The organism is Bacillus sp. S14(2024), from assembly GCF_050473785.1.
Lineage (GTDB): Bacteria > Bacillota > Bacilli > Bacillales > Bacillaceae_G > Bacillus_A > Bacillus_A yunxiaonensis.
The window spans coordinates 1306734-1422076 of sequence record NZ_JBFLUP010000006.1 but is presented as its reverse complement, the minus strand read 5'-3'; the positions used below and the strand labels follow the sequence as shown (position 1 = coordinate 1422076).

Here is a 115343-nt window from a genome sequence, read left to right as displayed (position 1 = left end):
CTACATAAAATAAAGTATTACCTTACTTCAAAGAAAGATATAACTATTATACAAAATAGTTGTTTTTATTCACAACATTGCTTTAATATTGAAAATACATATAATAGCTTTCTATATAGAAGAATTGCTAGCTTTTATTAAATTATGATACTGTAAACAGGAAAGGAGTGCTAAGATGAAATCTTCACAATCCCAGTCTCGTTCCTACAATCAATTTTCGGTCCATCAACTTGCTGAAGCAATTTTCAGTGTCAACCGACATGCAAAATCAGCTACAAATCCGAAATATTTATATTGGTTAAAAAAGACAGCTTTAGAACGATTAATTTCAGAAAAGCAAGCTACGAAAGAAGGTTTACACTTTTCCAAAAACCCACGCTTTAGCCAGCAACAATCTGACGTTCTTGTCCGAGCAGGTAATTATTACTTCCACATTCCTCCTACGAAAGATGATTTTCGTAATCTTCCACATCTCGGTAGCCTTGATTGTGCATATCGAAATCCAAAAACACATCTATCCTTAACATCTGCTAAAAAAATGCTCCAGCAGTATATTGGGGAAGAAGCATTTCAACAAGAAAAAAAATTAAACGAATCCATTCCTTGGTATCGTCGTACTTACACAAAAAAATAAAGAAGCTTTGGCCGTTTTGGCCAAAGCTTCTTTATTTTTTATCTTCTTTTATTTTAATGTTTGCTTGCTTATAAAAGGACAATTTTTCTTGATTATATTGTTTTGTGTATTCATTAAATTTATTTTTTGGAGAATCAATATCTTGATAAGATTGATTTACAGCTTTTACTTTCTCACTAATCGCTTTTAATTTTTCATCTTGTGCTTGCAGCATCGTATACAATTCTTTTTCTAATTTTAATGATTTTTTATAGCTATCATACATTTTGTTAAAAGCATCATAACGGCCTTTATACGCATCTTGTACTTTCTTTGCTTGTTCTTGTAGTTTTTTATCTTCCAGTTTCTTTATATTTTTATCAACATCTTTTACTTCTTTTTGTGCTTTATCTAACGTTTCTTTCTCTTTATCTAATACTTTTTCACGATCTGCATCGACTTTTATAGCTTGATCTAATTTCTCTTTTACGACTTGATTGCTATCTTTTCCGTCCTTTACAATCTGGTTGTACAATTCTTGTCCTTGCTTTTCTAATGTTTCCAATGTTTTCGCATCTTCAAACATTGTTTTTTCTTGTTTTGCAGCATTCTCAAATGCCACGTATAGTTCTTCTTCTGGTTTAGGTCCGAAGCAACCTGCAAGTAAACTCATTGATATAACTGCTACTAGTGCTACCTTTTTATATTTCAACTTCAATTCCTCCTATTTTATATGCGATTATCATGCCAGAAATTTAATGGAAAATGATCTGCTTCATCGTATACTTCGAATTCATACCCTTTTTTACGAAGATCATCAATGATTGTTTGTAAAGCTTGCACTGTTTGCTTTTTCTCATGCATTAAAACAACTTCTCGTTCTGTATTAACGTGTGAGACAACATTTTGGATAACTCCGTTTGGATTCCCCGGTAATTTCCAGTCTAATGAATCAACAGTCCAATCCCATTCTTTCATACCAGCAGATGCCATTTGATCGCGCAGCGCTTGAGTAAGTCCAGGCATACTTCCATATGGACAGCGAACAAGGTTTGGGTGAATGCCTGTTACCTCTTTCATAATATCTTGTGCTTGTTTCATTTCTTCAACAAACTTACCTTCTTTATACAGTTTTGTATAATTATGTGTCATACTATGAACACCTGGATAATGCCCCTCTTTTACTAAGCGCTTCACACTCTCTTTATAGGCTGGAATATTCCCACCAATCATAAAGAATGTTCCTTTTATATCATTTTTCTTTAAAATATCTAAAATTTCTTTTTGAAATTCACTTGGTCCATCATCAAATGTTAAATATACTACTTTACGTACTTGACCGTTATATTTTTCGGGCGCTACTTTTTTCATTTCTACCTTTGGCTGTTCACTTGCAAACTGAACGGAATTTTTTTGATTCGCAACCGCTTTTGCAGGAGAAGTAATTGATTGAAACATAAAAAACCCTGCTGCTACAGCACAGATTGCAATAACAACAATAACCAACCGCTTAATTACTGTAGAGCGGCGGTTCGTAACGTCTATCATTCTATCATTCCCTTTCTATCTTTCTATCTCTACTTGTTTCATTTTACACAGTACAAAGGAATCGATGCAATATTTTCCGATTATTCTCCAATTGTCTTCAAAAGGAAAAGTGTAGAGATTTTTCCTGCTCTACACTTTTAATGAGAAATCATTGTGCAAAATGTACTGACACATCCATCGTTAATTATATGATGATTAACCATATTTTTAAAGGGATTTGTTACAAAACACACAATATATTGTAACAAAAATGAAAAAAATGTATCGAAATAATAATGTTGTAATTTCAGTTGTTACATGACTCTATTTTGATATAATCGCATTTGTGCTAGCTCTAATAGCACTTCAAATGATTCTCCCCCTATTGGATATGTTGCTCCACCAAATATAAATGTGATGTATACAATATTATCTTGCAATATTTTTGTTAAATTTTTTAGTAATTCGATTCATTAATGTTGATTGTTCGTGCCCCTTATCTGCTGCAATCATTATATATTTATTTTCTTTCCAGCATGTTATAACCTCTCTTTTTCGAACTGTCTGCACCAATGTTTGTTCTACTTTTAGAACCATTCGCTCTAGGTTTGGTTCTAAAATACTAATCTTTAGTTCCTCTCATTCTTGAGGTGTGGGTCTTACTGCCCGTTAATGTGAGATGACATTTAAAAAGTTTATTTCAACAAAAAAGAAAGAAATTATCTATTGCATATGGATAATTTCCTTCTTTTTTATTTGTACTCATATAAGACGATATTCAATTACTTAAAATAAATTCGTTTTTATAGTCCTCTATTCCATAATTCGTTTTTATCGTTTTATCAGCAGGGCCTGTTTTGTTTGCAATGGCCCATACATTTGTTGGTTATGTTGGAATGTATACGTAGCACGAAAAGGTAAAGAAAGTGATATATTGTTTCGCTCAGCTTTTACTTGCAATACTAAACATGCTTTTTCTTTGGGCGATAAGTTATCAATACGCCAGCGAACAAGTTGAAAAAGAAATTCGTATTCTCCATTATTGGACGTTAATGTATTTGGTATATACGATAATTGATCTCTAATCATATGACTTACGCATATACGAGAAACAGCCTCTTCCCCTTTATTATCCACTTCAATTTGAATTGCAATTATATCTTGCAGTTCATAATAAATAGTGTCTGAAAACGAAGACTGTTGTTCCATATTACACACCGTAAGCGTTACTTCTATATGAGGAGTATATTGCTTATAAGCTAAATCCTTATCATTACTTCCTGACCATAAAGAAGGTTGTATACACAAAGAAAACTTTTCACGATTTTCTAACTCCCCCCAATATTTCACCATACAAATTCACCCCACTCTAATATTAAATATATAAATTTCACACTCCCTACTTTTTTCTTCGCGGCCTTCGACAAAAACTTAACCTTTTCTATCCTTTACTTTATATAGTATTCGATAAGCGAAAGAAAAAATCATTCTAAAAAAGCTGTACATTATGTACAGCTTTGCTGATAAGGTCCCATGTATTCTTTTATCTTATACTAACCATAAGTGGCATATGAAAAACTTTCCTACTGATAAAACCTTCACTTTATATATTTATTATTTTTTCAATTCCCTCTATATTTTACGACGATACATAGACAGTTTCCTGCTCTCTCTAATTCTTATAAGTACGTACCATTTCCTTTTGTCACTTCCTATATTATGAATCATTTTCAATAATATGTTTTGTTTAGGACATTTTATATTTCTTCATTTCTACATTTTTTATAAATTAAGTAACCAATAGCATATTTTTCACATATATACCGCCTAAATAAGTTGTATGTATATTATTTAATCAGGAAATATGTTTATATTCTTTGACTAAAAGATACATATGTACGACAAAATAATTTTGCCGAAAAAAAATTATTTGTCATTTAGTCAAATTTGACTATAATATAATTTATTGTTGATATACAAAGGAGGGTTATGCTTGGAGGAACAAATAACTCAAAAGCAAGCAAGTAATACAAAGTTTGTTGTAACAGGATTGTTACTGGGAATCCTACTAGCAGCAATGGATAACACAATTGTTGCTACTGCAATGCCTACCATTGTAGGTGATTTAGGCGGTTTTGATAAATTTGTATGGGTCACTTCTGCCTATATGGTAGCTACAATGGCCGGAATGCCTATCTTCGGAAAACTATCAGATATGTACGGACGTAAACGTTTTTACATAGGAGGATTACTTCTATTTTTAGTTGGGTCAATACTTTGCGGCACTGCATCTAGCATTGAACAATTAAGTGTATACCGTGCAATTCAAGGAATTGGCGGCGGTGCTCTTATGCCAATCGCATTTACCATTATGTATGATATTTTCCCAGCAGAAAAACGAGGTAAAATGACAGGATTATTTGGAGCTGTTTTTGGAACGTCAAGTGTGTTTGGACCGCTTCTAGGTGCTTATATTACTGACTATATCAGCTGGCACTGGGTATTTTATATTAATATTCCATTAGGGATTATCTCGCTCTTTTTAATTACAAAATACTATAAAGAATCTTTACAATATAGTAAGCAAAAAATTGATTGGGCAGGCGCTGTTACTTTAATTATTGGTATTGTTTGTCTCATGTTTGCTTTAGAACTCGGAGGTAAACAGTATGCTTGGGATTCAAGCGTAATTGTGAGCTTATTTGCTACGTTTGCTATTATGCTTATTATCTTTTTCTTTATTGAACGAAAAGTGGAAGAACCAATTATTTCTTTCCATTTATTCAAAAAACGTTTATTTGCCGCAAGTCAAGGCGTTGCCTTCTTATACGGTGCAACATTTATTATCTGTACAATGTACATTCCTATTTTCATCCAAGGTGTTCTTGGTGGATCCGCAGCAAATGCTGGATTAATTTTAACACCGATGATGGTCGGGTCTGTTATTGGAAGCCAAATAGGTGGACAGTTATCAACGCGTACAAGTTACCGTAACATTATGATGATCTCTGGTCTTTTCTTTATTCTTGGTATGTATTTATTAAGTACGTTAACAGTCGATACGTCACGTACAATGGTTACAGTCTTTATGATTTTAGCTGGATTTGGCGTCGGGTTTTCCTTCTCTGTCTTAAGTATGGCTTCTATTCATAATTTAAATATGAGAGAACGAGGTTCGGCGACATCCACAAACTCTTTCTTCCGTTCACTTGGTATGACACTTGGTGTAACAATTTTTGGTACGATTCAAAATCATGCATTTACAGATAAACTAAAATCTGTTTTCCCGCCAGAACTAGCAAAGATGGCTCCAAAAGGCGGCGATACAAGTTTCTTATTATCTCCAAATGCGACTGAAAAAATACCACCACAAATTTTACATGGCATTAAAGAGGCACTAGCAACTTCTATCGCTGACACATTTTTATGGGCGCTTATTCCTGCAGCACTTAGTATTATATGCATCTTATTAATGGGAAAAGAGCGACTAATTGTACCAACAAATAAGAAACAAAAACAAGTTAGTTAATACGAGCCTCCTCTTCTGAATAGAGAGGAGGTTATATTAACTGTAGTAGTTTGATGTTATTGGAGTTGAAGCAAGATGAGCATGAAATTAGTCATTCTTGGTTTACTTCTCGAAGGAGAGAAACACCCTTACGAAGTGCAGCACATTATGAAAGAAAGGCAAATGAATTGTTATATTAAATATGCAAAAGGGTCGTTATATTATGCCTTCGAGCAACTAGAAAAACAGGACGCTATCGCTGTTACACATATCGTACGTGATACAAACCGTCCTGATAAAACAATTTATCATATTACAGAAAAAGGAAAAGAACTCTTTCATACTCTTGTACTCGAGCAAATTCAAGCAAAAAATCATATATATAAACCAATCTACGCGGGTCTTTCCTTTAGTCATTTCAGTGACAATCAACGCATTGTTCCGATTCTTAAAAAGAAAATTGAAGAAACACAGACATTTATAGCAACGATGCAAAACATATATATAAATAATAAAACTAGCATTCCTCGTACACAGCTTTATATTTTGGAAAATGTTATTGATCATGCTTCTGTTGAATTTCGTTGGCTGAAACAACTGTATAAAGACGCACTAGAAGGAAAACTTTCAGAAATCCATACAGAATTAGATAATTAAACATCGAAACAGTCACCAAGGAGTGACTGTTTTTTGTATTCATAAAAATGGATTTTCTTAAGCGTTTTTTTCCTTTTTTCTTTTTTGTAACCTCTTCCCTTTTTCATTACAATACGAATATATAAAGTGAAACTTCCATTAGTGGGGGTCTTACTGCCCGCGTATAGCGGAAATAAAGGAGGTGACATCTTATGAAGAATAATTTAATTAAACAATATGGATTCTCTATATACTACCATTCCAATTTACAAAAACAGCTCTTATACATCCTAATTCTTCGCAGTGAAATTGCATTTCAATCTTATACATTGCATCCAAATGAACAACTAGAACTACTCTCCTATGACCGCTTACTCTTTCATCATGCTCACGATATATATAAACGTATACAGTCTTACTACTATAACCTTTCCCATACATACCCATCATCACATTGGTGGTGGCATTTAGAAAATTTTTCATGTTAATAAAACTAAATAAGTATTCTGAAAAATCTAAAAAGATTCATATTTCAAAATAGTAGACAAAATTAAAAATATTATGTTAGAATGTGTTTCAATATCATATCCGCTAGTTACATTCCTTTCCAAAAGGAGATAGGTACACGAAAAAGTTCATTTCGTGTTTAAAAGGGAAGTTTGGTGAAAATCCAACGCGGTCCCGCCACTGTAAGTGCAAAGATTTCTTTCGATATACCACTGTGAAAACGGGAAGGTGATAGAAATCGCTGATGCATGAGCCAGGAGACCTGCCTATTTTAACGGCACTGATAGACTCACGGATGATGAGGAAGTGTTTTTAACGAAAGAGGAGCATTTTCTGCTTCTATGTCTACTTTTCGTTAAATGCATTTCCGAGTAAACGGAAATGCTTACTTATATTTAGGGGAGGAAATCAAAATGACAATTCAAACAAGTAACTTAGGATATCCGCGAATTGGATTACATCGCGAATGGAAAAAAGCTTTAGAAGCCTTTTGGGCAAACAAAGTGGATGAACAACAATTTGTAAAACAAATGAAAGAGATTCGCCTTCAACATGTAAAAACACAACAAGAAAAGGGAATCGATCTTATCCCAATTGGTGATTTTACATATTATGATCATGTCCTTGATACAGCATGTATGTTTGGATTTATTCCATCTCGTTTTTCAAAGTATACATCAGAGCTTGACGTATACTTTGGTATGGCACGCGGTTCAAAAGATCACGTTGCTTCTGAAATGACGAAATGGTTTAATACAAATTATCATTATATTGTTCCAGAATATGAGAAAGGCTTACATATTTCTCTTAAAGACAATCGTCCACTTCGTTTATATGAAGAAGCAAAACAAGAACTTGGCGTTGATGGTAAACCAGTTATATTAGGACCGTATACATTTTTAAGCTTAGCAAAGGGTTATAAAAAAGAAAACTTCTCAAACATTTTACAAAAATTAATACAGCCATACATTCAATTGCTACAAGAACTACAAGATGCTGGCGTACGTTGGGTTCAAATTGATGAACCAATCTTTACATCCTTGTCAAAACAAGAAATTGGTATAGCGAAAGAATTATATGAAACGATTCGTAATGCTGTTCCAAATATATCTATTATGCTGCAAACATATTTTGATAGTATAGAAGAAAACTATGAAGAGATTATTTCATTCCCAGTTACTGGTATCGGACTTGATTTTGTACACGGTAAAGAAGGTAATTTGCGCGCCCTACTACAACATGGCTTCCCATCTGATAAAGTATTAGGTGTTGGCTGTATAGATGGTCGTAACATTTGGAGAGCTAACCTGGATGAAACCCTTTCTCTTTTCAATACATTACAAGAAACTATACAACCAAAAGAATGGATTATACAGCCGTCTTGTAGTTTACTTCATACCCCTGTTGACAAGACGATTGAAACACACCTTGAAAACGAATTATACGATGTGCTTGCTTTTGCAAATCAAAAATTAGAAGAACTTACTATTTTACAAAAAGCTCTCGTTCATGGAATAGAAAATACTTCTAATGAATTACAAACATATCGAAATGCTCACGAAGCAATTCAGACTTCTGCAGTTCGTAATCGTAAAGATGTACAATCTACATTATCAGCATTACAAGAAGAAGACTTTTCTCGTCCTCTTTCATTTAAAGATCGCTACAACTTACAGCAAAAAGCGCTGAATTTACCATTACTTCCAACGACAACAATTGGTAGCTTTCCGCAAACACAAGAAGTTCGTCAAACTAGAAAACAATGGCGTAGTGGTGACATCTCAAATGAACAGTACGAACAATTTATTGAAGAAGAAACAAAAAAATGGATTCAATATCAAGAAGAAATTGGTCTTGATGTTCTCGTTCATGGCGAATTTGAGCGAACAGATATGGTAGAATATTTCGGCGAAAAACTTGCTGGTTTCTCCTTTACAAAAAATGGATGGGTGCAATCGTACGGTTCTCGCTGTGTGAAACCTCCTGTTATTTATGGTGACGTTGCGTTTATTAATGGTATGACAGTAAAAGAAACAGTATTTGCACAAAGTTGTACTAATAAAGTTGTCAAAGGTATGCTAACTGGTCCTGTCACTATTTTAAATTGGTCTTTCGTTCGTAACGATATTCCAAGAAAGGAAGTTGCTTACCAAATTGCACTGGCACTTCGACATGAAATTAAATTACTTGAATCATCTGGTATTCATGTTATTCAAGTTGATGAACCTGCACTGCGTGAAGGACTGCCGTTAAAAGAGAAAGATTGGGACACATATTTAACATGGGCTGTTCAAGCATTCCGCCTTTCTACTTCTTCAGTGGAAAACGAAACACAAATTCATACGCATATGTGTTATTGTAACTTTGAAGATATTGTGGAAGCGATCCGTCAGCTTGATGCAGATGTTATCTCTATTGAAACATCAAGAAGCCACGGGGAGTTTATTGATACATTAAAAGAACATCCGTATGAAAAGGGGATTGGACTTGGTGTATATGACATTCATAGTCCACGCATTCCAAGTATAGATGAAATGTATACAATTGTAGAACAATCATTAAAGGTGTGCGATCCAACATATTTCTGGATTAATCCAGATTGCGGCTTAAAAACACGAAAAACAGAAGAAGTTATTCCTGCATTAGAACATATGGTAAAGGCAGCTGTAAAAGCTCGCCAGCTTTTACAAGCAAATGCACGATAATAAAAATTAGAAAACTACTGTCCAAGAGACAGTAGTTTTCTAATTTCATCCTGCTAATTGTGGGTAGTAAGAGCGCGATTGGTTCAAAGAACGCTATAATACTTAACAAAACAACGAAAGGTTTATCCTGCATTCATCATTAACAATATACTTGCGCCCTTGAAAAGCCACTTTACTAATGTAATGACTAGTTTCTTCAAAAAACAATTCATATCTTACTTTATACAAGTCATCTTCTGAAGGTTCTTCTAAGAGAATTGCTTGCATAGTCACTATATACTTTCCTGACGGAACAAGAAAATGAAGTCGATTTGCTAGCACACTGCTTATAAACACTCCTTCTTGTAACACTGTAAACGGAACTGATACTGTTCGTATTGCTTCTTTCTTTTCTACAAATTTCTGAGTAAATACCCTTACTTCACACGTATAATCAGATAAGGCTTCAAATATAATCGTTCCTTCTGCCCTAGCATAGCCTCTTTCAAAATCTGTATCCGTCCAATCTACATACGGAGATGTCCTATCTTGATTCATTACTATCAATTGTGCATAAGAAATTGTTAACTCCACTCTTTTCACTCCTTTTTCTATTAAGTGATGCGAAGCAATATATTATTTCACAACAAATTTCACCCGTGTTCCATCTGGATATTGATCTAATTTATTACCAACCCACGAGCCAGCACCTCGATTATCTGCGGGATTAATATATTCAATGTGCGCTCCTTTTCCACCTTCTTTACACATCGCCATCGGCCATTCATCACGGTCATAGCCCTTCTTTGGCGGGTATGGAGCTAGCGATTGTTTCCTTCTATCTGCAGCACCATTTCGATCAATGGTACAAATGTTAGAATGCCCTTCCTGTATTGCGTTTGCAATATGTTTCCCTGTTTCCGGATATCGTTCTTTCGGAAACTCAAGAATGCGGTCGTACGCTACCTCTTTCTTGTTTTCTGATGCTGGCGTTATCAGAACTTTGTATACCCCAATTAATAAGGACAGAATTGCAATTATTGTAATCAAAACGCCTTTTACTTGTTTCATCCAGCTTACATCCTCCATTTTCTTCCTCTTTCTCTTTCATTATAACAAACTTCATATTCCTATGTTTTCAGACATTATTCTATATTCCTATCTTCTTTTCCATCAATAACATGCCATTTTATGCAACTTTCCACTAAACATGTAGAAAACTTTCAACCTTACGACATTTTTTTTCAAAGGAAGTCCAAAACAAGAAATGGAATTGGTATACATGATACTTTTTAGGGAGGAAATGTCATGAGCGGAACATATAAAACGAAAGATGTCACAAATAAAACGGGAATTCCCAAAAATATGGTTCGTAAATATAGCCAACTTTTAGAACAACATGGCTATTTAATTGATAAAACTGCTGAATCTCGCACGTATAAAATGGATGATTTACGACTACTAAAACTGATTCACGAGCGAGCCGCTGCATTGGAAGAAGACATTATGGAAACGATTGCATTTATACTAAAAGAAAAGGAATCTCCACCAGCTTCCCCTGCTATTGTAGAGGAAAATACAGACCTACAATTAAAAGAGAAAGACCAAAAGTTCGAAGAATTTATGCACAAGTTAGATATGCTTGCTCAATTAAACGAAGCAATTATTCATCAAAATTCTACCCTCATTACGCAGAATCGTTTAAAAGATGAAAAGCTAAACGAATTAATGCACCAAGTATATGTAAAAGAATCAAAGCAAGAGGAAATGTTACAAAATCTTGTAGATCACGCAGCAGAAACTGATGCGTTGCAAAAAGAAAAAATGAATTTACTCATGAATCATATGTATAAACGCGAATCCAAACAAGAAGAAAAAATGAACAAACTTATGAATCAAGTTTATAATAAGGAAAACAATCGGGATGCTCAACTTATGCAAGTCATTCGAGAAATTCAAGAAACAAAACGATTAGTTGCTGCTTCACAAGAGCAAAGTTTATTTAAATCATTTAAAAGTTTATTCATTCGATTTAAATCTGAAAAAACAGGAGAAGTAAATAAATAAAAGTTACCGTACCTCGGTAACTTTTATTCTTTATATACTATGTTTTGCAACACAGCCGGTAAGGTAATAATCGCTGCTGTTCCTTTTCCAATTTCACTTTTATATACAAGTGTACCATTGTGAGCTTGTAGGATACTAAATGTAACCATTAATCCCAGTCCTGTTCCCTTTTCTTTCAATGAATAGTATGGTTGTCCAAGTCTCTCTAGTTGCTCTTTTGTCATTCCAACACCACTGTCTTTAACACGAATAACAATAGATTCATCCTCTTGCAATGCAGTCACTTTTAAATACCCTTTATTTTCTTGAATTGCTTCAATGCCATTTTTTACAACATTCATAATCGCTTGTTTTAATTTTGTTTTGTCACCTATCGTATATAAATTCTCTGCAATTTCAACCTGTAAATATACACCTCGCATTGCAGCAAAGGAAGACATTAACGTCGTCATTTCAATAAGCTGTGCAGATAAACAAATATGTTCTTTCTTATCAATTTGCGGCCGAGCTAAATTTAAATAGTCTGAAATAATTTGTTCCGCCCGGTCTAATTCGGCCAAAACAAGGCGCATGTATTCTTTATTCTTAACATCTTCTGTACTTTCTAACAATTGAATAAATCCACGCACAACTGTAAGTGGATTACGAACTTCATGGGCCACGCTTGCTGCTAACTCGCTGACAATATTTAATTTCTCAGACTTTTGCATTTCAGTTCGTAACATTGCATTTTCATATAAATACTCTGTTAAATACACTTGGAATGTCATCGTCATAATCATAATAAAAGAGGCAAATATGTATTCACTATACAAATAAGATACCATTGGCGTAAAGCCTTTCTCTAACAACAAACTAACTATTTTAACCCCTAAAGAAATGAGTGTATAAAAAGATACCAACATAAAAGATAAAATAATTTTTTTATTTCTTGGAAATGCACTCCACTTTTTAGATAATAAAAAAGGGATTATAGAGATACAAATAATTTCCAGTAGCCACAACCAGTTTAAACCATGCAGAAATCCATCATATAAAATAGCCATCGCAGCTGGAATCATACCAACTGAGCCACCATACAAAAATGCACTAATTATTGGAATTTGGTGAAAATCATAATTGCAGGTTTCCCAAGCACAAACCGGATATGTCATCGAAAGGATAAGCGTAGTTGTTGATAATAATACAATAAAATAGCGATTGCGCTTTTGAAGCATGCTTTGATAGCGATTTAAACGAATTGCTTCATACAAGAATAACGGCAAAATGATGATAGCGACTTGAATCATTAAATCATGGATAAGTACCATCCCCTCATCCCCTATATTCATTTTGATATGATTATACCATTTTATTGACAAATTTGTTTTATTTTTTAGACTATTCTTAATATTACTGTAAACAATTTGTGGAAATTAATTCACAAATGTTACAACTTTTCAAAATGATTGTAAACTATGTATCAAATTGTCCTTGCACAAGATACAATAAATACAGGTTAAGAAATCGATTGGAGGAAAATAAAATGACAGGAACTGCGCTCGTCTTAAACGAGGAAAATCTTGTTGTACTAGAAAACGTTGAGAAATCGGTGTATAAGAAATTACAAGAGCAAACAGGTACAAACAATTGTGCATGCTCTATAAACAACTCAGTAATACATCTAGGAAAAGTTTCTTCCGTCCTTTGGAGTGAAGACGAAATCGATTGGGAATACGGGTATTAAACAAAAGGTCGCCTTGGCGATCTTTTTTATTTATAGCTTTTCAAAGCGATTGTATGATAAATATGATACAATAAAAAGAAATTTTGCAACGGAAGAAAGGGAGACAAAATGGAACAATTTATTAACCCTCGTGTAAAGGATATTCAAATTTCCGGAATCCGCCAATTCTCTAACATGATTCAAAATTATGATGACCTTATTTCATTAACTATTGGACAACCTGATTTCCCAACTCCTTCTTTAGTGAAAGAAGCTGCTAAGCGTGCTATTACAGAAAACTTTACAAGTTATACGCATAATGCGGGTCTATTACAGCTTCGACAAGCTGCTTGTGATTTTTTAAAAGAACGCTACGATTTAGTATATTCCCCGGAAGATGAAACAATTGTAACGATCGGGGCAAGTGAAGCAATCGATATCGCCTTTCGTACGATATTGGAAGAAGGAACTGAAGTAATCTTACCAGCTCCTGTCTATCCGGGTTATGAACCTATTATTCGTCTATGCGGTGCAAAACCTGTTTTTGTAGACGTCCGTGACACAGGATTCCGCTTAACAGCAAAAGCACTCGAAAAAGCAATTACAAACAAAACCCGTTGCATCGTATTACCATATCCATCAAATCCAACTGGTGTAACGTTATCAGAAGAAGAACTCAAAGAGATTGTTACAGTATTAAAGGATAAGAACATTTTTGTTCTTTCCGACGAAATTTACAGCGAACTTGTATACGAGAATAAACATATATCTATTGCAAATTTCCCAGAAATGCGAAATAAAACGATTGTAATTAATGGTTTATCAAAATCTCATTCTATGACAGGGTGGCGTATTGGTTTTTTATTTGCACCAAACTTTTTAGCTAGTCAAATTTTAAAAGTCCATCAATACAACGTTACATGTGCAACCTCAATTGCTCAGTATGCAGCAATTGAAGCATTAACGGCAGCAAAGGATGCACCCCGTATGATGCGTCATCAATACAAAAAGCGTCGTGATTATGTATACAACCGTCTTGTACAAATGGGATTAACTGTTGAAAAGCCAACAGGAGCGTTTTATTTATTTCCTTATATCGGTAATCTAAACTCCTCTTCTTTTGATTTCGCAATGGAGCTTGTGAAAGAAGTTAAACTTGCAGTTGTTCCAGGCTCAGCATTTTCTGAGTACGGTGAAGGATACATTCGTATTTCTTATGCTTATAGTATGGAAATGCTGAAAGAAGGCTGTGACCGTTTAGAAACGTTTATACAACAAAAAAACTAAGAGGAATATCCTTTCCCCTTAGTTTTTTTGCATTTATACTATCTTTTCTTCTCTTTCCAACCATCTCTTATGATAAAAAACCAAATAATCCAACTGTTATCCAGCCAACTAATGTCACTACATATTGAATGAAATGGATTGGTCCATCTTAGATTCTATTTCAATATTTCATTACATGTTTGGCGTTTCACCAATTTATGTGGGATAATAATACACTTCGGTGAAGTTTCACAATGTTCGATTTTATCAACTAAATATTTCGCTGCTTCATAACCTAGCTGATAAATATTTACATCGACTGTTGTTAATGGTGGATTTGCTATTTCAGACAATAATACGTTATTAAAGCTAACAATAGAAATATCTTCCGGCACAGAAATTCCCTTTTCTGATAAAGCACTTAATACACCTAATCCAATTAAATCATCCGTTGCAATAATAGCTGTTGGCTGCGCATCAAGTGTCATAAGTTCTTCTACTGCTTTTTGACCACTTTCTCGTAAAAATCCAAGATTTAAAACATACTCAGCTGGCAAAGATATATCAGCTAGTTTTAATGCATCTGCCATTCCAGCGAGACGATCTTTCGTAACAAGTAAATCCGAATCACCACCGATAAAAGCAATTCTTTTATGTCCAAGTGAAATTAAATATTCCGTTACTTCTCGTGCGGCTACATAGTTATCATTATCAATATATGTAATCTCTTCTTTTCGTTCATATGGTTTCCCAATGAGAACAAACGGAAAATTTTGCCTGTGTAAATATTCTAAAATACGGTCATTCATACGGGAATATAAAAGAATAATGCCACCGATTTGCCTGCCTTGCACCATTTTCACAACACCATTAAAAATTTCTTCCTCCGTTTCTCCCGTTGACATATACAATGAATATTCTTCTCCATGTGCAAATGAACTAATTCCTCGAATAACTTCTGGGAAAAATGGATTTTGAAACGCTTTACTCGCAGAGCTTGGCATAACAAGTCCAATCGTTTTTGTTGTTTGATTCGCAAGGCTTCTCGCATTTAAATTCGGATGATATCCTAATTCAGCCATTACTTTACGAACGCGTCGTTTTGTTTTCTCACTAATGCTCGGATTATCAGCAATTACACGCGAAACCGTAGAAGGAGCAACATTTGCTTTTTTTGCCACGTCTTTAATTGTAACTGTCATAAATTTGTTCCTCCTCTCTTTTTTATCTACATAATTTATACAAGTTACCTTTATTTTTATCCCGTTATTGGCGACAGTAAGACCCTCACTGATGAAAGTTTCACTTTATTCCATTCATAAAAATTTCTATTAATGTAAATCTATATCTATATTCTCCCTCTTCATGTATTGTAAGGGATAGAACCTTATTTTCCTATACTATATACTATTTTTTTAAAAATTACCCTGTTCTTATGTTATCTAAATCGATATTCCTATTAAAAAAAGATAAATGGAACATAATGTCCCATTTACCCCTTCGTTCCCCCAGCTGTTAAACCAGAAATAAAGTATTTTTGCAAAGATAAAAATAAAATTGAAATTGGTATCGCAATTAATACCGATCCTGCCGCAAATGTTGTAAATTCATTACCGAATTTTTTCGCTACCATTTCATATAGCCCAACAGCTAACGTATAATTTTCTGGTGTGCGTAATATAATACTCGCTAAAATAAAATCAGTAAATGGGCCGATAAAAGTAAATAATGCTACAACCGCAATAATTGGTTTTGCCAAAGGCATAATAATTTGCCAAAAAATCCGAAAATGCCCTGCCCCATCCATACGGGCTGACTCGTCTAATTCTTTTGGAATTGTATCAAAGTACCCTTTCATGAGCCACGTATTCATTGGAATTGCACCGCCAACATAAATTAAAATCAATGCTAGATGTGTATCAATTAATCCTGTCAGCTGTGCTAATATATACAATGCAATTAATGCTGAAAAGTTTGGAACCATTTGAAGAATTAAAAAGGTTAGTAACCCATTCTTTCTCCCGACAAAACGATATCTCGAAAACGCATATGCTGTAAAACTAATTGACAATACAGAGAAAATCATTGTCAAAATACTAACTTTCAATGTATTTTTATACCAAAGTACATAGTTACTTTGTGAAAGGTCCAATAGTTTTCTGTAATGATCCAGCGTTGCATTTTTAGGAATTATACTTGATCCCGACAAACTATCTCCTGGGTTAAACGAGGAGCCTATAATCCATAATAATGGATAGAAAATAATAACACACATCATGAAAATTACGAAATAACTTAATGAAAGGCGTAACATCTTCTGTCGTTTTATATTCATTTACATCATATCCTCTTCTTGGAATGATTTTGTTCTTTTAAATTGCCATAAAGCAACTGAAATAACGATTACCGATAATATCATCGTTAATGCTGCTGCTTTTCCATATTGAGCTGATGTCATCGTTAACTTATAAATCCAGGAAATTAAAATATCCGTTCCACCTGCATTTTGTCCCGCTACAGCTGGACCACCACCATTAAACAGATAAATAATACTGAAATTATTAAAGTTGAATGTGTATTGTGTAATTAAAATAGGAGCAGTCGCATATAAAACGAGCGGCAATGTAATTTTACGAAATTGTTGCCAAGCTGTCGCACCGTCTACCGTAGCAGCTTCATACAATTCACCTGGAATCGATTGCAGTATACCTGTCGTCATCGCAAAAATAAAGGGAAATCCGAGCCATGTTTGAATAAAAATTAAAGCGATTTTCGACCAAAATGGATCTGTCATCCAAGCAATGTTTTCAATTCCAAATAGAGCTAACACTTGATTATTAATTGCTCCAAATGATTCGTTAAACATACCAGCAAATACGAGAATAGATACAAACGCCGGAACAGCCCAAGGTAAAATGAAAATTGTACGAATTACTGCTTTTCCTTTAATACTTGGTTGATTAACTAAAATGGCTAAGAAAATACCAAGTGCAACTTGTAATGTCGTTGCCACAAAGGTCCAAATCACAGTCCAAGAAAATACACTTACAAATGTGTCTCGCCACATTGGCAATGTAAAAATATCAACAAAGTTTTTAAACCCAACCCACTCTACAAGTTTTGCAGGAGGAGAATGATATAAATCATAATTGGTAAATCCAATTAATAGGACGAAAATAATTGGAAGTACAACAACAAAAATTAATAGAAGAAAACCTGGTGAAACCATCAAATATGGAAAACCTTGATCTAATAAATGATGATATTGCTCTTTCACAGAGTTCAGTGGTATTCCTACATCACGCTTTTTCCCGTTTTGATACGCATCATATAAATTAAAGGTATATACACCTAGTCCAAACGCAATAACGATAAGCGCTAAAATACCTTTTACTAATAGAAAAATAGAGTGATCACGAGGAACTTCTGTACCGAGCGTTACGATTCCCCATAACCCGATATTTAACAAATCAGCAAATGCTACAAAAAAGGAACAAGTTAATACTAGAAAAATAATACCTTTTACATATTGTTTATTGTACAGTTGACCAATACCTGGAATAATAGACAACGCTGCCGCTGTTTTTCGGTGTTTTGAACCGTTTACTGCATGTGTTGGTTCAAAGGATGTTTGCATAGTTCTTCCCCCTTTTTTCTTCCCCTTGGAAGGAGGAGAATTCGTGCCTCTTGTTTACAAAAGACACGAATTCTATATTATTTTTTCTTGCTATGATTTGCTTCAATATTTCCTTTAATTTGTTTCACAGCCTCATCAAGTGCCGCTTTTGGTTCTTGTTTACCTGTTACAACTAATTGCAGCGCATCACCAGCTGGTTTCCAAACTTCTTGCATTTCTGGAATATTCGGCATTGGAATACCATTTTCGGCTTGTGTCACTACTGCTTTTGCAGCTTCGTTATTTTTAATAACCGGATCTTCCATAACTGATTTCACTGGCGGAATTTCTTTTGTTTTTTCAAAACGAATTTTTGCATTTTCTTCATTTGTTACCCAATCAGTAAATTTTGTTGCTAAATCTTTATTTTTTGAGAAGCTTGTTACATGCCATCCTTTTACACCAACAAATGTTTTCATTGGCTGACCATTTGGTAATTTTGGCATTGGAGCTACACCATAATCAATTCCTGCTTTTTCCATCGCCTGGAATGCCCATGGACCATTCATAATAGAAGCAGCTTTTCCTTCATTAAATAATCCATCTGCAGCTGGTCCCCCAGACTCACCGATAATTCCTTCTGGAAATAGTTTTTCTTTATACCATTTTTGAATATACTCTGCACCTTGTACTGCACCGCTATTATTTAATCCAATATCAGCTACATTTGGTTGTCCGTCTTTCTCACCAAATACATAACCGCCCATACCAGCCATAAATGCATTCGCAAAATAGAAGTTATCTCCTAATGCTAAAAATCCATATTTCCCGTCCTTCGTAAATCCTTTTGAAAAATTAAATAGTTCATCCATCGTTTCTGGTGCTTTTGGCATTAATTTTTTATTGTAAATGAATACAGGTGTTTCAATCGCTTTCGGTAACCCATATAATTTTCCATCATACGTTTGCGCTTTTAGCGACAAATCAGTAAACCTATTTTTAACAGAATCATCCACTTTTATCTCAGAAAGTAACCCCTCTGTTGCTGCATCCCCGATTTGATCATGCGGTAATGTTACAACATCCGGTCCTGTACCAGCTGGACCATCAAGACGAAGTTTTTTTACTTGTTCTGTCATCTGAATCTCGACAACTTTTACTTTTACATTATATTTCTTCTCAAAACTTTTTACGGCTGGATCTAAACCAACACCTTTTTTCTGATCTTCCCAAACAAGAAGATCATAATCTTTCTTCTCCTTGCTCGCTTCCTTTTTCCCTGAATCTTTCGGTCCGCATGCCGATAACATACCGATTGCCAAAGCTGAAACTGTTAATAAAGATAACGCTTTTTTCTTCATCCCTAAATACCTCCCCAAATTATGTATATGGTACTCTAATTAATGAAAACGTTTGCAAATAATAGTTTTATAGAAGCACAAACAACTTCTCAATCTATGAAAACGTTTGCGCTATTTGTCTATTATTATACATACATTTATATGTTTTGCAAATATTATTTTTCAAAAAATTTACGCAGTTATTCTTTATATTCATTGACTTTATATGGAATGCGTACTACCCTTATAAGCAATATTAAAATTATATAAAAAGCAATCGTTTGCAATATATCCTTATTTTAAGAACTAGTAAAGGAGGGTTTTTATATGTTGAAAGAAGCAATATACCATAGACCAAAAGATAATTACGCATACGCTTACAATGAAAAAACAATTCATATTCGGCTACGTACGAAAAAAAATGACGCAGAAGTAGTATCCTTCATTCATGGCGATCCATATGAATGGCAAGAGGGAAAATGGGTAACACAAAAAATACCAATGAAAAAGAGTGGCTCGACGGATTTATTTGATTATTGGTTTGTATCAATTGAACCAAAATTTAAGCGTTTACGATACGGATTCGAACTGAAAAGCAGTACTGAAGCTATCACTTATACAGAAAGAGGCTTTTTCTCTGAAGCACCAACTGACGACGTCGGCTATTACTTTTGCTTCCCATTTATACATGAAAAGGATGTTTTTACAGCTCCCTCATGGGTGAAAGATACAGTATGGTATCAAATTTTTCCAGAACGATTTGCTAATGGAGATTGTACATGTAATCCAGCAAACACTCTTCCTTGGGGCAGTACAGATCCAACTGCAACAAATTTTTTTGGCGGGGATTTCGTCGGCATTATGAATCACCTTGATTATCTTGTAGAACTTGGTATTTCCGGCATTTACTTTACTCCAATCTTTACAGCACATTCTAATCATAAATATGACACGATTGACTATATGGAAATTGATCCTCAATTCGGGACGAAAGAAACATTCCATAAGCTTGTGGAAGCATGTCATCAACGCGGGATAAAAATAATGCTAGATGCCGTTTTTAATCATAGTGGATACTTTTTTGATAAATTTCAAGATGTTCTTGAAAAAGGAGAAAACTCTTCCTACAAAGACTGGTTTCACATTCATGAATTTCCAATTGTAACAGAACCTTTGCCTAATTACGATACATTCGCTTTTACACCGCATATGCCAAAATTAAATACCACTCATCCAGCTGTAAAAGAATACTTACTAGAAGTGGGACGTTATTGGGTACGAGAGTTTCACATTGACGGCTGGCGACTTGATGTAGCAAATGAAGTGGATCATAGTTTTTGGCGTGAATTCCGCAGTGAAATAAAGGCGATCAATCCTGATGTCTACATTTTAGGCGAAATTTGGCATGATGCTCTTCCATGGTTACAAGGCGATCAATTTGATGCCGTTATGAGTTATCCAGTTACAAACGCTCTTCTTTCTTATTTTGCAAATGAAACCATTAGGGCGAATGAATTTATGCACCAAATTACCGAATCTTTACATTCATATTCTATGAATGTAAACGAAGTTGCTTTTCACCTATTAGATAGCCATGATACACCACGAATTTTAACAACCTGTAAAGGCAATAAAGAAAAAGTAAAATTACTCTATGTATTCCAACTCTCTTTCATCGGTTCACCCTGCATTTATTACGGTGATGAAATTGGAATGGAAGGCGAAATGGACCCAGGGTGTCGAAAATGTATGATCTGGGATGAAAATAAACAGGATAAAGAATTATTTCAACATATACAAACATTAATTTCACTTCGGAAACAATATAAAGCCTTTGGTGGACACGGTTCCTTTCAATGGATTGAAGCTAATAACAAACACAATTATATTTCTTATACAAAAACATACGGAAAAGAAACGATATTATTCGTTTTAAATCCAACAAATAATAAAATTACAGCTCCTATCCCTTTTGATATGGCTGGCAAAAAAATTGTAAATCTGTATACAAAAGAAGAGTTTTCCGCTGAAACAAACTTATTACAAATTACACTTCTACCATATGGATTTTCCATTTTAAAATGTTGAAATTAACAAGCCTTGTGCAAAAAATTACACAAGGCTTTTACTATATTTATCCGTGACAAAGCAGCAAGCATTTTAACGAATCTATCATGGTTAGCAACCACTCCCTAGAAACCGGTATATGTTGTATTCTGTAATTTACAATCCAATGCATCGTTTTATGTACCAACACTAACCATTCTAATCGAGAAACAAGAGAGACCCGTCTCCAAGCCTCTCTATTGTCTACTTACATATTTCTCATTTCAATTTATACACCCTCGTTTCATAAGGCTGTAAAATAATATTTTCAATTGTTTCATCCTGCACATCATAATTATGTATCAACAACTCTACATTACTGTACGCTATCTCTTCCGGTAATTCAAATACACATGAATCCTCCGTAAAGTTTGCAATGACAAGTAATTTCTCACCTTTCCATGTTCTTACGTAAGCAAAAATAGATGGATGGTCTTCTAAAATTAAATCATATGTACCATACACAATTATTTCGTACTTTTTACGAAGTTCAATCAATTTCTTATAATAATGAAAAATAGAATTTGGATCATGTAATGCCTGTTTCGCATTAATTTCTTTATAATTAGGATTTACTTGAATCCATGGCTTACCTGCTGTAAACCCAGCATGTTCACTGTCTTCCCATTGCATTGGCGTCCGAGCATTATCGCGTCCTTTAGCATAAATAGATTGCATCACTATTTCATGATTCTCACCACGTTCACTTACTTTTTCACGATACATATTCAGTGTTTCAATATCGCGGTACTCATCAATTGAAGTAAATTGGACATTTGTCATTCCAATCTCTTCACCTTGATAAATATAAGGGGTTCCCTTCATCATATGAAGTACCGTCGCTAACATTTTCGCTGATGGAATACGATAAGTTTTATCATTACCAAAGCGAGAGACAACACGAGGTTGATCATGATTGTTCCAATACAAACTATTCCATCCTGTATGTTCTAATGCTTTTTGCCACTTTGTTAAATTCTCCTTTAATGTAACAAGCGAACATGGCTTTACATCCCATTTACCGCTTTCCCCAGAATCTAAATCCATATGCTCAAACTGAAAAACCATTTGTAATTCCTGACGATCTTCAGCTGTGTAAAGCTTCGCCTCTTCCGTTGTTACACCAGGCATTTCACCAACTGTCATAATATCATATTGAGATAACACTTCTTGATTCATTTCATGTAAATACGTATGAATATTAGGTCCATTCATAAAATATTGATGACCTGATACATACCCCTCTGCTTCTGTATTCACAGCTGGTAGTCCCTCAACTTTTGAAATAAAGTTAATGACATCCATACGAAAGCCGTCAATCCCTTTGTCCAACCAAAATTCCATCATCTCATAAATCTCTTTTCGTACATGTTCATTATCCCAATTTAAATCTGGTTGCTTTTTTGAAAATAAATGTAAGTAATATTCATCTGTGGTTTCATCATATTGCCAAGCAGACCCACTAAAAGCAGCTCCCCAATTATTTGGTTCTTTTCCGTTTTTTCCTTTACGCCAAATATAGTAATCTCGATATGGATTATCCTTTGACTTCCGGGATTCAACAAACCAATTATGTTCATCTGAAGTATGATTAACAACTAAGTCCATCATTAACTTCATGTTACGTTTATGCATTTCATCTAACAATTGATCCCAATCGTTCATCGTCCCAAACTCATCCATAATCTTACGATAATTACTAATATCATAACCGTTATCGTCGTTTGGAGATTCATAAACCGGTGATAACCAAATTACATCTATCCCTAGTTCTTGTAAATAATCAAGCTTTGAAATAATTCCGCGAAGATCACCAACTCCATCACCATTACTATCCATAAAACTACGCGGATAAATTTGATATACAACACTTTCTTTCCACCATTGTTTCTCCATCATGCTACCCCATTTCATTATTTAATCGCAAAACAAGCGCAAACGTTTTCATTGATGAATGATAACAGATTTTAAATAAAATGAAAACAATGCTTACATTTTTTTGTATTGACTAAAAAATAAAATGAAAGCTCTTTTAACATAAAAACATACTATTTATGCGCACACTTTCTTAAATTTATGAAAACGTTTTAATTTTTTATTTCTTTTTTTTATGCATTAATTTATAATAAAAACAAAGAAAACGTTTGCATAATTTTGCTAGGGGGAAAAGTCATGGCAGAACTAAAATTAGAAAATATTTATAAAATATACGATAATAATGTAACAGCAGTAACAGATTTTAATTTGCACATACAAGATAAAGAATTTATTGTATTTGTTGGTCCATCTGGATGCGGAAAATCAACGACATTACGAATGGTCGCTGGTTTAGAGGATATTTCTAAAGGGGAATTCTCAATTGATGGCAAAGTAATGAATGATGTTCCTCCAAAAGATCGCGACATTGCTATGGTCTTTCAAAATTATGCACTCTATCCTCATATGAGTGTTTATGATAACATGGCATTCGGCTTAAAACTTCGCAAAATACCAAAAGACGAAATTGATCGCCGTGTGAAGGACGCAGCCCGTATTTTAGGACTAGAAGAATATTTAAATCGAAAACCAAAAGCATTATCTGGAGGTCAACGGCAACGTGTTGCATTAGGACGTGCCATTGTTCGTGATGCAAAAGTCTTCTTAATGGACGAACCGTTATCAAACCTAGATGCAAAATTACGCGTAACAATGCGATCAGAGATTTCTAAGCTTCATCAAAAACTAGGAACAACAACTATTTATGTAACACATGACCAAACAGAAGCTATGACGATGGCATCACGCCTTGTTGTTATGAAAGACGGAAAGATACAACAGATTGGAACACCAAAAGAAGTATATGAAACACCAGAAAATGTTTTCGTTGGCGGATTTATTGGCTCTCCTGCGATGAACTTTTTCCGTGGTCAGTTAACAGAAAATCACTTTGTAATTGACAATAAGATAAAAATTAAAGTATCTGAAGGGAAAATGAAACTACTAAGTGAACAGGGCTATATCAACCAAGAAATTATTTTAGGAATTCGCCCAGAAGATATTCATGATGAACTCTTATTTTTAGAAGCTTCACAAGATACAACATTTACAACAAAAATTGATGTTGCTGAACTATTAGGTGCAGAATCTATTTTATATATGAAACTTGGAGGCCAAGATTTTGCAGCACGTGTTGATGCAAGACATACTTTTACACATGGCGATCAGATCAAGCTTGCTTTTGATATGAACAAAGCACACTTCTTTGATGTAATAGCTGAAAAACGCATTCGCTAAATAAAGTGAAACTTCTATCAGTGTTTTTTTCATCCCCCATCTATCTTTTGCGGCTCGCTCAGAATCGCAGGACGTTGGAGCCGCTATTCGCGGACAATGCTTTTCTCTGAACCTTGAGGTGGGGGACCTCACTGCCCGCGAATAGCGGGATAAAAAAGAAACCGTCCTCAATTTATACGTGGACGGTTTTCAACTTATTATACTAAAGATTCTACTGTATGAAGTGACTGTTCCTTTGTACTGATAACACCAAAAATAGGTAGATCACTCAATCTCACTTCTTCTTGCTGCCCTATAAAAGATGACCTCAATTGTTTTATTTCTATCCAGACGTCATTTATGCAAAGCGCATTGGAATCGTTCTCTTTTTCATGAGAAAAAATTGGGGCTATTTTATATAATCCCGCATTATTAAACAACATATCTATTCTGCTATAGGTTTCAATTGCAACTTCTAAAACATGTTGCCAATCACTTTGCTTACTCATATCGTGAGTAACAAAAAGTGCAGCTCCACCTAAATCTACAATTTCCTCCACTGTTGCTTGTCCGTTTTCCTCATCAATATCGGTCACAATTACCTTTGCACCTTGCCCTGCCAACAAAAGAGCCGTATTACGGCCAATGCCGATGCCTCCACCTGTTACAACGGCAACTTTTCCTGCTAGCTTCATCGTCATTACCCCTTCTGGTTAGTCTCAACGTCATACAGTATACTCTTTTTTTTTTAGCATCCGCAAGCAGGAAAAGATAGATAGATATATATATATAATATAATCGTTTACTTTCGAGATTTCTCTTTTTTCTTACTATTATACTGATCAAAAACTAAACCAACAAAAATAAGAATCCCCCAAAACAATAAACTTTCTCCTGTCATTTCACTTCCTCCCCATATAAAAAACATAAACTCTGTATTGTAAATATTTAGTATAATATTAATATTCCGTCTATTTCCCGTAAAAAAAGCGCGTCTTTCCGTGACGCGCCATCAATATGGAGGGTACTATATAGGAGATGCCTGTCCTATATAAATTCTATTATACCAATTGAAGATATCGAATTTTGTAAAAATTTAGACTCAATAAAAATATTTTTACAAAATGTTAATTTTCACAACATATATTTCCTATTCAATAAAAAACCCATAGTGTCCTTCATTATACTAACAAAAATCTCTGATAATAGTATAATCAGTTATTTCACTTGAGTTATTACTTGTATCTCTATAAAATTGAAACATTTCATCTTTACCAAATTACACAAAAATTTTTTCGAATTTAAAAGAGAGAGGCAATCTCTTCCCTCTCTCCCTACACAATACTCATAACTTTCGTTTTTACTATAAGATCATGGAAACCACTATTATCACTTCTAAACAACATCATGTATATATTACATATTGCTGGGATTCCAAGTAGTAATATGTTTGGTACTAGCAATACAATAAACCTCATTATTAATATTCCTAACGTTAACTTTTCACTTGTAAGCGATACAAGTTTTGTACGTGTAATTTTTTTCCCTGGTGTATATCCATTCCAAATAAATGGTAGAATAATAAAATAAAGCGCCATTAATAAAAATGCAAGCCCAAGATCATAACGGATGTCTCCTGAACTCACATTAAAACGATTCAAAATCGCTTTATAGTTTCCTGTTGTAATTGCAACAACAGCACCATACAAAACAGAAATGAAAAACATATCGATTATTGCAGCCCCTAGACGATTCATAACAATCGCTGGTTGATGTATTTTCAACTTCATGTTGTGCCGACTCCTTTTTTCTATCCTTTATTAACTGTTTCATCGTATCATGTCTAAAAACAGTTGTAAACAACTCATAAATTGGTGTTTTATTTTCTTTTCCTGTAAAATATGTATCAATCATATTCCGGAAGGAGGAGCTCATATTGAAACGCTTCATCATCATTTGTTCTCTCATATTTTTAACTAGTTGTTCAACAAATTTTAATCCATCTCATTACAGCGTTGGAGATGAATATGAGCTCATTAATGTTTCAGGCAATGCACTAGAACTTTTTCCTAAAGCAGACGCTTTATACGCCTCCCAATATATCCCACCAGAAATTGTAGAAATTGCTTGGAACGACACCTATATTTTAGCAAAGCAGATAGAAAAAATAGATGATCCTAATAACCCTGATGCTTCTATTACGAATGAAACGACTGAAAATTATTGGATTATCGATTTAAAAAATAACCGCAGATTTGGTCCCTATACAAAAAAACAATTTGAAGAACAAAAACAAGAATTTCGTATCCCTAAACAAGTTCAATTACAAAATATAAAAACTTACTTTACAAAAGAAAAAAAAACATCTTAAAAAAAGGTCAAATGAAACATTTCATCTGACCTTTTCCTCTGTATTTTCTTTATAAAACAACATTCTATAAACAATGGTTCCAAACATAATACAAAATAACAACAGTAATGCCTGTTGAATTAATACAAGATGCAGTTGTAAAATGGTTTGAACATTATCATGATAGTTATAGTATCCCCATCCGTATAAAAAGACGAATACGACTATAAGTATATAGATTTTATATTTATAGAAATAATGTGCAATACCCATTCCAAATCCAAATAGTACTCCTATATATACAATTTCATATAGAAGATGAGTAAGTGATAGTTGCTCGATTCGTTGTAACATATATAATAATCCTATTTGAAAGCAAACAGCTATAATAAACCCGACCAAAACCGTGAACACTCTCACGGATTGTCTCTCCTTTCATTCTATTCACTTCATTATATTCACGAAGTGATAAAACGAGCAGGCCATTGCCGGGAATTGCTATTACATGAAAAGAGTTTGTATATCTTTCCAACCGTACGCAATTTCTTTTACGCGTAATTCTTCAATTTCTTTCTCATCTAAAAAAGAAGCTTGTAACGCTTCATAAAAGTATTTAGACGGATTGTTTGCTACTACCCAAACAAGCATAGAACAGTATCCGTTCTTATACAAATCTGCTGCCACTGCTTTTATCAATCTTTTCCCAAGTTGGTTACGCTGATATGCCTGTAAAATATATATTGCATATAACTCTCCGTCATACTCATATATACCAGTTCGCTCTTTCCCGCCATCTGCAAAACCAACTATTTTCCCATCAATTGTCTTGGCAACATAAACATATGACTGCTGCTTCTGTAATATTTGTTTCCACAACGCTTCTCGTTTCTCATACGATTTTTTATCTAACACTTCTTTCGGCATAATGCCTTCATATGTTTCTCTCCAACTATCAACATGAACACGTGCAAGCTCTTTGGCATCATTTATATTTGCTTTGACAATATACATGACGTTTACTTCTCTCCCCTTTGATTATACTCTATATGTTCTCGTTTCATCGTTATAACAGCTCCGCAGCTCTTACATACTTCCACCTCTGCTGTCATTTCTGCAAGCGGAACAATATAACTTCCAACATTACTTTCTATATAAGGTGACATAGTGCCTTTTTCTATTTCTTTACTACCACATATGTAGCATCCCTTATTCATTTTCATTTCCCTCCTAAACGCTATATGTGTATAAATTCTCTACAAAACGACATATTTCCTGTCCTACTAGCAATGAAGAAAAAACCATTTCACTATTATAGTGAAATGGTAAACGTTTGTGGTTCTGCTATTTTTTCATGTGTATCGCCTATTGCAAGTACATCTGTTGTAAAAGAAACTGTATTTACTTTTTCATGATTATCACTTAGTAAAAGTCCAATTAATCCTTCTCTTGTTTCTCCAGAACTATAATCCTCTCTCGATACACTTTTTGTACCAACAAGCGTATCTTCTGCATATAAGAAATTTTTCGTTGGCACATGAAATTGTTGTGTTTCATTTACAGTTACATCATTCATAGAAAAGAACTGCATTTCTTTATCGCCAGTATTTTCAACCTTATATGTAATTTCAACATATTTAGCGGTATCACCAATATCTTGTCCACTTAATGAAGCATACCATTCTGCCTCTGCTTGGTCCATTGTCTTACCTAAACGACTTTGTACTTCTTCTGGATTTAATTTTGTATACATTTTCAGTGTCTCTTTTGTTTCATCTTCCATATTCGATAACGTGATAACTCTCACATTTTCTACATAGATTTTCATCGTTCCAACTGTAAATGTTTCATTTACATGTTTGATTTGTTCTAATTTTAGAGTACCCCAGTTTTTTTCTTTGATTTCTTGCCCAGCTTTTGTTAATTGTATACCGCCGTACTCATTCGTTTCTGGAATGGCCTGTTTCTTCGGTTGTTTCACTTTTTCTTGGTGAGTACAACCACTTAAAACAATAACAAAACTACACAAAATACAAAATACGTTCCATATTTTCATTGTCTTTCTCCTTCTATGCTTTAAAACAACGATTGAATTACTTTTATATTAATTATTTTTTCTATGAATATAAAGTAAAGTTTCTTTCAATTTTTGTTAATATTTAAATACAAATAAAAAAACAACATAGATAACCCTTTCTTTTTAAGTAGATAAGAGTATTTAGCCATGCTTAGAAAGTTTCCTGTCATATGCAAGAAAGAAGAAAGTGAGTACATGTCATGTTTTAACCTGCACCGCAGCGACTTATATGTTAAAAAATCAAAATGGATTTATATATTTTGAAGCGAGGTTCTTATATTGAAGGAGAAACAACCTTTTTTACAAACAATTCCGTCCATAAATAAAACCAGCCAGTGAGCACACTGGCTGGTTTTATTTCTTATAATGCTTCTATAAATAACGCTGCTCCCATGCCGCCGCCGACGCAAAGAGAAGCAATACCCTTTTCTAGTCCTTGTCTTCTTAATTCATGAATCAAGCTTACTGTAATGCGTGCTCCTGTACATCCAATTGGATGTCCAAGACTGATTCCGCTACCATTTACATTCACCTTTTCACGATTTAAGCCTAACTCTTTTTCTACTGCTAAATATTGCGCAGCAAATGCTTCATTAATTTCAAACAAATCCGCATCATTTACTGACCAATTTATATTTTCCAATCCTTTTCGAATCGCTGGCGCTGGACCGATTCCCATAATTTTAGGATCTACCCCGGCCATAGAGTATCCAACGATTCTTGCTAACGGTTGCAGCCCTTTTTCTTTCGCTTTTTCTTCACTCATTAATACTAACGCTGCACTTCCGTCATTAATACCCGATGCGTTTCCTGCAGTTACTGTTCCACCCTTACGAAAAGCTGCTTTTAAACCTGAAAGTTTTTCTAACGTAATATCCCCACGTGGGTGTTCATCTTTAGAAACAACAATTTCTTTTCTACGTTCTTTTATCGTGATCGGTACAATTTGCTCGTCAAAATAGCCCGCTTCGATTGCATGAAGAGCACGTTGATGGCTTAACACCGCTACTTCATCCTGTTCTTCACGAGTAATTTCATATTGCTCAGCGAGGTTTTCTGCAGTTTCACCCATCATAATATGATGAATTGGATCTTCTAGTACCTCCCATACCATATCACGAATTTCTCCGTGTTGTAGTCGTTGTCCCCAGCGGTTCTCCTTTAATACATATGGACTAGAGCTCATCGCTTCTACTCCTCCTGCAACAACAACATCACTTACACCTAATTGAATTTGCATTGCTGCTGAAATTAATGCCTGCATACCTGAAGCACATTGACGTTGAATTGTGTAACCTGTAACTGTATCAGGAAATCCCGCCATAAGTGCTGCTGTTCTTGCTGTATTTGCCTCATCTGTTCGTTGAATACAGTGACCTAAAATCACTTCATCTACTTCATGCGGTAAAACACCGCCTCTTTTTACAGCTTCCTGCAATACAGGAACCATTAGTTCAGTCGGTTTTACATTTTTGAAAGCTCCTCCAAATGTTCCAATTGGTGAACGAACTGCAGCTGTAATGACTACATTGCGCATCGTGTACTTTCCCCTCTCTTATGTACCCTGATAAGTTTTTGGATGGAATACCATAAGATGTATGTCTATATCTATTATATTATTAAGTAACTAAAAAATCAAAATATTTAATATAATAAAAGTAGAAAGAAGGTTCATTCTTCTCTCTACTCTGTTAATGCCAATAAAAATTTTTGAAGGATTTTTTCTGTTGTTGTATTTAATTTTGGTAATTTATCAATTGGGAAATATCGGATGTCTAACCCTTCTTCATCGCATTCTATTTCACCATATACATGATGTGCTTGAAATACATTGATTACATTATAAATTTCGTCTCCATGCGGATAACGATAATATAATTCCTGCCCAGAGAGTACACCAAGAAATTGTAAGAAATCTGCTTTTAAACCTGTTTCTTCTCTTAATTCTCTCCCTGCTGTTTCTTCAATTGTTTCTCCTAACTCCATTGCTCCCCCTGGCAATCCCCAATCATATGTATCAGAACGAAGTTGTAATAATACTTCATTCTTTTCATTTAAAACAATAATTGCTGATCCTACTATAATAAGTGGTTTTGTTCCAACTAATTCCCTTAATTCCTGTATATACCCCATTATATAACTCCCCTTTCTTTTCCTCTCCTATCATAGCAAAATTCCTTCTTTATTTGTTTGATGCATATAAAAATATTTCATAAACAAAAAAAGAAGCTAATTCACATTAGCTCCTTCCTTATTTATTATTTAGCCCACGCGGCTCTCATATTTTACTTCTTCAAATGCTCTTTCAATTTCTTCATCACGGTAATGTACGTATGTAAAACGTCCTAATTCTATTAAACGTGCGATTTCACGCAATGCTTTTGCTTGTTCATACTCTTGTTTTATGGAAACATGAACATAAAACTTCATAAGTGGACGCTCATACAAAGGTTCACCTACTTCCACATATACATTCTCTACCCCTTGTACAACTTGAGCATAACTTGCAAATTGATAAATAGCTTCACGATCTGAAACAATTTTAAATGTATACATGTTTTTTCCCCCTTTTCTTTTTACTATAACAAAAAATGAGTATATAAACGTGTCGAAGTGTGACTATTTTCTGACTTCTTTTAAACATTTTTTTCGCGGCTAACACACAGCTGCTAATAATCCATCAGTGGGAGGCTTACTGCTCATGAATAGCGTGATAAAGTGAAACTTCCATCATGGGGTTTTCCTCATCCCCTACCTATCTTCTTTGCTTTCTCCGAATCTTGAGGTGAGGGTCTTGCTGCCCACGAATAGCGGGATAAAATGAAGTCTCATCAGTGAAGAGGTAAACAAGTGGTTTCAAAGAAAGTACTCATAATCGCTGCATTTCTAATCATCTCATTACATAACAATCACACCGCTAAAAAAACCAGCAACATGAACACTACATATACATACCTTGATACTGTAATTTCCCACAAATTACCCTAATACAAATATAATAATTTCTTATCAACTTATGTTGTGACACGATAAAAAACTATACTAAATGATAGTTCATTTGTCCATGCACATTCTCTATTTTCACATAAAGTAGTGATATAAACATTTTCTATAGTTTATAAAGGAGAGGGTATTGTTGTGTTTTTATTATTATGATCGTTATCGAAGAAAATCCCAGTACACTGAAAACCGATCCGAAAACCGATCTGAGAACCGATCTGAATCTGGATCTGGATCTGGTGGATCTGATGGATATGGATCTGGATATGGATCTGACTCACAAGAAGAAATTACAAAAAAACATACACACAATCACAATGTTGCTCAGATTTCAGATAGTGGAAATTCCCGCGTAAGTTTAAATGTAGACTCTGATTTGGATTCTGAAACAGCTTCTTCGAATCAGCAGTCTACTGATGTAGGACAGGAGCAAGGTCAGGGGCAGGGTCAATCACAAGAACAAGGACAAGGGCAACCACAAGGGCAAGGACAACCACAGGGGCAAGGACAACCACAGGGGCAAGGACAACCACAGGGGCAAGGACAATCACAAGGACAAGGACAGTTGAATACAGATGTTACAAACCAACTATTAGCGGCTTTGCTTCCATTTTTAACAAATGCATTAAATAATGCCGCTCAACCCCCACAAAATTATCAAAATCAGAATTATCCAAATCAAAATTACCCAAATCAGAATTACCAAAATCAAAATTACCCAAATCAAAATTACCCAAATCAAAATTATTCAAATCAAAATTATCCAAATCAGAATTATCCAAATCAGAATTACCAAAATCAGAATTACCAAAATCAGAATCACCAAAATCAGAATCACCAAAATCAGAATCACCAAAATCAGAATCACCCAAATCAGAATTACCAAAATCAGAATTACCAAAATCAGCATTACAATAATCGAGACATATACGATTAGGCTACTAAAACGTAGCCTATTTTTGTAAGGAGGTTTTATCATGTTACCAAAAAACGGCTCAAATATTTCAAACAGCGGAAACTCTCATGTTAATATAAACGTAAACGTCGATACAAGCTCCATTGCCTATGCGATGATGTGCTATTGGCACACGAGCGGTATGATTACGGATGAACAATTCACTCATATGCTAACAAATTTTAGCAATTTACTTACCAAAGATGATGATATGTTGCCGCACCTTTTATCAAATAAAGAATATTCCCCATACAAGATGCGCTCAAAAAATACTGTAGATACATTAAAAACATTTATCCCTCCTTTTTTCAATCGTTAAATATATTTTCTTTTTATCTCTTCCTAAAAATTCACTATATTTGAGGTGTCCCATATGTATCCTTATGTTAACATATGTATTTGCATTGCTCCTGGAGCGAATATTAATGAAGACCGGATTGCTAGGGATATTACAATTGCTGAATATATTTGGCATCCTATTGTATTTCAAATTGAAGATATCAGCACGTTAGATGAAGCATATCGTTTTAATGACGGCGAAATTAGTTACATGTCTTCACTAAAATCACAACCAAAGTTGACTTCCTTATTTGCTGAATGTACCGAACGTGCATCGCAAAGTGATATTTATATTTGTTATATCGGTAGTGATTATTTTCAAGAACACTCTGTTATCGCTTGTGCCTATTCTTTATCAACTAATAAACAAATTAAAGGTTACATTATATTAACAAACTCCGCTTCAGCTTGGAAGAACATGTACACACTTGCACATGAAATTGGTCACATTTTATTCACGCGCCGTGTACAGGACAAGCTTACAAATGCAGATCCCGAATGCCCAAACGGTTCCGAGCATCATCCTTCTCCCACAAACCTTATGCATTACATCATTCCTACCCCTTATAAATCACAAATAGATTCCTTATTAACAAATACCCAAAGAGAATTATCTTTAAAAAGCCCCTTATTACGCAAAGAAAAAAAGTAACCGTTACAGTTACTTCTATATATACAAATTAAAAAACTATTTTTAGGAGGACGAGAGCATCTGACCGCACATAGAAACGGTCAGGGCCTTTTCCTACCACATACAAGGTTTGAAACAAAAAAAGTTATTTATATCATCTTCTTTTATTCCTTTTGTTAATAAATACACTTTCATATCAATTAAAAACTTTTCGCCTTCTTTAGAAACGTTCATTTGTAACCTCCTCGTCTAGATTACTTATTTTTGATTTACTTTCATTGTTTCAGCGTTAGAAATACAAACTTTACCGTCTGCTTTCCTTTCCCTCTAACAACCGCTGCACACTACTTTGCATCACTTCCCATCTTTCCATGAAATCCTCTAATGAATCTTCACCTTTTTCTGTTAATGTATAATATTTTCGCTTTGGGCCAGATGGCGATTCCTTCATCGTGCTTGTAATTAATCCTTCTTTTTGCATGCGAATTAGTAACGGATAAATACTTCCTTCACTTGCCATTGTAAAACCGTACTGTGCCAGTTTTTCACTCATTTCGTATCCGTATATTTCTCCTTCAGAAATAATAGCAAGCATCCTTCTAAAATACCTTTTAGCATTTGACTCGTCGACATTATTCAAATCCCCCTTCTATCTTGTTTTACAAGGTAGATAAGTATAAGTATTTTGCTATACAAGATAGCTTGATCATTTTTTCCAAAAGATTGCAGGATTTCCATCCTTATTTCTCTAAATAGAGCACTAGAGCTAACTATATTTATGAAGGAGATGGAATCGAAAATGTTTATAAATCGCGTTGTATTTTTAACAGGTGCTGCAAGCGGAATTGGATACGAAATGGGAAAAGCCTTTGCAAAAGAAGGCGCAACTGTAATGATTACAGATCGTTTAGAAGACAAGGCACAAACGGCAGCGAAACAATTACAAAATGAAGGATATAAAGTGTTTGGAATGCAATGTGATGTAACAGTAGAACAAGAGATTGTACAAGCTATTTCTGAAACAGTTACACGTTTGGGTTCACTTGATATATTAATTAATAACGCAGGCATGCAATACGTTTCCCAAATTGAAGATTTTCCAACTGAAAAGTTTGAAATGCTTATTAAGATTATGCAAATTGCACCATTTATTGCGATAAAACATGCTTTTCCTATTATGAAAAAACAAAAATACGGACGCATCATTAATATAGCCTCTATTAATGGTCTTGTTGGATTTGCTGGCAAATCTGCATATAACAGTGCCAAACACGGAGTAATTGGGCTCACAAAAGTAGCAGCGTTAGAAGGTGCCGAACATAATATTACAGTAAATGCACTTTGTCCTGGTTACGTTGATACACCTCTTGTTCGCAATCAACTTCAAGATTTAGCGATAACTAGGGATGTCCCGCTTGAACATGTATTAGAAGATGTAATTTACCCGCTTGTACCACAAAGGCGATTGCTCAGCGTGGAAGAAATTTCAGACTACGCCTTATTTTTGGCAAGTGAAAAAGCGAAAGGCATTACAGGACAAGCTGTTGTCATTGATGGTGGTTATACCGCACAGTAAAGTTCAGCCTCTTTTTCTTCTATTATATATACAAAAACGGATTGTGCCTTTACCACACAATCCGTTTTCATCACATATTTTATCCCGCTACTTTTGGACAGTAAGACCTCCACTGAGGGAAGTTTCACTTTATCCCGCATTAACGGGCAGTAAGACCCCACCTCAAGATTTAGAGAAAAGTGAAGAAGATAGATGGGGGATAACTGCCCGTAAAAGCCCGATTGGTTTAACTAACCCTCAGTGGGGGATGAAGCTCCCCACTGAGGGAAGTTTCACTTTATTTTGGAGCGTCATATCTTTGCATCTGCTTTGGTAACTTCTCAATCGCGACAATAACGCCATCTAACTTACTTTCAATTCTATGCAGTAAGTATAGCGTAACGACAATCGGAAAGCCAACATTGCCAATAACCGATATCCATTCCTCCATAGTCTCTCCTCCCTTCTTATTATAAGTAAGTGAAACTCCAAAAAAGTGGTAAATAAAAACAGGCTAAATCATTTCAGCCTATTTTTCCGAATATCTTCAATTGTAGTTAATGCCTTATATTCAACAATAGTCGGCAACTTCGTTTCATTCAAAAGGGCGATGAAATCTCCCTTCCAACTAACAGAACGAGGTACTGACACGCTTGTACCTATGCTTTCACTTCCTTCTCAAAAACAATAGAGTTAAATAATATATGGAACAAGCGGGCATCCGCATTTTCTGTTTTATGTAAAAGTAATTTTCTTCCTAACCGTAATGCATGCCTTTTTGCTTGTAACCTTGTTTCGTTATGAGAAATCCCATCTAAATCTGCAACATGCGCTAATCCAATTGTACGGCGGATGATTTCACATCCTGCAAACCCAACTGCATCAATGAAAATATTGTTCAGTACAATTGGTAACCATTGCTTTTCTTTCGTATACGGTTCTACGCCTTCGAGCACCCATAACTTCGTAAATGTTTCTACGAAAACGCTCCATGTTTGCTCAATATGATAAAATAATACGCTGCGTTTGTTTTCTTCACGTGAGAGCGCATTTAATAATAAATTTGCAATAAATTGGCCTAAATCGAATCCAAACGGACCAAATGTCGCAAATTCTGGATCAATCACTTTCGTTTCTGAAGATGATGAAAATATACTTCCAGTATGTAAATCACCGTGAATTAATGCTTCTTTTCGCGTCAAAAATTTATACTTACACTGCGCTACTTGTAGCTTCAAATTTTTATCAAACCAAAGTTCGTCAACAACATCCTGTAATTCTTCTTCATACTCATTTGTTTCATAGTTTGCAAATGGATCAGTAAATACAAGATCCTCCGTAATCTTACATAAATCAGGGTTTGCAAATTGACTATCTAGCACTCTTTTTTCTTCTGCTTGTAGTCCAAAATCAGATGTATAAAAAAGAACATGAGCTAAAAAACGCCCGATATGCTTGGATAATAGAGGATAGTCTTCCCCGTTTATCAATCCTCTTCTTGTTATCGTTAATGTTGATAAATCTTCCATAGCAATAATCGCTAGTATTTCATCATGCCCGTATACTTTCGGCACATACTCTGGTACATATTTTGCAAAAATTTGCAACGCATGATTTTCAATGGTTGCACGGCGTAAAGAGAGCGGCCAACTTTCTCCTACTACCTTTGCATATGGAAGAGCCTGCTTAAGAATCAATCCCTTCTTCCCATCATGTAAACGAAACACATAATTTAAATTTCCATCACCAATTTCTTCACAAGTGACAACTGCCTTTTCTGGAAAATAACTATTTTCTTTCGCATATGTAACGGCTGTTTTTTCTGTTAATTCTTTATATTCCACTCTGATTCCCCCTTAATGTATCGGGGTTTTTCATCATAAGAAAAACCCCTTTCGATGACGAAAGAGGTTTGAAGATTCACTTCTCCCCTCTTATCTATCAGAAAGTCTCTCTTTCTGTTGGAATTAGCACCGTGCCTTACTAGGCGCGAATTGTGCGCCCCATTTCACAATGGTATTACGGTCGGTTGCTGGGCTTCATCGGGCCAAATCCCTCCACCTGCTCTTGATAAGAGTATATAGTTGTCTGAATTTTTCAGTTTCTGTTGTTGACTATACCAAGAATAAAAATTGTTTGTCAATACTTTTTCACTTATATAGTTCTGGACGGCGATCAAAAAAAACTGGAATCCCTTTACGCACTTCAGCAACTTTCTTTACATCTAACATTCCATACAAAATCATTTCTGTTTCATCTGCCTCATTCACGACTTCTCCCCAAGGATCAATAATAAGCGAATGCCCTGCAAAAACATTATTTAGATCACGCCCTGCACGATTGCAAGCTACAACATAACATTGATTTTCAATTGCCCTTGCTTGAAGTAATAACCGCCAATGTGCTAAGCGAACAAGTGGCCACTCTGCTACAACGAATAATACTGTTGCCCCATGTGCAGCATGAACGCGTATCCACTCTGGAAAACGAATATCATAGCAAATTGTTCCTGCACATGGCATACCCTCTAATAGAAAATGCCCAGTTTCATTTCCAGCAATTAAATATTTATGCTCATCCATCAGTTGAAACAAATGTACTTTACTATATTCACTCACAATTTCGCCGCTTCGATTACTAATATACATTGTATTTGTAACACCTTTCTCTGTTTGCTTAGCAATCGATCCTCCAACAACATTTACACAATTTTGCTTACTCCACTTGGATAATAATTGTTTCGTATATTCCCCATCTGGATCAGCAATTTCAGTAAGTCGATCCAAATTATAACCTGTTGTCCATAGCTCTGGTAATACAATAACGTCTGGCTTTTCCTTCATTGCTTCTTTTATTTTTTTTTCAGCATGTTCTATATTTTTCTCTACATCACCAAAAGTGATATCCATTTGAATGCAAGCAATTTTCATTGATTTCTCCCTACTCCCTTTTATTTTTTCCTTTACAAAAAGTTGAAAAGATTATATCATTTGTCACTATAATTGCAACAATTTTCAAAAGAGGTGGAAAGTATGAAACATTTTCAACCTTCTGAGGTATTAACATCATTACCGACACAATTTTTTGCTGCACTTGTCACAAAAGTCAACAAAGCCATGGAAGCTGGTCATGATGTTATTAACTTAGGACAAGGAAATCCAGATCAGCCAACGCCAGCGCATATCGTAACAGCATTACAGCGTGCAGCAGAACAACCATTTCATCATAAATATCCGCCATTTCGCGGACACGAAAACTTAAAAGAAGCTATCGCTACGTTTTATGAACGTGAATACGGTGTACAGTTAAATCCCAAAACCGAAATAGCTGTTTTATTTGGTGGAAAAGCTGGATTAGTTGAATTACCGCTTTGTTTTACAAATCCAGGCGATACAATTCTCGTTCCTGATCCTGGTTATCCAGATTATTTATCAGGTGTTGCCTTAGCGAAAGCAAAACTTTCAAAAATGCCATTATTAGCAGAAAATCATTTTTTACCTGATTATACAAAGATTGATTTACAAACTGCTGAACAAGCAAAACTAATGTTTTTAAACTACCCGAACAATCCAACAGGAGCCGTTGCAACAACAGAATTCTTCGAAGAAACGATATCATTTGCAAACAAACATAACATTTTAGTTTGTCATGATTTCGCTTATGGTGCCATTGGCTTTGACGCTAAAAAGCCAATTAGTTTCTTACAAGTTAATGGAGCAAAAGATGTTGGTATTGAAATTTATACGTTATCAAAAACATATAATATGGCTGGGTGGCGCATTGCATTTGCCGTTGGGAATGAAAGGATCATTGAAGCGATCAACTTATTACAAGATCATATGTACGTCAGTATTTTTGGTGCCGTACAAGAAGCTGCTCGCGAAGCATTATTAAGTCCACAAACTTGCGTAGATGAACTAGTAGAACGCTATGAATCCCGAAGAAATGCTTTCATTACTGCCTGTCGTTCTATTGGCTGGAATGTTGCTGCACCAAAAGGATCTTTCTTCGCATGGCTTCCAGTACCAGATGGATATACGTCAGAACAGTTTGCTGATGTACTATTACAGCAAGCGCATGTCGCAGTCGCCCCAGGTATCGGCTTTGGCGAACACGGTGAAGGCTATATTCGCGTTGGCTTATTACATACAGAGGAACGCCTTCATGAAGCAGTTCATAGAATTGATCAATTAAAAATTTTCAAAAAAACATTGACAACGTAAAAAAACTCTGTCAAAATTCAGTTATCAAAAAATGAAAACATTTCTGAATACTTCTTATCAAGAGCAGGTGGAGGGACGAGCCCGATGAAACCCGGCAACCGATCTACTTTATGTAGGCACGGTGCTAATTCTCGCAGCATTAAGCTGACAGATAAGGAGCTGGTTGTAAAAAAACCTCTCCTTAGCTGAGAGGTTTTTTTATTCAACTAGGAGGTTATAAAAATGAGCGGAATAACAGCAACATACTTAATTCATGATGATTCTCAAAGTTTAATTCAAAAGGCAGAGCAAATCGCTCTCGGCTTAACAGTTGGTTCCTGGACACACTTACCGCACTTACTACAAGAACAATTGAAACAACATAAAGGCTCAGTCATTAGTGTAGAAGAATTAGAAGGCAATGAAAGAACAAATATATACCTTGATAAAAAAGTAAAACGCGGTCTTATTAAAATTCATTATCCATCTGCTAATTTCAGCACTGATTTACCAGCGATTTTCACAACCGTTTTCGGAAAATTATCACTGGATGGAGAAATTAAATTAATTGATTTGACATTTTCTGATGATCTAAAAGAGCGCTTCCCAGGTCCTAAATTCGGTATCGATGGGATACGAAACAGTTTGAATGTTCACGATCGCCCTCTTCTCATGAGTATTTTTAAAGGAATGATTGGCCGTAATATCGGGTATTTAAAAACACAGCTTCGTGATCAAGCAAGTGGCGGTGTAGACATCGTAAAAGATGATGAAATTTTATTTGATAATCCATTAACACCACTGTCAGAACGCATTCGAGCTGGAAAAGAAGTATTGCAGTCTGTATATGAAACATACGGTCATAAGACGTTATACGCTGTTAACTTATCCGGACGAACTTATGATTTAAAAGAAAAGGCAAAACAAGCAGTTGCAGCTGGAGCTGATATATTACTCTTCAATGTATTTGCTTATGGGCTTGATGTTTTACAAGCTTTAGCGGAAGACGATGATATTTCTATCCCACTTATGGCACATCCAGCAGTAAGTGGAACTTACATAGCCTCTGAATTATACGGATTTTCATCTTCCTTATTACTTGGCAAACTACTTCGCTATGCGGGTGCAGATTTCTCACTATTTCCATCGCCTTATGGAACTGTTTCTTTTAAAAAAGAAGAGACGCTTTATGTAGCAAAAGCACTTACAGATGAAAACGAACCATTTAAACGCAGCTTTCCAGTTCCGTCTGCTGGGATTCACCCAGGACTTGTTCCGCTTCTTATTCGCGATTTTGGTCAGCAATGTGTTATCAATGCTGGTGGCGGTATTCACGGACACCCGTCCGGTGCACAAGGAGGCGGAAAAGCGTTTCGATCTGCCATCGATGCAACGCTAACAAACACGCCTCTTCATGAGGTTAATGATCCTAATTTACAAGCCGCCTTGCGTTTATGGGGTAATCCTTCTAAAGAGGTGAAGGCATGAGTATTCAAATTTTTTGCGATTTCGATGGCACAATTACAAATAACGATAATATTGTTGCCATTATGGAAAAGTTTGCACCGCCAGAAGCGGAAACAATTAAACAACAAATTTTATCACAAGAACTTTCTATTCAAGAAGGTGTTGGAAAACTTTTTTCTCTATTACCTACAAGTCTACAAAATCAGATTATAGCTTTCATTAAAGAAACCGCAGTCATTCGCACCGGTTTTATAGAATTTGTACAGTTTTTACGAGAAAACAATATCTCACTTTATATTATATCAGGAGGAATGGACTTTTTTGTTTATCCTCTTCTCGAAGGACTTGTTGACTCTACCCAAATTTATTGTAATACAACTGATTTTTCCGGTAAAACAATTCAAGTAAACTGGCCGCATCCGTGTGACGCACATTGCGAAAATAAATGCGGTCTTTGCAAATCAACACTTATTCGTCACTTAAGTTCACAAAATGATTTTAAAATTGTAATTGGTGATTCTATTACAGATTTGCAAGCAGCAAATCTTGCTGACAAAGTATTTGCTCGTGACTTTCTTATTACAAAATGTAAAGAACATCACATTACTTATACACCTTTTGAAACATTTCATGATATCCAAAACGAAGTCAAGCAATTGTTAGGGGTGATGAAGTGAAACAGTTATTTCGTCAATGGCAAGAACTAAGTGACCTGAAAAAAGAACTAACCGACCGGAATTGGTTTCCAGCAACAAGCGGAAATATTTCAATAAAAGTGAGTGACAATCCACTTACCTTTCTCATTACAGCAAGCGGAAGAGATAAAACAAAAACAACACCTGACGACTTTTTGTTAGTCGATCAAAATGGAAGCCCTGTTTTAGAAACCGATTTACGCCCTTCTGCGGAAACATTGTTGCATACTCACATTTATAACAATACAAACGCTGCATGTGTCTTGCACGTCCATACAACCGATAATAATGTCATTACAAACGTATACGACAAAGAAGTTGTGCTTTGTAATCAAGAAATTATTAAAGCTCTCAATATTTGGGAAGAAGGCGCCTCGATTCGGATTCCAATCATTGAAAATTACGCTCATATTCCAACGTTAGGTGCGAACTTCCGCAATCATATTTACGAAGATGCAGGAGCTATTTTAATTCGTAATCACGGTATTACAGTATGGGGAAAAGACAGCTTTGATACAAAAAAAAGATTAGAAGCATATGAGTTTTTATTCCAGTTCCATATTAAACTTTTATCAATTAGAGGAGGCGTTCAGCATGGCGCAAATTCGTATTCATGAAGTTAACACTCGTATTGAAGAAGAAATAGAAGTACAACAGTTTCTGCAAAATGAAGATGTTTTGTATGAAAAATGGAATATTACAAAGCTCCCTGTTCATTTACAAGAAAATTATGCATTAACTGATGAAAATAAGAAAGAAATTTTAGCAGTGTTCGCAGAAGAGGTTGCTGATGTTTCTAAGCGCCGCGGCTATCAAGCGAGCGATGTTATCTCACTTTCTAACGCAACACCGAATTTAGATGAATTGTTAGTAAACTTTAAACAAGAGCACCATCATACTGATGATGAAGTTCGCTTTATCGTCAGCGGACATGGCGTTTTTGCCATCCAAAGAAAAGATGGTCAATTTTTTGATATTGAACTTGAACCAGGGGATTTAATCTCAGTTCCTGAAAATACGAGACATTATTTTACACTTCAAGATGATCGTCAAGTGGTGGCGATTCGTATTTTTGTGACAACTGAAGGTTGGGTTCCTATTTACTAAGGTAGTATGTTGAATAAAAGGGATGGTCCCCTTTTCCTTCCTTTTATTCACTCTACATATATACATCCTCCTATAGACAGGTTTATCTCTATTCAGGAGATAAACCTGCATTTTTTGTTGAATAATTTTTTACAATTTTATGAACATTTTGTGAATTTTTTCTGAATATTCTGTTTAAAATGTGTTATAATACAAATAATAGAAAAAACAAGGGAAATTGTAAAAAGGAGGAAGGGAATACATGGAGTTAATTTTAGCCATTCTTTTCGGTGTCGTTTGCGGGTCTATACCTGCTGTTGTGGGAGCTATTATGGAGGAATTAGAGGTTGGTATGATTGGTTTTGTCGCATCTTCTGTAAGCGCTTTATTTTTTGGTTTATATGGTGCAATTCCTGTTTCTATACTGTTTGCACTATATATATTACGTCATTCTCGCACAAAACGATTTACTCGAACTAGAATGGGTGAAGTCATTCCCTTTCCAATTGAAAAAGCACGCCGCGCAACAGGCCTTTCTTAAATAAAAAAAGTCCTCATATGAGGACTTTTTTATTTATTTTCTTCTAAGAATTGAAATAGCTCCTGTAAATGAAGTGCATCCTCTCCATAACTAACCGAAACATAAAATTTCCCAGCTACTTCTGCATTCATATATACATCAATAAGATCACGTTCGTACTTTAATGCTAAATAAAATTCCATCTCTTCTAGCATTTCTTTCGTTGTTCGAATGACATAACGACCTGTTTCATCTCTACCATATTCAAATACCGGTTCAAAATTATACTTCTTTTTAAACGCAGCCAGTTGCTTATCATTAATATGAATTGTTTCTGCGCGCTGCACTGTATCAATGATATTATCAAATTTCTCCAAGCCCATACACTCACTCCTTTATGTATCGTTTATACAATGCCTGTGTGCCGCTATTTTCTTCACCGTCTTGCATCAATTGTTCATATAATTCTCGCGCAAGAGCTAAGCCAGGTGCAGATAATCCAAGCTGTTCTGCTTCTGCTAACGCAATTTTCATATCCTTTATAAAATGTTTCACATAAAATCCTGGTTCAAAGTCACCTTGTAACATACGCGGTGCTAAATTACTTAATGACCAGCTACCTGCTGCACCAGTAGAAATACTTTGTAACACTTTTTCTGGATCTAAACCTGCCTTTTTTGCATAAGCAAGTGCTTCACATACACCAAGCATATTAGATGCAATTGCAATTTGGTTGCACATTTTTGTATGTTGTCCACTACCTGCATTTCCTTGCAACATAATGTTTTTACCTAACAATTCAAATAAAGGTAAGCATGCTTCATATACTTCTTCATCCCCACCGATCATAATCGCAAGACGCCCTTCTTTTGCTCCAATATCGCCGCCCGATACCGGGGCATCTAATACATGAATTCCTTTGCTCTTCCCTTCTTCATAAATACGCTTCGCAAGAGTTGGTGTTGATGTTGTAAAGTCAATCGTAATCGTCCCTTGCTTGGCATGAGTAAGAATCCCCTCTGCACCGAAATATACTTCTTCCACGTCATGCGGATAACCAACCATAGTCATTACAACATCTACTTTTTTTGCAATTTCTTTAGGAGAATCACACCAGTGTGCACCTTCTTCAATCAGTGCTGCTGTTTTTTCTTTTGTACGATTATATACATAAACAATATAACCAGCTTTTATTAAATGACGCACCATACTTTTTCCCATAACACCTGTACCAACAAAACCAATAGAAGCCGGTGGCAATATCTGATTCATCTTCTTATCCCCTTTTCTCTAATAAATCACTCACAAGTTTACGAAACTCATTATTAAATCCATCATCAATTCCATTTTGCACATTTGAAAATGCAATCACAAATAATTGTTTATCCCAATTAAAATTGTTAAATGTATTCCATCCCGAAAGTACACCATGATTATGATAATAATCAGGATATATATATAAGCTAAATGCATATTTTTTTTCTGAGGATGGTGTTAACATTAACTTTAAACTTTCAGCAGAAATAAGCTTATTTGTCATAATTGCTTCATCTAGCTTTTTCATATCCTGCACCGTTGTATACATCTCTCCGCATCCATACAACCAATTCATTGCTAATTTAGGTGCTAACACAAGCTCTTGCTCTTTCCTTTTATATCCTTTTGAAAAATTCACATCTCCTGCTGGTGTCTCTCCCATCCCCGACTCCGTCATTCCTGCGGGAATAAAGATATGATTTGTAACATATTGTGCTACAGATTGACCCGAGATTTTTTCTACAATATAAGCTAGCACCATATAATTATAATCCGAATATAACCAGCCATTTCCAGGTTGAAAGGCAGTTGGTTGTTGTCCCAGCCATGTCACTAAATGAAGGCGCGATGACGCATTTACTTTCCCTTTTCCATGTTCAGGGAGTCCCGATGTATGCGTTAATAAATGATACAACGTAATATTTTTACTAGCAGGAAAAGAAGGAATATATTTATTCACATTATCCTGTATGTTTACCTTCCCTTGTTCTTGCAACTGTAGAATTGATACCGCAATTGTCGTTTTTGTAATAGAACCAATTCGATATTTTGTTTGCGGCGTATTTTCAATTTGTTTTTGTACATCCGCGAAGCCATACCCTTTATTTAATATTGTACGACCTTGATATGAAACGAGAACCGAGCCGTTAAATTGTTTATCTTTTAAATATTGTTCTAGTTTTTGCGTAACAGCCGTATAATCAATTTCCTTTTCTCTTTCTTTTATTGTTTCAGTAGAGGGTATTGTTTTTGTTGACTTTGCTTCTTTTTTAGCAGGTACTTTAAAAAAGAAATAGCTCCCAACTAATAAAATAGAAAGCAAAAAAATAATGGTACTCCATAACGTCTTCATTACTAAAAATCCTCCGTCGCATCTTAAATAATTATTCCCCTCTTCACCATTATCCGACAATAAAAAAAAATCGCAACAATTTGTTGCGAAAAAGTGTTACATTTTTTCTTTTCTATATAAACACACTTGATTTTTCCCCTTGTTTTTCGCTTCATATAATGCAATACGTGCTCGATGCATCAATATTTCTTTCGTAATTCCATTTTCGTATGCAGCAACACCAAAGCTTGCTGTGATCTTTGAAATTCCAGAAAATTTTTTTGTTTCGATAAAAAAACGAAGTGATTCTGCAATTTGAAATGCTTCTTTTTCTGTTGTATGAGACAAAAAAATAATAAATTCTTCTCCATCCCACCGAGCAAAAACATGATGCGGCTGTAATTTTGCTGTCACAAGTTCTGCTAGTTGTGACAATGCTAAATCTCCAAAATCATGACCATATGTGTCATTTACCTTTTTGAAATCATCAAGATCAAATAGAATAAGAGCAAATGATTGACTCATTCGTATAGCAGTTTCCCAACCTTGTGAAAATAGTCTTTGAAACTTCAACTGATTATAAATATTTGTTAAGGAATCAATGGTCGCTAAACGCTCTTGCTCTTTATATTCTTCTTCTAATTCTGTAATATCTGTACATGTAACGATGAATCTCGATACATCATCCGGCAAAGGAGCAATACGTAACAAGAACACAGTTGCTTCTTCAGCGTCGTTATACATTTTGATTTTTCTTGATTGCGTTAAGCAATCATCAATCCACATCATATCATTTTCTGCAATATAATACCCGTTCTCCCTTGCAAAATGTTCAGCAAATGTCATGTGATCCTCATGATATGACATAAGATCTTCATATCCGAAGAAACGCAAAAAATTTGTATTGCAATCTATAATTTCATCATCTTCTAGAATAAACAACAAATCATTCTGAAAATCAAATATCATTTGAAGTAGCTCTTGTTGTAATATAACTTGTTTTAATAGTGACAACTCATACAAACTCTTTTGCACTTCAGCAAGTATAGATTGAGGCGTAATTGGAGGCAATACAATATTTCGCACCCCAAGTTTAATAAGGTCAACAAATTGAGATGTAACTTGTTCACTCCATACAATGATAAAAGAAATATCTGAAGTAAATAATTCTTTTACAAATTCGACTTGGGAAGAATGAGAAATATATATAATTACGATTTGTGGTTGAACTTTTTCAAACAATATTTTCCCTTCCTTAAAATCATGTGCTAAAAACAAGCACTTTGGCTTTAACGCTGCTACTGTATGTTCTTGATTATGACCTTCTTCAATATACAATACATTCATATCGAGATCCTGTAATACATTTTGAAAAACTGTATGTTCTAATAAAAAATGCAGAATGTTCACCACTAGGCTTTCACTCACTTCATTTATCTCATTCTTACAAGCTTAAGAACCCCCTTACGATAGAGTAATAGAGTTCGTCACTTATAAGAACTTGATTTGTTCAACAACCCATCACATGGCAGTTTCACGTTATATAAACCTTTTGAAGTCCTGTATCATCTTTTTATTGTATGACAACAATAAGTGAGACGTTTGTGCGAATATCTTCTTTTATTCCTATCTTTTTTTAAACACTTGACAATATAACTACATATATTATATTCTTTTACAGTACATACTTACAAAATGTAAGTTAAGAACATTTTTACATTCGTCTCATTTATAAATAGAAACAAAGCTTGGAGGAATTATAATGACACAGCAAGATTTCTTTACTGTTTTATACGAACGTACATCTAATCGTGCTTTCAATCCTGAAAAAGAAATTTCAAAAGAGGAACTATATAATATTTTAAAAGCTGCTGGTCAAGCACCATCAGCATGGAATTTACAACACTGGAAATTTCTTGTATTCCAAGGTGAAGAAGTACAACGCCGCTTACATCCAATTGCATATAACCAGCAACAAATTCTTGATGCATCTGCAGTTGTCGCTATATTAGGTGACTTAGAAGCAAATAAAAATGTTGATGCTGTATACGGTCCACTTGTAGAACAAGGACTTATGCAAGAAGAAGCAAAAAATCGTTTGGCACAAAACATTGAAGGTGCATATCAACGTGAACAATACCCACGTGATGCTGCATTCTCTAATGCATCTTTAGCAGCAATGCAACTTATGCTTGCAGCAAAAGCAACTGGTTGGGACACATGTGCAATTGGCGGTTTTAACCCGCAAGCCTTAATGGAAGAGTTTAATGTGTCTTCTCGTTACCTTCCAATTATGCTAATTACAATTGGCGAATCTACATTAGCGGGGCACCCAGCACCACGCATGAGCGTAGAACAAGTAACAGAATGGGCAAAATAAAGTGAAACTTCCAGCAGGTATCTTCCACCTATCTCCTTTGTTTCACTCTAAATCTTGAGGTGGAGAGATTACTGCCCGCGAATAGCAGGATAAGAGACGAAGGGATTTTCCTTCGTCTTTTTTAATCCACATCTATAGCAAGCCAGTAATTATCACTACTTTATCCAGCTACTCAAAGGATAGAATCTAAAGATGCTTTTTTGTTACAATTATGATACAATAGTAACAAATTGATAACAAGTGAGGGATTTTCGTTGAATTTATATGGAAGCTTTATCGCGATATTGTGCTACCTAGTCACAGTACTGCTTCTGTACTTCGTTGGAGATATGACAAATATTGCGATGCTACAGTTTTCAAAAGAAACAGCGCTTCAGTCCGAAATTGGTCAGCATGCTTCTCGATCTATTGCACCACTACTATTAGCACTTCCTGTGTATATCATTGTTTTATATAAAAGCAAAAAAATATAAAGACTGCCTTTAAAAAAGAGGCAGTCTTTTTTATTTCCATATCAGCTTTTTGTCCAAACTCTCATTTCCCTCTTCTCATATGTTATAAAAAGAATCGCAACAGTCTACCTAAAACATTTATTCTTTTCCTACAAAATAGGAAAAATCTTTTAAAAAAATCTGCAATGTGTCCAAACAAAGCATGTACCTAGAGCATATCTTATTAATGTGAAGGGGGTGAGAATTATGTTCGGATGTTTCGGATTTGATGGCTGCGATCGCCGCAGCGGTGTACGCAGCAACCGCTGTGTACGCAGCGACCGCCGTAGCTTTAAACGCAACGACTGCCGTACTGGTCATAGAAATCGTTTTTGCAACGTTCTTAGAAATGTTTCAATCGGTACTCGAATCGCTCAATTAGTAGTAAGAAATAATGGTACTTTCACTAACGTTGTATTTGAAGGCTTCTCAAATGGCGTAGCACTTTTCTCAGGAGCTACTACAGGTGTAGGAACAACAGGTGGTTTATTACGTGTTTGCCCAGAAGATGTTGTAGCTATCGTTATCTAATAGAAGTCATTACCTTCCAGGAAAGCTATCGCTTTCCTGGTTTTATTTATTTTGTTACTTGCGAGAAAAAATATCTACCTAGAAAATTTTTTACGTTATAAAAAACCCTGAGACCGATTTCAATCAGCTCAGGGTTTTTTCATTAAATGCTTTTTACAAGTTCTACTACTTCTTCAGCAGTTGACATGTTTACAGCTTTTTGTGCTAACTCTTCCATTTGTGCCTTTGAAAGCTTGCGAATTTGCGTTCTCGCTGGAAGAATAGATGTTGCACTCATACTAAATTCATCTAATCCTAATCCAACTAATAGCGGAATTGCTAGAGCATCTCCTGCCATTTCACCGCACATACCAGCCCATCTTCCTTCTTTATGAGCTGCATCAATAACCATTTTTACAAGACGTAAAATTGCTGGGTTATATGGTTGGTATAGGTAAGATACGCGTTCATTCATACGATCCGCTGCCATTGTGTATTGAATTAAATCATTTGTTCCGATAGAGAAGAAATCTACTTCTTTTGCAAACTGATCAGCTAACACGGCAGAAGCTGGGATTTCTACCATCATACCAACTTCAATGCTATCAGACACAACTGTACCAGCCTGCACAAGTTTTTCTTTTTCTTCTAATAAAATTGCTTTCGCTTGACGGAATTCATCAAGAGTTGCAATCATCGGGAACATAATTTTTAAATTACCGTATACACTCGCACGAAGTAATGCACGAAGTTGTGTACGGAACATATCTTGTTCTTCTAAGCATAAGCGAATCGCACGGTAGCCTAAGAACGGGTTCATTTCTTTTGGTAAATGTAAGTATGGAAGTTCTTTATCGCCGCCAATGTCAAGTGTACGAACAACAACTGGCTGACCTTCTCCTACACCTTCCAGAACAGCTTTGTATGCTTCAAATTGCTCTTCTTCTGTTGGAAGGTTGTCACGGCCCATGTACAAGAATTCTGTACGATATAGACCAACACCTTCACCACCATTGTCAATAATACCTTTTACATCTTTTGGTGTACCGATGTTTGCTACAAGTTCAACATGGTGGCCATCCGCTGTAACTGTCGCTTCATTCTTTAATTTTGCCCATTCTGCTTTTTGCTCTTCAAATTGTGCTTTCTTTTCTTCATAAACACGAAGAGTTTCTTCAGATGGATTTACAATTACTTCTCCATCTAAACCGTCGATGATTACGATATCGCCGTTTTGGATTTGCTCCATAACAACTTTTGTACCAACAACAGCTGGGATTTCCATTGAACGAGCCATAATTGCAGAGTGAGATGTACGTCCGCCAATATCAGTTGTGAAACCTTTTGCATATTTACGATTTAACTGTGCTGTATCAGACGGTGTTAAATCTTCTGCAATGATGATTACTTCTTCAGAAATTGTACTAGGATTTGAGAAGTTAATTCCAAGTAAGTGTGCAATAACACGCTTTGTCACGTCACGAATATCCGCTGCACGTTCTTTCATATACTCATTATCCATGCTCTCAAACATAGTAATGAACATTGATGCAACTTCATCCATCGCAAATTCAGCGTTTACTTTTTCGTTTTTTACTTTATCTTTTACTGGATTTACTAGTTCTGGATCATTTAATACTAGTAAATGTGCTTCAAAGATAGCTGCTTTATCAGCACCAAGCTCAGCAAAAGCGTGATTTTTAATTGCTTCTAATTCAGATTTTGATTTCTCAAGCGCAGCTTCTAAGCGTGCGATTTCCGCAGCTTCATCCGTAATCGTTTTCTTTTCAATGTTAAATTCAGGATTTTCTAGACGGAACGCCTTTGCAATTGCAATACCACTTGACGCGGCGATTCCTTTAATGTTAAGAGTCATTATTCTCCTAATCCTTCGTTTTTCATAGTTTCTTCGATAGCTGCTACTGCTTGAGCTGCATCATCACCGTTTGCAGTGATTTTGATTTCTGCGCCTTGTTGAATACCTAAAGACATAACACCCATGATTGATTTTAAGTTTACAGTTTTGCCATTATACTCTAAGTTAATATCAGCACCAAATTTGCTTGCAGTATTTACAAGTAAAGTTGCTGGACGAGCATGAATTCCTGAGTCGCTAGTTACTTTAAAGATTTTTTCCATAATAATCTATCTCCTTTAAACTACAGTATATTTTAGGTTGTATAGACGTTAGTACTACACACTCTATTGTATATAATAGGCGATGTTCGGTCAACTACATCGCCTATTATAATTATAAACATTTTGCGTCTAAATTTTACTGAATGTCAATAACGCTTGTTTCACCTTTCTTGACATTACCTTGCTTTTTGATTTCAACTTTCTGTCCTTCTTGTAAGTTTGTGAAAACAATTGGCGTAATAATAGAAGGCGCATTTTCTTTTACAAACGCTATATCTACTTTTAATAAAGGTTGGCCTTGCGTTACTTTATCTCCTTGAGAAACTAGCGCTTCAAAGCCTTCTCCATTCAATTTCACCGTATCAATACCAAAGTGAATTAGAATTTCTTTTCCGCCTTCAGATTGAATACCGATCGCATGTTTCGTTGGGAATACGTTCACAATTTCACCATTTACCGGAGAAACTACAGTTCCTTCCGCTGGTTCAATCGCAAATCCATCACCCATCATTTTTCCGGAAAACACTTGGTCCGGCACTTCTGTAATCGGTAAAATTTTACCTTCAATCGGAATCGCAATTACTTCATTTACATCTGCTTTTTGTACAGGCGCTTCTACTTTTGCAGGCGCTTCTTTTGGAACATGCACTGCACGACCTGCCATAATATCTTGAATTTGTGATTTTAACGTATCAGATTTTGGACCGAAAATCGCTTGAATATTGTTACCAACCTCAAGAACACCTGCTGCTCCAAGCTCTTTTAAACGATCTTTATTTACATCCTTTTGATCCTTTACTTGAACACGTAAACGTGTAATACAAGCATCTAAAGAACCAATGTTTTCTTTTCCGCCAAGCGCTACTAAAATTTCACCTGGAAGCTCGCCTGCTTCTACTTTTTCGGCCCCATCAGTGTCTTCTACTACCTCACGACCTGGTGTTTTTAAATCCCATTTGCGAATCGCAAAACGGAAACCGAAGTAGTAAATTACTGCTAATACAAGACCAACAATAATTACCCACCACCAAGCGGTACGGCCTGGTAAGACACCAAATAGCATAAAGTCAATAAAACCACCTGAGAATGTCATCCCGATTTTAACACCTAAAATTTGCATAGTCATAAACGACAAACCAGCAAACACAGCATGTATTCCAAACAATACAGGTGCTACGAATAAGAATGAGAACTCAATCGGTTCTGTAATACCTGTTAAGAAAGATGTTAACGCAGCAGACCCTAAAATACCAGCTGCCATTTTTTTGTTTTCCGGACGTGCTTCATGATACATTGCTAATGCTGCTGCTGGAAGACCGAACATCATGAACGGATATTTACCTGTTGTAAATGTACCAGCTGTTAATGCGACACCGTCTTTTAATTGTGCCATGAAAATCTTTTGGTCACCGTGAATAATTTCACCCGCCGAGTTTGTATATTGACCAAACTCAAACCAGAATGGTGCATAGAAAATATGATGTAGTCCAAACGGAATTAAAGAACGCTCAATTAAACCAAATATAAATGCCGCTAATGTTTTATTTGTATCAATCATTTGATGCGAAAATGCATTCAAGCCGCCTTGAATTGGTGGCCAAACAAAGCACATTAGAATCCCTAAAAGTAAAGAGAATGTTGCTGTTGCAATTGGCACGAAACGTTTACCAGCAAAGAATCCTAAATATGGTGGCAATTCGATGTTGTAGTATTTGTTATAGCAATATGCTGCTAATATCCCTACAATAATACCACCAAACACTCCGGTTTGAAGTGTTGGAATACCTAATACATTTGCATAAGAGGGATCTGTAAAACCAGTTTTAACTGGAACTTTATCACTTACAATTGTAACGAATTTGTCTACTCCTAAGAAGACGCTCATCGTTTTGTTCATAATTAAATATCCAACGAAGGCTGCTAATCCAGCTACTCCGTCTCCGTTTGCTAACCCGATAGCAACCCCTACTGCGAATAATAATGCAAGGTTTGCGAAAATAATATCCCCAGATTGTTCCATAATTTTTGCTACTTGAACAAACCAGTCTGCTTTTAAAGCAGGGATTATATTTGTTAACTGTGGATTTTGAAATGCATTACCAAATCCAAGTAAAATACCTGCCGCCGGAAGGATAGCAACTGGAAGCATTAATGCTTTTCCGACTTTTTGAAGAACACCAAAAATCTTTTTAAACATTTGGATTCTTCCTCCCTTTCTTTTTTATTTTTACTTTCGGCAAATGCAAAAAGGCATGAGTTAAAAAAAGGTAGAAAATAGCTATCAAGGAGTAGTATGTCCCTTTCAATAGCTACCATTCCAACCTCTTCTTCACTCATGCCTGATCGAATCAGTAACACGTGTCGAATCGTAATGAAATAAGTGCGATATTCAGTTCACGCAAACGTTTCCGTTTATCGATACGCAAAATTTGTCGAAAGTAATAACTTTCTGTAAGTTTATTATACATAAGTCATGTAAGCGATTCAACAACTTTTTTTAACGTTTACATTTTCGACAAAATCAAACAATTCCTATACTTGTTCTACCTTCACAAGGCGCTGTAAATGCATCGTTAAATAAATTGTTTCCGCTTCATACACAGGCAATTGCAATTGTTTTTGCATTACTTTAACAAGCTTCCATGCCAAATTATAGCACTCTGGAAATTCAGCTTTTAATAGAGCTGCAAAATGTTGTGATTCTTCCACTTGTTCACCATTTTTCACACGTTCAATTGCGTATTGCAAATGCCGAACAAGACGTAAATAATGAATGCTCTCTTTATCTAACACGATCTGTAAATTTGCTTCAATTAAAGAGACGAGATGAGCAATCAATTTAGAATTTTGACTAATAGAAGACACTTCAGAGTTTGTAATAGAGCTATAGATATGCAATGCGATAAATCCAATCTCCCCTTCTGGAAGATGAATATTTAAACGAGAGTTAATTAATCCTACAACTTCCTCTGCAATTTTATATTCGTTTGGATACAGTACTTTTGTTTCTACTAAAAATGGATTATCTACTGTAAATCCTTGCTTTAATCGCTTAATAGCAAAAGCAATATGATCCGTTAAAGCAATATGAATATGCTCATTTAACGGTGTAGCTACTCGATCTTGAATATAAAACATAAGATCATTCATTAATTCAATTAACTTCTCACTCACATGCGGAACAAGAAGTTTATATTGTTCACGCTCACGTTCATTTGTTAACACAAACATTTTTTCAATCTGTTCTACTTCTAACATTTCTTTTGCTTTTTTGCCAAACCCAATTCCTTTTCCAATAACAACTACTTCTTCATGTTCTGGATGGGCAGCAATAATAACGTTATTATTTAAAACTTTTTTAATTTCGAGACAATTATTCATTCAACACCACCCTTGCACGTAAAAAGGTCTTCTTTCATGTTACAGAACAATCTTATTTTTCGTCAATGTAAAACATCTACCATTTTGAAAATGTCGTTTTTTAGACATGATTGTATGAGATGCGTATAATGTAATGATATACGCCTAGTAGAAAGGAGCAACACCATGATTAAAATGTTCATAAGCGATATTGATGGCACAATGATGCAACACGGAGGTGTAATCAATGAACAAGATATAGAGGCACTGCGTAGCCTTGCTGACCAAAATATAATCCTTTGTTTCGCTTCTGGAAGACTTGATAATGAAATTGCCGAGTTAATGAACAAAGTTGATATGAACTTTCATCGTATTAGTGTAAATGGTGTATTTGTATATACACACGAAAATAAACAATTGCTATCAGCAACATTTGATTCTACTATTTTACCAGAGCTATTGTCTATAACAAATAAAGAACCATTCTTTCGCTATGTAAGTGATGAATATAATTATTATATTGAGGAAAAAACACCGTTTATTCATGAGCTCGAGAAGCAAATAAAAATGACTTCCGTTGCAGAACCAAATTTGCTCGAAAAAATCGATAAGACAATTTTCCCGAATAAAATTTCAATTGGGGGTACAAAAGAAGATTTAGTTACTCTTCAAAAACAAATTGATGAAACTTTTAAAGGAAAAATAAGCACCTTTATTTCTGCCGAGCAGTGTTTAGATGTGATGCCACCTAACATTAGTAAAGGTTCTGCTATTTCTGTCTTATTAGAGGAATTTAACATTCAGCCTAATGAAATAGCTTGTATTGGTGATTCTTACAATGATATCCCAATGTTTGCTTTAACACCTCATAGCTTTGCGATGGCGGGCGCAGATGATGAAGTCAGACAACACGCAACTCATACAGTTTCTTCTGTTAAAGATGCGATTGAATATGTTCTTCATTATAATGAAGAACATAAAAATACGACTCACTCCCTATAAGGATGAGTCGTATTTTTATCCCTCTATTCGCGAGGAGTAAAAAGCCGATTGGTGAGAGCTTTCCATCAGTGGGGTTTTCTTCATCTCCACTGATGGAAGTTTCACTTAATTTCACTCCATAAAACATTATTTTCCTATTTATTGCGTGAAATATTTGTAATAAACTTATAGCGATCTCCTCTGTAAATACATTTTACGTATTCCAGCGGTAACTCACCTTCTGCATACGACCATTGTCTCATTACAAGCACAGGTGCTTTCTTTGGAATATGAAGATGCTCAGCCTCTTCATCCGTTGCGATAGATGCTTCAATAGATTGCGTAGCACGAACTAGCTTAAAACCTAGTTTTTTTTCTAAATGCTCATACAATGATTGCTGCAAAATTTCTTCGTTAATATCTTTTACAAGAGATGGTGACAAATACGTTGTCTCAAACGCAATTGGTTCTTCATCAGCTAAGCGAATACGTCTCACTTCATAAACTGATTCTCCCTCTTGAATTCTAAGTCTGTCTGCTACTTTAGCAGTAGCCGGAACAAGGCGAAAGCTTAATAACTCACTACTAGGTTCCATTCCACGAGAGAGCATATCCTCTGTAAATCCAGTCATGCCTTGCAGCTTTTGTTCAACTTTCGGAAGTTGTACAAAAGTTCCAATTCCACGCTTTCGGTATAAATATCCTTGTTCAACTAAGTTATTAATTGCCTGTCTGATTGTCATTCGACTTACTTCAAACTTATCACATAATTCATTTTCAGATGGAATTTTATCTCCCGGCTTCCATTCACCGTCTTCAATTAGTTGTTTCACCCACTCTTGAATCTGATAATAGATCGGAAATGGTGAATACTTGTCGATGTTCATCAGCAATCGCCTCACTGCATAAAGATAGAGCTTCTTGATCTGCGATTACGGTTACATTTGGATGACGTTGTAAAACTGTAGCCGGACAACCTTCGTTTACGTTCCCTTGTAGCATTTCCTTAATCGCTTCTGCTTTTTTCAAGCCAGAAACAATAAGTAAAATTTGCTTCGCTTTCATAATGCTACCAATTCCCATTGTAATGGCATGAGTTGGCACATCTTCTTCTTTTTCGAAGAAACGACGGTTTGCTTGACGAGTAGATTCTGTTAACTCAACAATGTGAGTTGCAGAATCAAGTGGTGTTCCCGGCTCATTAAATCCGATGTGACCGTTTTCACCGATTCCAAGAATTTGCAAATCAACTGGATTGGCATCAATAATGTTTTCATAACGTTTACATTCCTGTTGTAAATCGCCTGCCATTCCATTTGGTACATAAGTTTTTTTAAATGGAAGATGATCAAACAACTGTTCTTGCATAAAATAATGATAGCTGTTTTTGTCTTCGTGTGGTAAATGTACGTACTCATCTAAGTTTACAGTGGTTACACGGCTTGTATCAAGTTTATTTTTTCTCATTAATGCATAAATCCCTAATGGAGAGCTTCCTGTAGCCATTCCTAGCACTGGATTTTCTTTTGATTTTACAATTTCTTCAATTATTTTATAGCCTGCTTCTGCTAATTCTTCTGGAGTTTTTACAACAAGGATATTCATCTATTTACTTCCCTTCTTTCATATGGATTCCTAATCGAACGGTATCATATACATGTAAATCTTCTGTCATAACAACAAAATCTGCATCTTTACCTACCGCTAATGCACCTTTGTTATTTAATCCAAATTCTTCCGCTTGGTTAACCGATGTCATAAGTACAGCATCCTCAATTGAACATCCTGTAAATTCAATTACATTTCGGAACGCTTGGTCCATTTTCAAAATACTACCAGCTAATGTTCCATCTTCTAATCGAGCACTACCATCTTTTACATGTACAGGCTGTCCGCCAAGTTCATATAATCCATCTTCTAAACCCTTTGCACGCATTGCGTCAGTAATAACACTTACTTTTTTAGGACCTTTTAATTTATATGCCAATTTCACCATGTCCGGATGAATATGAATACCATCTGTAATCACTTCAACCATTACGTCTGGGTTTAATAACACATGACCAACTACACCCGGCTCCCGATGATGCAAACCACGCATTTGATTATAAAGGTGTGTTGCATGTGTAATATTTCTACCTGTTAATTGCTTATCAGTTGCATCTGTATGTCCGATTGTACCGATAACACCAGTTTCTGCGAGGTATTGTTCAAACTCACGCGCCCCTTCTTCTTCAGGAGCATATGTTACCAGTTTAATTAAATTTCCGCTTGTTTCTTGCCATTGTTTAAATTGTTTAATATTTGCAGGAACAATGTATTCAAGCGGCTGTGCACCTGCACGTTTTTTTGAAACGTACGGGCCTTCTAAATGAATATATTCAATATGTGCACCTTTTCCCTTTGCTTCTTTTGCAGCACTTAGAGCTGCTTCAATTGCTTCAGGAGACTGCGTCATTGTTGTTGGAAAGAAAGTTGTAACTCCTTCTTGTAACATCTGTTTACCGAGAGTTACTAATCCATCGCTATTTGCATCCATTGCATCAATATCGTATCCACCGTGAATATGAACATCAATCATTCCTGGAATTACAATATTCCCTTTTATATCATGAATCTCTTCATTTTCTTGTGGTACATACTGAGCCATCAATCCCAGTTCTTGAATTTGATCTGTATAACGAATAAAACCGTTTTCTAGCACTTCATGACCTGTATAAATTTTGGCATTGATGACAACTTGCGTTTTCATTTCCATCGATCCTTTCCCATATAATACTACTTGTATTATTACCTATTTGCCTATTTTCATCATAATATATACACGAGTAGTTGTCTATACAATATAGATGAATTTTTGATAAAAGAAACAGGTAATTCACTTTTCTTCTCTAATTATAATATATAACATTCATTTTATTCAAAAGGAGAGATTAACAATCTCATGAAGAAATCCGCAATTATTTCATTCACTATCTTTATAACAGTAGTTCTTATTGGCTGTGGAACGTATTATATTATGACGAAAATGAATATATCTAAACAAGTCTCAACACCTCCAGAACCTCCAAAAGATGCTCAAACTGCAACTATTTACAAATCAATTCATAAAAAGCATGAATTACTAAACAAATTGATCTGTTATGACCAATATAAAAACTGGACCCCTTCCTCTTCTTTATGGACTGAGCATGATGCTACCTTAAAACAAATTGAAGAACAATTCTTACAATACACACCGTCAGTTGAAGGCGATTTACAAAAAGACTTTCAAAATATTGTTTCTTACACGAAACAAGCCCGTAAAGAGAAAAAAGCAACTACACTTGTAGAAATACATCGTGTTATGCATGACTTAGACATTTTATTAAACGGATATCAAGAAAAGCTTTGGAACGTTACTGTATATAAACGTAATTAACTATATTTGTAACTTCAGCAACTTATATACCCGCTGCTGAAGTTAGCTGATACATACACTATTTTAACAACGGTAAAGGTAACTGATGCTGAATAACAATACGCTCTCCATCTGTCTCAATTTCAACATCATGTTTTACTGTAGTATATACAGTAATGCCATGCCGATATAGTCGTTTCATCACACTTCGATGTGGATGACCATACGGATTCTTTTTATCATATGAAATAACAGCAAACTGCGGTGCAACAGCCGTTATAAATTTTTCACTCGTTGATGTATACGAGCCGTGATGACCAACTTTCAATACATCTGCATGTACATCATATCGTTTTATCATTTCTTCCTCTGTATTTGTATCTGCATCTCCCATAAATAAAAAATCAGCCTTACCATAACGAATTTTCAATACAATAGAGGATTCATTATTTTCTCGCTTCGCTTTCCCATCATTTAACACTTGAATAGAAATATGAGGATCTAGAGGGATATATTGCTTTTCTTTTACTCGTAAAAATGGTACACCTCTTTTTTTAATACTTCTTATGTACGTATGATATGTAAATGAACTATATAGTTTTCCACTATCTAACACAAGTGAAACTGGCATTTGTTCAATAATTGGAATTAATCCCCCGATATGATCCATGTCAGGATGCGTACCAATAACAACATCTAAACGCTTAATCCCTTTTTTAATTAATGTATCAATAATAGGCTCTCCTGCTTCATACGGTCCACCATCAATTAAAATTGTTTTCCCATTCGGTAAAGAAATAATTGTTGCATCCCCTTGCCCAACTTTTAAAAAGTTTACAGTCATCTTACCTAAATGCGTACGCTGACTTGAAAAGGAAGAAGCCGTATGTATAGAATTATGCTGACGTATAGGGGATGCACTATTTAAAGTTATACATAATACAATTGAAAATAGAAAAAGAGCGATACGCACATCTTTCATACACCTTCTCCTTTTTCTATTTAGTATGACGCAGCTTTCATTTCATATACAAAAAGCTTGGCAAAATGCCAAGCTTTCACTTCGAAATTTCTTGTAAAGAACCAAAGAATAAATCCGCTTCATTCATTCCTTCGCCCTCTTCTGATAAAGCAGGTAATTCATCTAATGTTTGTAATGCAAATGTATCTAAAAACTCTTTTGTTGTGCCGTACAAAATGGGACGTCCTGGTCCTTCTGCACGCCCTACTTCTTTAATTAACAAATGAGACACAAGTGTTTGCAAAGCGCGATCTGTTTTTACACCGCGAATCTCTTCGATTTCTGTTCTCGTAATTGGCTGACGATAAGCAACAATTGCTAATGTTTCTAATGCCGCTTGCGATAAAGATGCAGCTGTTGGTGCATCCATCAATTTTTGATAATACGAGGCGTGTTCTTTCTTCGTTGTAAAACGATACACCTTTGCAAATTGAACAATTTGCAAACCTCGTTGCAACTGCTCATATTCCGTCTGTAATTCCTCTACAAGCTCTATTACAGCTTTCACTTCTATTTCTAACACTTTTGCGATTTGTTCCGGATAAATCCCTTCATCACCTGCTACAAACAGCAGTCCTTCTATAACTGCCTTTTGTTCTTGTCTATCCAACGATAAAAGCTCCTTTCTCACATTCCTTGTATCCATATACATCATAAAGACCGAACAACAATATATTGCGTTCGGCCAAACTGTACAACTATGATTTCAATAAGAAAATCTCATCAAAATTATGCTCTTGCTCAATGACAATTTGCTGATGTTTCATAAGCTCTAAAATTGCTAAAAATGTAACAACAACCATTTCCCGGTCGTCATCTGCAAATAAATCATAAAAACTTTGACGACCTCCTGCCATTTCTAATTGTTTTAAAACATCACCCATTCGTTGTTCAATCGGGATCTCTTGCCGAGCAACTGTAGCTGTTACCGGACGTTGTATTTTCTTTCGACGCATTAGCTTTTGAAATGCTGCTAGCATATCATATAGCGTAACATCAATCGGCAGCTTTTCATCATCCTCTTTTTGAAACATCATAAAATCAAGAGGCGGGCGTGTATATAGCTGTGCTCGTTCTTGTTCTTTTTCTTTTAATTGGGTAGCGGCTTGCTTATATTTCTTATACTCAATCAGGCGTTCCATTAACTCTTGCCGAGGATCTTCTATAAATTCTTCACTGCTATCCTGTTCATCTTCTTCATGCTTTGGAAGTAACATTTTACTTTTAATTTGTAATAGCGTCGCGGCCATAACTAAATATTCACTTGCAACATCAAGCTGCAATTCTTTCATCGCATGGATATATGATAAATATTGTTCTGTAATTTCCGCTACAGGAATGTTATATATATCAATTTCATAACGATTAATTAAATGTAATAACAAATCTAAAGGGCCCTCAAATGCCTCAACTTTAAAATTATATTGCACAAATCATCCCACCACATTTTTTCTGTCACTCCATAAGTATAGAGCATACTCATACACTATCCAACCTTTTTCAGAAATTTAATCAAAAATAGACGTATACCTATGCCACAATGCCCATCGTGTTCATATGATAACAGTGTAATGAGTACATTGTAGGAGGTTACAAACTATGGGAGGACATATTGGAGGTTTCCACGGCGGATTCGCTCTACTCGTTGTCTTGTTTATTTTATTAATTATTGTCGGTGCAGCTTGCTTCTGTTAACTGACATAAAGCGACTAGAACAATCTCTAGTCGCTTTATATTTATCCCCACTGTTGAAAGTTTCACTTTATGATACACTATATATGTACGCTGCTTAGAATAGGAGTGAAAAGCATGTATCATGAAGCATACATACAGTTTTTAATTCATTTTCATAGTGATTACGACTACTTTGAATGTCACGAAATTTTAGAAGAACATTGGAAAACAAAACCTCGCGGAGAACGTGAGCAACATTGGGTAGGTCTCATTCAAATTGCTGTTGCTTTATATCATCATAGACGTTGTAATTGGAATGGCGCTCAGCGAATGATGAAGAGCGCGCTCTTCATTTTACAAAATGAAAAACAACACATAGAAGCTTTAGATTTAGACTATCCCAACCTATTATTGCTCCTTGAGGAACGACTGCACATCATTCAAAATCATAAACCTTATACAGCACTATTTCTTCCTTTTTCTAATCCGAATCTAGAAAACATATGCATACAATTATGTAAAAACAAAGGACTTTCTTGGAAAGATACTTCTTCTACTCCAAATGACGATATTATTCATAAACATTCTCGCCGCAATCGTGAAGATGTGATTGCTGAACGAAATGTGCAATTACAAAAAAGAAAGCAGAGATAACATTATCTCTGCTTTTATCCTGCTACTTTTGAACAGTAAAATCTCAACCTCAAAATTCAGAAAAAAGAAAGAAGATAGGGTGGAGATAACTACTGGCATACGCCAATTGGTGAGAGCTTTCCCTCAGTGATGGATGAAAATAATCCCCACCGAAGAAAGTTTCACTTTATTAATGCACATTATGTTCGACTTCTTTGCATTTCTCACAAAAGCCAGAAGTTTGTTCATTGCCGCATATCGTAACATTCGGCAGCATTGTTTGTAATTCTTGTACCATTTTTGTTCCAATTCCCACGTGACGATGCGAAGGGTTCACACTAATATGCTGAATTTCTAATACACCTTCATCTTGTTTTACCGTACCAATAATCCCAACAATAGCATCGTCCTCTTTCCATAAATAGAGCTGCCAATTATCATTTTTTTCATAATCCTTCATCGTTGCTTGTAAACGTTTTATATCTTTTTCCATTGGCATAAAAGAAAGAAGTCCCATTGCAATTTTTTCATAACTTTTTTTAAAACGAATTAACATGAAATTTATCCCTTCTTACAAAAGTTACAAATCATATATCCCCTAAACCAGCAATTTAAATCTTACATCATGTCTATTTTACAATATTTCTAATTAGCTGAGAAGGGTTGCCCAAAAACAACTTTATAATCATACAAAGAGGGAAAGAGGAAGTCAAATATAGATATTCTGTTTATAATAATATTGTCCGCATTTAGCTTAAATGGTACATAAAAACATAAATTCTCCCATACGTATCTTTTACCGCTCTTAACTTACACATTCCTTTTTTACAAAAAAAGAGAGAGCATTTTGCTCCCTCCTCACATTTTACTCTTCCCAAACTTTAACTTCTTTCATAACATCGCCTTGACGCATATTTAATACTGGCTCAATACCACTTGTTACCTTTCCAAATACAGTATGAACACCATCTAAATGCGGTTGTGGTTCATGTACAATAAAGAACTGGCTTCCTCCAGTATTTCTTCCTGCATGTGCCATAGAAAGTGCGCCTACACCGTGTTTATGAGGGTTGCCATCTGTTTCGCAAGGAATGGAGTAGCCAGGACCACCTGCTCCTGTTCCTGTTGGATCGCCACCTTGGCTTACAAAGCCAGGAATTACTCTGTGGAACGTAACGCCATTATAAAAGCCTTCGTTTGCTAGTTTTTTAAAGTTATCTACTGTTTTTGGTGCTTCTTCTGGGAAAAATTCTAGTTCGATTTTTTCACCGTTTTCCATTAATATGTATCCTAAAGTTTTCATGTATAATAAGCTCCTTTCAACAATCTCAGCCTTATATTACCACAATCACTGTAATAAACAAAAATATTATTGCAAAAACCTTTATAAAATCCGACAATCCTGCTGTTTCTTTAACAAATCAATCTGAAGACGGATGACAAATACAGAAAATATACTATAATTACTTTGTTGCCCGAAAATTTTAGAAAGAGAAAGGGAGCGATTTTTCGTGAAAACGAAACTATTAGCGCTGCTATTAGCTATGATGGTCTTTTTAATTCCAACAGCTTCATATGCAGACGTGATTGAGGGAGAGTCTATTGTTACATTAGGAGAAAATTTAACAGAGCAGCAAAAACAACAGCTTCTTGAAGAAATGAAAGCGCCAAAAGATGCACAAATTATTACGGTATCAAATGCGGAAGAACATAAATATTTAGATGGAATTGTACCAAACGCACAAATCGGCACAAAAGCAATTTCTTCTTCTATGATTACGTATACAAAAAAAGGATCTGGTCTTGTTGTACAAGCACATAATATTAATTGGGTAACGGATGCAATGTATACTAACGCATTAATTACAGCAGGTGTAAAAGATGCGAATATACACATTACAGCACCATTTAAAGTATCCGGAACTGCAGCTTTAACAGGTTTAATGAAAGCTTACGAAACAACATCGAAAAAAGAAATTCCAGACGAAGTAAAAAAAGTGGCAAACGAAGAAATGGTTCAAACTGCAAAACTTGGTGACCAAATCGGGAATGATAAAGCTGTACAACTTGTTGCGAACGTTAAACAAGAAATAGCAAAAGAACAGCCAAAAACAACAGAAGATTTACGTTCACTCATTAAAAAGGTTGCAGATCAACTTGGAATTACATTAACTGATGAACAACTCAATAACTTAGTAGCACTCTTTGAAAAAATGAAAAATTTAAATATTGATTGGAATCAAGTTAGTAACCAATTAAATAAAGCAAAAGACCATGTTTCCGCGTTTCTAGGTTCTGAACAAGGTCAAGGCTTTTTAGAAAAGCTAAAAGGTGTATTCTCTAGCTTTATTGACTTTATTAAATCACTATTTAACTAAAAAAAGCTCGTCATTGACGAGCTTTTTTATGCTAACAATGGAAGTTTCATAATTGCTTCTTCTACAGAACGAACAACATGATTCGCTTTTTCTTTTACATATGGATGAGCATGATGCAACGTAAAAGAATGCGGCGTCACAGAAAACATTGAAACATCATTAAAAGAATCCCCAATGCACGCTACTTCATGTGCCTCTACTTGTAAGTGTTCCATTAAAATTTGCAGCGCACTTCCTTTACTAATTCCAACTGGCATAATATCCACATATCTCTTTCCTGAAATCACTACTTCTGCTTTGCCTCGAAACTTGTTTCGCAGCTCTTCATCTAACATTGTAACTTTTGCTTCTTCTCCATATACAAATAATTTTGAGGGATGAATAGTTTGTCCAAACTCTTCCTCTAATGTCTCCACTTCTGCGATTTTCACTTGAATAGATTCTTCAAACATACGATGATGCTCATTTTTCTTTTTCGTATATCGGTGCTCCTTCGCACATACAATATCCGCCATCTCTTTTTCATGTATATATTTATATATTTCCCGGGCAATTTCACCATTAAAAGTCGATTCGTGGAGCTTTTCCCCTTCTTTCGTTAATAAGACCGCACCATTTAACCCTGTTGTATAATAAGGGAAAGCGAATTGCTTCACAGCATCATGAATACGATGAGTAAAACGGCCAGAAGCAAAACAAATATCCGTTCCCTTCTCTGCCAGCCAGCATAATGCTTTTTCATCCTCTCGATGAATCCGGTTCACATTATAAACGAGTGTATCATCTAAATCACTCACAAATAACTTAATCATGTAATCTCCCCTTCCATACAACATATGTACTTCTAGTGTACAAAAGAAATGTTATGTTTTTGTTAAAAACATATAAATTTATAATAAAAATGAGCAGAAGTTTCCTTCTACTCATTTTTGTCGTCTTTTATCTTGTGGATGAACTATACTTGGACGCACTTTCAAATTAGGAATAGACGGTCGAATCAAAATTTTCACGAATGCTCCCCAATCAAATGGAAGAAACGGCCAAAGATATGGTGTTTGCAAACTTTTAGTCGATGCTAAAAATAAAATTAACAATGTCATTCCAATAACAAATCCTGTATCTCCAAATATAGCTATACATACGATGAGGAATAATTTAGCAATTTTATTCCCTAATCCTAATTCATAACTTGGCGTTGCAAATAATCCAATCATAGAAATGGCAGTATATAGAATAACTTCTGGTACAAATAGACCGACATCAATTGCTATTTGACCAATTAATATAGCTGAAATTAACCCGGCTGCTGATGACAATGGTGTTGGTGTATGAATAGATGCCAGTCGCAAAAATTCCAATCCTACTTCTGCTAAAATAATTTGCAAGAAAATTGGTAAATTTGTCGTTTTATTCGGTCCAATAAACGCAAGTTTTTCTGGCAATAAAGTAGGATCAAGTACAAACGCAAGCCAAAGTGGTAATAAAAACAGTGAAAACAATAGTCCAATAAATCGAGTCCAACGTAAAAACGTTCCGACAGCTGGATTTTGCCGAAACTCCTCAGCATGCTGTACATGATGAAAGTATGTTGTTGGTGTAATAATTACGCTAGGAGAAGTATCTGTCAATAGCAAAACATGTCCTTCTAGCAAATGATTCGCAGCAACGTCTGGTCTTTCTGTATATCGAATAAGTGGAAAAGGATTATATCCTTGTTTAACAAGGAACTCTTCAATGGTTTTATCAGCCATCGTCACACCATCGATTTGAATACTTTCTAACTCTTGCTTTATTATTTTCACTAAGTCTGGATTCGCAATATCTTGTATATATGCGATACAAGTATCAGTTTTTGATCGGTCACCTACCCGCATCATCTCATACCGCAAGCGAGGATCACGAATACGCCGCCGAATAAGACCCGTATTCACAATAATATTTTCAACAAATCCATCGCGGGCCCCTCTAACAACTTTCTCTGTATCCGGCTCTGTCGGAGTTCGTCCCGGATAACTACGAACATCTATTACAAATGCTTCTGTTTCTCCCTCAACAAAAATAACGATTAAACCTGACAAAACCTGAAATATAACATCTTCCATCGTCTTTATTTTACTTACTTGCTGATGAATAAGACGATTTTCTAACAGCTTTACAGTATTGTCTTCATACCTTTGTATTTCATTCGTATCAACAACCTCATCCAAAATGTGTATAATGAAGTTTGAATCACATAAACCGTTCACATAGAAAACACCAATTTCTTTATCTAAAATTTGAAATTTACGAATTCCCACATCAAACGTAACCCCAAGTCCAACCGTTTGTTTTAAATAATTTTCATTATCGCTTAAAAATGAAGAAATTGGTATACTAGTCTTTTTTTGATTAGTCATAAAACCCACTCCTTTCTAAAATTACTTGAATTGCTTTTTTTGTAATCGGTGATCCACGCTTGCAGTCATCATTTCCGCGCATTTTTCCAATATCCCCAATTCCAACAATAATGGGAACATGTAGTTCATCTAAACAGTAAACGGTATCACCATTAATCCTTCCTATTTCAACATCCGCTAACCCAAACTTATCAACACCATATTCGGTTAACCGTCCTTCCCGATCGATGCTTACATCAACGCGGGCCCATTCCCAATGATGTGTATTAGAGGCGACAGCTAATACGCCAAGCACATCAATTTGTTTATTTGTTGCTACATATTTTAGTGCTTTTTCTCCTGAACCTTCTCCAATATATCCACTATCATCAAACATAACAAAAACTGGGTCATGTGGTGTTTGCATGATAAGCTCAACGATCTTTCTCCCTGTTAATTTCGTTGGATTACTTTGCGATGCCGAAATACATCGTCCCCCAAACTCCTTTGATAGTAACTCGATTGTTCGCTGTGCATATTCATCTCCGTCTGTCACCAAAATAACCCGTCTTCTCATCTTGTTTATCCTTTCGGTTTAAAAATAAGTGCTGCTAAAAATGCAAATAAAATTGATGCTGAAATTCCAACAGATGTTAACTTAAACATTCCCATTCCAATCCCAAGATAACCATGCTTTTCTGCAGCTTCCATCGCACCATGCAATAAAGAATGACCAAAACTTGTAATAGGAACAGTTGCTCCTGCTCCTGCAAACTGAATCAATTTATCATAAATTCCAAATCCATCTAAAATAGCGCCAGCTACTACGAAGATTGCCATAACGTGTGCAGGTGTTAATTTTGTAAAATCTAACAGTAGTTGTCCGATGACACAAATCGCACCTCCAACTACAAACGCATATATAAATTCCACATATTACACCCCTTTTATTCTTTCAAATACGATACCGTGTGCAATCGTTGGAATCGTTTCTTTTTGTTGAATCATAATCGGATTTAACAAGGCACCAGTTGCTACAACAAAAATCCGTTGTAAATTCCCCTTTCTCATTTCTTTCATTAAATGTCCATATGTCACAACTGCAGAGCAGGCACAGCCACTCCCACCTGCAAATACTTGCTGGTCATCTCTGTAAATCATTAAACCGCAATCATTATAGACATTACCTATGTCATAGCCTTCATCTAACAAAAGTTGCCGCGTAATTGGTGTTCCAACTGCAGATAAATCACCCGTCACAATTAAGTCATAATCTGCAGCACTTCTTTTTAAATCTTCAAAATGCTGTTGAATTGTATGGGCTGCAGCAGGCGCCATAGCAGATCCCATATCAAACGGATCTGTTATGCCTAAATCTTGAACTTTTCCAATGGTTGCTGATGTTACTTTAATTGAACTTCTTTCACGACTAATTAAAGCTGTACCAGCTCCTGTAACAGTGAATGTCGCTGTAGTTGGTTTTTGCCCTCCATACTCTGTTGGATAACGAAATTGCCTTTCAGCAGTGGCATTATGACTACTAACTGTTGCTAATACGCGATTTGCAAATCCACCATCAATAAATGCAGCGCCAACAGCGAGCGTCTCCATAGAAGTTGAACACGCTCCAAACATTCCTAAAAATGGAATCGAAAGTTCTCTAGCAACATAATTTGCTGTAACCGTTTGATTTAATAAATCTCCAGCTAAAAAAAAATCGATATCAGATGCTTGCAGCTTTTCTTTTCGCAATACTTGTTGAATGGAATCCCTCATTAATCGTCTTTCTGCTAGCTCCCAGCTCTCTTCTCCGCAATGCAAATCATCATATGTAATATCAAAACTATCTCCAAGCGGTCCCTCCGCTTCTTCCGGTCCAACAGCCGTTCCTGTCGCATTCACATATACATCGTTTTGAAATACCCACGTTTGTTTCCCAGTTAATCTCATCTGTCTTCTCCTTTACTTACATAAAGTGAAACTTCCCTTAGTGATTTTCCCCACCTGTCCTCTTCGTTTTCTCTGAATCTTAAGGTGAGAGATTACTGCTATTAGGGTGAGATAAACAGCTTCCATGTATACCGAATGAGACCGACAACATACGCTCCAACAACACCAAATACAATTACACTTCCAGCAATCTTGAACATATTGGTGGCAATCCCAAGAACAATCCCTTCGCTGCGGTGTTCCATCGCTGCACTCACCATTGAATTTGCAAATCCAGTAACTGGGATTGCTGATCCTGCCCCTGCAAATTGTCCAAGTTTATCATATACACCAACCCCCGTTAAAATAGCCGACAATAATATTAATGTTGTGATTACTGGATTTCCCGCATTTTTCTCCGTAAAATCAAAATAGTGTATATACATCTTCATCAAAGCTTCACCTAATGTACAAATAAGTCCTCCAACAACAAAAGCCTTGACGCAATTCATAACATAGTTAGGTTTTGGTTGATACTTTTTCACGTTATTTGTATAATCATCTTTCAATTTTCGCGGTGTCATTTACATACCTCCTATTTCACAAAATAAATCCAATGAAATAAAGAACCTACCACCTTACCAAGAACAAGTGCGATGAGAAGAATAACAATTTTCCCATCAACCCCAACACGTTTTGCCAATATCGGAAGTACATTCAGCACTTCTGTTAAGGCAGCGGCAAGCATTCCAATAAATGTGCCACACAACAATCCAAGGAGCAAAAGCCAATACGGTGAAGCCACCAATGTGATCTCGCGTAAACTGCACCATGCGCCGCTTAATGCGCCACTCACAACAGCCCATTCATAATATTGAACACGATGACCACTTTTCGTTAACTGAGCAAGCCTTGGAATCACACCTAATACAGTTAAAAATGCAACGTATCCTCCTCCAACAGCAATTCCACCAGCAAATCCAATAAAGATTACCCCGATATATTCAATCATTTGGGATTTTCTTTATCATTTCTTTATTTTCATTCATCATTACATATTGATCGAGAGATTGCTGGTATTGGAACATTTCAACTTCTAATGGGCTCGGCTCCTCATTAATGCGCTTTTGAAAAACATGATTAAAAAAAAGAATCATTCCAAGCCCAAGTCCTAACGAATATGGGATTTGAAATAAAAGTGGCTTTTTGTTGTTTTCTCCTGTAATCATGTAATACAAGCGTTGATGTACTTGCTGCATACTAACATCTTCATGAAAATAAATAATAGCAAGGGCAGCCCCCACAAATAGTAATAGCCAAACCATTCCAAAGAAAAAAGGATTTACTCGTTTTTTCTCATATACGATTTCAACAATAGTTTGTGCTGAACCAAGCAAATTAATTTGTAAATTGCTAGAATACTGTTGAATGCGCTGAATAACTTTCATCACATCAATTACCACATGCGTTTTATCTTTCTTTGTAATTTTGTATACAGCCTGTCGTTTTATTTCGTCGACAACATGTGAATCCCCAACTACTTGTGCAACATCACCAACTGTAATCTCATAAGCAGGAGACACTTGAAGACGACTTCTCATCTTTACATAAATCGTTTGCTCCACTCCAATCACCTCTTAACTATTCCTCGTAGTTGTAGTATGGATATTGGAAAATTTTCTAATACAACTTTTTTAAAATAAAAAAACGAATAGACTATTCGCCTATTCGTTCCTTCATTTGCTTTAATATTTTCTTTTCTAATCGTGACACTTGTACTTGAGAAATCCCTAAACGCTCCGCTACTTCTGATTGCGTTTGGTCTTTATAATATCTCAAATATACAATCAGTCGTTCACGTTCATCTAATTCACGAATCGCTTCTTTTAAAGCAATCTTATCAAACCACTTCGTTTCAGAACGATCCGCAATTTGATCTAAAATGGTAATAGGGTCACCATCATTTTCATACACCGTTTCATGTATAGATGACGGTGTCCGACTTGCTTCTTGCGCCATTACCACTTCTTCTGGCGTTAATTCTAACGCCTCAGCTATCTCGGTAACTGTCGGTGCACGGCCATACTCTTTTGATAATTCATCTTTCATTTTGCGAATTTTATTTCCAGTTTCCTTTAAAGAACGACTTACTTTCACTGTCCCATCATCACGTAAAAAACGTTGAATTTCTCCAATAATCATTGGGACTGCATATGTCGAAAACTTTACATCAAAAGATAAATCAAATTTGTCGACAGATTTTAACAAACCAATACAACCAATTTGAAACAAGTCTTCCGGTTCATAACCGCGATTTAAAAAACGTTGTACAACCGACCAAACAAGTCTCATATTATTTTGTACAATTAAATCTCTCGCTCCTTGATCACCATCTTGACTTCTTTGAATTAATTCTTTTAACTCTTGATCCTTTAACTGGCCTTTTCCTTTTTCACTTCTGACCTCTATGTCCATAGGCAATTCTCCTTAATTGCATAGAGCGTTACTTTTTGATAGATACTTCGTCAAATGGATCGTTGTCCCGAAAGATTCATTGGAAATAACCTCTACTTCGTCCATAAAATTTTCCATAATGGTAAATCCCATTCCGGAACGCTCTAATTCGGGTTTTGTTGTGAAAAGGGGTTGCCTTGCTTCATCTAAATCTAAAATTCCAATCCCTTCATCACGAATCGTTAACTTTACCATATCCTCTTCCAAAATAACCGTAATATACACAATGCCATCTGGGTGTCCTTCATACCCATGGATAATGGCATTCGTTACCGCCTCAGACACAACTGTTTTCACTTCAGTTAACTCTTCCATCGTTGGATCAAGCTGCGCAATAAAAGCTGCAACTGTAACCCGAGCAAACGATTCATTTTGACTTAATGCTGAAAATTGAAGGTTCATTTCATTTCTCATCTACGCCACCCCCAATGTCGCGAGCGCATGCGCTTCATTTTCTTCTAAACGAATAATTTTAAATAGCCCTGACATCTCAAACAAGCGTTTTACAGCAGGAGAAATTGCACATACAACCATTTCGCCGCCTAAGCTTTTGACATGTTTATATCTTCCTAACACAACACCAAGACCAGAACTATCCATAAATGCTAATTGCTCTAAGTTTAAAATAATATGATGAACATGATGCGTCTCAATCATATCAGTGACTTTCGCTCGCAACTCTTCGGCAGTATGATGATCCAGTTCGCCTGCTAAACGAACACATAAGACATCACGCTTTACTTCTAAATGAATAGAAAGACTCACTCTATTTCCTCCTTACATTCAAAATTCGCGCATACACGCAAAACATATAAGAAGTTTTTCTCTAAAATAAATGTAGAATCCTTCCACCTGACAAAAGAAGTATTATTTCGTCATAAAATGAACCTTCTAGCGGCATCTCTTACTATTAAGATAACAACTGACTCAACAACAAAAGAGAAAGCGGCAACAAAATTGCCGCTATTTCGATGTCGAAAACATCCCAAAACTTCGTTTAAATAACTCCCACCAGCTCGCTGCTGCGACATCATCTTTCGCAACGATTGTCTGTTTCAGTAATACTTGATTATCTTTTTTTATGACAAGTGTACCTAAAGCATCCCCTTTTTTAATTGGAGCTTTCACTTTTTCCTCAGCCACTACTTCTTTTTTAATATTTTTCATCGTTTCTCCCTTTTTCATTAGTAGAGAAACATTGTCAGATGCAACTAAGTCGACAGTTTCTTTTTTTCCTTTTCCAACTTTTACTGTCTGAATTTTTTCGCCTCTTGTATACATTTTTTTCGTCATATATTGACTAAATGCATAATCAAGAAGCTTCGTTACTTCCGCATTCCGTTCTTTTGATGTTGGAGACCCCATAATAACAGAAATGACGCGCATGCCATTTCGCTCTGCAGATGCTGTTAAACAATATTTTGCCTCTGTTGTGAAGCCTGTTTTCACGCCATCAACACCTGGATAGAACCGAACAAGCTTGTTTGTATTGACAAGCCAAAATTTCTTATCCGTATCTTCTCGTAAATAATCTTCATATTTACCTGTATATTTGCGAATTAACGGGTATTTCATTAATTCCTTTGCCATAACTGCCATATCATATGCTGTTGAATAATGGTTCTTGGCTGGAAGGCCTGTTGGATTTTGAAAATGAGTATTTTTAAGTCCTAAATCTTTTGCTTTTTTATTCATCATGTCTACAAATCCTTCTTCTGACCCAGCGATATGTTCAGCAACTGCAACTGATGCATCATTTCCAGATGCAATTGCAATGCCTTTTAGCATTTCATTGACTGTCATTTCTTCACCAGGCTCAAGGAAAATTTGCGATCCGCCCATAGAAGCTGCATGTTCACTCGTTCTCACTTTATCTTGCAATTTTAGTTTTCCTTTTTCAATTTGCTCCATAATGAGTAGCATGGTCATAATTTTTGTCATACTAGCAGGTGGCAACTTTTCATTTGGGCTTTTTTCAAATAAAACTTTTCCCGTATCCTGTTCAATAACAATCGCTGACGATGCTTGTTCCGCTAGCTTTGGTTTTGTTTCCGCTTCTGCTTCTTTTTTCTCAGACTGCGCAAAACCAATTGGAACAGCGGAAAGCACTAACATGAAACAAACAAGTATTCCAATCAATCGCTTCATGACTAACCCTCCATTCTATATCACACCTATCTTTTCCAAATGAAGGGTTTTTATACCATCTTTTTCTAAAAATAGAATTGACAAACAAAAGTGTATTATATATTGTATTAGGTGTATTACACATAATAGTACACTTAAAATTTCATCAGGAAGGAGACATTGCTCTTGCACATTCAACTTGATCCAAGAAGCAACACTCCGATATGGGAACAAATTGTTCACAACGTAAAGGAACTAGTTTTAAAAGCGATACTCGCACCAAACGATAAACTCCCTTCTGTTCGGGAACTTGCCTCTTCACTCGTAATTAATCCAAATACAGTGAGTAAAGCGTATCAAGAATTAGAGCGACAAGGAATTATTGAAACACTGCGCGGCAAAGGAACATTTGTATCCCAATCGATTACCCCAACACAAGATGAAAGGAAAATCGCTATGGTGGAAAAACAATTTCATCAGCTATTACTAGAAGCTTCTTATCTCGGTATTTCAAAAGACAAAATTCATGATTGGATTGATTCATACTATAAAGAATTAGGGGGAAATACTCATGCTGAAGGTGACGAACGTAAAGAAAACAATTGATAACCAAACAATATTAGAAGACATTTCATTTACTTTAAAAAAAGGAAGCATCGTCGGATTACTCGGAAGAAACGGAGCTGGAAAAACAACATTATTACGCACACTCGTTGGAATTTTAAATCCAGATGAAGGAACGGTTACATATAACGAGATTGATGTTCACAAACATCCTGAAGTAAAACAAACGGTCGTATATGTCCCTGACTCTACAAATGTACTCAGCGGATATACAGTAAAAGAAATCGTAAAATTTTATAAAGCAGTCTATCATAATTTCAATGCAGACTATTTTTATAAACTACTAGAACGCTTTAACTTACCAGAGAAACGCATTCGCACCTACTCCCGCGGAATGAAAGCTTTGCTAGCGATGATCCTAGCTTTTTCTACTGGCGTAGAATACATTATGTTAGATGAACCAACAAATGGACTAGATCCAATTGTGAAAAGACAAATCCTTCAATTTTTAATTGAAGAAGTGGCAGAGCGCGAAATCACTGTTCTCATTTCTACACATCACCTAGATGAAGTCGAAAAAATCGCAGACACAGTCATCATTTTAAAAGATCATACAATCACATCAATCACAGCTTTAGAAGATACAAAATCACGCTATGCAAAAATTCAAGTAGCTTACGAACGCTCACTACCACAAAAACTGATGAATTTATGTAATGTGAAAGTATTAAACCAAACAGGAAAAGTTTATACCGTCTTAATCGAAGGCAATGTAGCTACTACGTTAGAAAAATTTCATAAAGAGCAGCCACTCTTATTAGAAGAGTTGCCAATGTCACTTGAGGATGTATTTGTTACGGCATTCGAGGAGGGGTCACATGTTTCATAAGGCGTTGTGGATGCGAAACTGGAAGCAAGGAAAATATATTATATTGCTATTCTTTTTTAGCTGTCTCTACTTTTTTCCATATAAATATTATCAAGCAGCACAACAACAACTCTATTTTTATCATAAACTTCACACAGAAGGAAAATTTTATTATGAATATACTTTTTTTGCCTCTAATAGTTTTTGGATAGCCTTTATTGCAATTATTTTAGGATGTATCTTAATAGGATGGGAACGTAGAAATCAATCTGAGGATATGCTTATAGCAATGCCGTTTAAGCGACGTAATATTTTCTTATCAAAATGGCTCTTTGGAGTGGTTCACATTGTAGGTTCTTTTTTTATAAGTTGGATACTTATGTATCTCGTTTATAAGTCAACAATTCACTTTGAATATCAATCATTTTATCCATTTCACCGATACTTTCTCTATGCAATTATTTCGTATGTTGCAATCTATACAGCTACCTTATGTATTGGAACATTTACAGGGAGCGTTATTTCACAAAGTATCTTTAGCATTACTTTTTTAGTTATGGGGTGTGGCGTATTTTCACTAGGACTCTCTTTTCTAATTACTCATTGGAACGCAGTAGACAATGAAAATCATTGGAAAACATCTGAATTACTTTATGAATTCAATGAAAAAACAAGTATTTCAGCTCCTATAAACAAGTTTACTATCGATTACAATTATGATTCAAAAAATCGTCGTACCGATGATACTAAAAATACTCTAAAAGGTCCTGCATTTCACCAATATTATTCTGCCAAAGCAATGCTGGTTCCTGTCTTTTATACAATTTGTTGCTTACTACTTGGCACATTTCTTTTTACACGGACACGAAATGAAAATCATATGAAAATCTTTCTTTTTCAAAAACACCGCTTGCTATGGATATCAGGGACTACACTTTACTTTGCTTTAATAGGTGGGCGGCTTTTAAATCCTTTTGGCTTATTATTGAATTACTACGTCGGTTTCTTTTTAGTTGGGAGCATCACCTATTTCATACTATCTCGTGCTAGCAAATATAAAATTTTTTAAAGGAGCGATCCTATGTTTCAGAAAGCACTTTGGCTTCAAACATACAAGCAAAGTAAATATATCGTATGGTTATTTTGGCTCATTAACTTCTATCTATTATCGTGCAGATATTATTTGGCAGCTGCAGAACAACTAAACTTTTTGCATGATAATATGAAATGGAAATATCGTTTTCATTACAACTATAGTTTCCCTGAGGAAACTATAGTAATACAAGGTGCACTTGTTATTGTTTTAGGTTGTGTACTCATTGGCTGGGATCGTCACAATCAATCTATCGATTTACTTTGGTCGATGCCATTTAAGCGAACACATATCTTTCTTACAAAGTGGCTTTTCGGTGTTTGTAATATTATTGGCGTTCTAGTATTGAACTGGGGGATTTTCGCTATTTTGAAAAAAACAACTTTTCATAATAAATATCAAATATTTTCACCGTTTCACTATTATTTTCTATACGCAACCATCGTACTCATTGCAATCTATACGCTAACGCTATGTATCGGAACAATTGCTGGAAATGTTGTATCACAAGGTTTGTTAACTACAATTGTTCTTATCCTACCTTTTGTATTGTCTATTTTGATTGCTGGATTCATTTCTGTTCATACAAATAAATCATATTCTAACACTTACGAACAAGAAAATGCATATATGAATAAAGTTGAAAAACTTACTACCTTTTCACCTATGATACATTTTCAAATTCATTTTAATTACGATCCGCAGTCTGCCTATACAGATAAAACAGGAAAACGAATTAATGAGCCTAACTTTAGCTCAATTCCGTCTCCCGGGACATTAATAAGCCCTATTCTATATACATTGATTTTATTACCATTAAGCACGTACTTATATACTCGGTCACCTAATGAACAGAACGGAAAAATACTACTTTTTCCAAAGCTGCAAAAGCTCTTTATCGTTTGTACGGTAACGTGCTTTGCCTTGCTTGGTGCTCGTTTACTAGGAGGAATCAATTCGTTGGCGAGCTATTATATAGGTTTTCTAAGTACAGGATCTATCTGTTATTTCATTTTATCTCGTCTACTAAAACAGAAATTCTCTTTCATAAGAAGATAACGATTTGTTTACCCAAGAAAAATATACATTTAAATTGAGGGTTCCATAAAGCATTATGGATGCGAAACTGGAAGCAAGGGAAATATGTCATTTTACAACGAATGTTAAAACATAAACTTTCTTTATATGCAAAAAAGCCTCCTAGTCAGGAGGCTTTTTTCACGTTGTTTCGTCTTCCACTATAGTTCTTCTCTTCATCCGTCCCAAATCCATCCCCATTTGTCACGATTTGATCTGTCGGTGCGACAACACTTTCAGCAACTTTCCAGTCTCCGTGCTCTTGCACAAACACTTGTAAGAAATAGTTCATTCCATTTAGCTGATACGGATTTTCTTTTTTCACATCATACCGCGCAGCTAAATAATAGACTTGTACGTTTTCTTTTCCAAATTTAGCTACATACTGAGAAACTCGCGGAATATACACTGAAGCTTTGGTCAATGATATTTGTTTTACGTTGACAAGAGAAGAACGTTTCACATTATGTAAAGTATCTTGATGACGAATCTGATCACTATGGTAAAATAACACGGAATTTTGCATGGAACGTACCCATAATTGCGCATATAAAACAGATTCATTATTCGAAATATATTGCAATTCCTTTTGTACAATTTGTTTCGGAGATGCTGCACTTATTTGTATACTGTAACATAATAAACATATACCGATAATTCCAAAAGAAACGATACGTTTCATAGTCTACCTCCTATTCCATATAGGTAAAGTATAGGAGTTTAGGTTAATTTTTATGCAACGTAACTGTTCCATAGGATGATGAAGCTATAAAAAATAGAAAAGCAAAAGTTGCTTTTCTATTTTTTATAGAACTCTGCTAAAGAGTTCCAATACCATTTCAATTTCTTGATCGCTCCAGTCCTGGAACTTCTCTCTATAATATTCTTTTCGAACATTTTCAAGCTTTTCGGCAACTTCTTTCCCGCTATCCGTAATTTCTAAATAAACAATACGCCTGTCTGAATCAGAGCGCTTTCTCATTACAAGTCCCTTACGAACAAGACGATCTGTAACCGCTGTAATATGACTCGATGTAACGTTCACTTCACTTGCAATTTGCGATGCCATTTGCGGGCTTTTCCAATATAATGCACGCAGTACAGAAAACTCATTCCATGGCATATACTCAGAAAAGAGTTCATTAATATCATTTTGTAATAAACGAATCATTTTTCGAAAGGAAATAGATAAGTCTAAAATAAGTGCTTCTCGTTTTTCGTTCACTGTTCTCGATCCTTTTTTATAATATTTACACATATTATAATGCATGAATACCTTAATTGTATATATTTTCTTTCTACTTAGATTTTCCAATATATTTCTAAATTTAAAGAAAAAATGGACTTCCTTCCTTCATATAAATGAAGTAAGGAAGGTGAACAGTTATGCAAATTGGAATGCCCCCATATGTACATGATTTACGTAATGGTAAAGAAGCAACTGTTACTGTACAAGGTGAAGGTGTCGTAAAAGCAAAACCCGATGTTGTTGTTTTAACAATTGGTGTTCGTACTGAAGGTCCAAATGTAAAGCAAGCACAAGAAGAAAATGCTGCTCTTTCTACTCAGTTGCTTGCATCTTTAAAACAGCTTGGAATTACAGATCAAAATATCAAAACGCTTTCTTACACCATTACACCGCAATATGAACACGTGAACGAAAAGGCTATTTTACGCGGTTATCAAGTTGAGCATTTATATGAAATTATTGTATTGAATGTACAAAAAGCAGGAGAAGTATATGAAGCAGCTGTAGCAAACGGGGCAAATGTCGCCAAAGGACTTGTATTTCGCGTTTCAGATCCAAACGCTTACTACAAACAAGCATTAGTACTCGCTGTGCAAAATGCCCAAGAAAAAGCAAGGACGATTGCTGGTACATATAGTCTAAATATAAATCCCATTCCCATTTCTCTCGTTGAAGAGTCCTCTCAAATGCCGCGGGAATTTGTTGCTTATTCCGCTGTCCATAGTGGTGCCCCCCCTATTCAATCAGGAGAATTGGAAATCATTTCAACGGTACGTGCTGTTTTTACCTATATTTAATTATATCCAATAAAAAGAAGTAACCGTTCTCATTTTAGTTATTGTAAAAACCTTTTGTTTTGTTATAATTAAAAATGGTGAGTCCTGCATAGGGATATCACGGGCGGGAGAGGGATATAAAAAAGAAGGTTTAACATGAAAGGAATCCTTGAAAAAACATTTAAATTAGACCTACATCACACATCGCCAAAACAAGAAGTACTTGCTGGTGTAACATCATTTTTCACGATTGTTTATATTATGATTGTGAATGCATCTATTTTATCAGATGCTGGTATTCCTCTTGAAGCAGGAATTTTAGCAACTGTATTCAGCTCATTTGTCGGATGTCTATTGATGGCATTTTGGGCAAATGCACCAGTAATTCTTGTACCAGGCATGGGAGTAAACGCATTTTTCACGTATACAGCTGTGCATACGCTTGGTTTAACTTGGCAAGAAGCATTAGCAGCTGTCTTTATCGCTGGTATTATTTTCGCAATTGCTGCGTTTACACCTATTGCTCGCACGCTTTCTGCCGCAATTCCAAAGTCGTTAAAAGAAGCTATTACTGTCGGTATCGGACTATTTTTAGCATTTATCGGTTTGCAAAAAGGTGGTCTTGTCGTTGCGAATTCGAATACTGCTGTTGCATTAGGAAAATTAAGTAGTCCAGTTGTTTTAGCAACACTGCTTACCCTTATTGTTGCATTAGTTTTATTTATTCGTAACGTACGTGGAAACTTTTTATGGACAATCGCAATTGGAACAGGAATTGCTTGGTTATTTGGTCTTGTTGATACAAGTCAAGTTGGCAATGGCTCATTTTCATTTGCTAACTATGGTGATGTGTTTGGTGCAATGTCATTCGGGAAACTCGCTTCTTTACCATTTTTAATTGCAACGTTCTCATTGAGTATGGTACTCATTTTTGAAAACATGGGCCTTTTACATGGTTTATTAGAAGATCAGCGTAAATTCTCTCGTGCTTATCAGGCAAATGCAATTTCAGCGATGACATGCGGTCTATTTGGCACAAGTCCAACTGTTTCTACAATAGAAAGTGCTGCTGGTATTACAGCGGGCGGCAAGACAGGTCTGACGTCTATCGTCACTGGTGGATTATTCTTTGCCTCATTATTTGCTTTGCCGTTTGTAAAGCTGATTCCAGATAGTGCCATCGCTCCAATCTTAATTATTATTGGCGGTTTAATGATTACAAACATTCAACAAATTCCTCTGAACGATTTTTCAGAAGGATTTCCAGCGTTTTTAATTATCGTTATGATTCCGCTCACATATAGCATCGCTGATGGTATCGCTTTTGGATTCATTGCATATTCAATCTTAAAAGTAGCACTCGGTAAGCATAAAGAAGTTGCAAAACCTCTTTATATTATCACATGTCTCTTCTTACTCATGTTTGTGTTACCTGCCATTGGCTAATAAAAAGACGCCGGGAATTCCCGGCGTCTTTTTATTTAAACCAACCTTTTTTATAAAACCATACCATCATTCCACCACCAATAAGAGCCATTATGGCTAAACAAACATAATAACCATTCACCCATTTTAACTCTGGCATATTGTCAAAATTCATTCCATATACACCAACAATAAATGTTAATGGCATGAAAATGGTTGAAAAAACCGTTAATGTTTTCATAATGTTATTCATATGATGAGAGTTTAGCGAAAAGTAACTATCCCGGATATCTGCTGTTAGCTCTCGGTTTGTTTCAATCATCTCAGACAGCTTTAACAAGTGATCATAAATATCTTTAAAATAAATTTCATGATCATTCCCACCATAAAAACGTGTTGAGTTTAAAATACGATACAATAAATCACGCATTGGTACAATTGTTCTTCGTAATTTTGATAAATCAGTACGAATATCAAATACTTCTTCTAATACAGTACTTGCTATATTACCTGTTAAATTATCATCAATTGCATTCAAATGATCTTCAATATAATATACTGGAGCAAAATAATCATCGACAATTTGGTCAATAATCATATGGGTCACATGAAGAGTACTTCTCTTTATTCGCTGTCTTTCCCCAAGTTTATTCCACGCTCGTTCAATTGCCTTATTATGCGAAAAGTGAAAGGATACAACAAAATGATCACTAACGAATAAATCAATTTCGTGTGGCTCTAATCCCTCTTCACTAAAAGCATGAAGAACTAAAAAATTATACCCTTCATAAAAGTCAACTTTCGGCCTCTGTACATACTCTAAACAATCTTCAATCGCAAGGGGATGAAAGTTGAAATAGTCTTGTAAAATATATGTATACTCTTCTTTTGTCGGTTTACATAAATCTAACCAAAACCACACAATATCTTCTCGCTTTGTTTCTTCTAATGACAAATCATATAATATTTCATTTTCTTTTGTTACTGCACAAATTCTTATCATAGTTTCACCCGTTATTATTATAAGCAAAAAAAGCTAAGGAGAAAACTCCTTAGCTTTTTTATCTCACAATTCGTGAACAAATTGTCACTTTATCTTATTTCTCAACGATGCCATGTACTAACTTTGGTGCATCTACGCGTTCTGCAGATACCTTCATGTTTTCGTAAATTTTTTGTTTTACGTCTTCTACATTTTCACGGTTCGCGTAAATCGTGACAAGTGATTCACCTTTTTTCACGCTATCGCCTACTTTTTTACGAAGCATAAGTCCAACTGCTAAATCAATTTCTGATTCTTTCGTTGCGCGGCCTGCTCCTAAAAGCATCGCTGCTGTTCCAATTTCATCTGCAACAATTTCAGATACATATCCATCTTCTTTTGCCTCTACTTCAATCTTATATTGTGCTTGCGGCAATTTAGAAGGATCATCTACAACTGAAGCGTCACCGCCTTGTGCTGCTAAGAACGTTTTAAATGATTCTAGTGCTTTTCCGTTGTTCATAACTTCGATTAGCTTTTCACGCGCATCTTCTAAAGAAGAAGCTTGTCCAGCTAGATATACCATTTGACTTCCAAGCGTTAAACATAACTCTTCTAAGTCTTTTGGTCCTTTTCCTTGCAATGTATCGATCGCTTCTTTCACTTCTAAAGCGTTACCGATTGCCTCACCAAGCGGCTGACTCATATCAGAAATAACAGCCATTGTTTTACGGCCAACATTGTTACCGATACGAACCATTGCTTCAGCTAATTGCTTCGCATCCTCGTCCGTTTTCATAAATGCACCTGCACCTGTTTTAACATCAAGTACGATTGCATCCGCACCAGCCGCAATTTTTTTGCTCATAATAGAGCTTGCAATTAACGGGATAGAGTTTACCGTTGCCGTCACGTCACGAAGTGCATATAACTTTTTGTCAGCAGGTGTTAAGTTTCCGCTTTGGCCAATAACAGCGATTTTATTTTCATTTACAAGGCGAATAAATTCCTCATTTTCAATTTCCACATGAAATCCTGGAACTGCTTCTAATTTATCAATTGTACCACCTGTATGCCCAAGACCGCGACCAGACATTTTCGCAACTGGTACACCAAGAGCTGCGACTAATGGACCTAACACAAGCGTAGTTGTATCACCAACACCACCTGTTGAATGTTTATCAACTTTAATTCCTTTGATCGCTGATAAATCAATTGTATCACCGCTATTTACCATTGCCATCGTTAAATCAGCACGTTCCTGCTCATTCATATCTTGGAAGAAAATTGCCATTGCAAGTGAACTCATTTGGTAATCTGGAATATCACCATTTGTGTAACCTTTAATGATAAAATTAATTTCTTCTGTCGTTAAAGCTTTACCATCACGTTTTTTTGCAATTAGGTCCACCATTCTCATTGGGAACTCACCCCTTCATTTGTTTTACAATTGCTTTTACAAGCGATAAGAAGTTTGCTTTTACACGCTCTGTTGTTTCAATTACTTCATCATGATGAAGCGGCTGATCTAAAATTCCAGCTGCCATATTTGAAATACAAGAAATACCAAGCACTTTCATACCGGCATGACCAGCTACAATAACTTCTGGTACAGTTGACATTCCAACTGCATCACCGCCAATTGTGCGAATCATACGAATTTCTGCAGGTGTTTCGTATACAGGACCTGTCATCGCAACATACACACCTTCTTGTACTTTAATATTTAAGTCAGCAGCAACTTGTTTTGCCATTTTGCGAAGGTCTTTATTGTATGCTTCAGACATATCAGGGAAACGTACACCCATCTCAGAATCATTTGGTCCGATTAATGGATTATGCCCCATAAAGTTAATATGGTCTGAAATTAACATTAAATCTCCTGGCTCAAATGATGTATTTACACCGCCAGCAGCATTTGTAACGATAACTGCTTCTACACCTAACTCTTTTATAACACGAACTGGGAATGTTACTTTTTGCATATCGTATCCTTCATAGTAATGGAAACGACCTTGCATTGCTACAACTGTAACACCTTGAAGTGTACCAAATACAAGTTGACCAGCATGGCCTTCTACAGTAGACACAGGAAACTCAGGAATTTCACTGTACGGTACAGCTACTGCATTTTCGATTTCATCAGCTAATACACCTAAACCTGAACCAAGGATTAACCCTACTGTTGGTGTTTCTTGAAATTTTCCTTTTAAATATGTAGCAGATTTTGAAATTAACTCGCGATTCATTTGATATTCCTCCTTATTTATCTAGCTCGTTTAAGAAGCTTTGTCCGTATTTTGGCATTGTTACACCGAAGTTTTCTGCAACTGTGGCACCGATATCAGCAAATGTTTGACGAAGCGGTAATTCTTTTCCGCCTTCTTTCATACTTGGACTATATGCTAATAATGGTACATATTCACGTGTGTGGTCTGTACCGTGATGAATTGGGTCATTACCATGGTCAGCTGTAATAATTAATAAGTCGTCTTCTTTTAACTTTTCAAGTATTTCAGGAAGACGTGCATCATATTCTTGCAATGCTTCTCCATAACCTTGAGGATCACGGCGATGACCGAATAATGCATCAAAGTCAACAAGGTTTACAAAGCTTAAACCTGTAAAGTCCATACCCGCTGTGTCTGCAAGTTTATCCATGCCATCCATGTTAGATTTTGTGCGAAGAGATTGTGTTACGCCCTCTCCATCATAAATATCAGAGATTTTACCGATTGCAATTACATCATAATTGGAATCTTTTAATTCGTTCATAACTGTGCGTCCAAACGGTTTTAAAGCATAGTCATGACGGTTTGGCGTACGTGTGAAGTTTCCTGGCTCCCCAACGAATGGACGAGCAATAACACGACCTACCATATATTTTTCATCAAGTGTTAACTCACGTGCAATTTTACAAATGTTATATAATTCTTCAAGTGGTACAATTTCTTCATGAGCAGCAATTTGCAGTACGCTATCAGCAGATGTATACACAATTAATGCACCAGTTTCCATATGTTCCTGTCCAAGTTCATCTAGAATCCCTGTTCCAGAAGCTGGTTTATTCCCAATAATTTTACGCCCTGTTTTCGCTTCTAGTTCATCAAGTAATTCTTTCGGGAATCCTTCCGGGAATACTTGAAACGGTGTATCAATATAAAGACCCATAATTTCCCAATGACCTGTCATTGTATCTTTTCCCATAGATTTTTCTTGCATTTTTGTATAATATGCAAGCGGCTTCTCTGCTTTTGCAATCCCTTTCATTTCACGGATGTTACCAAGACCTAAATTCATCATGTTTGGCATTTTTAATCCGTTCATATGCTCTGCAATATGGCCAAGTGTATCAGAACCTTTATCGCCATATTTCTCAGCGTCTGGTGCTTCTCCAATTCCTACAGAGTCCATTACGATAAGGAAAATACGTTTATATTTGCTCACAACTGTAACCTCCTATATATGCTACTAATGTAGTATGTTCAAATCGCTGTAAAAACTTCCTTCTTCTTCTAAGTCAGATGTCAGACATCTCATGCTGCTATCATAACATGTTTACGCTTTCTTTTTAATAAATTTTTATCACATTTCGTTTTTTTTTCACATTTTCATTGTAATATATTCTACCTAGAAGCGCTAATGTTTCCCAACATACAAATAAAAAAACAGCTCTTTAAAAGAGCTGTTTTTTTATTTCACTTCAACTTTTTCTTCTTTATGATCATGAAGATCACCTTTTTTCACATGAACCTTTACATTATATGTTCCTGCTTCTTTAAATGTATAAGTACTTGTATACTCGCCTTTGTTACCTTCTTTTGCTGGAATAAACTCATGCTTTTCTGCACCGTCTTTCCAAATTTCAAGTTGAACTTCCGCACCAGTTAGTGCTGCTTCTTTTTGTTGTACATGTGCTTTCAGTGTAGATTCTGTATTTGCTTTCACGCCATCTGCCATCAGATGAATCATTGTATCACCATGAGCATGATCGTCATGATGACCATCTGTTTCTTTTTTTGTATCCTCAACTTTTGCATTTCCAACAGCCACTTTTACTTCTGGCATTACATGCATATCACGTGCATTTGTATGTGCGATAATATGATAAACACCATCAGATGGGAATGTTTTATCAATTGCATAAACACCGTTCCCTTTATGCTTCGCGTCTAGCATTTCTTTTTTCTCTTCGCCATCTTTCCAAATTTCAAACTTTACATCTGCATCTGTTACTTTGTCTTTCCCTTGTGTAACAATTGCTTGTACTTCTACTTTTTCATTCGGCTTTAAAGTTTCAGGATTTGTCTTCACTTCTACTTTTACTTCTTCAAGCGGTTTATCTTTTTTCGCTTTCTCATCTGATTTCGTATTACAACCAGCTAACGCTAGTATTGCGATAAATAATGTAATTAAAAGTTTTTTCATCATAACTTCCTCCTTCTTCCTATCTTAGTATAGAGGAAATATGTGTTCATATTCTAGCCATCTGCTGAAAACAATGTACGAAATGTTTGTGAAGTTTTTGTGAAGTGCTTTTATTTTCCCCCGCTATTCGCGGGTAGTAAGCCCCTCACTGATGGAAGTTTCACTTTACAATAAGTAAAAGGGCATGAATACTCAGGCCCTTGGATGAAACTGTTTATATACATCTTTTAATCTAGCTTTTGAAACATGTGTATAAATTTGTGTTGTCGAAATATCAGCATGACCAAGCATTTCTTGTACTGCCCTTAAATCTGCACCATTCTCTAATAAGTGCGTTGCAAAGGAATGACGTAACGTATGCGGTGTAAGTTCTTTTTGAATATTTGCTTCTTGTGCAAGTCTCTTTAAAATCTTCCAAAACCCTTGGCGAGATAAACGGTTCCCATGATGATTTAAAAAAAGCGCTTCAGCCATTTTCTTTCCTAATAGTTCCGGTCTTCCTTTTTCAATATAATACTGAATCGCTTCTGTCGCTAAACTGCCAAGAGGGATAATTCTTTCTTTATTTCCCTTTCCGACGCAACGAACAAAGCCCATTGTTAAATGTACATCTGATAAGTTTAATTCAATTAATTCAGAAACACGTAATCCTGTTGCATATAATAACTCTAACATAGCCTTGTCACGAATTCCAAATGCACTTGTTCCTTTCGATGTTTGCAATAGTGCTTCTACCTCATTGATTGATAACACTTTCGGTAATTTACGTTCACCTTGAGGCGTTTCAATATGTACAGATGGGTCATGTTCCACAACACGTTCACGTAATAAAAATTGATGAAACGATCGTACAGATGCAATGTGACGCGCCATTGTTTTCGAAGATTTCCCATTATCTTTTAGATGATGTAAAAAGTTCACAATATGCATACGCGCCACATCATGAAAAGATGTAATTTGTTCTACTTTTTGTAAATACTTCGTATAGCTTTTTAGATCGCGCTCATATGATACAACTGTATTTTGAGCTAACCCTTTTTCAACAACCATATAATGAATAAAGTCTTGTAATTGATCTTCCAATCTTCTCTACTCCCCATTTTCATAGAAAAAAATCATTCTGTTGACGAAAGCATCCTTTGCAGGCTCCTCTGTTCCAGATACCTTTTCTACCATTCCTTCTTTAGGTTTTTCATAACGATGATAACTTTCATATTCTTCATTTATCCATAGTATAGCGAAATAAAACAAAATGGTACAACCGATAAACAATAAAAATACCTTCATACCATCAAAAATAACTTGAATTGCTCGGCGCATTGTGAATTCCTCCAAAGTTTATGTTATTACAACATATGCCAAGCTTTTCATCATTTATACCTAATTATTGAAAACACCCGCCACTTCCCTCTCTAAAATCTTGAGTTAAGAAATCTTATCCATTTTCAGTAAAAAAACCTCTTCCTAACTAAATAGGAAGAGGTTAACTTTCTTCTGTTAATTTTTCTTGACAATTTTTGCAAATACCATGGAACGTTAAGCGATGGTCTTTTACTTTAAAACGCCACTCAGTTTCTACTCTTTTTTCTACTTCACAAAGTAAATCTTCTTGAATTTCTTCTACTGCACCACATTCTGTACAAATTAAATGATGATGAAAACGTGATGCTCCTTCTTGTCTTAAGTCATAGCGCGAAACACCGTCACCGAAATTAATCTTGTCGACAATCTTTAACTCGGATAATAATTCCAAAGTCCGATAAACGGTTGCAAGTCCGATCTCTGGCGACTTTTCTTTTACAAGGAGGTAAACATCTTCCGCGCTTAAATGGTCTTCTTCATTTTCTAGCAGCACGCGAACCGTAGCTTCACGCTGTGGTGTTAACTTATAACTCGCTGCATGTAATTGCTTTTTAATTCGATCAATTCTTTCTTCCATTCGGTACTACTCCCTCCCTCGCCACTCTTACCCCATTATATCAGAAGAAGGAGAACTGTCAAAAGAAAAGTAATCAAAATTACTTGATAATAATTCTCAAAGTGTAATTATTTTTTGTTAATAGTATCCATGACTTGTTTCATAAACATTGGTGATACATAAGCTTCAATCCCTGAGGCAATCGCTAACACTGCACCGATAATAAGAAAAAAGCAAGTGTAGCGGATAAAAAGTGGTAATAGGGGCTCATTTATTTTTCGGATAAATTGATGACGAATCATGCGCAAGGAAAAGTTAGCGGCAATCGTCGTCATAATAAGAAATGTTGGGATAATGATTAAATTTTGTGGAAGTACAGCCACAAATGCTAATAATAAACCGTTCCATCCAAGTTGACTTACTAAGAAACCTACTGTAAAACCAACAACAACTCCTTTTAAAAATAATAAAATAAAAATAAGTGGTAAACCAATAATGGAGATGCCTAAAATCCAAATAAAACCAATATATTTCAGTTGCGATAAGTAGCTTTCGCAAAACATTTCACCTGCATTTGCAAATTGCCCTTTGGAGACTTGTCCAAAAAACCGACTTAAATAAAAATACAAATCTTGTTTTTGACTCATTTGTAAACTATTCACAAGAATCGCCCCAAAAATAACTCCCATTAATAAAAGTACAGCTACAAATACATATAATGAAGAATGTTCCTGTACATGATATGTTACACGATCTTGCCAAGACGATTTCCTTAGCATATTACGTCCCCCCGTTCTTCCTCTTACTAGAATGTATGATAGAAAGAAAAAAGTATGACGAATTAACATTGAAATTCCACGCCACTTTGCTAAACTTAAAAGTAGAGAATAGGAGGGATTTCATTTGAAACAACTATTATTAGATTTTCCAACATTATTTCAGACCGAGCGTTTGCAGGTACGTAAACCGTTCCCTGGCGATGGGGCAGAAGTTTATGAAGCAATTCAAACTTCTTTAGAGGATCTACAGCCATGGATGTCTATTACACATGAAACTGAAGAATCAGCAGAATCAGCAGTAAGAGCCGCGCATGGAAAGTTTTTACTTCGTGAAACATTACCGTTTCATCTATACGATAAAGCATCAGGTACTTTCATCGGTGCGCTCACCCTTCACCCAGAAAACTGGGATATTCCAAAGTTTTCTATGAGCTTTTGGCTTCATAGCTCTTATACAAAACAGGGATATATGACGGAAGCATTAAAAGGAGCTGTTCAATTCGCCTTCGATAAACTGGGAGCAAAACGACTTGAAATTCGCTGTGATGCCAACAATACAAATGCACGATTAGTAGCAGAGCGCCTAGAGTTTATTCTAGAAGGTACGCTAGAAAATGATTTTCTTGCTCCTGATGGTAGTTTACGTGATACATGTGTATATGCAAAAATACAATAAAATGAAACTTCCTTTTGTGAGACGTTTTTTCTCATAAAAGTTTAGTTGAACCAATCGGGCGCATGCCAGCAGTTATCCCCCACCTATCTTCTGTAGAAAAGCGGAAGCGGAGCGCCCAGAATCGCAGGACGTTGGAGCTGGACAACGCTTCTCTCTGAATCTTAAGGTGGGAGTCTTACTGCCCGCGCATAACGGGATAAAAAAGATGCTACAGCTAGCCATCTTTAAATTTCACAAAAATAAACACTCGCTTTACGCGAGTGTTTTTATTTTTTCAATTGTAGATATTGAATTGCAAACATTGTCTTCGCATCATGAATACGCTGTTCTTCTATAAGTTGAAGCGCTTCTTCTAATGATACTTCCATTAATTCAACGAACTCATCTTCATCAAGAGCCGCTTTGTCTTCTTTCTTCTTCAAGCCAGTCGCTTCATATACATATACAATTTCATCTGCGAACCCTGGTGATGTGTAAAATGACGTAATGAGCTTCATGTTATCACATATGTACCCTGTTTCTTCCTCCAATTCACGAATTGCTGTTGCTTCAGGTTTTTCTCCCGGCTCTAACTTTCCAGCAGGAATTTCTACAAGCGCTTTTTCCATCGCTTTGCGATACTGTTCAACTAACACAATTTTCTCGTCATCTGTAATTGCAATAATCGCTACCGCACCAGGATGCTTCACAATTTCACGTTTACTCGTCTCACCATTTGGCAATACTACTTCATCAACACGAACTTTAATTATTCTTCCATCAAAAATAGGCTCAGTCGCAATCGTTCTTTCTTCAAGATTACTCATAAGACTTCATCTCCTTGTTCTATTTCCTAGTCTTTCTTCATACATTCTATCACATTGAAAGGAGCGAGAAGAAAATGAAAGTGTATATTTTACCAAATCGAGTAACGTTAGTCGGAAAAGCTTGGGAAATCCGTCATATGCTAAAACAATATGAACAACGTTATAAAACTGTTCATGACTGGATTACAAATAAACAAAGGTAAAGTGTTTGTGAAACTCCTTACGCTTTCGTACAATGAAAGCAAGGAGGGTAATTATGAGAACACGTCAATTAGGAAATTCAGATTTATATGTAAGTGAAATTGGACTTGGATGCATGTCACTGGGGACAAATGAAACAGAAGCCATTCGGATTACTCATGAAGCGTTGGATTTAGGCATTAATTTTTTAGATACGGCCGATTTATACAATTATGGATTAAATGAAGAGTTTATCGGAAAAGCACTGCAAGGAAAACGAGAGCAAGTTGTACTTGCTACAAAAGTTGGGAACCGCTGGACAAAAGAAAAAAACGGTTGGTCTTGGGACCCTTCTAAGGCATATATAAAAGAGGAAGTAAAAGAGAGCTTACGCCGATTAAAAACGGATTATATCGATTTATATCAGCTACATGGCGGAACAATTGAAGATAATATTGACGAAGTCATTGAAACATTTGAAGAACTAAAACAAGAAGGAATCATTCGTCATTACGGAATTTCTTCCATCCGTCCTAATGTCATTCGCCAATATGCAGAGCGTTCTAATATAGTAAGTGTTTTAATGGAATATAACATATTAAACCGCCGCCCAGAAGAATGTTTCCCATTCTTGCAAGAACATAATATTAGCGTAATTGCCCGCGGTCCACTCGCAAAGGGCTTATTAACTAGTAACAATGAACAGAAATTAGCTAAAGTGAAAGAAAAAGACTATCTCTCTTACAATTATGATGAAGTAAAACTCATCGTATCTCGTGTGAAAGAAATAACAAATAATCGCTCTCTAACAGAAACCGCGCTTCAATATTGCCTGCATACCCAGGCAACTGCAGCTCTCATTCCAGGCGCAAGTTCAATTGACCAATTACGTGAGAACGTAAAAGCAGGCACTACAAATTCATTGACAGACGAACAATACACACACATTCAAGCAATTGCAAAATTAGATACATATGAATCTCATCGATAAAAAAGGCTACCGAAAAACCGGTAGCTTTTTTACATCGTATCGTATTTCTCTGGATTTGTTCCTGAACGCTTATTACAGTCTAGTTTATCAATTTGTCCTACTTCTTCTTCCGTTAATGAAAAATCGAAAATATGAAAATTCTCTGCAATGCGAGAAGGTGTAACAGATTTCGGAATTGTTACAATCCCACTTTGAATATCCCAGCGTAAAATAACTTGAGCAGGTGTTTTCCCATATTTTTTAGCAATCTCTTGAATAATCGGGTGTTCAAATACCTCTCCGCCTCGCATAAGCGGACTCCATGCCTCCATTTGAATTTGTTCTTGCTGACAAAAATTGCGCAGTTCAAATTGTGCTAACATTGGATGAAGCTCGACTTGATTCACCATTGGTTTAATATGACAATTCGCCAATAAATGTTTTAAATGATGAATATGGAAGTTTGACACACCAATCGCACGTACTTTTCCTTCTTCATACAATTTTTCAAGAGCGCGATATGTATCTACGTACTTTCCGCGTATTGGCCAATGGATTAAATATAGATCCACATAATCCATCTGTAACTTCTTTAAACTTGTTTCGAATGCTTTAAGCGTCGTTTCATATCCTTGTTCATCGTTCCATACTTTTGTTGTAATAAAAAGCTCTTCGCGAGCAATTCCAAATTCACGAATTGCTTCTCCGACACCGCTTTCATTTTCATAAATAGTAGCTGTATCAATTGCACAGTATCCGACCTCTAACGCAGTATGTACCGCTCGTTTTACTTCCTCTCCTTCTTTTGCTTTATATACTCCTAAGCCTAACATTGGCATTTTCACGCCATTATGAAGTGTTGTTGTTGGAATATGCATAAAAAACTCCTCCTTATTAAAATATAGGTTCATCACCATAAATCGGTGGTGACAAAATTAACTCCCTGTTTCTAAGCAAAGGCTCCTCTGATGGTTTGTTTGAACAACAATTACGATACGTGAGTTTTCGGTTGTTTCATATCCTTAAATGTGAAATTATTCAATTTTATAATAACACCCCCTACGGTGATGAACCAAAATATAGTCAAATGTATTTATAATGTAGAAATTTATATAAAATACAATCCGTTTCAACAAGAAAAAAATAAAAAGTCTAAAAAAACGATTTGTTTACATAATCTCGTTATGTTAAAAAATCAAATAAAGTAAACCTTCCAGCTACGGGAGGCTTAACGCCCGTTAGTAGCGAGACAAAATAATTACAATTTCTCTGTATGTTAGCCGATCCTTTCATTACTTCTTTTTTCAAAGAGTAATTCCTTGCTTTCTTCATTCTTTTATCTTACAGTGTAAGCGTAAAACAAAATACACAAAGTAGAGGGAAAATGATGAAAGCTCTTGTATTTGACACATTTGGAGAACCAGAAGTATTACAATATAAAGAAATTCCCAATCCCGTTATTGGACCTAATGACATTCTTGTAAAAATGAAGGCAATTGGTTTAAACTTTGCGGATGTCTATAGAAGAAAAGGAAATTATCACCTTGCTGGCCAACCACCATACATTTTAGGTTACGAAGGCGCCGGAATTGTAGAAATGGTAGGAAATAATGTTACGACCATAAAGCAAGGAGATTCTATTGCATTTGCAGATGTTCCATATGCAAATGCAGAGATCGTAGCAGTTCCAGAGGAGAAAGCAATTCCCCTTCCAAATCATATTTCATATGAAACAGCTGCTTCTATTTTACTGCAAGGTTTAACAGCTCACTACTTAACTCGTGATAGCTATGCAGTAAAAGAAGGAGACATTGTACTCGTACACGCTGCTGCCGGTGGTGTAGGACAGCTTCTTGTACAAATTATCAAATTATTAGGCGGTAAAGTAATTGCCCTTACCTCTTCTATGCAAAAAGCAAAAACTGCCGAAGAAGTTGGCGCAGACTGGGCCTTTTTGTATGAGGATGATTGGAAACAGAAAGTCATGCATGCGACTAACGGAAAAGGTGTAGATGTCGTATATGAATCTGTTGGCTCTACGCTGATGGATAGCTTTGAAGCAACACGTATTGGAGGAACTGTTGTTTTTTACGGAATGGCAGGAGGCGATCCAGCGCCTGTAGACCCGCGCATGCTTATGGATACATCTAAGACGCTAACCGGCGGGGATCTATGGAATGTACTCACTTCTCATAAAGAACGCGTTCTTCGTTCTGAAGAGCTATTTACATGGATTCAACAAGGAAAGATCAAATTATCTGAGCCAGCTACATTTTCCTTAAGCGAAGGAGCAAAAGCACACCATTACTTAGAAAGTAGAAAAAGTACAGGGAAAATTTTATTACTTCCATAAAACAATTATAAAAATAACGTGCCGCATATACGCGGCACGTTATTTTTCCTTCATCCATTCTATAGCTCTTTGCTCCCTATCACGAACAAATGCATCTTTCCCTTTAATATACTGATTAATATCATATGTAAATTGTTTCTTACTTAAAGTCTTTCCATGACAAACTACTTTCACCTAATAATTCTTCAAACGATTTATTTTTTTCACGCTCACGCTGTTCTTTACGCTTTCTCTCTAATTCTGCTTCTTTTTTCTGTTCCTCTTGCTCTTTTAGCTCTTTTTGTTTACTTTTTAGCTGCTTCATTAATGCTTCGTTCAATTGATCTCCAATTGTTACTGTTTCTTTTTCCAACTTCATCCCTGTTTGTTTCTGTGCTTGCTTTTGCTTTTTCTTCGCCATAATCAAATCACCTTTTACTTTTTTCTTTATTATAGTAGAAAATGTAATTTACCAGCAACCACAAGAGCCGCATCCCTATTACTATTAAATTGCTCGAATCCCCATTCCATATGAAGATACAAAACAGTTAATCATCTATAATAGTTATTTATTTTCTATAAATAAATTAGCCGTTAAAATATACAACTTTCATAAACATAAGAAATCAAACTTTTACATGCAGGTCCCCTTTTAGATCTTATTGCCTGCAAATATAAGATAAAAGCGGGAAATCCCGCTTTTATTATCTTTCATGATGTCTTTCTAAATATTCTTTCAGTGCAATTTCTACAAGCTTAGACTTGTGTACACCATTTCTAGCAGAAAAACAATCTAATTGTTCTAGTACTTGTTTAGAAAGAGAAAATGTACGTTTTTTTTTCTCTCCTTGCTCCACAGACGTGATACATATTCCACATTCTCGTTTTTGCAACAACTCATAAATATGTTGCAATTGCTCATAAATGAGGCGCTGATAATCTATTTTTTCCTGTTGTAGACTCACAGCTTCTTTTAATTGTAAATGACGAGGTTCTTCCCCTTCTCCAACAAATACCCTTTTTTTCTGCTCACCATCATATTCATATCCGAGTAATCGTAATTTTTTTGATAGTGCATATGGACTCATTTCCAATCGTTTCGCAACAATCGCTATTGGTTCACGATTATTTAAACGATCAATAATTTCAGCAATTTCCACCTCCTCCCTCCTCTCTATTAAACATAAGATAACGTGAAACTTTCATCACCGGGAGCCTATTGCTTGTTAATGCGGGATAAAGTTATTATGTTATGATACAATAATTTCTTATTAGTATATTTAGTATATGATAAAAATAACAGCACTGTTCAATATATCGCAATCAAAAGGAGGTCGTCCTCATGTTCATTCGCAGCAGCACCCCCTCTTTTTACGATAAAAATAAAGGACACATCGCAAATAGTATTGCTACAATTGAAAATGTTCTTATCAATAATCGCAAACAATCATTACTCATTCGTGGGCAAGATCTCAATCAACCTCTTTTATTATGCTTACACGGTGGACCAGGAATGGCTCAAATTGGCTTTGCACGCCATTTCCAAACAGAACTTGAGAAACATTTTATTGTTGTCAACTGGGATCAGCGCGGAGCGGGAAAATCTTTTTCATGGCGAGATTTCAAAGAACCACTAACAATTGAACAATTCATTTTAGACACACATCAAATAATTGATTATCTTCTAACAAAGTTTCAAAAAAGGAAATTATTCCTTCTTGGGCACTCTTGGGGCAGCATCATTGGATTATTTGCTGCACAGCAATCTCCCCAATACATCGAAGCATATATCGGAGTTGGCCAAATTGTGCATATGAAGCAAAATGAGGAACTGCTTTTTGAACATTTAATTCGATCCGCAAAGCAGCGCGGACATGACAGTGCACTGGCCTCTTTAAAAAAACTTGGAAAGCCTCCATTTTTAGATAAGAGACGACTACTTATCCAAAGGAAATGGCTCGGTATCTTTGGGGGCGCTATTCAAAAGGGGACATTTTTTTCTTTCATTCGAAAAGGGTTTCGATCCCCAGAATATACATGGATAGATTGGATTAAATTTTTTAGTGGAAATATGAAATCCGGAGAATTATGGAGGGAAATGTTGAAGATTGATTTCTTTTCACAAGTTCCAAGCGTTTCATTTCCTGTATATTTTTGTTCTGGACGCTATGACTATCAAACGCCTTATGCACTTGTCCAACAATATTGTGATGTTCTTAACGCACCTATAAAAAAAATGATTTGGTTTCCAAATTCAGCTCATTCTCCAAATTTTGAAGAACATGAACGTTTTGCAGCAACGTTACTTGATATTAAACAAGAACACTTCTTACTGCACCCTTGATTAAGTGAAACTTTCATCAATCAGACTCCTACTACCTACGAGTAACAAAATAGAAAAAAGGTGCGTGTTCTCACGCACCTTTTACTTTGTTGATTCTCTCTCAATTAGAACGAAATCTAAATCAGCTACCTCTTGGTTATATTCCACCTTTTTTATTTTTGCAATTAACTTATGAATAGCAAGTGCTCCTACACTTGTTATCGGGGGAGCAATTGTCGTTAAAGCTGGCGTGGACCACTCTCCTTGTACACTTCCACTCAAGCCAATAACTTGTAAATGTTTCGGAATGGAGATATAAAGTTTTTGGGCAGCACGAATAAAGTCAATTCCTACAATATCGCTACAAGTAACGATTCCATCTATGTATGGATGTTTTTGTAATACCTCCGCAGCTATTTGTTCTGAATCTATCTCTTTCCCATGCATTTCTATAACTCGGTAAGATATCTTCTTCTCCCAAACCGCGTCTAAAAAACCAGTGAAATGTTCTTCCATCGCTTCATTACTTGTATCTTCATGAATATAGGCAAGAAACTGACATCCTTTCTCTTCTAAAACAGAAACAGCTTGTATCGCTGCATTATAATACTGTAAGGCAACCCGCTTGACCGAATCGACAATTACAAACGGAACTGATACTATTTCGTTTTGCAAGCTTTCATATACATCACGTGTCATAATAACACCTGCAATATTATTTTGCTCCAATACATCCATGTAACCACGCTTATGTTTCATATTGCATATAACAATTTGATACCCTTTTTTGTAGGCTTCTTCTTCAATAACTGTAAGTAATGGCAAGGATGCCGGGTCTTGTAAATCAGGTATAAGCAGAGCAATCATCGTAGAAGATTTTTTAAATAGCGCCTTGGCGACCGCATTTGGTTTATATTGCAACTCCTCAATTGCTTTCTTCACTTGCTTAACCGTATCTTCGTGTACATACCCTTTTTCATTTAATACTCGTGAAACTGTTGCGACTGAAACTCCTGCCAACTTTGCAACATCGCGTATCGTTGCCACATCTTCACCCCTCAACATGGAAATGGTTTACAATTTTACCGTAAAGCAAAATAAAGTCTACGTCAAGGTTATTATCGTACATTTCTGAAAATTGTTACATAAAAAAAGAAATGCTTACACAGCACTTCTTTCTTCTTTCAATTGCTTGTCTTTTATCGCAAAAGCTTTCTTCAACATCGGCGGTGTAATCATCGTTGTCAAAATAACAATAATAACAATCGCTGTAAAGTAATCTTGCGCTAATAATCCTGAAGCCAAACCTTGTCCTGCAATAATTAGGGCTACTTCGCCACGTGAAACCATTCCAGATCCAATAATTGTAGAAGACTGAAGATCAAAACCTGTCATACGTGCTCCAAGGCCACAACCAACCAATTTCGTTAAAACAGCAATTACTGTTAAAATGGCGATAAACCAAATTTTATCTCCAATTCCCGCAAACGTAATATTCATTCCAATACTTACAAAGAAAATAGGAACAAACATTGCATAGGCAATTGGTTCAACTTTCTTCTCAACTTCATGTTTATAATCTGTTTGGGAGATAGCAATCCCTGCCGCAAACGCTCCGATAATTCCCGCTATTCCTAATAATTCTCCAAAATAAGCAAAGGAGAAACAAATAATAAGGGCTGCGCTAATAATAGATTCTGACACACGAAGCGGAGAAAGTAAGCGCATAATCATCGGAACACCTTTCCACCCAATCAGGATAATAGCTGCGAAGAAGACAACCTTTTTCAAAATAATCATTGCTAAATTTACATCACCTGCACCTAAGAAACTCATGGCAAATGCAAGTAAAATAACAACGAGGATATCATCAAAAACAGCTGCGCCAAGCATTGTTGTACTTTCGCGCGTTTTCATTTTCCCTAAATCCCGAAGCGTTTGCACAGAGATACTAACGCTAGTTGCACAAAGAAGTAAGCCTAAAAAGACTGCATTTGCTTGCTCCATTCCCATAATCAGACCGGCAACATAGCCACCTAAAAACGGCATAATAATTCCACCAACTGCTACTGCTAAAGAAGAATTGCGATTTTCATTTAGTTCCTTTAAATCCGTTTCTAAACCAGCCATAAACATGAGGAGAATAACCCCAACCTCACTTAATTGCTTCAGTAAATCCGTATTATCAATTAATCCTAATACTGCTGGACCAATCATAATACCAACAATAAGTTTTCCAAGTACAGACGGTTGCCCTAGCCTGACACTTAAGTCACCCGCAAGCTTTGTACTTAGCAAAATTACTGCTAATTGAAAGAAAAATATCATCTCATCTCTCCTTTTCTCATCCTAATCATTAGAATCATTATAATTATATATGATGTATACTAGTCTGTGAAATTATCAAATTAGCACATTTATATAATTATTCCACTCATTTTCTCCCAATAAATTCCTTCAACAAAAAAACTTCCTATTTATAAAATAAGGGCATATATATTAAACTATCTAACCTTTAATCTTACATAACTTTTTTTCAAACTCAATTTCATGTAAGATTGGAATCCCATCATAACCAATAATCGGAATTTCTTGCTTCAGCTTACGAGCTTCTTGCACAGCATCTATATATAAATTTGTCATAGTAAATCCTCGTTTTTGGTAAAATCGAATCGCATTCACATTATCATTTGTCGTAATAAGCCAAACCTTTTCACAAAATTGTTTCTTTGCCGCATCTATTACACACTCTACAAGCCGTGTACCAACCCCTCTTTTTTCTTTGAAACTGTCAAGTGATACAATTTCACAATTTTTATTAACAATATAATATGTGACGATTCCTACTATTCTGTCATTTTTGACTGCAATAAATCCTGGTAATCGATCTAATTGATGGACATGTCCTTTTGAAACCATTACAGTACTTCCCCAATTTTTTTTCATAAATTGACTAATTTCTTCTTGCATCTCTGCTTTTATATTTTGAATTCGCACCATACTCATCTCTCTCACCTTTACATATTATTATGATACAATATAATTGTATCATATGTATTGTAGCTTGGAGGATGGAGTATGAAAGCGTTTTTGAAGGTATTATTAACGATAGTGGGTACTCTTATTGGCATTGGCATTTTCTTCACGAATAAAGTCATGTATTTAAAGAAAAAAACCGAAAAAGAAATTTTAGAACGTGAAACAAAACAGCATTTTCGCTTAGAGGACTTTGAAGCTCTCTCAAAGGAAGAAGTATACCTCTCTTCTCAATTTGGTTATAACATTCATGGTTACTATATTCCTACTAGCGGCCATTCAAATAAGTTCATGATTTTTTGTCACGGCGTAACCGTCAACAAAATGAACTCGGTAAAATATGCGAATTTATTTTTGAACAGAGGATTCAATGTAGTTATTTACGATCATCGTCGTCACGGACAAACAGGAGGAAAAACAACGAGTTACGGCTATTATGAAAAACACGATTTAAAAACGGTAGTAGATTGGCTCAAACAACGATTTGGTTCAAATATTACACTTGGTATTCATGGTGAATCGATGGGAGCTGCGACATTATTACAATATGCAGGTATGGTTGAAGATGGCGCTGACTTTTACATTGCCGACTGTCCATTCTCTGACTTTTATGAGCAGCTTCATTACCGTTTAAAAGTTGAGTTTCATTTGCCAAAGTGGCCTCTTCTACCAATAGCTAACACACTTTTAAAAGTGCGTGATGGTTATACACTTCATGAAATTTCTCCAATTGATTGTGTAAAAAATATTAAAAATCCTGTGTTGTTCATCCATAGTAAAGACGATGAATACATTTTATGCAAGATGACGCAAGCATTGTATGAAGCAAAAGAAGACGCAAAAGAACTCTATATTGCTGAAAAAGGCGCCCATGCTTGTTCATATGCAGAAAATAAAGAGGAATATGAAATGGCAGTTGACCAATTTTTAACAACATACGTAAACGAAACAAAAAACAGGCTTTCATAAGCCTGTTTTTATTTTAGTGAAATAACAATTGGTTCATCTTTAGCAAAGTCGGGAGCAAATAACAATTCAGATTCTACCTCTTCTTTAGGCATTTCAAATACGATGCTCGCTTGCAATGAATCGTATGATTTTAGCCTTCTATCATGCAATATATTTGGATTCCTTTTTGTTTGAAATACCCCATATATTTTTCCAGTCATTGAAATAACATTAAACTGAGCAGGTTTCACAACAATACTTTTGTTTCTATTGTTTTTTAAAGAAAAGTTTATAACAAGAAGCGTGTGGTTTTGTTTCGCAGTCCACACATCATAATGCACTTCACGACTTATATTTTTAATATCAAATTCTATTTGATGGGCGGATAAAACCCCTTTGACACTTGATTTATTAACCTGTTCCTCTCTATTACATCCGGCAATACAAAAGCATATAATGATACTTATTATGCTCAATCGTTTCCGCAACAACTTCCACCTTCTTTGCTGTTTCTATCGGTTGTATGATGTACACAATGCGCATTTTTATGCACATGGAAGATCTAATCTATAAGTAAAAATACAAATGAGTCATCCGCATGATTACATAAAAAAGGCAAACTCATCTCCCTATGAGTTTGCCTTTTTCTTATCTCAGCCAACAGTAAAAATCATTTTATTAGAAACGAATACCTACTAATAGCAGCCTATGTTACGCCAATACGTCTGTAACTTGATCCATATTTTCAGAAATCCATTTTACCGCTTCATCTAGTGATAGGAACTCTGTTGTTTGAAATGTGACTTCATCTTGTAATAACCACACATCTTTCACTTCTTGCTGTACACCAGCAATCGACCAATGAAGTAAGCTGTATGGGTGATTATCGTTTAAAAACGATACCCACGTTCGCTCTTGTGCAATGTTTTGTAATGTACGTAATTGTTTGTTCATGTTTATGTTCACCTTAATATCTTTTCAGTATATAACTTATTATATCATTTCTATTTTCTCACAAAAAGCATTGTTTCTAAACATTGTCAAGTAATTCTAGTAAGTATATGATAGACATAAGCGTTTGGTAAGGAGGTGTAATAATGGAGAAGGTACAAATTAAAGTAAATAATAATGGTTCGTTCCGTATTACAGGGGATGTGGAACTAATCGATGCTGAAGGGAATGTATTTCCAGCTAAACCGGCATTTTCTCTATGCCGTTGTGGATTATCCCAAAATATGCCGTATTGCGATGGTTCACATAAAGGCAAATTTGAATCTGTTGTACGTGCACCGAAAGAATAAAAAACACGCGCACAAGAAAATGTGCGCGTATTTTTTACATGCCCCCAATATAAAAGCCAGCAAAAGCGCAACCAATACCTATTACATTACTCATAACAAAATATAGTAATGCCTTTTGCCCTTCTCGTTTATGTATAAGTTGTATCATTTCTAGTTGATACGTCGAAAACGTCGTGAATGCTCCCATAAACCCTGTACCACATAACAATATCCACATTTTAGCTACTTCAGCACCAAATAACATACCGAGTAAAAATGAGCCAATTATATTTATAAAAAATGTTCCATATGGAAAAGCATTTCCGTACTTTTCTTTCGCTACAGTACTAATAAAAAAACGTGTAATTGCACCGAAAAAGCCCCCGATACTGACAAGTAGAATATTCATATGTTTCCTTCTTCCTTCAACCTGCGTGCATACAGCATATTCCCAGCATAAAATCCACTACAAGCTAAAAGTAATCCCCCAATCATACTTGCGCCCACATATAAAAATGCCATTGTGAATGCTTCATGCTGTAGTAGCTTCAGTGTTTCCACACTAAACGTTGAAAATGTTGTAAACGCCCCAATTATTCCTGTACCAACAGCACTTATCATAAGCGGTGAAACTTGTTTCATCCGAAAAACAGACATCGTTAAAAATGCTAATAAAAAACTACCACTCATATTAGCTAACCATGTTGCTAATGGAAAACCAGCAGAAGATGTTGGTCCAAGCAATTGGCCTACTCCATAGCGAGCCAAAGCTCCAATAATACCGCCTATTCCTACAGCAATATATTTTTTCATACTCTCACCTCGTTTTAAACACGATATAAAACCTTTTCTACACTAGTATAGCAAATTAATCCCGCCGCTAATGCAGCTTTAGCTTCTCCTTTATTTTCATGCAATTCTTCACATTCAAATATTTTTTTATAGCCTTTTGTCTTTTTTGTGCTATAATGTGAGCAAACAGCATCCTTCGGGGTCGGGTGAAATTCCCAACCGGCGGTGATGAAGTTCACACTTCTAAGTCCGTGACCCGTTTTCAAGTTGAAAACGGTGGATCTAGTGAGAATCTAGAACCGACAGTATAGTCTGGATGGGAGAAGGATATGTTTTCTAGTACGTATAATAGGATACAACGTTTATTTCAGCATGTGTATTTGTATTGTTTATTTTTAAACATACACTTGTTTTCTTTCGTATACTATTTGGTTCTCTGCTGAAATAACGGGATAACACTAGCATGTGAAAAATCCGATATTTGCTAAGCTTCTTTTCTATGCAAACATATCAATAATTGCTAGGTTTCTTAAGTATACTCTCGTATCCTTCTTATATTTCTAGAAACATCGTCTCTCTCACCCCAAGGATTATGTCCTTGGGGTTTTTTGATTTTTTAAGAGAGGTGAGTTTATGACAGATCAAGAATATATGGCACTTGCTTTGCAATTAGCAAAAAATACAGCTGGTCAAACAAGTCCTAATCCAATGGTCGGTGCTGTTGTTGTAAAAGATGGAAATATCATTGGAGTAGGAGCTCATTTACGAGCAGGAACTGAACATGCTGAAGTTCACGCTCTACACATGGCGGGTGAAAATGCCCATGGTGCAACAGTATATGTAACGTTAGAACCATGCAGTCATCATGGAAGAACCCCCCCTTGCTGTGATTTACTTATAAAAAAGAACGTAAGCCGAGTAGTCATTGCAGTGCTCGATAGTAATCCGCTTGTTTCAGGTCAAGGTGTCAAGCGTTTACAAGAGGCGGGAATTGACGTAACAATTGGTGTACTCGAAAAAGAAGCAAAAGAATTAAATCGTTACTTTTTTCACTACATGAAAACAAAGCGTCCATTTGTAACATTAAAAACAGCAATGAGTCTCGATGGAAAAATCGCTACTAGTACAGGGGAAAGTAAGTGGATTACAAGTGAATCATCGCGCGCTGATGTACATCGTTATCGTCATACACACGATGCCATTCTCGTTGGTGTAAATACAATCATTACCGATAATCCGCATTTAACAACGCGCCTTGTAAATGGCGGGAAAAATCCGATTCGCATCGTACTTGATACGCATTTGCGAACTCCACTTTCATCTCATGTAATTACAGATGGAGAGGTGCCAACATGGATTGTCGTTGGAAATGACGTTTCCAACGACAAAATTTCAAAATTCCAATCTGATATGGTATCTGTATTGCAAATGAAGACGAGTAACATTGAAATAAACGAACTGGTCGATCTTCTTGGAGAAAAAAATATTCTTTCTCTCTTTGTCGAAGGTGGACAAACTATTCATGCAAGTTTCTTAGAAGCAAAATGTTTTCAGGAACTAATTACGTATATTAGTCCAAAACTAATTGGTGGTAAAGATGCCCCAACATGGTTTGGCGGAAATGGTTTCACAAAACTGCAAGATGCACTTACCTTGCACATTCAATCGATGGAACAAATCGGCGATGATATAAAAGTAGTTGCCACTCCAAGGAAAGAGGTGCTTTATGTTCACAGGAATTGTTGAGGAACTCGGAACAATTGCTAACATGCAACAAACCGGTGAAGCAATGCAACTTACAATTTCGGCACAAACAATTTTGTCAGACGTAAACTTAGGTGACAGTATTGCTGTAAACGGGATATGTTTAACCGTCACTTCTTTTACAACACACTCTTTTACCGTTGATGTCATGCCAGAGACGATGCGAGCAACTTCACTGCAAACTCTTAGCCGCAGTTCAAAAGTAAATTTAGAGCGTGCTATGAGTGCAAACGGCCGCTTCGGTGGACATTTCGTTACAGGGCATATTGACGGTATCGGAACAATTGTTGATAAAAGGCGGAGCTATAATGCCGTATATTACAAAATACAATTACCAAATGAACTACTTCGCTATTGTTTACAAAAAGGATCTGTTGCCATTGACGGTACGAGTCTTACAATTTTTGGTGTTGATGACTCTTCTATCACAATCTCCCTCATTCCACACACGTTAAGTCAGTCAGTAATCGGAGAGAAAACTGTCGGCGATATCGTGAATGTCGAGTGCGATATGATTGGAAAATATATTGAACGTTTTATTACGCAGCCAACACCTAAAAAAAGTTCACTTACAGAAAGCTTTTTACAAGACAACGGATTCCTATAAGGGAGGAAATGAAATGTTTCATCGTATTGAAGAAGCACTAGAAGATTTAAAGCAAGGAAAAGTTGTTATCGTATGTGATGATGAACATAGAGAAAACGAAGGGGATTTTATTGCCTTAGGTGAGTACATTACACCGGAAACAATCAATTTCATGATTACACACGGGCGCGGTCTTGTATGTGTTCCGATTACAGAAGAATATGCCGATCGTTTGGAACTAAAGCCAATGGTTTCAAATAATACAGATTCTCACGGCACTGCCTTTACAGTTAGCATCGATCACATTTCAACAACAACTGGTATTAGTGCTCATGAACGTGCAACAACTGTACGTGAGCTACTAAACCCAAAGGCGAAAGCAAGTGATTTTAAGCGTCCTGGACATATTTTTCCATTAATCGCAAAAGCAGGTGGTGTCCTCCGCCGCGCTGGGCATACAGAGGCTGCTGTAGATTTAGCAACATTATGCGGCGTAGAACCAGCAGGTGTCATTTGTGAAATTATAAATGAAGATGGTACGATGGCACGCGTTCCTAATTTATTAGAGATCGCAAAGCAATTTAATCTCAAAATGATTACAATCGAAGACTTAATTGCATATCGCCGTCATCATGAAACGTTAGTACAGCGTGAAGTGGAAATTACTTTACCAACGGAATTTGGTACATTCCAAGCAATTGGCTACTCCAATTCTCTTGACGATAAAGAACATATCGCTCTTATAAAAGGAGATGTCTCCACAGGTGAACCAACTCTTGTACGCGTCCATTCCGAATGTTTAACTGGCGATGTATTTGGATCTTGCCGCTGCGACTGTGGTCCGCAGCTTCATGCAGCCCTTGCTCAAATTGAACAAGAAGGAAAAGGGGTTCTTCTATACATGCGTCAAGAAGGACGCGGCATTGGACTGCTTAATAAATTACGCGCATATAAGCTGCAAGAAGAAGGTTACGATACTGTAGAAGCAAATGAAAAACTTGGCTTTGCAGCTGATCTTCGCGATTATGGTATAGGTGCACAAATTTTAAAAGATTTAGGATTACAGCAACTTCGTCTTTTAACAAATAATCCTCGTAAAATCGCGGGTTTACAAGGTTATGATCTAGAAATTGTCGAGCGCGTACCGTTGCAAATGCCAACAAAAGAAGAAAATAAGGCATATTTACAAACGAAATCAACAAAATTAGGTCACTTATTAAATTTATAATAGATTAAGGGAGAGATATATTATGGTATTCGAAGGTCATTTAGTTGGTACAGGATTAAAAGTAGGTATTGTCGTTGGTCGTTTTAACGAATTTATTACAAGCAAACTATTAGGCGGTGCATTAGACGGTTTAAAGCGTCATGGAGTAGAAGAAAACAATATTGATGTCGCTTGGGTTCCTGGTGCATTTGAAATTCCATTAATCGCAAAAAAAATGGCAAACAGCGGAAAATACGATGCAGTTATTACACTTGGAACAGTGATTCGCGGTGCAACAACGCATTATGATTATGTTTGTAATGAAGTTGCAAAAGGTGTCGCTTCTCTCTCGTTACAAACAGAAATCCCAGTTATCTTCGGCGTATTAACAACAGAAACAATTGAACAAGCAATTGAACGTGCTGGTACAAAAGCTGGAAATAAAGGCTGGGAATCTGCTGTTGCAGCTATTGAAATGGCAAACCTATCCCGCCAGTGGGCATAAAGTGAAACTTCCTTTTGTGAGGGGCTTTTCCTCACAAGAGGTTAGTTGAACCACTCGGGCTCTTATGGCTGGTTAGGTTTTCTTCCTGCTCTTACTTCTTACCAGCCGTTTGAGCGGGATAAAGTGAAACTTCCTCTTGGGAGGTGCTTTTCCTCACAAAAGGTTAGTTGAACCACTCGGGCTCTTATGGCTAGTTAGGTTTCGAGCAAACAACAAAAAGAGGCTTCGGCCTCTTTTTGTTTTCTTATTTTTTATTTTCTCTGTTCCTCTTGCACAATATGAAGCTCTCTACCCACTTCTTTTAAATCATTTCCCTCTGCTTCAATTCCAAAATGCTCAGCTTGATACTGAAAATGCTGCTCAATTCTCGCTTGCATACCTTTCTGTTCAGGATTTTCAATTGCTTTCACTGGGTCTGCACTAATTGCTTTTAACAAAATAAGAAAGCTCATAACTGCTAATACATATTTATGCATGCAAATCCCTCCAAACCATTGCTAATATCTCTCTTACTATGTACAATTGCGGAGTGGGAAATTCGGTCACGTATTATGGTTATCTTCTTACAAATTGAATGACCATGAGGGTTATATACGTTTTATTACATTTTATTTACAAAAAAGAAAGCTCCTATATCAAGAGCTTTCTTCCTTAATCTTTATTGATTTTTTACAACTACAATCTGTAACTTTATTACAACGCACATTCCTCAATCTCAAATCCTAAATCTTCAATCATTCCCCAATCTGCTGTTGGTTCTTGACCAGCTGTCGTTAAATAATCACCAACAAAGATTGAATTTGCAGCAAATAAACCAAGCGGTTGAACAGAGCGTAAGTTAATTTCACGTCCACCAGAAATTCGAATTTCTTTTGACGGATTCACAAAGCGCATCATTGCTAATACTTTCAAGCACTCTATTGGTGTTAATTCTTTTTGTCCTTCTAACGGCGTTCCATTTACAGCAACAAGGAAATTACATGGGATAGAATCCGCATCTAAGCGTTTTAATTCAAAGGCAATTTCTACACGTTGCTCCTTTGTTTCCCCCATTCCGAAAATAGCACCCGAACATGGTGATATACCCGCATGCTTCGCTTTTTCAACTGTATCAACACGATCGTCGTACGTATGAGTTGAGCAAATACTCTCATAATTATCTACATGCGTATTTAAATTGTGATTGTAACGATGCACACCGGCTTCTGCAAGACGCTCTGCTTGATCTTCATTTAAAAAGCCTAAACAACAGCAAATCTTCAAATCAGTTGTATCACGGATTTCTTTTACTGCTCCAATGACATGTTCTACTTCTTTATTAGTTGGACGGCGACCGGAAGCAACAATACAATATGTACCTGCCTTACGGCGAACCGCTTCATGTGCACCTTCTACAATCTTCTCTTGCGTTAACCAAGCATACTTATCAATTGGAGCCTCTGATACGATTGATTGGGAACAATATCCACAATCTTCTGGACATAAACCAGACTTCGTATTAATAATCATATTTAGTTTTACTTTTTTTCCAAAATAATGGTGACGAATCACGTACGCAGCATTCATAATTTCTAAAATTTCTTCATCATTTGCTTGCAATATATTTAGTGCTTCTTCTTTCGTTACAGCTCGTCCTTGCACTACCTCAGATGCGATTTGCTTCCAATTTGTTTTCGTTTGTACATGTTTCATTTGTTCTCTTCCCCTCTTTTTTCATATAAGAAAATAAAGCATGATATGTTGCTGCAATTCTTCCATCTTCCATAAAATCTTGTTCATATATGCGAAGCATACTACGAAAAATGGAAGGACTTTGGCAATAAGATCCTTCGTTACTGTTCGTAGCCCCAACTTTACGAATGGATTGTAAAAACTCACGAACTGTAGCGAAAGTTTCTATGTAACATGTTTCAGCAACATGTATATCCCCTGTTATTCTTTTACATAATCCTTGCAACTGCTGTCCTGTTAAAAAGGTTTGACCAACAGCTGTTCCATCCTCTATTGCACATGCTATTTTTGCACGTTGAAATGACGTATGCAGCTCATGAAACGTTTTATATCCAAATGTTGAAAACAGCAGCACACCATCTTCACATAAATTTTTATATAAATTCGCTAATACAGCTGATAATTCATTTAACCATTGAAACGTTGCATTAGATATCATCACATCATATTTTTCATAAAGTTTAATATGTTCAATGTCTTCACATCGAAATGTAACAGACTCCATATTGCAATGCATTTTTGCTTTCGCAATCATGCTTTCTGCAAAATCAACAGCTGTAATCGTCGCATTCGGAAAAAATGTCGCTAGTTTCTCTGTTACATAACCTGTGCCGCATCCAAGCTCTAAAATATGAATTTGCGCCGCTGCATCGTAATGTTCTTTCATATAAGCAAGCAGCTGGTCTGCCATCTTTTTTTGTACATTTGCATATTGATCATAGGATACAGCAGCTTGATTAAATCGTTTTTGTAATAACGTTTTGTTGATCATTTTGTTGTATCCCCCTTACAAACTGTAGAATTTCTTTAGCACATCGTTCTGCATGTGTAAAACAAAGTGCATGTCCAGCTTCTTCTATAATCGTTAGCAATGCATTTGTTTTTTCATTTATATATTGTGCTGCAGACAGAGGACAAATGGCATCAGCCTCTCCGTGAAGAAGTAATAACGGAATATCTATTTGCTCCAGCTGTTCTCTAGCATCTGTTTCTATTAAGTAATCAAGTCCACATTGCAAAGAATAAATTGAATCACCTTGAAACTGCTCAGCTACTTTTAAAAATGCAATTTGCTCTCCAATTTCCTGCTCCGTCTTTGAAAACATGCTTACATAAAATCGTTTCAAGGTAGCATCTTTTTGATTGAGAAGGCTTCGCTTCATTCTTTCAACAAAAGACCCTTTCCATCCATGTACATAATCGGAGTCTATTGTAAATTTCGCTGTTCCTCCTAACAAAACAATCCCTTTCGTTTGCAATGAATCATACACTTGAAGAGCTGCCAACGCCCCAAGTGACCAACCAACTAAAATCACTTCTTTATCTTTAGCTATCTCTATAATTCGTTGCCTGAAATCCTTTTGGTCTTCAGCGTTCCGCCAATGAACAATATGTACTGGAAATTCATGTAAATACGGAAAGAATGATTCCCAAACTTGCTCTTCCATGCCCCATCCAGAAATGAGCACAAGACTAAGTTGCTTCATCAAATCACTCCTTCTTCCTTTCCAATTTGTACAATCCGCTGTGCTGCCCATTGTAGATCATCATTCGTATGCTGCGCCGTCACAGCAAACCGAATGCGTGAACTATACTGCGGAACAGTAGGTGGTCGAATGGCAATTGCCGCTATCCCTGCTTCTTGTAATTTCATACTGAAACGAAGCACTGCTTCATTAGAACTCACGATAACAGGAACAATATGCGTAGTGCTGTCTCCGATATGAAAACCGGCCTCTTGCAACGCAGTGCGAAAATATCCGCCATTTTCTATTAACCTTTGACGATATGTTCCATCTTTGCTTACAATCTCAATTGCTTTTCCGATTGCTCCAAGCGTTCCTGGAGGTAAAGCAGTTGTAAAAATAAAACCACGCATAGTATTAATCATATAATCGATACAAACAGCACTTCCGGTAATATAAGCACCATAACAGCCCAGCGCCTTACTAAATGTACCCATATGAATATCTATTCGCTTTGCTAACTCTGGATGGTTATGAGCAAGGCCTGCTCCATTCTTGCCGTATACTCCGCCAGCATGCGCCTCATCAACCATAAGAAGCGCTCCGTACTTTTCTTTCAGTATTACTAGATTCTCTAGATGAGCCATATCCCCATCCATGCTAAAAATAGTATCTGTAACGATAAGCTTTCGTTTTTCTGCTGGAGCAGATTTCAGCAATCTCTCTAAATGTTCCAAATCATTATGACGATAGCGCTTATGCTCTGCACCGCTTAATACAATGCCATCTACAATACTTGCATGATTGAGCTTATCGCTAAACACAATATCATGCCTACCTACAAGTGAAGAAATTGCTCCAACATTTGCCGTGTAGCCGCTATTCACAATTAGTGCTTTTTCAGTTTCTTTCCATGCACATATTCGTTGTTCAATTTCTTCATATAACGGATAGTTACCTACAACAAGACGGGACGCCGTTGCTCCGGTCCCATATCTTTTTGTTGCTTCCACTGCCGCTTCTTTTAACTGTTCATCTCCAGCTAATCCTAAGTAATTATTTGAGGCTAAATTTAGCATCCTCTTTCCATTTCGAACGAGCCACGTTTTTTCTGCGTGTTCCGTCACGAATAATGTTCGGTGTTGTGATGTTTCTGTAAGACTCGTTAATTTAGACTGAAAATGTGCTTCCCACACTGGATTCATGGCGTAAAAACTCCTCTAACCTTGAGATAGCAATGCTCTCTTCTGCTGCTTGTAATAATTCTTTTCGCGTAAAGCCCTCACGAAGCGCTGGTAATAATCCAATAACCGGTACGTCACTTAACTCTTCAATCATTTTTTTATTTTCTAGCACTCTCTCTTTTTCATTTTGTTGGCATCCGGAAAAAATAACACCTGCGACTAATAGACCGTGTGCTTTTGCATAAGAAATAGTTAAGACAGTATGATTCACTGTACCAAGTGTTGGCCTTGCCACAATAAGCAATGGTAGTTGCAGTTGTTTCGCAAAATCTACAACAAGGGCATCGTCTGTGTAAGGAACTACAAGTCCGCCAGCACCTTCTACAAATAAAGAGTCAAATTGTTTTGATAATTCTTCGTAATGACTTGTAATATCTGATAATAATACTTGTCGCCCTGCCCGCTTCATTGCTAGACGAGGCGCAAGCGGTTCCTCAACTGAGTAAGGACAAATCTCTTCGCATGATATTGTTACACCGGCAGCTGCTTTCAACCGAGCAGCATCACCTTCTGGATGGGAAGAAAGGTGACCGCTTTGCAATGGTTTATAGACACCGATATTATATCCACGTTGACGAAGCACACCTGCTAATGCACCTGTTACAACCGTTTTACCAACTTCAGTATCAGTTGCTGTTACAAAGAAACCACTCATCATTCACCCTCCGTTACCTCCTGAATTGCTTGATGTAAAATCATAATCATATCATCAAGTTCTTCTATTGTAGAAGCGAGCGGCGGCATAAATACAACAACATTTCCTAACGGACGAAGAATCATACCTAAATCACGTGCTCTTCTACAAACCTTCACACCCATTCGCTCCTGCCAAGAATATCCTTCTTTCGTTTCTTTGTTTTGTACGAGCTCAAGGCCAACCATAAAACCACGCTGACGAATATCTCCCACATGTTTACATTCATGAAAAACTTCTAACCGTTTTGCGATGTATTCTGCTTTATGAGCAACAGCCTCTATAAGATTTGTAGTTTCAAATAATTTCAAATTCGCAAGTGCTACTGCACAACCTAGTGGATTCCCTGTATAACTATGACCATGGAAAAACGTTTTTTGCTCCTCATAGTCACCTAAAAATGCATTATAAATTTCATCTGTTGTTACTGTAATTGCAACCGGTAAATATCCTCCTGTTAAACCTTTTCCAGCCGTTAAAATATCCGGTGTAACGCCCTCATGTTCACATGCAAACATTTTACCCGTTCTTCCAAATCCAGTGGCTACTTCATCTGTAATAAGAAGAACATTGTAAGCTGTACAAAGTTCTCGCAATCCTTTTAAATAGCCCTCTGGCATGGTAATAATGCCGCTCGCTCCTTGTACAAGAGGTTCTACAATAACAGCTGCTACTTCCTCGTGATTTTGTCGCAACAACTTTTCCATTTCTTCTAAATGTTTTTTCACAATAACTTGATGATTTTCCCCATAAGGAGAACGATATGTATACGGATATGGTACTTTTAACGTATCAAATAGAAGTGTACTATACACTTGGTGAAACATATCAATAGCTCCAACAGATACCGCTCCAATTGTGTCACCATGATACGCTTCTTTCATCGTAATAAACTTTTTCTTTTCAGGTTTTCCTTTATGCTGCCAATATTGAAATGCCATTTTAATTGCAATCTCAACCGATGTGGCACCAGAATCAGAATAAAAAACTTTCTTCAGTCCATTTGGTACAATTTCAATAATTTTTTCGGCTAACAAAATACTTGGTACATTCGCAATACCTAGCAATGTAGAGTGTGCTATTTTATTTAATTGCTCACGAATAGCGTCATCTAGCTCTTGTACATGATGGCCGTGAACATTGAGCCAAATGGAAGACACACCATCCCAGTAGCCTTTTCCATTCACATCGTATAATTTTCTTCCTTCTCCTCGTTCAATAATGACGGGATCATCCTCCAAGTAATCTTTCATTTGGGTAAATGGATGCCACACATAGGCCTTATTTTTTTGAGCTAGTTCCTCATATGTAAAAGTTTGATCAATACTCCTTACAGTCATGATTGTCACCTCTAATGTTAACTTATTTTAATTTAAAGTTAACATTAGAGGTGAAACACTGTCAATTCTTTTTCAAACAATAATATTCTCAAAAAAGAACAGCTTATCAAATGATAAGCCTCCCTATTTACTGTGCTGGATTTTACCAATCTCCTGAATTAATTGTTCATCTATTTTGCCTTCTATTTCAATTCCTAGCTCTTTTGCATACTCTCAAAGAAGCTCTTGGCGCTTTTTAGAACGCACTGCATCTATTTCTTTTCAAATCTGTTCTTTTGTTTTCCCTTCTGTAGAAACTCCTAATTTATTAGCTGTTTTATGCATTTTCTCTTCTTCACTTATGCTCTTTTCTTTTTTACTTTGTTGTATCGTTTCTTTCGGTCTTTCAGCACTTGTCTTTATTAAATTAGGAGATACCGCAACCGCTTTATAAATTCCAGAACCGCCGACGACTATGAACACCATAGAAACAATTATTATTTTCATCTTCATATTTTCTCCTTCCCTCATGTTCATTATAACGAACAATCATTATAATTTGTGTTAATTTTCTTTATATTATTCCTATCGTATACATTTAAAAATAACTATCGACATTCTTCTCTTATTTATAATAAAAATTAACTTTTTACTCGGTGAACAATACTTATCAATTATCTTACCCGGTCAAGCATTTGCAGAAAAATACGATGAGCTGGGATTAAAACGTCGCAATCTATCACGTGTATTAGAAGATGCCGGTACAGTTATTAATTCGCTCGTACTGTGGGTAGTGGTGTATTTCTCGCAAGTGTCCTAAAAGTACCAACAATGAGCTACCTTCCATACACCGTTTTCTGTTTACTTTGTCCAATCATCACTTTACTTGTTGGATTCACAGGCATTAGCCTTTCATGGAATAAAGAACAGTCCGCTGCTTAGCAGTGGACTGTTCTTTATTATTTATTTAATTTCTTTCTTCTAAATAGTGCTAGCGCACCTGCACCAATACATGCTAGTCCTGCTGCTAATGTCGTAAACACATTCGTTCCTGTATTTGGCAAGCTATGATCTGTTTTGTCTTGATCTTGGACTGAATCTACTGTTGTTGATTTCTCTTCGCCATTCTTATTATCTTCTGGTGTTTTCGGCTGATCTCCACCGTTATTATGATCTGGCGGCGTTGTTGGTTTATCATTCTCGTTATCTCCACCAGTTGATTCATTCTTTTTCGTTAAATCAATTGCGTATTTTGCAAATTCATTTTCTGATGGACCAACATAAGAAATATTCCCGTCTTTTTCTATATATTTTTGGGCGTTCGGAGAAGAATCAAATGTGACATTCAATTTCTCACCGGTAACTGTTTTAAACGTCCAGTTTTTATCGGCTGTTGGGTTAATTGTTTTCATTTGTTTCATATATTCTACAATAATTTGACGCGTTTCATCAGGAGATTGCAAAATTACTTCTCCTTTACTTACACCTGGGAATGTTTGACTGCTACCACGGTAATTATTTGTTGCTACAACAAACTCTTGATTGTCTGTTACTGGTTTTCCATCATACGTTAAGTTCACAATACGATTGGCAGCTTCATTTACAACTTTTCCATCTTTGTCAAACTTAGCTGGCTGCGTTACATCAATTTCATATTTAACACCATCTAATACATCGAAATTATATGTTGGATAATTTATATTTACTAATTTTTGCTCATCTGTTTTACTTGGATCAATTTGGTTAAATTGACCAGCAGACATCTCTAACCAATCTTTCAACTGAGCACCATTTATCTTCACTGCATATAATGTATTTGGATATACGTATAAGTCCGCAACGTTTTTAATTGCAAGCGTTCCAGCCGGAATATCTGTATAATATGTAGATCCGTTACGTCCACCTGCTTTAAAAGGTGCACCCGCCGATAAAATTGGCATACCTTCAAATTTTGTCCCCTTCATCTTCTGCTCTGTATACCACTTTTGTGCATTTGTTACAATTTGAACAGATGGATCATCTTGTACAAGCGCAAAATAACTATTGATTGGTGCTGTTGTTTCACCAACTGGTGTATTCACATATTTAATTGTCGCTTCATGATCATCTTTCACTGCTTCTACTAAAGATTTATCTGATTCTACTAAAGCGTTTCCTTTACTATCTGCAATTGGACGAACAGAAGGTTTAGATTTATCTTTTTGCACTTCCCATTTTCCATTAACTTGCTTCAATTCCATATCAATAATTCCTAAGTTACTCCCAAAAACACCAGGCATTACAACCGGAACACCATTAAATGTATCAGTTACAACCGCATGGGAATGTCCTGTTAATACCGCAT

Annotated in this window: 126 protein-coding genes, 6 pseudogenes and 4 riboswitches (1 of these 136 only partly in view); of the genes and pseudogenes, 47 read left to right on the top strand and 85 right to left on the bottom strand. The window is 35.9% G+C overall.

Annotated elements, in window-relative coordinates; translation table 11 throughout:
• Window positions 1-175 precede the first annotated feature (175 nt).
• Window positions 176-634, top strand: coding sequence for a YkyB family protein (locus AB1279_RS07675; protein WP_336481413.1), 459 nt, complete (start codon window positions 176-178; stop codon window positions 632-634).
• 31 nt (window positions 635-665) lie between these two features.
• On the opposite strand, the gene AB1279_RS07670 is transcribed toward AB1279_RS07675, so the two are convergent.
• From AB1279_RS07670 to AB1279_RS07660, 3 genes are all read right to left on the bottom strand, one after another.
• The gene (locus AB1279_RS07670; protein WP_429754447.1) at window positions 666-1286 is read right to left on the bottom strand and encodes a YkyA family protein; all 621 of its coding nucleotides are present in this window, start codon (window positions 1284-1286) and stop codon (window positions 666-668) included.
• 56 nt (window positions 1287-1342) lie between these two features.
• Window positions 1343-2161, bottom strand: a complete 819-nt coding sequence (locus tag AB1279_RS07665) for a peptidoglycan-N-acetylglucosamine deacetylase (RefSeq protein ID WP_429754077.1) — start codon at window positions 2159-2161, stop codon at window positions 1343-1345.
• 810 nt (window positions 2162-2971) lie between these two features.
• On the bottom strand, window positions 2972-3493 hold the full coding sequence (locus AB1279_RS07660) for a hypothetical protein (protein WP_429758335.1): 522 nt from the start codon (window positions 3491-3493) through the stop codon (window positions 2972-2974).
• Between the two features lie 640 nt (window positions 3494-4133).
• Here AB1279_RS07660 and AB1279_RS07655 point away from each other — a divergent pair.
• From AB1279_RS07655 to metE, 4 genes are all read left to right on the top strand, one after another.
• Entirely contained in the window at window positions 4134-5669 is a 1536-nt protein-coding gene (locus tag AB1279_RS07655; RefSeq protein WP_429758334.1) for an MDR family MFS transporter, read from the top strand.
• 75 nt (window positions 5670-5744) lie between these two features.
• Window positions 5745-6305, top strand: a complete 561-nt coding sequence (locus AB1279_RS07650) for a PadR family transcriptional regulator (protein WP_429758333.1) — start codon at window positions 5745-5747, stop codon at window positions 6303-6305.
• 191 nt (window positions 6306-6496) lie between these two features.
• Window positions 6497-6772, top strand: coding sequence for a hypothetical protein (locus tag AB1279_RS07645; RefSeq protein ID WP_429758332.1), 276 nt, complete (start codon window positions 6497-6499; stop codon window positions 6770-6772).
• A 114-nt stretch (window positions 6773-6886) separates the two neighbouring features.
• Window positions 6887-7075: riboswitch (cobalamin riboswitch) on the top strand.
• Between the two features lie 129 nt (window positions 7076-7204).
• The gene (metE, locus tag AB1279_RS07640) at window positions 7205-9496 is read left to right on the top strand and encodes a 5-methyltetrahydropteroyltriglutamate--homocysteine S-methyltransferase (protein WP_429758331.1); all 2292 of its coding nucleotides are present in this window, start codon (window positions 7205-7207) and stop codon (window positions 9494-9496) included.
• A gap of 195 nt (window positions 9497-9691) precedes the next feature.
• On the opposite strand, the pseudogene comJ reads toward metE, so the two are convergent.
• Together comJ and AB1279_RS07630 are read right to left on the bottom strand one after the other, a co-directional pair.
• Window positions 9692-10069 (bottom strand): annotated as a pseudogene (gene comJ, locus AB1279_RS07635) (competence protein ComJ); the annotation flags it as partial.
• A gap of 42 nt (window positions 10070-10111) precedes the next feature.
• Window positions 10112-10546 (bottom strand): NucA/NucB deoxyribonuclease domain-containing protein, encoded by a 435-nt coding sequence (locus AB1279_RS07630; RefSeq protein ID WP_429758330.1) that lies wholly within the window; start codon window positions 10544-10546, stop codon window positions 10112-10114.
• A gap of 237 nt (window positions 10547-10783) precedes the next feature.
• Between AB1279_RS07630 and AB1279_RS07625 the strand changes: the two genes are divergently transcribed.
• Window positions 10784-11542, top strand: coding sequence for a DUF3967 domain-containing protein (locus AB1279_RS07625; protein ID WP_429758329.1), 759 nt, complete (start codon window positions 10784-10786; stop codon window positions 11540-11542).
• A gap of 23 nt (window positions 11543-11565) precedes the next feature.
• Here the strand turns inward: AB1279_RS07625 and AB1279_RS07620 are convergent, their stop codons facing one another.
• A complete protein-coding gene (locus AB1279_RS07620; protein ID WP_429754068.1) occupies window positions 11566-12852 on the bottom strand; it encodes an ATP-binding protein in 1287 nt (428 codons plus the stop codon).
• A 215-nt stretch (window positions 12853-13067) separates the two neighbouring features.
• Here AB1279_RS07620 and AB1279_RS07615 point away from each other — a divergent pair, with 215 nt between their 5' ends.
• Complete coding sequence (locus AB1279_RS07615) at window positions 13068-13268, top strand: hypothetical protein (protein ID WP_098305747.1); 201 nt, start codon at window positions 13068-13070, stop codon at window positions 13266-13268.
• Window positions 13269-13376: 108 nt separating this feature from the next.
• Window positions 13377-14534, top strand: a complete 1158-nt coding sequence (locus tag AB1279_RS07610; protein WP_429758328.1) for an aminotransferase A — start codon at window positions 13377-13379, stop codon at window positions 14532-14534.
• 155 nt (window positions 14535-14689) lie between these two features.
• On the opposite strand, the gene AB1279_RS07605 is transcribed toward AB1279_RS07610, so the two are convergent.
• The 4 genes from AB1279_RS07605 to AB1279_RS07590 all read right to left on the bottom strand — a co-directional run bounded on the left by AB1279_RS07605 (window position 14690) and on the right by AB1279_RS07590 (window position 19490).
• Window positions 14690-15715: a LacI family DNA-binding transcriptional regulator gene (locus tag AB1279_RS07605; RefSeq protein ID WP_336481427.1), complete on the bottom strand. Its 1026-nt coding sequence runs from the start codon at window positions 15713-15715 to the stop codon at window positions 14690-14692.
• Window positions 15716-16005: 290 nt separating this feature from the next.
• A complete protein-coding gene (gene malD, locus AB1279_RS07600; protein ID WP_429754065.1) occupies window positions 16006-16848 on the bottom strand; it encodes a maltosaccharide ABC transporter permease MalD in 843 nt (280 codons plus the stop codon).
• On the bottom strand, window positions 16849-18150 hold the full coding sequence (locus AB1279_RS07595) for a carbohydrate ABC transporter permease (RefSeq protein WP_429754064.1): 1302 nt from the start codon (window positions 18148-18150) through the stop codon (window positions 16849-16851). It lies immediately after the preceding gene.
• Between the two features lie 77 nt (window positions 18151-18227).
• Window positions 18228-19490 carry an extracellular solute-binding protein gene (locus AB1279_RS07590; RefSeq protein WP_429758327.1) on the bottom strand — a complete coding sequence of 421 codons (1263 nt, stop codon included), beginning with the start codon at window positions 19488-19490 and terminating at the stop codon, window positions 18228-18230.
• A gap of 306 nt (window positions 19491-19796) precedes the next feature.
• Between AB1279_RS07590 and AB1279_RS07585 the strand changes: the two genes are divergently transcribed.
• Window positions 19797-21557 (top strand): alpha-glycosidase, encoded by a 1761-nt coding sequence (locus AB1279_RS07585; protein WP_429758326.1) that lies wholly within the window; start codon window positions 19797-19799, stop codon window positions 21555-21557.
• Between the two features lie 237 nt (window positions 21558-21794).
• Here AB1279_RS07585 and AB1279_RS07580 read toward each other — a convergent pair whose 3' ends face one another.
• Window positions 21795-23471 (bottom strand): glycoside hydrolase family 13 protein, encoded by a 1677-nt coding sequence (locus AB1279_RS07580; RefSeq protein ID WP_429761323.1) that lies wholly within the window; start codon window positions 23469-23471, stop codon window positions 21795-21797.
• A gap of 276 nt (window positions 23472-23747) precedes the next feature.
• Here AB1279_RS07580 and AB1279_RS07575 point away from each other — a divergent pair, with 276 nt between their 5' ends.
• A complete protein-coding gene (locus tag AB1279_RS07575) occupies window positions 23748-24848 on the top strand; it encodes an ABC transporter ATP-binding protein (protein ID WP_429758325.1) in 1101 nt (366 codons plus the stop codon).
• Between the two features lie 197 nt (window positions 24849-25045).
• On the opposite strand, the gene AB1279_RS07570 is transcribed toward AB1279_RS07575, so the two are convergent.
• The 3 genes from AB1279_RS07570 to AB1279_RS07560 form a co-directional block, all read right to left on the bottom strand.
• Window positions 25046-25522: an SDR family NAD(P)-dependent oxidoreductase gene (locus tag AB1279_RS07570; protein ID WP_429758324.1), complete on the bottom strand. Its 477-nt coding sequence runs from the start codon at window positions 25520-25522 to the stop codon at window positions 25046-25048.
• Window positions 25523-25629: 107 nt separating this feature from the next.
• Window positions 25630-25728, bottom strand: a complete 99-nt coding sequence (locus AB1279_RS07565) for a flagellar motor protein (RefSeq protein WP_429758323.1) — start codon at window positions 25726-25728, stop codon at window positions 25630-25632.
• A 433-nt stretch (window positions 25729-26161) separates the two neighbouring features.
• A complete protein-coding gene (locus AB1279_RS07560; RefSeq protein WP_429758322.1) occupies window positions 26162-26617 on the bottom strand; it encodes an RDD family protein in 456 nt (151 codons plus the stop codon).
• A gap of 146 nt (window positions 26618-26763) precedes the next feature.
• On the opposite strand from AB1279_RS07560, the gene AB1279_RS07555 reads away from it, so the two are divergent.
• Complete coding sequence (locus tag AB1279_RS07555) at window positions 26764-27198, top strand: DUF3997 domain-containing protein (protein ID WP_429754057.1); 435 nt, start codon at window positions 26764-26766, stop codon at window positions 27196-27198.
• Between the two features lie 21 nt (window positions 27199-27219).
• Here the strand turns inward: AB1279_RS07555 and AB1279_RS07550 are convergent, their stop codons facing one another.
• From AB1279_RS07550 to AB1279_RS07520, 7 genes are all read right to left on the bottom strand, one after another.
• On the bottom strand, window positions 27220-27597 hold the full coding sequence (locus AB1279_RS07550) for a hypothetical protein (protein ID WP_429758321.1): 378 nt from the start codon (window positions 27595-27597) through the stop codon (window positions 27220-27222).
• Between the two features lie 81 nt (window positions 27598-27678).
• On the bottom strand, window positions 27679-28188 hold the full coding sequence (locus tag AB1279_RS07545; RefSeq protein WP_429758320.1) for an N-acetyltransferase family protein: 510 nt from the start codon (window positions 28186-28188) through the stop codon (window positions 27679-27681).
• Window positions 28189-28193: 5 nt separating this feature from the next.
• Window positions 28194-28391 carry a hypothetical protein gene (locus AB1279_RS07540; RefSeq protein WP_429754054.1) on the bottom strand — a complete coding sequence of 66 codons (198 nt, stop codon included), beginning with the start codon at window positions 28389-28391 and terminating at the stop codon, window positions 28194-28196.
• Between the two features lie 95 nt (window positions 28392-28486).
• The gene (locus AB1279_RS07535; RefSeq protein WP_429758319.1) at window positions 28487-29230 is read right to left on the bottom strand and encodes a hypothetical protein; all 744 of its coding nucleotides are present in this window, start codon (window positions 29228-29230) and stop codon (window positions 28487-28489) included.
• A gap of 382 nt (window positions 29231-29612) precedes the next feature.
• Complete coding sequence (locus tag AB1279_RS07530; protein ID WP_429758318.1) at window positions 29613-30788, bottom strand: acetyl-CoA C-acetyltransferase; 1176 nt, start codon at window positions 30786-30788, stop codon at window positions 29613-29615.
• A 146-nt stretch (window positions 30789-30934) separates the two neighbouring features.
• On the bottom strand, window positions 30935-31384 hold the full coding sequence (locus tag AB1279_RS07525; protein ID WP_429754051.1) for an NUDIX hydrolase: 450 nt from the start codon (window positions 31382-31384) through the stop codon (window positions 30935-30937).
• A gap of 129 nt (window positions 31385-31513) precedes the next feature.
• A complete protein-coding gene (locus AB1279_RS07520; protein WP_429754050.1) occupies window positions 31514-31807 on the bottom strand; it encodes a DUF3928 family protein in 294 nt (97 codons plus the stop codon).
• Window positions 31808-32387: 580 nt separating this feature from the next.
• Between AB1279_RS07520 and AB1279_RS07515 the strand changes: the two genes are divergently transcribed.
• Genes AB1279_RS07515 through AB1279_RS07505 form a run of 3 tightly spaced genes read left to right on the top strand, consistent with a single transcriptional unit; the run spans window position 32388 to window position 34197 of the window.
• On the top strand, window positions 32388-33188 hold the full coding sequence (locus AB1279_RS07515) for a hypothetical protein (protein ID WP_429758317.1): 801 nt from the start codon (window positions 32388-32390) through the stop codon (window positions 33186-33188).
• Between the two features lie 40 nt (window positions 33189-33228).
• Entirely contained in the window at window positions 33229-33525 is a 297-nt protein-coding gene (locus AB1279_RS07510; RefSeq protein ID WP_429754048.1) for a hypothetical protein, read from the top strand.
• Window positions 33526-33579: 54 nt separating this feature from the next.
• Window positions 33580-34197, top strand: a complete 618-nt coding sequence (locus AB1279_RS07505) for an ImmA/IrrE family metallo-endopeptidase (RefSeq protein WP_429754047.1) — start codon at window positions 33580-33582, stop codon at window positions 34195-34197.
• 283 nt (window positions 34198-34480) lie between these two features.
• Here AB1279_RS07505 and AB1279_RS07500 read toward each other — a convergent pair.
• Window positions 34481-34809 (bottom strand): annotated as a pseudogene (locus AB1279_RS07500) (PadR family transcriptional regulator).
• Between the two features lie 166 nt (window positions 34810-34975).
• On the opposite strand from AB1279_RS07500, the gene AB1279_RS07495 reads away from it, so the two are divergent.
• Window positions 34976-35752 (top strand): 3-hydroxybutyrate dehydrogenase, encoded by a 777-nt coding sequence (locus tag AB1279_RS07495; protein ID WP_429758316.1) that lies wholly within the window; start codon window positions 34976-34978, stop codon window positions 35750-35752.
• A 277-nt stretch (window positions 35753-36029) separates the two neighbouring features.
• Here AB1279_RS07495 and AB1279_RS07490 read toward each other — a convergent pair whose 3' ends face one another.
• The 4 genes and pseudogenes from AB1279_RS07490 to AB1279_RS07475 all read right to left on the bottom strand — a co-directional run bounded on the left by AB1279_RS07490 (window position 36030) and on the right by AB1279_RS07475 (window position 38661).
• Window positions 36030-36182, bottom strand: coding sequence for a YvrJ family protein (locus AB1279_RS07490; RefSeq protein WP_429754045.1), 153 nt, complete (start codon window positions 36180-36182; stop codon window positions 36030-36032).
• 80 nt (window positions 36183-36262) lie between these two features.
• Window positions 36263-36394, bottom strand: a pseudogene (gene mtnA / locus AB1279_RS07485) (S-methyl-5-thioribose-1-phosphate isomerase); the annotation flags it as partial.
• Entirely contained in the window at window positions 36391-37575 is a 1185-nt protein-coding gene (gene mtnK / locus AB1279_RS07480; protein WP_429758315.1) for an S-methyl-5-thioribose kinase, read from the bottom strand. The gene mtnK and the pseudogene mtnA, both read right to left, overlap by 4 nt.
• A gap of 87 nt (window positions 37576-37662) precedes the next feature.
• Window positions 37663-37808, bottom strand: a riboswitch (SAM riboswitch).
• Window positions 37809-37881: 73 nt separating this feature from the next.
• On the bottom strand, window positions 37882-38661 hold the full coding sequence (locus tag AB1279_RS07475; protein ID WP_429758314.1) for a carbon-nitrogen family hydrolase: 780 nt from the start codon (window positions 38659-38661) through the stop codon (window positions 37882-37884).
• 102 nt (window positions 38662-38763) lie between these two features.
• On the opposite strand from AB1279_RS07475, the gene AB1279_RS07470 reads away from it, so the two are divergent.
• The 6 genes from AB1279_RS07470 (at window position 38764) to AB1279_RS07445 (ending at window position 43722) form a co-directional block, all read left to right on the top strand.
• A complete protein-coding gene (locus AB1279_RS07470) occupies window positions 38764-39954 on the top strand; it encodes a pyridoxal phosphate-dependent aminotransferase (protein WP_429758313.1) in 1191 nt (396 codons plus the stop codon).
• A gap of 51 nt (window positions 39955-40005) precedes the next feature.
• A riboswitch (SAM riboswitch) is annotated at window positions 40006-40112 on the top strand.
• A 64-nt stretch (window positions 40113-40176) separates the two neighbouring features.
• Window positions 40177-41421 carry a 2,3-diketo-5-methylthiopentyl-1-phosphate enolase gene (gene mtnW / locus AB1279_RS07465; RefSeq protein ID WP_429758312.1) on the top strand — a complete coding sequence of 415 codons (1245 nt, stop codon included), beginning with the start codon at window positions 40177-40179 and terminating at the stop codon, window positions 41419-41421.
• Window positions 41418-42077 (top strand): 2-hydroxy-3-keto-5-methylthiopentenyl-1-phosphate phosphatase, encoded by a 660-nt coding sequence (locus AB1279_RS07460; RefSeq protein WP_429758311.1) that lies wholly within the window; start codon window positions 41418-41420, stop codon window positions 42075-42077. The genes mtnW and AB1279_RS07460 overlap by 4 nt, the downstream gene beginning before the upstream one ends.
• Window positions 42074-42712: a methylthioribulose 1-phosphate dehydratase gene (locus AB1279_RS07455; RefSeq protein ID WP_429758310.1), complete on the top strand. Its 639-nt coding sequence runs from the start codon at window positions 42074-42076 to the stop codon at window positions 42710-42712. The genes AB1279_RS07460 and AB1279_RS07455 overlap by 4 nt, the downstream gene beginning before the upstream one ends.
• A complete protein-coding gene (locus tag AB1279_RS07450; protein ID WP_429758309.1) occupies window positions 42690-43202 on the top strand; it encodes a 1,2-dihydroxy-3-keto-5-methylthiopentene dioxygenase in 513 nt (170 codons plus the stop codon). The genes AB1279_RS07455 and AB1279_RS07450 overlap by 23 nt, the downstream gene beginning before the upstream one ends.
• 241 nt (window positions 43203-43443) lie before the next feature.
• Window positions 43444-43722, top strand: coding sequence for a hypothetical protein (locus AB1279_RS07445; RefSeq protein ID WP_429754037.1), 279 nt, complete (start codon window positions 43444-43446; stop codon window positions 43720-43722).
• A gap of 29 nt (window positions 43723-43751) precedes the next feature.
• Here AB1279_RS07445 and AB1279_RS07440 read toward each other — a convergent pair whose 3' ends face one another.
• The 4 genes from AB1279_RS07440 to AB1279_RS07425 all read right to left on the bottom strand — a co-directional run bounded on the left by AB1279_RS07440 (window position 43752) and on the right by AB1279_RS07425 (window position 47479).
• On the bottom strand, window positions 43752-44084 hold the full coding sequence (locus AB1279_RS07440) for a DUF3909 family protein (protein WP_336481460.1): 333 nt from the start codon (window positions 44082-44084) through the stop codon (window positions 43752-43754).
• Window positions 44085-44088: 4 nt separating this feature from the next.
• Window positions 44089-44973: an NAD(P)-dependent oxidoreductase gene (locus AB1279_RS07435; protein ID WP_429758308.1), complete on the bottom strand. Its 885-nt coding sequence runs from the start codon at window positions 44971-44973 to the stop codon at window positions 44089-44091.
• Window positions 44974-44977: 4 nt separating this feature from the next.
• Window positions 44978-46090 carry a serine hydrolase domain-containing protein gene (locus AB1279_RS07430; RefSeq protein WP_429758307.1) on the bottom strand — a complete coding sequence of 371 codons (1113 nt, stop codon included), beginning with the start codon at window positions 46088-46090 and terminating at the stop codon, window positions 44978-44980.
• 96 nt (window positions 46091-46186) lie between these two features.
• Window positions 46187-47479, bottom strand: coding sequence for a GGDEF domain-containing protein (locus AB1279_RS07425; protein ID WP_429761322.1), 1293 nt, complete (start codon window positions 47477-47479; stop codon window positions 46187-46189).
• Window positions 47480-47831: 352 nt separating this feature from the next.
• On the opposite strand from AB1279_RS07425, the gene AB1279_RS07420 reads away from it, so the two are divergent.
• The 3 genes from AB1279_RS07420 to AB1279_RS07410 all read left to right on the top strand — a co-directional run bounded on the left by AB1279_RS07420 (window position 47832) and on the right by AB1279_RS07410 (window position 49471).
• The gene (locus AB1279_RS07420) at window positions 47832-48449 is read left to right on the top strand and encodes a nitroreductase family protein (protein WP_429754034.1); all 618 of its coding nucleotides are present in this window, start codon (window positions 47832-47834) and stop codon (window positions 48447-48449) included.
• A gap of 254 nt (window positions 48450-48703) precedes the next feature.
• Window positions 48704-48922 (top strand): hypothetical protein, encoded by a 219-nt coding sequence (locus AB1279_RS07415; RefSeq protein ID WP_429758306.1) that lies wholly within the window; start codon window positions 48704-48706, stop codon window positions 48920-48922.
• A gap of 225 nt (window positions 48923-49147) precedes the next feature.
• Complete coding sequence (locus tag AB1279_RS07410; protein ID WP_429758305.1) at window positions 49148-49471, top strand: DUF3915 family protein; 324 nt, start codon at window positions 49148-49150, stop codon at window positions 49469-49471.
• Between the two features lie 142 nt (window positions 49472-49613).
• On the opposite strand, the gene ptsP is transcribed toward AB1279_RS07410, so the two are convergent.
• From ptsP to glcT, 4 genes are all read right to left on the bottom strand, one after another.
• Window positions 49614-51326, bottom strand: coding sequence for a phosphoenolpyruvate--protein phosphotransferase (gene ptsP, locus AB1279_RS07405; RefSeq protein ID WP_429758304.1), 1713 nt, complete (start codon window positions 51324-51326; stop codon window positions 49614-49616).
• On the bottom strand, window positions 51326-51589 hold the full coding sequence (ptsH, locus tag AB1279_RS07400) for a phosphocarrier protein HPr (RefSeq protein ID WP_020059386.1): 264 nt from the start codon (window positions 51587-51589) through the stop codon (window positions 51326-51328). The genes ptsP and ptsH overlap by 1 nt, the downstream gene beginning before the upstream one ends.
• Window positions 51590-51725: 136 nt before the next feature.
• A complete protein-coding gene (gene ptsG / locus AB1279_RS07395) occupies window positions 51726-53786 on the bottom strand; it encodes a glucose-specific PTS transporter subunit IIBC (RefSeq protein WP_429758303.1) in 2061 nt (686 codons plus the stop codon).
• Window positions 53787-54121: 335 nt separating this feature from the next.
• On the bottom strand, window positions 54122-54970 hold the full coding sequence (gene glcT, locus AB1279_RS07390; protein ID WP_429758302.1) for a glucose PTS transporter transcription antiterminator GlcT: 849 nt from the start codon (window positions 54968-54970) through the stop codon (window positions 54122-54124).
• Between the two features lie 165 nt (window positions 54971-55135).
• Between glcT and AB1279_RS07385 the strand changes: the two genes are divergently transcribed.
• A complete protein-coding gene (locus AB1279_RS07385) occupies window positions 55136-55951 on the top strand; it encodes an HAD family hydrolase (protein ID WP_429758301.1) in 816 nt (271 codons plus the stop codon).
• A 134-nt stretch (window positions 55952-56085) separates the two neighbouring features.
• On the opposite strand, the gene phnF is transcribed toward AB1279_RS07385, so the two are convergent.
• The 3 genes from phnF to nagA are packed head-to-tail and all read right to left on the bottom strand — an operon-like array spanning window position 56086 to window position 58682.
• Window positions 56086-56817, bottom strand: coding sequence for a phosphonate metabolism transcriptional regulator PhnF (phnF, locus tag AB1279_RS07380; protein ID WP_429758300.1), 732 nt, complete (start codon window positions 56815-56817; stop codon window positions 56086-56088).
• Complete coding sequence (locus AB1279_RS07375) at window positions 56747-57535, bottom strand: glucosamine-6-phosphate deaminase (protein WP_429758299.1); 789 nt, start codon at window positions 57533-57535, stop codon at window positions 56747-56749. The genes phnF and AB1279_RS07375 overlap by 71 nt, the downstream gene beginning before the upstream one ends.
• 4 nt (window positions 57536-57539) lie before the next feature.
• Window positions 57540-58682 (bottom strand): N-acetylglucosamine-6-phosphate deacetylase, encoded by a 1143-nt coding sequence (nagA, locus tag AB1279_RS07370; RefSeq protein WP_429761321.1) that lies wholly within the window; start codon window positions 58680-58682, stop codon window positions 57540-57542.
• A gap of 192 nt (window positions 58683-58874) precedes the next feature.
• On the opposite strand from nagA, the gene AB1279_RS07365 reads away from it, so the two are divergent.
• Entirely contained in the window at window positions 58875-59351 is a 477-nt protein-coding gene (locus tag AB1279_RS07365) for a hypothetical protein (protein ID WP_429758298.1), read from the top strand.
• A 58-nt stretch (window positions 59352-59409) separates the two neighbouring features.
• Here AB1279_RS07365 and AB1279_RS07360 read toward each other — a convergent pair whose 3' ends face one another.
• From AB1279_RS07360 to AB1279_RS07350, 3 genes are all read right to left on the bottom strand, one after another.
• Window positions 59410-60312: a ComEC/Rec2 family competence protein gene (locus tag AB1279_RS07360; protein ID WP_429754025.1), complete on the bottom strand. Its 903-nt coding sequence runs from the start codon at window positions 60310-60312 to the stop codon at window positions 59410-59412.
• 76 nt (window positions 60313-60388) lie between these two features.
• Window positions 60389-60961, bottom strand: coding sequence for an SMC-Scp complex subunit ScpB (scpB, locus tag AB1279_RS07355; RefSeq protein WP_429754024.1), 573 nt, complete (start codon window positions 60959-60961; stop codon window positions 60389-60391).
• Window positions 60962-61049: 88 nt separating this feature from the next.
• The gene (locus AB1279_RS07350) at window positions 61050-61781 is read right to left on the bottom strand and encodes a segregation/condensation protein A (RefSeq protein WP_429711647.1); all 732 of its coding nucleotides are present in this window, start codon (window positions 61779-61781) and stop codon (window positions 61050-61052) included.
• Window positions 61782-61950: 169 nt separating this feature from the next.
• On the opposite strand from AB1279_RS07350, the gene AB1279_RS07345 reads away from it, so the two are divergent.
• Window positions 61951-62046 (top strand): YjcZ family sporulation protein, encoded by a 96-nt coding sequence (locus tag AB1279_RS07345; RefSeq protein WP_336481478.1) that lies wholly within the window; start codon window positions 61951-61953, stop codon window positions 62044-62046.
• A gap of 114 nt (window positions 62047-62160) precedes the next feature.
• On the top strand, window positions 62161-62679 hold the full coding sequence (locus AB1279_RS07340) for a DUF309 domain-containing protein (RefSeq protein WP_429754022.1): 519 nt from the start codon (window positions 62161-62163) through the stop codon (window positions 62677-62679).
• 169 nt (window positions 62680-62848) lie between these two features.
• Here AB1279_RS07340 and AB1279_RS07335 read toward each other — a convergent pair whose 3' ends face one another.
• Both AB1279_RS07335 and AB1279_RS07330 read right to left on the bottom strand, forming a co-directional pair.
• Window positions 62849-63214, bottom strand: coding sequence for a GNAT family N-acetyltransferase (locus AB1279_RS07335; protein WP_336481480.1), 366 nt, complete (start codon window positions 63212-63214; stop codon window positions 62849-62851).
• A 309-nt stretch (window positions 63215-63523) separates the two neighbouring features.
• Window positions 63524-63961 carry a peptidylprolyl isomerase gene (locus tag AB1279_RS07330; RefSeq protein WP_429754020.1) on the bottom strand — a complete coding sequence of 146 codons (438 nt, stop codon included), beginning with the start codon at window positions 63959-63961 and terminating at the stop codon, window positions 63524-63526.
• A gap of 208 nt (window positions 63962-64169) precedes the next feature.
• Between AB1279_RS07330 and AB1279_RS07325 the strand changes: the two genes are divergently transcribed.
• Window positions 64170-65036 carry a DUF1002 domain-containing protein gene (locus AB1279_RS07325; protein WP_429754019.1) on the top strand — a complete coding sequence of 289 codons (867 nt, stop codon included), beginning with the start codon at window positions 64170-64172 and terminating at the stop codon, window positions 65034-65036.
• A 26-nt stretch (window positions 65037-65062) separates the two neighbouring features.
• On the opposite strand, the gene AB1279_RS07320 is transcribed toward AB1279_RS07325, so the two are convergent.
• The 12 genes from AB1279_RS07320 to AB1279_RS07265 all read right to left on the bottom strand — a co-directional run bounded on the left by AB1279_RS07320 (window position 65063) and on the right by AB1279_RS07265 (window position 74002).
• Window positions 65063-65869, bottom strand: a complete 807-nt coding sequence (locus tag AB1279_RS07320; RefSeq protein WP_429761320.1) for an HAD family hydrolase — start codon at window positions 65867-65869, stop codon at window positions 65063-65065.
• A gap of 90 nt (window positions 65870-65959) precedes the next feature.
• Window positions 65960-67432 (bottom strand): spore germination protein, encoded by a 1473-nt coding sequence (locus AB1279_RS07315; protein ID WP_429754018.1) that lies wholly within the window; start codon window positions 67430-67432, stop codon window positions 65960-65962.
• A complete protein-coding gene (locus tag AB1279_RS07310; protein WP_429758297.1) occupies window positions 67425-67988 on the bottom strand; it encodes a stage V sporulation protein AE in 564 nt (187 codons plus the stop codon). The genes AB1279_RS07315 and AB1279_RS07310 overlap by 8 nt, the downstream gene beginning before the upstream one ends.
• A 5-nt stretch (window positions 67989-67993) precedes the next feature.
• The gene (gene spoVAE, locus AB1279_RS07305; RefSeq protein ID WP_429754016.1) at window positions 67994-68344 is read right to left on the bottom strand and encodes a stage V sporulation protein AE; all 351 of its coding nucleotides are present in this window, start codon (window positions 68342-68344) and stop codon (window positions 67994-67996) included.
• Window positions 68345-68347: 3 nt separating this feature from the next.
• Window positions 68348-69361: a stage V sporulation protein AD gene (spoVAD, locus tag AB1279_RS07300; RefSeq protein ID WP_429758296.1), complete on the bottom strand. Its 1014-nt coding sequence runs from the start codon at window positions 69359-69361 to the stop codon at window positions 68348-68350.
• 101 nt (window positions 69362-69462) lie between these two features.
• Window positions 69463-69924 (bottom strand): stage V sporulation protein AC, encoded by a 462-nt coding sequence (spoVAC, locus tag AB1279_RS07295; protein WP_429754014.1) that lies wholly within the window; start codon window positions 69922-69924, stop codon window positions 69463-69465.
• 11 nt (window positions 69925-69935) lie between these two features.
• Window positions 69936-70352 carry a stage V sporulation protein AB gene (locus AB1279_RS07290; protein WP_429754013.1) on the bottom strand — a complete coding sequence of 139 codons (417 nt, stop codon included), beginning with the start codon at window positions 70350-70352 and terminating at the stop codon, window positions 69936-69938.
• Window positions 70345-70965 carry a stage V sporulation protein AA gene (locus AB1279_RS07285; protein ID WP_429758295.1) on the bottom strand — a complete coding sequence of 207 codons (621 nt, stop codon included), beginning with the start codon at window positions 70963-70965 and terminating at the stop codon, window positions 70345-70347. The genes AB1279_RS07290 and AB1279_RS07285 overlap by 8 nt, the downstream gene beginning before the upstream one ends.
• A gap of 91 nt (window positions 70966-71056) precedes the next feature.
• Entirely contained in the window at window positions 71057-71815 is a 759-nt protein-coding gene (sigF, locus tag AB1279_RS07280) for an RNA polymerase sporulation sigma factor SigF (RefSeq protein ID WP_429754011.1), read from the bottom strand.
• Between the two features lie 12 nt (window positions 71816-71827).
• Window positions 71828-72268 carry an anti-sigma F factor gene (gene spoIIAB / locus AB1279_RS07275; protein WP_429754010.1) on the bottom strand — a complete coding sequence of 147 codons (441 nt, stop codon included), beginning with the start codon at window positions 72266-72268 and terminating at the stop codon, window positions 71828-71830.
• Window positions 72269-72619 carry an anti-sigma F factor antagonist gene (spoIIAA, locus tag AB1279_RS07270; protein WP_098914605.1) on the bottom strand — a complete coding sequence of 117 codons (351 nt, stop codon included), beginning with the start codon at window positions 72617-72619 and terminating at the stop codon, window positions 72269-72271.
• Between the two features lie 198 nt (window positions 72620-72817).
• Complete coding sequence (locus AB1279_RS07265) at window positions 72818-74002, bottom strand: D-alanyl-D-alanine carboxypeptidase family protein (protein ID WP_429758294.1); 1185 nt, start codon at window positions 74000-74002, stop codon at window positions 72818-72820.
• Window positions 74003-74167: 165 nt separating this feature from the next.
• On the opposite strand from AB1279_RS07265, the gene AB1279_RS07260 reads away from it, so the two are divergent.
• The 4 genes from AB1279_RS07260 to AB1279_RS07245 are packed head-to-tail and all read left to right on the top strand — an operon-like array spanning window position 74168 to window position 77565.
• Complete coding sequence (locus AB1279_RS07260) at window positions 74168-74587, top strand: GntR family transcriptional regulator (RefSeq protein ID WP_429758293.1); 420 nt, start codon at window positions 74168-74170, stop codon at window positions 74585-74587.
• Entirely contained in the window at window positions 74553-75434 is an 882-nt protein-coding gene (locus AB1279_RS07255; RefSeq protein WP_429758292.1) for an ABC transporter ATP-binding protein, read from the top strand. The genes AB1279_RS07260 and AB1279_RS07255 overlap by 35 nt, the downstream gene beginning before the upstream one ends.
• On the top strand, window positions 75424-76482 hold the full coding sequence (locus AB1279_RS07250; RefSeq protein WP_429758291.1) for an ABC transporter permease: 1059 nt from the start codon (window positions 75424-75426) through the stop codon (window positions 76480-76482). The genes AB1279_RS07255 and AB1279_RS07250 overlap by 11 nt, the downstream gene beginning before the upstream one ends.
• Window positions 76483-76494: 12 nt before the next feature.
• The gene (locus AB1279_RS07245; RefSeq protein WP_429758290.1) at window positions 76495-77565 is read left to right on the top strand and encodes an ABC transporter permease subunit; all 1071 of its coding nucleotides are present in this window, start codon (window positions 76495-76497) and stop codon (window positions 77563-77565) included.
• A gap of 145 nt (window positions 77566-77710) precedes the next feature.
• On the opposite strand, the gene AB1279_RS07240 is transcribed toward AB1279_RS07245, so the two are convergent.
• Complete coding sequence (locus AB1279_RS07240) at window positions 77711-78265, bottom strand: hypothetical protein (protein ID WP_429758289.1); 555 nt, start codon at window positions 78263-78265, stop codon at window positions 77711-77713.
• A gap of 123 nt (window positions 78266-78388) precedes the next feature.
• The gene (locus AB1279_RS07235) at window positions 78389-78808 is read right to left on the bottom strand and encodes a MarR family winged helix-turn-helix transcriptional regulator (RefSeq protein WP_429758288.1); all 420 of its coding nucleotides are present in this window, start codon (window positions 78806-78808) and stop codon (window positions 78389-78391) included.
• Window positions 78809-78969: 161 nt separating this feature from the next.
• Here AB1279_RS07235 and AB1279_RS07230 point away from each other — a divergent pair, with 161 nt between their 5' ends.
• The gene (locus AB1279_RS07230; protein WP_429758287.1) at window positions 78970-79629 is read left to right on the top strand and encodes an SIMPL domain-containing protein; all 660 of its coding nucleotides are present in this window, start codon (window positions 78970-78972) and stop codon (window positions 79627-79629) included.
• Between the two features lie 135 nt (window positions 79630-79764).
• Entirely contained in the window at window positions 79765-81054 is a 1290-nt protein-coding gene (locus tag AB1279_RS07225; RefSeq protein WP_429758286.1) for an NCS2 family permease, read from the top strand.
• 31 nt (window positions 81055-81085) lie between these two features.
• On the opposite strand, the gene corA is transcribed toward AB1279_RS07225, so the two are convergent.
• From corA to spoIIM, 9 genes are all read right to left on the bottom strand, one after another.
• Window positions 81086-82036 carry a magnesium/cobalt transporter CorA gene (gene corA / locus AB1279_RS07220; RefSeq protein WP_429758285.1) on the bottom strand — a complete coding sequence of 317 codons (951 nt, stop codon included), beginning with the start codon at window positions 82034-82036 and terminating at the stop codon, window positions 81086-81088.
• A gap of 94 nt (window positions 82037-82130) precedes the next feature.
• Entirely contained in the window at window positions 82131-83435 is a 1305-nt protein-coding gene (locus AB1279_RS07215) for a pyrimidine-nucleoside phosphorylase (RefSeq protein WP_429758284.1), read from the bottom strand.
• Window positions 83436-83442: 7 nt separating this feature from the next.
• A complete protein-coding gene (locus tag AB1279_RS07210) occupies window positions 83443-84264 on the bottom strand; it encodes a purine-nucleoside phosphorylase (RefSeq protein WP_429758283.1) in 822 nt (273 codons plus the stop codon).
• A 13-nt stretch (window positions 84265-84277) separates the two neighbouring features.
• A complete protein-coding gene (gene deoB, locus AB1279_RS07205) occupies window positions 84278-85462 on the bottom strand; it encodes a phosphopentomutase (RefSeq protein ID WP_429758282.1) in 1185 nt (394 codons plus the stop codon).
• Window positions 85463-85708: 246 nt separating this feature from the next.
• Entirely contained in the window at window positions 85709-86446 is a 738-nt protein-coding gene (locus tag AB1279_RS07200; protein ID WP_429758281.1) for a FixH family protein, read from the bottom strand.
• A gap of 189 nt (window positions 86447-86635) precedes the next feature.
• Window positions 86636-87526 (bottom strand): site-specific tyrosine recombinase XerD, encoded by an 891-nt coding sequence (gene xerD, locus AB1279_RS07195; RefSeq protein ID WP_429758280.1) that lies wholly within the window; start codon window positions 87524-87526, stop codon window positions 86636-86638.
• A 6-nt stretch (window positions 87527-87532) separates the two neighbouring features.
• Window positions 87533-87763 (bottom strand): YqzK family protein, encoded by a 231-nt coding sequence (locus tag AB1279_RS07190; protein ID WP_429753995.1) that lies wholly within the window; start codon window positions 87761-87763, stop codon window positions 87533-87535.
• 163 nt (window positions 87764-87926) lie between these two features.
• Entirely contained in the window at window positions 87927-88382 is a 456-nt protein-coding gene (locus AB1279_RS07185) for a Fur family transcriptional regulator (protein ID WP_429758279.1), read from the bottom strand.
• Window positions 88383-88489: 107 nt separating this feature from the next.
• Window positions 88490-89140 carry a stage II sporulation protein M gene (spoIIM, locus tag AB1279_RS07180; protein ID WP_429753991.1) on the bottom strand — a complete coding sequence of 217 codons (651 nt, stop codon included), beginning with the start codon at window positions 89138-89140 and terminating at the stop codon, window positions 88490-88492.
• Between the two features lie 124 nt (window positions 89141-89264).
• Here spoIIM and AB1279_RS07175 point away from each other — a divergent pair, with 124 nt between their 5' ends.
• Complete coding sequence (locus AB1279_RS07175) at window positions 89265-89816, top strand: GNAT family N-acetyltransferase (RefSeq protein ID WP_429758278.1); 552 nt, start codon at window positions 89265-89267, stop codon at window positions 89814-89816.
• Between the two features lie 266 nt (window positions 89817-90082).
• Here AB1279_RS07175 and AB1279_RS07170 read toward each other — a convergent pair whose 3' ends face one another.
• Window positions 90083-90622 (bottom strand): NUDIX hydrolase, encoded by a 540-nt coding sequence (locus AB1279_RS07170; RefSeq protein WP_429758277.1) that lies wholly within the window; start codon window positions 90620-90622, stop codon window positions 90083-90085.
• A gap of 74 nt (window positions 90623-90696) precedes the next feature.
• On the opposite strand from AB1279_RS07170, the gene mciZ reads away from it, so the two are divergent.
• Entirely contained in the window at window positions 90697-90825 is a 129-nt protein-coding gene (gene mciZ / locus AB1279_RS07165) for a Z-ring formation inhibitor MciZ (protein ID WP_429758276.1), read from the top strand.
• A gap of 53 nt (window positions 90826-90878) precedes the next feature.
• Complete coding sequence (locus tag AB1279_RS07160) at window positions 90879-91793, top strand: aldo/keto reductase (RefSeq protein WP_429758275.1); 915 nt, start codon at window positions 90879-90881, stop codon at window positions 91791-91793.
• A gap of 29 nt (window positions 91794-91822) precedes the next feature.
• On the opposite strand, the gene AB1279_RS07155 is transcribed toward AB1279_RS07160, so the two are convergent.
• A complete protein-coding gene (locus tag AB1279_RS07155; protein WP_429758274.1) occupies window positions 91823-92650 on the bottom strand; it encodes an aldo/keto reductase in 828 nt (275 codons plus the stop codon).
• 509 nt (window positions 92651-93159) lie between these two features.
• Between AB1279_RS07155 and AB1279_RS07150 the strand changes: the two genes are divergently transcribed.
• The gene (locus AB1279_RS07150) at window positions 93160-94125 is read left to right on the top strand and encodes a quinone oxidoreductase family protein (protein WP_429761318.1); all 966 of its coding nucleotides are present in this window, start codon (window positions 93160-93162) and stop codon (window positions 94123-94125) included.
• 139 nt (window positions 94126-94264) lie between these two features.
• Here the strand turns inward: AB1279_RS07150 and AB1279_RS07145 are convergent, their stop codons facing one another.
• Together AB1279_RS07145 and AB1279_RS07140 are read right to left on the bottom strand one after the other, a co-directional pair.
• Window positions 94265-94525, bottom strand: coding sequence for a YqkE family protein (locus tag AB1279_RS07145; protein WP_429758273.1), 261 nt, complete (start codon window positions 94523-94525; stop codon window positions 94265-94267).
• Between the two features lie 283 nt (window positions 94526-94808).
• Complete coding sequence (locus AB1279_RS07140; RefSeq protein ID WP_429758272.1) at window positions 94809-95264, bottom strand: ribbon-helix-helix domain-containing protein; 456 nt, start codon at window positions 95262-95264, stop codon at window positions 94809-94811.
• A 182-nt stretch (window positions 95265-95446) separates the two neighbouring features.
• On the opposite strand from AB1279_RS07140, the gene AB1279_RS07135 reads away from it, so the two are divergent.
• Window positions 95447-96448: an alpha/beta fold hydrolase gene (locus tag AB1279_RS07135; RefSeq protein ID WP_429758271.1), complete on the top strand. Its 1002-nt coding sequence runs from the start codon at window positions 95447-95449 to the stop codon at window positions 96446-96448.
• Between the two features lie 81 nt (window positions 96449-96529).
• On the opposite strand, the gene AB1279_RS07130 is transcribed toward AB1279_RS07135, so the two are convergent.
• The 3 genes from AB1279_RS07130 to AB1279_RS07120 all read right to left on the bottom strand — a co-directional run bounded on the left by AB1279_RS07130 (window position 96530) and on the right by AB1279_RS07120 (window position 99427).
• The gene (locus tag AB1279_RS07130; RefSeq protein WP_429758270.1) at window positions 96530-97474 is read right to left on the bottom strand and encodes a LacI family DNA-binding transcriptional regulator; all 945 of its coding nucleotides are present in this window, start codon (window positions 97472-97474) and stop codon (window positions 96530-96532) included.
• A gap of 114 nt (window positions 97475-97588) precedes the next feature.
• On the bottom strand, window positions 97589-98755 hold the full coding sequence (locus tag AB1279_RS07125) for a cation:proton antiporter (protein WP_429758269.1): 1167 nt from the start codon (window positions 98753-98755) through the stop codon (window positions 97589-97591).
• A 180-nt stretch (window positions 98756-98935) separates the two neighbouring features.
• Window positions 98936-99427 carry a GNAT family N-acetyltransferase gene (locus tag AB1279_RS07120; protein ID WP_429761317.1) on the bottom strand — a complete coding sequence of 164 codons (492 nt, stop codon included), beginning with the start codon at window positions 99425-99427 and terminating at the stop codon, window positions 98936-98938.
• A gap of 78 nt (window positions 99428-99505) precedes the next feature.
• Between AB1279_RS07120 and AB1279_RS07115 the strand changes: the two genes are divergently transcribed.
• Window positions 99506-100432, top strand: a complete 927-nt coding sequence (locus AB1279_RS07115) for an alpha/beta hydrolase (protein ID WP_429758268.1) — start codon at window positions 99506-99508, stop codon at window positions 100430-100432.
• An 8-nt stretch (window positions 100433-100440) separates the two neighbouring features.
• On the opposite strand, the gene AB1279_RS07110 is transcribed toward AB1279_RS07115, so the two are convergent.
• A complete protein-coding gene (locus AB1279_RS07110) occupies window positions 100441-100899 on the bottom strand; it encodes a DUF4352 domain-containing protein (RefSeq protein WP_429758267.1) in 459 nt (152 codons plus the stop codon).
• A 223-nt stretch (window positions 100900-101122) separates the two neighbouring features.
• Window positions 101123-101365 (bottom strand): DUF2552 family protein, encoded by a 243-nt coding sequence (locus AB1279_RS07105; protein WP_336481529.1) that lies wholly within the window; start codon window positions 101363-101365, stop codon window positions 101123-101125.
• 143 nt (window positions 101366-101508) lie between these two features.
• On the opposite strand from AB1279_RS07105, the gene AB1279_RS07100 reads away from it, so the two are divergent.
• Window positions 101509-101712 (top strand): CDGSH iron-sulfur domain-containing protein, encoded by a 204-nt coding sequence (locus AB1279_RS07100; RefSeq protein WP_098310653.1) that lies wholly within the window; start codon window positions 101509-101511, stop codon window positions 101710-101712.
• A gap of 34 nt (window positions 101713-101746) precedes the next feature.
• On the opposite strand, the gene crcB (AB1279_RS07095) is transcribed toward AB1279_RS07100, so the two are convergent.
• The gene (crcB, locus tag AB1279_RS07095; protein ID WP_429758266.1) at window positions 101747-102100 is read right to left on the bottom strand and encodes a fluoride efflux transporter CrcB; all 354 of its coding nucleotides are present in this window, start codon (window positions 102098-102100) and stop codon (window positions 101747-101749) included.
• Window positions 102097-102504: a fluoride efflux transporter CrcB gene (gene crcB, locus AB1279_RS07090; protein WP_429758265.1), complete on the bottom strand. Its 408-nt coding sequence runs from the start codon at window positions 102502-102504 to the stop codon at window positions 102097-102099. The genes crcB (AB1279_RS07095) and crcB (AB1279_RS07090) overlap by 4 nt, the downstream gene beginning before the upstream one ends.
• 167 nt (window positions 102505-102671) lie before the next feature.
• Window positions 102672-102815, top strand: a riboswitch (FMN riboswitch).
• Window positions 102816-103116: 301 nt separating this feature from the next.
• Between crcB (AB1279_RS07090) and ribD the strand changes: the two genes are divergently transcribed.
• The 4 genes from ribD to ribH are packed head-to-tail and all read left to right on the top strand — an operon-like array spanning window position 103117 to window position 106545.
• On the top strand, window positions 103117-104229 hold the full coding sequence (gene ribD / locus AB1279_RS07085; RefSeq protein WP_429758264.1) for a bifunctional diaminohydroxyphosphoribosylaminopyrimidine deaminase/5-amino-6-(5-phosphoribosylamino)uracil reductase RibD: 1113 nt from the start codon (window positions 103117-103119) through the stop codon (window positions 104227-104229).
• Window positions 104210-104854, top strand: a complete 645-nt coding sequence (ribE, locus tag AB1279_RS07080) for a riboflavin synthase (RefSeq protein ID WP_429753974.1) — start codon at window positions 104210-104212, stop codon at window positions 104852-104854. The genes ribD and ribE overlap by 20 nt, the downstream gene beginning before the upstream one ends.
• Window positions 104855-104867: 13 nt before the next feature.
• Window positions 104868-106061 carry a bifunctional 3,4-dihydroxy-2-butanone-4-phosphate synthase/GTP cyclohydrolase II gene (locus tag AB1279_RS07075; protein WP_429758263.1) on the top strand — a complete coding sequence of 398 codons (1194 nt, stop codon included), beginning with the start codon at window positions 104868-104870 and terminating at the stop codon, window positions 106059-106061.
• 22 nt (window positions 106062-106083) lie between these two features.
• A complete protein-coding gene (gene ribH / locus AB1279_RS07070) occupies window positions 106084-106545 on the top strand; it encodes a 6,7-dimethyl-8-ribityllumazine synthase (RefSeq protein ID WP_020059455.1) in 462 nt (153 codons plus the stop codon).
• Between the two features lie 254 nt (window positions 106546-106799).
• Here ribH and AB1279_RS07065 read toward each other — a convergent pair.
• The 8 genes and pseudogenes from AB1279_RS07065 to AB1279_RS07030 all read right to left on the bottom strand — a co-directional run.
• Window positions 106800-107021: pseudogene (locus tag AB1279_RS07065) on the bottom strand (hypothetical protein); the annotation flags it as partial.
• Window positions 107022-107238: 217 nt separating this feature from the next.
• Window positions 107239-108237, bottom strand: a complete 999-nt coding sequence (bioB, locus tag AB1279_RS07060) for a biotin synthase BioB (protein ID WP_429753971.1) — start codon at window positions 108235-108237, stop codon at window positions 107239-107241.
• Window positions 108191-109048 (bottom strand): malonyl-ACP O-methyltransferase BioC, encoded by an 858-nt coding sequence (bioC, locus tag AB1279_RS07055; RefSeq protein ID WP_429758262.1) that lies wholly within the window; start codon window positions 109046-109048, stop codon window positions 108191-108193. Before bioC ends, bioB begins: the two co-directional genes overlap by 47 nt.
• A complete protein-coding gene (locus AB1279_RS07050) occupies window positions 109014-109763 on the bottom strand; it encodes an alpha/beta fold hydrolase (RefSeq protein ID WP_429758261.1) in 750 nt (249 codons plus the stop codon). Before AB1279_RS07050 ends, bioC begins: the two co-directional genes overlap by 35 nt.
• Window positions 109763-110947 (bottom strand): 8-amino-7-oxononanoate synthase, encoded by a 1185-nt coding sequence (gene bioF / locus AB1279_RS07045; protein WP_429758260.1) that lies wholly within the window; start codon window positions 110945-110947, stop codon window positions 109763-109765. Before bioF ends, AB1279_RS07050 begins: the two co-directional genes overlap by 1 nt.
• Window positions 110913-111641, bottom strand: coding sequence for a dethiobiotin synthase (bioD, locus tag AB1279_RS07040; RefSeq protein WP_429761315.1), 729 nt, complete (start codon window positions 111639-111641; stop codon window positions 110913-110915). The genes bioF and bioD overlap by 35 nt, the downstream gene beginning before the upstream one ends.
• On the bottom strand, window positions 111641-113020 hold the full coding sequence (gene bioA / locus AB1279_RS07035) for an adenosylmethionine--8-amino-7-oxononanoate transaminase (protein ID WP_429758259.1): 1380 nt from the start codon (window positions 113018-113020) through the stop codon (window positions 111641-111643). Before bioA ends, bioD begins: the two co-directional genes overlap by 1 nt.
• A gap of 123 nt (window positions 113021-113143) precedes the next feature.
• Window positions 113144-113512: pseudogene (locus tag AB1279_RS07030) on the bottom strand (hypothetical protein).
• Window positions 113513-113633: 121 nt separating this feature from the next.
• On the opposite strand from AB1279_RS07030, the pseudogene AB1279_RS07025 reads away from it, so the two are divergent.
• Window positions 113634-113941, top strand: a pseudogene (locus AB1279_RS07025) (Na+/H+ antiporter NhaC family protein); the annotation flags it as partial.
• 17 nt (window positions 113942-113958) lie between these two features.
• On the opposite strand, the gene AB1279_RS07020 reads toward AB1279_RS07025, so the two are convergent.
• Window positions 113959-115343 carry the 3' portion of a bifunctional 2',3'-cyclic-nucleotide 2'-phosphodiesterase/3'-nucleotidase gene (locus AB1279_RS07020; RefSeq protein WP_429758258.1) on the bottom strand. 814 nt of this gene lie beyond the right edge of the window, so only the last 1385 of its 2199 coding nucleotides appear in the window; its start codon lies beyond the right edge, outside the window — the gene reads right to left on this strand; its stop codon occupies window positions 113959-113961.

What these genes read in the sequence shown, in the direction of transcription:
- mciZ (WP_429758276.1), top strand. Translation starts at nt 90,697, where the DNA reads ATGAAAGTGTATATTTTACCAAATCGAGTAACGTTAGTCGGAAAAGCT.
- AB1279_RS07105 (WP_336481529.1), bottom strand. Translation starts at nt 101,365, where the DNA reads ATGAACAAACAATTACGTACATTACAAAACATTGCACAAGAGCGAACG.
- corA (WP_429758285.1), bottom strand. Translation starts at nt 82,036, where the DNA reads ATGATAAGAATTTGTGCAGTAACAAAAGAAAATGAAATATTATATGAT.
- AB1279_RS07120 (WP_429761317.1), bottom strand. Translation starts at nt 99,427, where the DNA reads ATGGTGCGAATTCAAAATATAAAAGCAGAGATGCAAGAAGAAATTAGT.
- AB1279_RS07365 (WP_429758298.1), top strand. Translation starts at nt 58,875, where the DNA reads ATGAAGAAATCCGCAATTATTTCATTCACTATCTTTATAACAGTAGTT.
- glcT (WP_429758302.1), bottom strand. Translation starts at nt 54,970, where the DNA reads ATGAATAATTGTCTCGAAATTAAAAAAGTTTTAAATAATAACGTTATT.
- AB1279_RS07575 (WP_429758325.1), top strand. Translation starts at nt 23,748, where the DNA reads ATGGCAGAACTAAAATTAGAAAATATTTATAAAATATACGATAATAAT.
- AB1279_RS07345 (WP_336481478.1), top strand. Translation starts at nt 61,951, where the DNA reads ATGGGAGGACATATTGGAGGTTTCCACGGCGGATTCGCTCTACTCGTT.
- AB1279_RS07170 (WP_429758277.1), bottom strand. Translation starts at nt 90,622, where the DNA reads ATGAGTAATCTTGAAGAAAGAACGATTGCGACTGAGCCTATTTTTGAT.
- AB1279_RS07160 (WP_429758275.1), top strand. Translation starts at nt 90,879, where the DNA reads ATGAGAACACGTCAATTAGGAAATTCAGATTTATATGTAAGTGAAATT.
- AB1279_RS07125 (WP_429758269.1), bottom strand. Translation starts at nt 98,755, where the DNA reads ATGATATTTTTCTTTCAATTAGCAGTAATTTTGCTAAGTACAAAGCTT.
- AB1279_RS07225 (WP_429758286.1), top strand. Translation starts at nt 79,765, where the DNA reads ATGAAAGGAATCCTTGAAAAAACATTTAAATTAGACCTACATCACACA.
- AB1279_RS07190 (WP_429753995.1), bottom strand. Translation starts at nt 87,763, where the DNA reads ATGCGCCGAGCAATTCAAGTTATTTTTGATGGTATGAAGGTATTTTTA.
- metE (WP_429758331.1), top strand. Translation starts at nt 7,205, where the DNA reads ATGACAATTCAAACAAGTAACTTAGGATATCCGCGAATTGGATTACAT.
- AB1279_RS07620 (WP_429754068.1), bottom strand. Translation starts at nt 12,852, where the DNA reads ATGGTACTTATCCATGATTTAATGATTCAAGTCGCTATCATCATTTTG.
- AB1279_RS07360 (WP_429754025.1), bottom strand. Translation starts at nt 60,312, where the DNA reads ATGAAAGATGTGCGTATCGCTCTTTTTCTATTTTCAATTGTATTATGT.
- AB1279_RS07200 (WP_429758281.1), bottom strand. Translation starts at nt 86,446, where the DNA reads ATGATGAAAAAACTTTTAATTACATTATTTATCGCAATACTAGCGTTA.
- AB1279_RS07490 (WP_429754045.1), bottom strand. Translation starts at nt 36,182, where the DNA reads ATGGAGGAATGGATATCGGTTATTGGCAATGTTGGCTTTCCGATTGTC.
- malD (WP_429754065.1), bottom strand. Translation starts at nt 16,848, where the DNA reads ATGAATATAAAACGACAGAAGATGTTACGCCTTTCATTAAGTTATTTC.
- AB1279_RS07460 (WP_429758311.1), top strand. Translation starts at nt 41,418, where the DNA reads ATGAGTATTCAAATTTTTTGCGATTTCGATGGCACAATTACAAATAAC.
- AB1279_RS07155 (WP_429758274.1), bottom strand. Translation starts at nt 92,650, where the DNA reads ATGCATATTCCAACAACAACACTTCATAATGGCGTGAAAATGCCAATG.
- AB1279_RS07250 (WP_429758291.1), top strand. Translation starts at nt 75,424, where the DNA reads ATGTTTCATAAGGCGTTGTGGATGCGAAACTGGAAGCAAGGAAAATAT.
- AB1279_RS07420 (WP_429754034.1), top strand. Translation starts at nt 47,832, where the DNA reads ATGACACAGCAAGATTTCTTTACTGTTTTATACGAACGTACATCTAAT.
- AB1279_RS07450 (WP_429758309.1), top strand. Translation starts at nt 42,690, where the DNA reads ATGGCGCAAATTCGTATTCATGAAGTTAACACTCGTATTGAAGAAGAA.
- spoIIM (WP_429753991.1), bottom strand. Translation starts at nt 89,140, where the DNA reads ATGCTAAGGAAATCGTCTTGGCAAGATCGTGTAACATATCATGTACAG.
- ribD (WP_429758264.1), top strand. Translation starts at nt 103,117, where the DNA reads ATGACAGATCAAGAATATATGGCACTTGCTTTGCAATTAGCAAAAAAT.
- mtnW (WP_429758312.1), top strand. Translation starts at nt 40,177, where the DNA reads ATGAGCGGAATAACAGCAACATACTTAATTCATGATGATTCTCAAAGT.
- AB1279_RS07590 (WP_429758327.1), bottom strand. Translation starts at nt 19,490, where the DNA reads ATGAAGAAAAAAGCGTTATCTTTATTAACAGTTTCAGCTTTGGCAATC.
- ptsH (WP_020059386.1), bottom strand. Translation starts at nt 51,589, where the DNA reads ATGGAAAAAATCTTTAAAGTAACTAGCGACTCAGGAATTCATGCTCGT.
- AB1279_RS07605 (WP_336481427.1), bottom strand. Translation starts at nt 15,715, where the DNA reads ATGACAGTTACAATTAAAGACGTGGCAAAAAAAGCAAATGTTGCTCCT.
- ribH (WP_020059455.1), top strand. Translation starts at nt 106,084, where the DNA reads ATGGTATTCGAAGGTCATTTAGTTGGTACAGGATTAAAAGTAGGTATT.
- ribE (WP_429753974.1), top strand. Translation starts at nt 104,210, where the DNA reads ATGTTCACAGGAATTGTTGAGGAACTCGGAACAATTGCTAACATGCAA.
- AB1279_RS07595 (WP_429754064.1), bottom strand. Translation starts at nt 18,150, where the DNA reads ATGCAAACATCCTTTGAACCAACACATGCAGTAAACGGTTCAAAACAC.
- AB1279_RS07050 (WP_429758261.1), bottom strand. Translation starts at nt 109,763, where the DNA reads ATGAAGCAACTTAGTCTTGTGCTCATTTCTGGATGGGGCATGGAAGAG.
- AB1279_RS07585 (WP_429758326.1), top strand. Translation starts at nt 19,797, where the DNA reads ATGTTGAAAGAAGCAATATACCATAGACCAAAAGATAATTACGCATAC.
- AB1279_RS07210 (WP_429758283.1), bottom strand. Translation starts at nt 84,264, where the DNA reads ATGAATCGCGAGTTAATTTCAAAATCTGCTACATATTTAAAAGGAAAA.
- AB1279_RS07645 (WP_429758332.1), top strand. Translation starts at nt 6,497, where the DNA reads ATGAAGAATAATTTAATTAAACAATATGGATTCTCTATATACTACCAT.
- AB1279_RS07185 (WP_429758279.1), bottom strand. Translation starts at nt 88,382, where the DNA reads ATGGAAGAAAGAATTGATCGAATTAAAAAGCAATTACATGCAGCGAGT.
- bioC (WP_429758262.1), bottom strand. Translation starts at nt 109,048, where the DNA reads ATGATCAACAAAACGTTATTACAAAAACGATTTAATCAAGCTGCTGTA.
- AB1279_RS07580 (WP_429761323.1), bottom strand. Translation starts at nt 23,471, where the DNA reads ATGGAGAAACAATGGTGGAAAGAAAGTGTTGTATATCAAATTTATCCG.
- AB1279_RS07440 (WP_336481460.1), bottom strand. Translation starts at nt 44,084, where the DNA reads ATGGGCTTGGAGAAATTTGATAATATCATTGATACAGTGCAGCGCGCA.
- spoVAC (WP_429754014.1), bottom strand. Translation starts at nt 69,924, where the DNA reads ATGACACCGCGAAAATTGAAAGATGATTATACAAATAACGTGAAAAAG.
- spoIIAB (WP_429754010.1), bottom strand. Translation starts at nt 72,268, where the DNA reads ATGAGAAATGAAATGAACCTTCAATTTTCAGCATTAAGTCAAAATGAA.
- AB1279_RS07470 (WP_429758313.1), top strand. Translation starts at nt 38,764, where the DNA reads ATGAAACATTTTCAACCTTCTGAGGTATTAACATCATTACCGACACAA.
- ptsG (WP_429758303.1), bottom strand. Translation starts at nt 53,786, where the DNA reads ATGTTTAAAAAGATTTTTGGTGTTCTTCAAAAAGTCGGAAAAGCATTA.
- AB1279_RS07610 (WP_429758328.1), top strand. Translation starts at nt 13,377, where the DNA reads ATGGAACAATTTATTAACCCTCGTGTAAAGGATATTCAAATTTCCGGA.
- AB1279_RS07540 (WP_429754054.1), bottom strand. Translation starts at nt 28,391, where the DNA reads ATGAATAAGGGATGCTACATATGTGGTAGTAAAGAAATAGAAAAAGGC.
- sigF (WP_429754011.1), bottom strand. Translation starts at nt 71,815, where the DNA reads ATGGACATAGAGGTCAGAAGTGAAAAAGGAAAAGGCCAGTTAAAGGAT.
- AB1279_RS07545 (WP_429758320.1), bottom strand. Translation starts at nt 28,188, where the DNA reads ATGTATATTGTCAAAGCAAATATAAATGATGCCAAAGAGCTTGCACGT.
- AB1279_RS07340 (WP_429754022.1), top strand. Translation starts at nt 62,161, where the DNA reads ATGTATCATGAAGCATACATACAGTTTTTAATTCATTTTCATAGTGAT.
- AB1279_RS07145 (WP_429758273.1), bottom strand. Translation starts at nt 94,525, where the DNA reads ATGGCGAAGAAAAAGCAAAAGCAAGCACAGAAACAAACAGGGATGAAG.
- AB1279_RS07535 (WP_429758319.1), bottom strand. Translation starts at nt 29,230, where the DNA reads ATGAAAATATGGAACGTATTTTGTATTTTGTGTAGTTTTGTTATTGTT.
- AB1279_RS07265 (WP_429758294.1), bottom strand. Translation starts at nt 74,002, where the DNA reads ATGAAGCGATTGATTGGAATACTTGTTTGTTTCATGTTAGTGCTTTCC.
- AB1279_RS07630 (WP_429758330.1), bottom strand. Translation starts at nt 10,546, where the DNA reads ATGAAACAAGTAAAAGGCGTTTTGATTACAATAATTGCAATTCTGTCC.
- AB1279_RS07150 (WP_429761318.1), top strand. Translation starts at nt 93,160, where the DNA reads ATGAAAGCTCTTGTATTTGACACATTTGGAGAACCAGAAGTATTACAA.
- AB1279_RS07475 (WP_429758314.1), bottom strand. Translation starts at nt 38,661, where the DNA reads ATGAAAATTGCTTGCATTCAAATGGATATCACTTTTGGTGATGTAGAG.
- AB1279_RS07240 (WP_429758289.1), bottom strand. Translation starts at nt 78,265, where the DNA reads ATGAAACGTATCGTTTCTTTTGGAATTATCGGTATATGTTTATTATGT.
- AB1279_RS07665 (WP_429754077.1), bottom strand. Translation starts at nt 2,161, where the DNA reads ATGATAGACGTTACGAACCGCCGCTCTACAGTAATTAAGCGGTTGGTT.
- AB1279_RS07495 (WP_429758316.1), top strand. Translation starts at nt 34,976, where the DNA reads ATGTTTATAAATCGCGTTGTATTTTTAACAGGTGCTGCAAGCGGAATT.
- AB1279_RS07520 (WP_429754050.1), bottom strand. Translation starts at nt 31,807, where the DNA reads ATGTATACATTTAAAATTGTTTCAGATCGTGAAGCTATTTATCAATTT.
- AB1279_RS07410 (WP_429758305.1), top strand. Translation starts at nt 49,148, where the DNA reads ATGTTCGGATGTTTCGGATTTGATGGCTGCGATCGCCGCAGCGGTGTA.
- AB1279_RS07230 (WP_429758287.1), top strand. Translation starts at nt 78,970, where the DNA reads ATGCAAATTGGAATGCCCCCATATGTACATGATTTACGTAATGGTAAA.
- AB1279_RS07135 (WP_429758271.1), top strand. Translation starts at nt 95,447, where the DNA reads ATGTTCATTCGCAGCAGCACCCCCTCTTTTTACGATAAAAATAAAGGA.
- AB1279_RS07315 (WP_429754018.1), bottom strand. Translation starts at nt 67,432, where the DNA reads ATGACTAATCAAAAAAAGACTAGTATACCAATTTCTTCATTTTTAAGC.
- bioB (WP_429753971.1), bottom strand. Translation starts at nt 108,237, where the DNA reads ATGAAACATGTACAAACGAAAACAAATTGGAAGCAAATCGCATCTGAG.
- AB1279_RS07445 (WP_429754037.1), top strand. Translation starts at nt 43,444, where the DNA reads ATGGAGTTAATTTTAGCCATTCTTTTCGGTGTCGTTTGCGGGTCTATA.
- AB1279_RS07650 (WP_429758333.1), top strand. Translation starts at nt 5,745, where the DNA reads ATGAGCATGAAATTAGTCATTCTTGGTTTACTTCTCGAAGGAGAGAAA.
- AB1279_RS07670 (WP_429754447.1), bottom strand. Translation starts at nt 1,286, where the DNA reads ATGAGTTTACTTGCAGGTTGCTTCGGACCTAAACCAGAAGAAGAACTA.
- bioF (WP_429758260.1), bottom strand. Translation starts at nt 110,947, where the DNA reads ATGAATCCAGTGTGGGAAGCACATTTTCAGTCTAAATTAACGAGTCTT.
- AB1279_RS07245 (WP_429758290.1), top strand. Translation starts at nt 76,495, where the DNA reads ATGTTTCAGAAAGCACTTTGGCTTCAAACATACAAGCAAAGTAAATAT.
- AB1279_RS07310 (WP_429758297.1), bottom strand. Translation starts at nt 67,988, where the DNA reads ATGAGAAGACGGGTTATTTTGGTGACAGACGGAGATGAATATGCACAG.
- AB1279_RS07330 (WP_429754020.1), bottom strand. Translation starts at nt 63,961, where the DNA reads ATGAAAACTTTAGGATACATATTAATGGAAAACGGTGAAAAAATCGAA.
- AB1279_RS07625 (WP_429758329.1), top strand. Translation starts at nt 10,784, where the DNA reads ATGAGCGGAACATATAAAACGAAAGATGTCACAAATAAAACGGGAATT.
- crcB (WP_429758265.1), bottom strand. Translation starts at nt 102,504, where the DNA reads ATGAAAAAATATATTGCTGTAGGAATAGGCGGTATTATTGGAGCTTTG.
- bioA (WP_429758259.1), bottom strand. Translation starts at nt 113,020, where the DNA reads ATGACTGTAAGGAGTATTGATCAAACTTTTACATATGAGGAACTAGCT.
- AB1279_RS07215 (WP_429758284.1), bottom strand. Translation starts at nt 83,435, where the DNA reads ATGAGAATGGTGGACCTAATTGCAAAAAAACGTGATGGTAAAGCTTTA.
- nagA (WP_429761321.1), bottom strand. Translation starts at nt 58,682, where the DNA reads ATGAAAACGCAAGTTGTCATCAATGCCAAAATTTATACAGGTCATGAA.
- ptsP (WP_429758304.1), bottom strand. Translation starts at nt 51,326, where the DNA reads ATGACTCTTAACATTAAAGGAATCGCCGCGTCAAGTGGTATTGCAATT.
- AB1279_RS07675 (WP_336481413.1), top strand. Translation starts at nt 176, where the DNA reads ATGAAATCTTCACAATCCCAGTCTCGTTCCTACAATCAATTTTCGGTC.
- AB1279_RS07510 (WP_429754048.1), top strand. Translation starts at nt 33,229, where the DNA reads ATGTTACCAAAAAACGGCTCAAATATTTCAAACAGCGGAAACTCTCAT.
- AB1279_RS07385 (WP_429758301.1), top strand. Translation starts at nt 55,136, where the DNA reads ATGATTAAAATGTTCATAAGCGATATTGATGGCACAATGATGCAACAC.
- AB1279_RS07505 (WP_429754047.1), top strand. Translation starts at nt 33,580, where the DNA reads ATGTATCCTTATGTTAACATATGTATTTGCATTGCTCCTGGAGCGAAT.
- crcB (WP_429758266.1), bottom strand. Translation starts at nt 102,100, where the DNA reads ATGAATATTCTACTTGTCAGTATCGGGGGCTTTTTCGGTGCAATTACA.
- AB1279_RS07560 (WP_429758322.1), bottom strand. Translation starts at nt 26,617, where the DNA reads ATGAAGTTGAAAATACATCAACCAGCGATTGTTATGAATCGTCTAGGG.
- phnF (WP_429758300.1), bottom strand. Translation starts at nt 56,817, where the DNA reads ATGAACATCGACAAGTATTCACCATTTCCGATCTATTATCAGATTCAA.
- AB1279_RS07525 (WP_429754051.1), bottom strand. Translation starts at nt 31,384, where the DNA reads ATGGGGTATATACAGGAATTAAGGGAATTAGTTGGAACAAAACCACTT.
- spoVAD (WP_429758296.1), bottom strand. Translation starts at nt 69,361, where the DNA reads ATGAGATTAACTGGGAAACAAACGTGGGTATTTCAAAACGATGTATAT.
- AB1279_RS07075 (WP_429758263.1), top strand. Translation starts at nt 104,868, where the DNA reads ATGTTTCATCGTATTGAAGAAGCACTAGAAGATTTAAAGCAAGGAAAA.
- AB1279_RS07660 (WP_429758335.1), bottom strand. Translation starts at nt 3,493, where the DNA reads ATGGTGAAATATTGGGGGGAGTTAGAAAATCGTGAAAAGTTTTCTTTG.
- AB1279_RS07290 (WP_429754013.1), bottom strand. Translation starts at nt 70,352, where the DNA reads ATGATTGAATATATCGGGGTAATCTTTATTGGATTTGCTGGTGGAATT.
- AB1279_RS07255 (WP_429758292.1), top strand. Translation starts at nt 74,553, where the DNA reads ATGCTGAAGGTGACGAACGTAAAGAAAACAATTGATAACCAAACAATA.
- AB1279_RS07115 (WP_429758268.1), top strand. Translation starts at nt 99,506, where the DNA reads ATGAAAGCGTTTTTGAAGGTATTATTAACGATAGTGGGTACTCTTATT.
- AB1279_RS07530 (WP_429758318.1), bottom strand. Translation starts at nt 30,788, where the DNA reads ATGCGCAATGTAGTCATTACAGCTGCAGTTCGTTCACCAATTGGAACA.
- AB1279_RS07430 (WP_429758307.1), bottom strand. Translation starts at nt 46,090, where the DNA reads ATGAAGACGTTATGGAGTACCATTATTTTTTTGCTTTCTATTTTATTA.
- AB1279_RS07100 (WP_098310653.1), top strand. Translation starts at nt 101,509, where the DNA reads ATGGAGAAGGTACAAATTAAAGTAAATAATAATGGTTCGTTCCGTATT.
- AB1279_RS07375 (WP_429758299.1), bottom strand. Translation starts at nt 57,535, where the DNA reads ATGAATATCCTTGTTGTAAAAACTCCAGAAGAATTAGCAGAAGCAGGC.
- AB1279_RS07565 (WP_429758323.1), bottom strand. Translation starts at nt 25,728, where the DNA reads ATGACAGGAGAAAGTTTATTGTTTTGGGGGATTCTTATTTTTGTTGGT.
- bioD (WP_429761315.1), bottom strand. Translation starts at nt 111,641, where the DNA reads ATGAGTGGTTTCTTTGTAACAGCAACTGATACTGAAGTTGGTAAAACG.
- AB1279_RS07435 (WP_429758308.1), bottom strand. Translation starts at nt 44,973, where the DNA reads ATGAATCAGATATTGCCACCGGCTTCTATTGGTTTTGTTGGTACAGGT.
- AB1279_RS07615 (WP_098305747.1), top strand. Translation starts at nt 13,068, where the DNA reads ATGACAGGAACTGCGCTCGTCTTAAACGAGGAAAATCTTGTTGTACTA.
- AB1279_RS07335 (WP_336481480.1), bottom strand. Translation starts at nt 63,214, where the DNA reads ATGTTAATTCGTTTTAAAAAAAGTTATGAAAAAATTGCAATGGGACTT.
- AB1279_RS07570 (WP_429758324.1), bottom strand. Translation starts at nt 25,522, where the DNA reads ATGAAGCTAGCAGGAAAAGTTGCCGTTGTAACAGGTGGAGGCATCGGC.